A 115,343-nucleotide genomic window follows, 5' to 3' on the forward strand; every position below is an offset into this window, starting at 1 on the left:
CGAAAGGTTTTGTTGCGGACGCAGTTCATGCACAATTAAAATATAAAAATTTGGATTTAGGGATGATTTTGAGTGACGTTCCGGCTGCGATTGCGGGCGTTTTTACTACAAACAAAGTTGCTGCGGCACCTGTTTTAATCGACCGTGCCATTGTCAAAAATGGTCAAGCACAAGCAATTATTTGTAATTCAGCAGTGGCTAATGCGGTAACGGGAGAGCAAGGGTTTCAAAACGCTTTAAAAACGCAAAAAGTATTTGCTCAAAAATTTAAAATCAAAGCCGATGAAGTGGCAGTTTGTTCAACAGGTGTGATTGGCCTTCAACTTCCGATGGAAAAAATGGTCAATGGAATTTCTAAATTATCACAAAATGGCAAGCCCGAATATTTTGCCAAAGCCATCTTAACGACTGATACTAAATGTAAAACCATTAATTTTGAAAGTGAAATTGGTGGAAAAATGGTCAATATGGCTGGCGTTTGCAAAGGGTCTGGCATGATTCATCCAAACATGGCAACCATGCTTGCCTTTATCACAACTGACGTCAAAATTTCGCAAAGCTTACTTCAAAAAATGCTGTCAGAAATCATTGAAAAAACCTTCAATCAAATCACGGTAGATGGAGATACATCGACCAATGATACGGTTTTGGTCATGGCAAATGGTCAAGCCAAAAATCAAGAAATTCTGGCTGACAGTCAAGACTATCAACTTTTTAAAGAAATGCTGACAGAGGTTTGTCAGCATTTGGCTAAGGAAATTGCAGCTGACGGAGAAGGTGCAACAAAGTTGATTGAAGTGACAGTCAAAGGAGCACCAGATGATTTATCAGCTAGAATGATTGCCAAAAAAATTGTCGGATCAAGCCTGGTCAAAACGGCTATCTTTGGAGCTGACCCCAATTGGGGCAGAATTATCTCATCTATCGGGCAAGTGGCAACTTTTGAAGTTAATGATATTGAGTTGAAAATTCAAAATGAACTTGTCCTTTATCATTCGACGCCAGTCACTTTTGACAATGCTTTTCTTTCTGAAAAATTAAAAGAAGACAAGATTAAGATTGTGGCAGATTTAAATAGTGGAAATGGCAATGGCCAGGCTTGGGGCTGTGACTTGACTTACAAGTATGTCGAAATTAATGCTTTATATACCAGTTGAAAAAATGAGGAAAAATAATGACGGATTTATTTGAAAATTACGGACGCTTACCATTTAGCTTGACCAAAGGTCAGGGCGTTTATCTTTATGATGACAAAGGCAATAAATATCTGGATTTTACTAGCGGCATTGGAGTGATGAATCTAGGTTACACTTTTGAAAAGGGCAAGAATGCTGTTAAAGTCCAACTTGACAGTCTGCCTCATCTTTCAAATCTTTATCAAAATCCTCTGCAAGAAGAAGTGGCAGCAAAGTTAAGTCAAAATCACAAGTACAAAGCTTTCTTTTGCAACTCTGGAACAGAGGCCAATGAGGCTGCCTTAAAATTAACACGATTGATTAAAGCAGGTCACAAAATCTTAGCATTTACTGATGGTTTTCACGGTCGAACTTTTGGAGCCATGAGTGCCACCATGCAAGAGAAAATTCAAGCTGGATTTGCACCATTGCTCCCAGATTTTGTAGCAACTCCTTATAATGATGTGGCTGCCCTTCAACAGGTGGTTGAAAATGAGAAAATCGGCGCTATTATCTTTGAAATTATTCAAGGAGAAGGGGGTGTTTTGCCAATTCGAGCAGATTTTGTTCAAGCATTGAAAAGTTGTCAGCAAAAAGGAATTTTATTGATTGTTGACGAGGTTCAAACAGGAATCGGGCGAACAGGAAAACTTTTTTCTTTTGAACATTTTGGCTTTGAACCGGATATTTTTACAGTTGCAAAAGCCTTGGCAAATGGTCTTCCAACTGGAGCAATGTTGGCTAAAAATAACTATGCTCATTATTTTTCAGCTGGAAAACATGGCTCAACTTTTGGTGGAAATCCCTTGGCTATGGCCTGCGCCAATCAAGTTTTGACAGCAATGGACAATGATTTTTTAGAAAATATTACTGACAAAGGAAATTTTTTCCTAAATTTACTGACAGAAAAGTTGTCAGTAAAATCAACAGTAAAAAGCATTCGTGGATTAGGCCTGATGATTGGCATTCAACTTGCTGACGAGAAAAAAGTGCCCGAAGTTCTTGCTTTAGTACGCGAAAATGGCTTGCTTGCCTTGTCAGCTGGACACGATGTCATTCGTTTATTGCCGCCGCTTGTCATGACCAAAGAAGAATTGCAAAAAGGAGCAGAATTATTGGAGAAACTTTTATGACAGATTCACAAATCACTGCACAGACTTTAACTGAAAGCCTCAAATATTTTCTGAAATATCGTGACCAAACTGTCGTCATCAAATACGGCGGCAATGCCATGATTGATGAAAAAGTGAAAGAAAGTATTCTAAAAGATATTTTATTACTTAAAACAGTTGGAATTAAAGTTGTTTTGGTTCATGGCGGAGGACCTGCTATTGGAGAATTACTTGAAAAATATGAACAAAAAAGTCAATTTGTTCAAGGATTGCGCGTGACAGATAAAAAAACGGCTCAATTAGCGTTGACAGCTTTAGCTGGAAAAGTAAATAAAAGTTTGGTTCAAGATATCATTCGCTTGGGAGGTAATGCGATTGGTGTTTCAGGAATTGATGGTAAATTAATAGAAGCCAAACCTATTTCTGAAGATTTAGGCTATGTTGGAGAAATTACGGCGATTCATCCGGAAATCATTGAGCGCATCAATCAAACAGATGCTGTTCCGGTCATTGCGTCAGCCGCTATTGGTCTTGATGGCGAAATTTATAATGTCAACGCTGATACCGCAGCCAGTCGAATCGCTGGAGCGCTTTGTGCCGAGCAATTTATTTTATTAAGTGATGTACGCGGTTTATATGGTAATTTTCCTGACGAAGGTTCATTTATTGATGAAATTAACCTGACCAATCTGGAAAAGTTAGTTAAAGAGAAAAAAATTACTGACGGCATGATTCCAAAGATAGAAGCCATTAAATACGCCATGCAAGAAGGTTTGGGACAGGCCGTATTACTCGACGGACGAGTGCCACATGCTTTATTGCTAGAATTATTTACTGACAGAGGTCAAGGGACTTTGATTAATCACTGACAGATTTACTGACGATATAAGCAAACAAAGGAGAGAGAATGTTTCAAGGAAGAAGTTTTTTAAAAGAAATAGATTTTAGTAAAGATGAGTTGCTTTATTTGATTGACTTTGCCATTCATCTAAAAAAATTAAAAAAAGAACATATTCAACATAAATATTTATTAGATAAAAATATTGCTCTTATTTTTGAGAAAACCTCGACAAGAACAAGAGCCGCATTCACGACAGCTGCCATTGATTTGGGGGCGCACCCTGAATTTTTAGGACCAAATGATATTCAGCTTGGGAAAAAAGAATCCATTTCGGATACGGCAAAGGTTTTGGGAACCATGTTTGACGGCATTGAATTTCGCGGCTTTAAACAAAGTGATGTAGAAATCTTGGCGAAAGACTCGCAAGTGCCAGTCTGGAATGGTCTGACTGATGATTGGCACCCCACGCAAATGTTAGCTGATTTTATGACAATTAAAGAGCATTTTGGTTATTTAAAAGGTTTGACTCTTGCTTATGTTGGCGATGGTCGCAACAATGTGGCCCATTCGTTGCTGGTGACAGGGGTAATTTTGGGGGTCAATGTAACAATTATCTCGCCAGAAAGTTTGCAACCTGCTCATGAAATTCGAAAACTTGCTCGTAATTATGCGCTAAGAACACACAGCAAAATCGGCATTCGTTCGGATTTAAATGGTCTTGAAAATGCCGATATCGTTTATACAGATGTCTGGGTCAGCATGGGTGAAGAAAGCCAAACAGCCGAGCGAATCAAGTTACTAAAATCCTACCAAATCAATCAAAAAGTGGTGGATAAGATTATAAATAAAAACTTTATTTTCATGCATTGTTTGCCAAGTTTCCATGATTTGAATACGGAAGTCATGAAAGAAATCAAAGAAAATTATAATCTTAATGAATTAGAAGTCACCGATGAAGTTTTTAATTCTAAAAATTCAGTCGTTTTTGAGCAAGCCGAAAATCGGATGCACACGATAAAAGCAGTGATGGCAGCTACTTTAGGGGATTTATTTATTCCTAAAGTGTAAATCAGAATTAATTTTATTTTTCATGAAATCAATTTATTATAAGAAAAATGATATAATTTTGGATAATAGAGTCTGAAAGAGTAGATTTTATGGAGGAAGAAATTTTATGAATGATAAAGATGATAGATTTGACAAGGAGCTGGCGGAGTTAAAAAATCCATCATTGAAAAAATTTAAAACTGCGAGTTTATTTTGGAATTCGCGTGAGCTTGGAATTGGATATAATCGAGCAGAAGTAGATGAATACTTATTATTCATCTCGCAAAAACCCTCTTTATCAGATGAACTCACAAAAAAGAAGTTTAAATCAGAGTTTCATGGATATATAAAAATGGATGTAAAGTTCTTTTTGAAAGAAGTTGCTACCTATCGTTATGCAGAAACACATCAAGAGGAGAATAGGATTAAACAAAAAGAAAAACTGGCATCAATTGATTTGAATAATCCAAATTTTCGCTCATTAATCTACGGTTATAAGAAAGCAGAAGTAGATGAATTTTTACAATTAATGACAAGTTTAGATAGAAAAGAAATATTGGGGAAAAATTTCCATAGTCAAATTGGAGGCTATTCTAAAGATGATGTGGATTGGTATCTGGATAAGGTCATTCAATCTAAGCCAGAAAAATAAAATTTGCAAATTTAAACATTAGATAAAATTTACTTTATCTAATGTTTTTTATTCTTAAGCCATTAAAAAGTGCCATTCCACAAGGAAAGTCATACAAAAAAAGTTTTTTTTGGTATAATAAGGGATAAAACTATAAATGAATAGAAGTTTTAAGTGAAGGAGATTTTTATGCTCAAGCTTCAAGAAAAATTAAAAAATGATTATGGATTAGTCTTCAATGATGAAGACTTGTTAAAAACAGCTTTTACACATTCTTCATTTACGAATGAAGAACGGCTCCCAAAGATTGCAAACAATGAACGTTTGGAATTTTTGGGAGACGTCGCCTTATCTTTGGTGATTTCAGATTACCTTTACCGAACTTATCCGGAAAAACTTGAGGGGGAGCTTTCGAAAATGCGTTCAAGTATTGTTCGGACAGAGTCGTTGGCTAACTTTTCACGTTCTTGTGGATTTGGGGAGTTCTTACGATTAGGTCATGGGGAAGAAAAAATGGGTGGCCGTGACCGAGAGACAACACTAGAAAACCTTTTTGAAGCGTTTTTGGGTGCCCTTTTTATTGATCAAGGGATGGATGAAGTTCGTAAGTTTATTCAACATGTCGTGATTCCCCATGTTAAAAATGATGATTATGTTAAAGTGATTGACTATAAAACAGAATTACAAGAAGTTCTACAAGTCGGTGGTGAAACCACAATTACCTATAACATCTTGAAAGAAGAAGGACCTGCCCATGACCGCTCATTTGTTGCGGCGGTTTATAACAATGGCAAAGAATTGGGTCGTGGTCTAGGAAAATCCAAAAAAGTGGCAGAACAAAAAGCTGCAGAAAATGCAATAAAAGGGCAAAACCATGTATCTTAAAAAAATGGAAATTGTCGGCTTTAAATCCTTTGCCGATAAGACTAAAGTTGAATTCGATAAAGGGATAACCGCGGTTGTTGGTCCCAATGGTTCTGGAAAATCAAATATTGTTGAAGCTTTACGTTGGGTTTTAGGCGAACAGTCTGCTAAGGCGCTTCGTGGCGGGAAAATGCCTGATGTTATTTTTGCTGGAACAGAGAAAAGAAAAGCACTAAATTATGCTGAGGTCATTGCCCATTTTGATAATTCTGACCATTATTTACAAGGGCAAGATGAGCAAGAAGAGGTTGTGATAACAAGACGTTTATATCGCAATGGAGACTCGGAGTTCTTGATGAATGGTCGAAAATGTCGCTTACGCGATATTCATGACTTATTTACAGATACTGGTTTAGGACGTGATTCTTTATCAATTATTTCTCAAGGTCGAATTGAATCGGTTTTTAATTCAAAACCAGAAGAAAGACGGGCTATTTTTGAAGAAGCGGCAGGTGTTTTAAAATACAAAAATCGCCGAAATGAAACGGAATCTAAATTAAATTCAACACAGGACAATCTTGATCGTTTAGAAGATATTATTTTTGAGTTGAATAGTCAGCTGGTTCCCTTACAATCGCAACGTGATGTGGCACTTCGTTTTCAAGAGTTAGAAGCCGTGCGTTCTGACTTATCCCTAGCGGTTTTAGTTGGACAATTGGAAACTAAAAAAGCTCGATATGACCAAACTGAACTTGATTTGACAGAAGTGGTCACTGAATTAAAGCAATTGTCAGCTCGTAAAAAAGAATATGATGAACAAGTCGGTCAGTTGCGCAGAGAGCGTCAAAAGGTCGAAGCTGAACAAGAAAAATTGCAAACGGACCAGCTTAATTTTTCAAATTTAAAATCAGATCTAACAAGAAAAATCGAACTCTTTGATGTTCAAAAAGATTCATCAGAGAAATCAGCTGCTGAACGTGAAGAACGACTTGAAAATTTAAAAAGCCGTTTGTTGACAGTAGAACAAGATTTGTCAGAGGTTCAGGAAAAATCAGAAATTTTACTGATAGAAAAAAATGAATTAGATAAATTACTGACGGATTTGTCAGCGGATTTAGCGACCCTTTCTGAATCACCAGAAGTAATCATGGAGCGTTTGCGTGATGAATTTGTCCAATTGGTTGAAAAAGAAGCTCAAATCTCTAATGAAATTGTAAGAAATAAGGCAGAAATAGCTGATTTGAGTCGTCGCCAATCCGAGCAGGATGAATCTGTCAGAGAAAACTTGACTAAATTTGAAAAAATAAGTAAAGATTTATCTGAAACACAAGAAAAATTGACAACTGTACAAGCCGAAATCAGCCAGTTGTTAGCAGAATTTGAAAAGCAAAATCAAGCAGAGAAAAAACAAGCAGAATTAGAGCGTTTAGCACAAAATGAAATGTATGATTATCTGCAAGAACTCAATCAACATAAAGCTCGTTTGGCCTCTTTACAAAATATTCGTGACAGCCATAGTAATCTTTTTGCTGGAGTTCGCGCGGTCATGCAAAATGCATCTGAAATTGGCGGATTGATTGGGGTGGTCTCTGATTTATTGACCTTTGACCCTAAATATACAACGGCCATTGATATTGCTTTAGGTGGTGGGAGTCAAAATGTCGTCACAGAAGATGAAAATGCGGCAAAGCGGGCGATTGCCTTCTTACGTGAAAAACGTTTAGGACGAGCAACATTTCTTCCTCTGACGACTATTAAAGGTCGAGAATTTAATGGACTAAACCGTATTCAGAATATGACAGGATTTGTTGATTTGGCTATCAATCTTGTCCATTTTGAAGAGCGGTTGCACAAGGCAATGAGCTCACTTTTGGGAACAACAGTGATTGTGGATACGGCAGAAAATGCCACTGCTATTGCGCGTATGATGAATTATACGGTGCGGATTGTCACGCTTGATGGTACACAAATAAATCCCGGCGGTTCTTATGCGGGAGGAGCTGGAAAACGCAATTCTACGACCTTTACTTCTGTTGAAATTGCTAATTTAGAAAAACAAATCGTTTCATCGGAACAAAAATTAAAAAAAGCAGAACAAGCAGTTCAGAAGGCCCAAAAAACACGTCAAGACTTATTAAAAGAAGTTGAAATTTTGAAAAGTCAAGGCGAAGAAAAACGTTTTGTTGAGCAATCTTTAAATCTAAAAATCGAACAATTAGTAGAACAAAAGAGTGCTTTAGAACAGCTGACAGATCTGTCAGCCACTCAAGAATCAACAAGTAATCTGCTTGAGCTGACTCGACAAAATGAAAATAAATCAGAGCTTCTTACAAAAATTACCCAACGAAAAGGGGAAATTGAAAAGCAACTTGAAGAAGTTAAAACAAATAGTCAGACTCACAAAAACTTACTGTCAGAAAAAACAAAGGCTTTGAATCATGCCCAACTTCGACAATCAGAAGTTGCCAGTGAATTGAAGTTCATCAAAGCTGATGAAAAACGTTTATTGGCTGACTTGTCAGCATTATCAGAAGAAAAAAATCAGCTGACAGCACTTTTAAATCCTGTCCAATTCGACGAAACAGAGAGAAATAATTTCTCAAAACAACTGACAGAAGTCGAAGAACGATTGAGTCAGATTAATGTCCGAATGGTCAGTCTAAAATTCGAGCGTGAGGACTTAGCTGCTCAAATGGAAGATTTAGAACAGCATAATCAAGACTTTATTCAACAAACGCAGGAACTTAATACGAAAAAAACGCGTTACGAAATGCAATTGGAGCAAATTGAAGGTCAATTAATGACTCTTCAAGAAACTTTAAATAGTGAACACCAAATGAGTTTTGAAGAAGCGCAAGCTACAGTTGAAAAATTGGAAGATTTAGCAGCAGCAGAGCAAAAACTTAAAGAGTTAGAGCGTCAAATTAAGGCATTAGGTCCGATTAATTTAGATGCTATCGTTCAATATGATGAAGTGAATGAACGCTTTAGTTTCCTCTCAAGTCAAAAAGATGATTTGTTAGAAGCTAAAAATCTGCTATTGAATACAATTGATGATATGAATGATGAAGTTAAAATTCGTTTCAAAACAAGCTTTGATGCCATTCGTGAGAGTTTCAAAACGACCTTCGCCCAAATGTTTGCAGGGGGAATGGCAGATTTGGAATTAACAAGTGATAATCTTCTTGAAGCTGGCGTTGAAATCAAGGTTCAGCCTCCTGGTAAAAAATTATCTAGTTTGAATTTGATGAGTGGTGGCGAAAAAGCACTGACAGCTTTAGCCTTGATTTTTGCGATATTAAGAGTACGTACAGTACCTTTTGTGGTTCTTGATGAAGTTGAAGCTGCGCTTGACGAAGCTAATGTTAAACGTTTTGGTGATTATATGAATCACTTTGACAATAGTAATCAATTTATCGTTGTAACACATCGTCGAGGAACAATGGCAGCAGCTGGTTCGATGTATGGGGTTACAATGGCTGACGCTGGGGTTTCTAAGATGATTTCAGTTAAGCTTGATTCAGCAGTAAATTGAAATTTAAGATAGTTTTAATTTATAAATGCTACACTATAGATTGATTTTTGAAGGACTGCCTAATTTATGGTTTGGTATATGATTTGCCTAAAAACAAGGAAAGTCGTATAATTTAAGCAATAAAAACATGAATTTAAAAAATTTCATTAATTTCAAAGTTGATGAAATCTGGCGTTTTTCGTATTTATTAATAAGTTAATTATTAATGAATTGACTGCAGTTTTTCTTTATATTAAGGAAGAATGAGTATATTTTCTGGGGATAATAAATTGAAAAAATTACTATCTGCTTTCAACACACGTGTTGGTTTGCTTAGTTTTATTGTATTTTTTGTATGGGTTAAATCGATGATTGCCTACTTCGGAGTTTTTAATCTTCGGGGAGTTGGTCCAGCAGAATTAGTGCTGATGATTATTAATCCGATTGGCTTTACAGCGATTTGCTTTGCTGTATTACTCTTTATTAGAAGGACGTCGCTATTTTATCTAGCAACGTTAGTCTTGACCATTGCAGCAAATTTCTTGCTCTACCTCAATATTCTCTATTATCGAGAATTTACCGATTTTATCACGATTGATACGATGACGGGTGGAGCTGGAATGTTCCAGCATGGTTTTGACTTTGGTTCAGTTCCTGTTCATTTGATGGACTGGGTTTATTGGATTGACCTTGTCGTGATTATCGTGTTATTGATTGCTAAAAAAATCAAATTTGACCAACGTCCAGTTGGTGCCAAAAGAGCATTTACCTATCTTTCAATGGGCTTGGCTTTATTTGGTTTGAACTTTTGGTTCGGCGATTTTAATAAGCATCAGTTAATTTTGCGCAAAGCTCAATCAGATAAAACATATATTGTACGTTATCTTGGCTTAGGCCCATGGATGCTAACTGACAGTTACTATACTCATTTGGCAAATACGCAACGTAAAGATGCTAGCAAAGAAAGTTTGCAAGAAATTCAAAAATATATTGCTTCAAATCGTTATTTGGCGCCAAATATGAAAATGTATGGGATTGCTAAAAACCGTAATGTCATTGAAATTCACTTAGAATCTTTCCAACAAGCTTTGATTGATTTGAAAATCAAAGGGACAGACGGTAAAGAGCATGTTGTGACTCCATTCTTAAATTCAATCTATCATTCAAATTCTACTTATTCATTTAGTAATTTCTTTAATCAGGTTGGACAAGGAAAAACATCTGATGCCGAAAACTTATTGGAAACTTCAACATTTGGTTTGCCTGCTGGCTCACTTTTTGCAAAATATGGTTCAACACAAACATTCCAAGCAATGCCAGCAATTTTGAATCAAACCGATGGCTATAGCTCGGCCGTAGTTCACGGAAATGTTGGTGCTTTCTATAATCGATTGAATACATATAAACAAATGGGCTATCAAAATTTCTTTGACCAAAGTTTCTTTGATAATTCCGCATCAAACATGAGTCCTTGGGGAATCAAAGATAAATTACTCTTCCGTGATTCAGTACCACTGCTTGAACAAATGCAACAGCCATTTTATGTTAAATATTTAACAGTTACCAACCATTTAACTTATACAATGGACGATGAAGATAAAGATCCAAACTTCGCAACTGTTGATTCAGGAAACAAGTTAGTTGACGGTTACTTTGAAACAGCTCATTATTTGGACCAAGCGGTTCAACAGTTCTATGATTATTTGAAAAAATCAGGTCTTTACGATAAATCAATCATTGTATTATATGGTGACCACTACGGAATTTCTGGTAGTGATAATAAGGCTTTTGCTCCTTATGTTGGTTATAACGGAGATACGCTTAATAGTTATGACACTACGATGTTACAACGAACACCATTTATGGTAGATATTCCTGGACAAACCAGTGGCCATATCATCAATACCTATGTTGGTCAACTTGATGTCATGCCAACGCTAGAACATTTACTTGGAATTGATACGAAGAAATATGTTCAATTTGGTCAAGATATGTTTGCTTCTGGCCGACAAGACTTTGTGGCTCTGCGAAATGGTGGATTTGTTACGCCAACAATTACGCAGCCAAGTTTGAATGGAAGTTTTTATGACACCCAAACAGGCTTGCAGATTGAGAAACTTAATGCTCAACAAGAACAATATGTCAAAGAAACCAAGCAAAAAGTTTCTGATCTCTTGAAAGCATCTGATAAATTAAATAATCAAAATCTCCTCAGATTCTACACGCCGGAAGGCTTCAAAGCTGTTGACCCTAAAGATTACAACTACACGGTCAAAGCAACTGAGAAGAAACTGAAGAAGGAAAACGAAGACTTAGCAGCTAGATCAAATAGCTTGCTGAGCCAAAATCAAGGAAAATCAACTTTACCAGATTATTCAGTTGATATTCCAGAAGTCCAAAAAGGGCAAGATTCACCAAAAGTGAAAGATTAATAAAAATTAAATAAATAAATTGCTGACGGAAATCTTTAGAATGACCTATTCAACTTTCCAAAGTTATCAGCATTTTATATTAAGAGAGGAACCAATGAAAACAGGATATTTTCTTCCAGTGTCACTTAATCATCGATTGGTTTTGCTTTGGGGCATCATTATTTTAAGCTTCGAGCGGACACTTTTTTATGAATTTAATAAAGAGGGCAACTGGTTTTTGACTATTTTGGCAATTGCTTCATATATTATCTTTATCACTTTGATTTGGCCACATCGTTTCTTCATTGCTGATGATGAGCTTCATTTTACAACTTTTCCGCGTGTGCGAATGAAAACAATTGATTTAAAATACATTACAGCCGTAAAAACAACTAAATTTGGTTTTGGATTTTCTTATGCTGGCAAACGTTATCAATTCTTCACTTTTGGAAAGTCTAAAGAAGCTTTAGCAACTTTGCATGATACGATAGAACATTCTGATAAGGTCAGTGATTTAAAAGCCTAATAAAAAAGACGGCAGCTTTGTCGTCTTTTGATTTGTCATTTTAAAAAATAATAACTAAAAATAATTATTTTTGGTTTTGTAAAAGGAAACTTATGAATATAAAATGGATATTCAAAAAAATGCTACTGCCCATTATATTTGCTCTTGTCGCATTTTTTCTCGTTAGTCATGACCAATTCTTGTATAAGGCACCAGTTGGGAAAATAAGTGTTGCTAAAACGCTAAGCAATCATGAAGTTAGTGATGATTTCCAAAATAAAGACCGCCAAATAACACAAGAATTATCGATAAAAGTCCTCAATGCAAAGGATTCAGAACCTATAAGCCTTAAATTAGAGAATACGACAACCTTATCGCAGACAACTGGACAGATATATCGAGTCGGTCAGCAAGTGATTTTAAAGAAAATTTCGGGAAATTATCAGATTGTAACCTTAAAAAGAGATGCATTAATTATTGCTCTTGTCGTTTTATTTATTGGTTTTCTAATCAGTTTTGAACGCTTTAAGGCTTCGCTTTTTCTGCTTTTATCCTTGATTTTAAATCTATTATACTTTGTCATCGTTATCGCCTTCAATGTTGAATTTAATCCACCGGTTATTTTACTTTTTGGACTTCTGTCAGTAATTTTTGCGGCTTCATCGCTCTTGTTTGTCTTAGGGCCAACAAGGCAGATGCTTTATACATTTATTACCACAGTCTTAACAACGGCTCTAACATTTTCGATTGTTTTATTCGTTTTAAAGATGACAGGAAATTCTGGCATTCACTTTGAATATTTAGATTATGTGACCCAAAATCCATCAGAATTTTTCTTTGTTGGCACAATGATTTCGGTTTTGGGAGCAATCATGGACGGAACAGGTGATATTGTTGCAGGTCTTTTTGGTTTGGATAGACAAAATAAATTAAACAAAATAAATATGACTAGCAAAGATTACATTAAATCAGGAATTTCAATTGGTCAAGAGCTTATTGGAACTTTGACAAATGTTTTGTTCATGATTTTTATGGCGGAAACTTTACCAATGACCCTCTTATTATTGAGAAATGGCAATTCTTGGTCTTATATTGCGACGGTTGGCCTTAATCTTGGATTATTGCAAACAATCATTTCGGCCATTGGGATTGTACTGGCTGTTCCAATTACCGCTGTTTTCACAAGTTTTGCTTTGGCTAGAAGTCATCAAGGAAAGGGGATTTCACTATGAATGCACTCCTTATCCTCTTGATTTTATTAATTGTCTTGATGATTTTAGTTGCCAAAAAAGATGGCTTACGTAATCTTATCGGTTTAGCTTTCAATTTTATTGCGATTTTTGTTCTGATTACCTTAATTTCATGGGGCTTTAATGCGATAGTCGTTCTGGTTATCCTGTCAGTAATTATTTTGGCAATCGCCATATTTATGTCTGCTGACGAAAGTGAAGTCACATTAATTACCTTTAAAACGAGTATCATTGTTGTCTTATCATTGCTTATTCTGGCTTTAATCATTCAACATTTTGGTCAATTTCAAGGATTTGCAACAGAAGATGTTGATGAATTAGAAAATCTGTCATTAAATGTGGGTCTTAATTTTTCAAATGTCGCAATTGTTGTCATGGTTATTTCCATGCTTGGTGCGGTTGCTGAATCAGCCATGGCTTTAGCTGCCAGCCTTTCAGAAGTTGTTGAGCAAGATGAGTCCATGAGTCTTGAGCAATTTAAAAGTCAAAGGGAAATCATTTCTCAACAAATTTTGGGAACAGCAGTCAATACGCTATTTTTTGGAGTTTTGGGAGCGACAGTTGGTTTAATTCTCTGGTTTGTACGTTTAAATTATCGTTTGGCTGATATTTTTAACTCAAAATTACTGATGGCAGAAGTTGCAGCGATGCTTTTGGGAATGTTAGGGATTTTATTTGCTATTTGGCTTTCGGGTTATTTTGTTCAAAAATCTTTTGAGCAAAATAATAAGAGCAAATAGTATTGTCAGCAAAAATAAAAAGCTTGATGAAAAATCAAGCTTTTTTTGATTAGTTTAATTCACTGACGGCGTCATTCTTTTTTCGATAACTGATGAAGATGATGATATAAAGAATTGCAGTGAAAACAGTCACTCCGATTGGGTTAGTAAATAGAATACCAATGAGAATGAAGAAGAGAGCAATTAGGGCAAGGAGGCTCATCGTTTTCCCAGAAAGTGATTTTGTTTTAAGGGAGAGACCAAATCCAGCGAGACTAATTAAGAACCAAACGGCCAAAACAGTGTAGGAAAGTGAACCAGCTAAGTAATTAAATAAACGGTCACCAACAAAATAAGAAAGAACAACACCGATATATAGTGTACCCGAACAAAAAAGAACAGCTCTTTGAGGAACATGGTGTTTATTTAAATGAGACATTGTTTGGGCCATTTTTCCTTGACGATTTTTCAAACGGAAAAAAAGAAGGCGAGACGAAGCATAAATTCCGGAATTAATTGAGGAGAAAAGAGCTAGAATGATAATCAGATTGACAATATCTCCGGCAAAAGGAATATGCATTTTATTAAAGACCATGACAAAAGGACTTATTGAAGAAGCAGCCAAAGTTTGCCAATTATAAATGACAAGAAGTAAAAACATAGGAATAATATAAAAAGAGATAATTCGACCAATTACACCGCGAATGGCTTTAGGAATTGCTCTTTTCGGATCTTGAGTTTCACTGACAGTAATAGCAATTAGCTCAGAACCACCATAAGAGTAAATAACAATCAGTAAGGAATTAATGACTCCTTTTAGACCATGTGGGGCAAAGCCACCATGATTAGTCATTCTGGAGAATGTAGTAATTAAATCATTATTGAATACTTGCTTAGCCACAAGATAAACCCCAAAGATAATCAATAAAATAACAACACTTATTTTGATAAAAGCCAACCAATACTCTGTTTCGGCAAAAAGGGCAACTGAAAATAAATTAATAAGAGAAGTTAAGAGAGCAATGATTAAAACAAAGACCCAAGTAGGAATATTAGCAAACCAAAGCTGCAAAAAGCTAGCAGCAGCAACGGCTTCGGCAATGATATTTATCATCCACATTGACCAATAAACCCAGTCTGTAAAATCAGCTGTATGATTACCCAAATAAGGCTGAACAAGTCCAGATAGACCATGGGGATTTTTTGAACTGAGCACGAGTTTTTCTAAACTCTTCATCACAAAATAAAGAACGATACCACCGATAAAATAAGCGATTAAAACAGAGGGACCAGCGGCAGCAATGGCTGATGAGCTTCCTTTAAAAAGACCGGCACCAATTGCACCACCAAGGGCAATCATTGTAATATGGCGTGCCGCCATTTTTTTCTTTAAGGATTGATTAGTTTCCAACGATAATTCCTAGCTTTCTAAATCAATAAGTAGAGACGTCTCTCTTTATATTGACTAATAAAATGATAATAAAATATTAAAAAAAGACGTCCTGAGGACGTCTCTTCGTCCTCGTCAATGACTAACGCCAAAGAGGACTCACACATTTAGCTAAATTAGCTAGTGTGAGCCCTCCTTCAACAACAAGTTAAGAGAAGCTTGTGTATTAGTCATTTTTGGACCTCGTTTTCTTATTTTAAGTGTAATCAAAAGATTTTGATTTGTCAAATATTTTTGTGAATTATCTAAAAATAAGAAAGAAAGCCTGCCTCACAATTGGTGACCATTATTGAACCTCAGTGACTCGGTGTGGTATAATAAAGCAATGAATAAAGAAATTAAACTGATTGCCCTCGATTTGGACGGGACTTTACTTAACTCTTCAAAAGAAATCTCAAAAGAAAATAGACTGGCCATTGATGCGGCACGTCAAAAAGGGGTCCACGTTGTGTTGACAACTGGCCGCCCTCTGATTGCGATTCAGCCTTTTCTTAAGACCTTAGAAATGCTCGATTTTGAAGATTTTTCTATTACATTTAATGGTGGTCTGGTTCAAAGAAATACGGGACAAATCTTATCTAAAAAAAGTTTTACTCATGATGAAATACTTGAAATTAAAGAATTAACTACAAAACTAGGAATTCCATGTGATGTTTTGAGTGAAGAAAAGGTTTATATGACCAAAAGTGACGTTGTTTCTCAATATGATACGTTGAATAAACTCCTGACTTTCATTAAAGTTGATTTTGACCAAGTTCCACTAGATGTTGTTTACAATAAAATCGTTTCTTGTACGGATAAAGAGTTGCTAGATGCTCAATTAAGCAAAATTCCAGAATCTTATTTTGAAGAATTTGAGATTTTTAAAACACAGGCTAAACTTTTAGAATTTATGCCTAAAGGGATTAATAAAGCTTATGGTTTGACACAATTGACAAATCAGTTGAATTTAGGGGCAGAAAATGTAATGGCTATGGGCGATGAAGCCAATGATTTATCGATGATATCATGGGCGGGTTATGGAGTCGCAATGGCAAATGCTGTGCCCGCTGTTAAAGAAGAAGCCAGAATTATTTCTGATTTAACAAATGACCAACATGCCGTGGCCCATATGATTGAAAAATATGTACTTTAAGGAATTGAAATGAAAGATGAAGTTCAAATAAAGAAATATTTGCCAAGTTTAATTTTCGCAATAATTTTACCTGTTGTTGCCTACTTATTATTGAAAACTTGGGGCAGCACAGACACATTAGCACTCGGAATCGCGACTGCTTTTCCGGTTATTCATATGGTCTGGTCTTTGATTGTTAGAAAAGAAGTTAATCCGGTTTCTTTGGTGGCAATAATTGGTTTTTTAATTTCACTTTTAACCGTTTATTTGACTCATGGCAATAATCTTGCCTTCAAGCTTTGGCATCCCATTTTAACAGCGGCAATTGGGACAATTTTTTTACTATCACTTGTTTTTAATCGACCACTATTAGAATTTGCGAATGAAGGACAGAGTCATAAAAAAATGATGATTTTAACACTTTTCATGGGTCTAGTTTTTGTTTGTCATGCTTTGTCAGTTATTTTGTTAGCTTTCTGGGTAAAGACAACAGCTTTTGTTTTAATTTCAAAAATCATTGATTTTTCTGCAGTTGCTATCCTACTTTTAGGACTCGGATTTTTAAGAAAAAAATTAATTTAAAATTTATATTTTACAAATGAACTTTATCATCTATGCATGATATTTATATTAAGGAGAAAATATGGGACTTTTTGACCGTCTCTTCGGAAAGAAGAAACAAGAAGAAACTAAGCATGACGAGCCTGTCATTGAAAAAGTAGTTGTTGAGAACACTCAAGAGCCTAAGAATGAAGAAGAAACAAGAGAAACTACAGAACTTACTGAAGTAAGTCCAAAGCCAGTTGACCTAGAAAATGTGACTGACGAATCTGTCAGTAAAGTAATTGACATTGAAAGAGAAGAAGTTTCAAAAGAAATTGCTGATGGACCTGTTTCTAAAGAGAAAACGATTAGTCCTGAGCGCGAAAATGTAGTCGTTACTGATGAAAAAACTGTTTTATCTGTAACTGATGAAAAAGCAGCAGAAATAACTGACAAAGAAGTAAATTCAGAAGTTTCAACAATTGCAAAGGAAAATGTTACTGACGAAGATGAGGAAGAGATTGTCATTGACATTGATGCTTTGGCTAATATTTTCACTCAATCGCGTGAGGAAACTGAGAAAAAATACGAGCAATCATTAACTTTAACTCGTAAGACATTTTCTGATGGTTTCAATGAACTCTTTGCCAATTTCCGCACAGTAGATGAAGAATTTTTCGAAGAGCTTGAAGAAACGTTAATTATGTCAGATGTCGGCGTTGATTTGGCGATGGAAGTGACCGAAGAATTGCGTAAAGAAGCCAAGTTAATCAATGCTAAATCGACAGATGACTTGCGTCAGCTGATTATTGAAAAAATTGTTGATAAGTTTGATGGTGAAAAATTACCAACACAATTGGATATTCAACCAGAAGGATTGAGCATTTTGCTTTTTGTTGGGGTTAATGGCGTTGGTAAAACAACAACCATTGGTAAATTGGCTGCCCGCTATAAAAATGAGGGCAAAAAAGTACTTCTCGCCGCCGCAGACACATTCCGTGCTGGAGCCATTGACCAATTGGTTGAATGGGGAAATCGTTCACAAGTTGAAGTAGTTACAAAACCAGCTGGTTCTGACCCAGCAGCAGTTGTTTTTGACGCGCTAGCAAAAGCTAAATCAGAAAATTATGATATTCTGCTTGTAGATACGGCTGGTCGTTTGCAAAATAAAGATAATCTGATGAAAGAATTGGAAAAAATCGGAAAAGTCATTAAACGTGAAGTTCCAGATGCACCGCACGAAACAATTTTGGCACTTGATGCAACGACGGGGCAAAATGCGATTCAACAGGCTAAGGAATTTTCAGCTGTTACTCCGATTACAGGGATTGCTTTGACCAAACTTGATGGTTCAGCCAAAGGTGGGATTGTGCTCTCTATCGTTCAAAGTCTAAAAATTCCTGTTAAACTCATTGGTTTGGGTGAAAAAATTGATGATTTACAAGATTTTGATGAAGAATTTTTCGTTAGAGGACTCTTCAAAGAATTATTATAAAGGTTTAATAAGATGAGAAATTAAAAAGAATCTGCAGACTTTAGTAGATTCTTTTTTACTTGTCAACGTTTCCATGAAAATAAAGCCCATGAGCGTTTGAAAAAATTGAGAATTTAATGTAAAATAGAACTACATAAAATAGAACTCCTGTGTTCTTTAGGAATTAAAGAAAGGCTCTTCATGTCGTATTCAAATTTGAAGTTGTTTTCGCTCTCTTCTAACCACGAATTAGCCCAAAAAGTGGCTAAAGAAATTGGAATTGAGCTTGGAAAAGTAAGTGTTGGTGCCCACTCAGATGGCGAAACTGTCGTTCATATCGACGAATCAGTTCGCGGTGATCATGTGTTTATCCTCCAATCAACAAGTGACCCTGTCAATGATAACTTGATGGAACTCTTGATTATGATGGATGCACTTCGTCGTGCCTCTGCCGCATCAATTAACATTGTCTTGCCATACTACGGTTATGCTCGTCAAGACCGTAAAGCTCGTGCCCGTGAACCAATCACATCAAAACTCGTAGCAAACATGCTTCAAATTGCTGGTGCCGACCGTTTAATTACTTTCGACCTTCACGCACCACAAATTCAAGGTTTCTTCAACATTCCAGTTGACCATCTTATGGGGTCACCACTGATTGCTGAATACTTCCGTCGTCAATTAGTTTCTGCTGGTGATGATATCGTTGTTGTTTCACCTGACCATGGTGGTGTCGGACGTGCACGTAAGTTGGCAAACTTCCTAAAAGCGCCGCTTGCTATTATTGATAAACGCCGTCCTCGGGCCAATGTTGCTGAAATCATGAATATTATTGGTGACGTTCAAGGTAAAAAATGTATCTTAATTGATGATATGATTGATACAGCTGGAACAATTACCCTTGCAGCAAACGCATTGAAAGAACTTGGGGCAACCGAAGTTTATGCTTCATGTACTCATGCCGTACTTTCAGGACCTGCGATTGATCGGATTAATAATTCAGCAATTACAAAATTGGTTGTTTTGGATACTATTGAAATGCCAGAAGAACGTCAAAGTGAAAAAATTGTGCAACTTTCAATTGCTCACTTACTTGCTGATGCGATTATTCGCATTCATGAACGTCGTCCATTGTCTCCACTCTTTGAATTACATCTTCCTTCAGAACAAATTTAAAACTAGTTTTAAATTAATTTAGCTAAATGAGCGATTGTTCTGCTAAGCCTAACTAGTATTTATTAGAATTCAAAGTGGATTTACGATAAGACTTCAAGCGACCAGGGGTCGCTTTTTTAAAAAATGGAACTAGAAAAAATTAGAAAAATTTATGAGAAGGTTGACCCAAGTCAGCTGACAGAACGAGAAAAATTACTGACAGAATTAATTTTTACTGACAGAAAATTGAGTATCGACAACCTTCCTAATGGCCGCTATCGCATTTTACAATTTTCCGGAAATAACTTTGAGGAATTGGAAAACACCTTAAAGTTACTTTTGCCTGATTTTGTGAAGAGTCTTAGAGAACAAAAGATTGTCATTGAATTTTTTTCAAGTGACAGTCCCACCACATCAGAACTTTTTGATATTTTTCAAACACTTTCCCAAGATATGGGGGAAGAAGTGACCGCTTATGTCGGTCGCTTTGTTGATAAAAATAGGCTCTCGGAAGTTTATGCTGAAGAAAGTAAAATTTTTGAAAATCAGTCTACTTTTAGTGAGTATATTTTATCAGAAAGCTTAAATCTTTTGGAAAATAATATTTTACATGAGATTTGTAAAGAATTATTAGAAAATCCTGAGGATCAAAAACTAGTCAAGGCAATGTATAAGGCAAGCGCTAATCAAACACAAGCTGCTAAATTACTTTATGTCCATCGAAATACCCTGATTAATAAAATAAAAAAATATGAGCAAAAATATGGCTTGCAACTTTCAGGAAGTGACCTAACTCTTGCTTACAATTTATTATAATCATCAGTTTGAAACATTGAATATATGAGAAAGGAACTGAGTTTGATACTGTTGAACTCAAATCTTTAATATGGAATACAATCATCAAGAAATTGAAGCCAAATGGCAAAAATTCTGGGCGGATAATCAAACTTTCCGCACTGGGACAGATAAAACAAAACCAAAATTTTACGCGCTAGACATGTTCCCTTATCCATCTGGAGCTGGACTTCACGTGGGACACCCAGAAGGGTATACAGCAACTGATATTTTGAGCCGTTACAAACGTGCTCAAGGCTTTAATGTCCTTCATCCAATGGGCTGGGATGCTTTTGGTTTACCAGCTGAGCAATATGCTATGGACACAGGGAATGACCCTGCGGAATTTACAGCTGAAAATATTGCTAACTTTAAACGTCAAATCAATAGCTTAGGTTTCAGTTATGATTGGGAACGTGAAGTAAATACGACTGACCCTAACTTCTACAAATGGACACAGTGGATTTTCACTAAACTTTATGAAAAAGGACTAGCTTATGAAGCAGAAGTAGCAGTAAACTGGGTTGAAGAGCTCGGAACTGCTATTGCCAACGAAGAAGTGCTACCAGATGGTACATCTGAACGCGGAGGTTATCCAGTTGTTCGTAAACCAATGCGTCAATGGATGCTTAAAATTACAGCTTACGCCGAACGTTTACTTGAAGACCTTGAAGAAGTGGATTGGCCAGAGTCAATCAAAGAAATGCAACGAAACTGGATTGGTAAATCAGTTGGGGCAGACGTTACCTTCAAAGTTGAGGGAACGGACAAATCATTTGAAGTCTTTACAACTCGTCCTGATACTCTTTTTGGCGCGACTTATGCTGTTTTGGCCCCTGAACATGATTTAGTTGATGCAATTACAACGCCGGAGCAAGTTCAAGCAGTCGCTGATTATCGTCGTCAAGCAAGTCTCAAATCTGATTTGGCTCGTACAGACCTCGCTAAGGAAAAAACTGGCGCCTTTACAGGTGCTTATGCGATTAATCCAATTAATGGACGGAAGATGCCAATTTGGGTTGCAGATTATGTTCTGGCCTCTTATGGACATGGTGCGGTCATGGCTGTACCTGCTCATGATGAACGTGACTGGGAATTTGCTAAAGTTTATGGACTTGAAATTTTGCCTGTTGTTGAGGGTGGAAATGTAGAAGAAGCCGTTTATACTGAAGATGGTCCGCATATTAATTCAGAATTTTTGAATGGTCTTGATAAAGCACAAGCGATTGAAAAAGCCATTGAATTTTTGGAAGAAAAGAAAATCGGGAAGAAAAAAATCACTTATCGTTTGCGTGACTGGCTCTTTAGCCGTCAACGTTATTGGGGTGAGCCAATTCCAATTATTCATTGGGAAGATGGAACATCAACTGCTCTACCCGAAAATGAATTGCCACTTGTTTTACCAGTGACTTCTGACATCAAACCTTCGGGAACTGGTGAGTCACCATTGGCTAATTTGACAGATTGGTTGGAAGTTACACGTGAAGACGGTGTAAAAGGTCGTCGTGAAACGAACACAATGCCTCAATGGGCAGGTTCAAGTTGGTATTACCTCCGTTATATCGACCCACACAATACTGAAGCCTTGGCTGATTCAGATCTCCTCAAAGAATGGTTGCCAGTTGATATCTATGTTGGAGGAGCTGAACATGCGGTTCTTCATTTGCTTTACGCTCGTTTCTGGCATAAAGTACTTTATGACTTAGGAGTGGTGCCAACTAAAGAACCTTTCCAAAAACTCTTTAACCAAGGAATGATTTTGGGAACTTCTTACCGCGACCATCGTGGAGCACTCGTTGCAACTGACAAAGTTGAAAAACGAGATGGTGGATTTTACCACATGGAAACGGGCGAAGAGCTTGAACAAGCACCAGCTAAAATGTCTAAGTCTCTTAAAAATGTCGTGAATCCTGATGATGTTGTGGAACATTATGGTGCTGATACATTACGTGTATATGAAATGTTCATGGGACCACTTGATGCAAGTATTCCTTGGTCAGAAGAAGGACTTGAAGGAGCTCGTAAATTCCTTGATCGTGTCGTTCGGATGATTGATAATTCAGAGATTAGTGACAAAAATAATGGAGAATTGGATAAAGTTTATAACGAAACAGTGAAAAATGTCACTGAGCGTTTGGACTTGATGTATTTTAATACAGCCATTTCCCAATTGATGATTTTTGTCAATGCGACAAATAAAGCGAAAGTTTTACCTTTGGAATATGCCAATGGATTTGTTCAACTTTTGGCACCATTCGCACCACATATTGCCGAAGAACTTTGGGTAAAATTAGGGAATGAAGCTGGAATTTCTTATGTCGCTTGGCCAACTTTTGACGAAAGTAAATTAGTTGAATCAGAAGTTGAGATTGTTGTTCAAATCAATGGAAAATTGAAAGCAAAAATCAAAATTGCCAAAGACTTAGGGCGTGATGAACTTGAGAAAATTGGTCGCGAAGCCGTTGCTGAGGCACTTGAAGGTGAAAATGTTGTCAAAGTAATTGCTGTTCCAAATAAATTGGTTAATATTGTTGTAAAATAAAAATGACAATTAGAATATTCATCAGATAAAACCCACAAGATTGGCTGTCAGTAAATATATTTTGATGGCTAAAGTATAAAAGTGAACTAAGCTGGTTGACGAATTTGTCAGCTAGCTTATTTTATTTTGAAAAAATACTTATCAATGAATCAGAGAATTCTGTCAGTAAATCATAGTCGTTTTAAAAAGACAGGCTTACAAAAATAACTCAGAAGTACTTATAGAAAGGTTTGGTCAGTAAAAATGATTGATTTCTTACCTGAGCAAGTACGTACGCTCAATGAACTAGAAACTGCGGCTTTCAACTTCATCCTATCTAATTTATCAACTATCGATAAAATGTCAGTCAGACAACTTGCACAAGCAGTTCATGTTTCGACTGCAACAGTCATGCGAATGACTAGAAAACTTGGCTTTGAAGGTTGGGTAGAATTAAAGTATTATCTCAAAAATCAAAATCAATTAGCAGAAATTCCAGTTAATTATTATGAAAATTTATTGCAACTCGATCTGTTTTTACGAAAAATAACCTCTAAGGAAGCGGGGATAAAACTTGAAGAAGCTGTTAAACTAATTCGTGAAGCTCGCTATATTATCTTTATTGGAGTGGGTTCATCTGGCGCTTTAGCTGAGTATGGAGCTCGTTATTTTACAAACATTGGCCTAGAATCTTATGCTATTTCTGACCCTTATCAAGCCATCAAAGGAAAAGGGGCGCCAGACGTTTTAAGCATCGTCTTATCAGCTTCTGGTGAAACTGATAAAATTATTGAACGAGTCGTTAAACTAAGAGAGGAAGCCTCCGCAAAGATTGTTTCAATTACGAATCATCCAGAAACAACATTATCCAAACTTTCAAATATCAATCTGACTTATGGCTTTCAAACGGAATATTCTGCCTATGATCCTCTTGAAAATTTGACATCACAACTGCCTGTCATTGCTTTTATTGAAATTTTGGCCCATCAAGCAATAGAAAAAAGTGATAATCGTAACTAATCTTGTAACATGTGACAAAGATAAAAATACCTCTTGCAAATATTTTTGTAAGGGGTATTATTGTATTGTAAACGTTTTAATTGGTGAAAGAGAAGTCTGAAAGGACATTTTGCTTCATCTTATTTAACTGAGTTCGGTGTGCTAGAAACTTATGAAAAAAGATAAAATTTTCCATAGTCTCTAAGCGAGCACCCCTCACATCTTAATCAATTGAGTTCGCCCTCCTTGAAATGAGTGAAAATGCGATTCGCCTTGCGACTTTAGTCGCTTAGAGCGAATGGACAGCGTAGCAGCTTGCTGCGTAGATAGATAAAATTTTGAACCTGCACAAGTGCAGAACCAAAAATTTTCCTAATTTTCCTCATTTCAGAACAGTCGGGCTCACATCTTAAAGGAGGTTTATTTATGAACGGCTTCATAAATAATAAAGTATTGCCGCCAATTATGAAATTCGTGAATACACGAGCAATGACGGCTTTGAAAAATGGGATGCTATTTGCGATGCCATTTATCATTGTTGGGTCAATTTTCTTAATTTTGGCGAACATTCCAATTCCACCTGTTGCCAAATGGTTATCAGACAATGGCTGGTCCGCTATTTTTACACAAGCTTTCAGTGTTTCGTTTGGTATTCTAGCCATCTGGGCAGCAGTTGGGATTGGTTATTCTTATGTCAAAGAGGCAGGTTTTGGTGATGTGGCTTTGCAAGGTGGCTTAACTTCTCTTTCTGCATTTTTCATTGTTCAATCTCTAAGTATTGCAAATCCAATTACGGCGGCTCTATCCACTGGAAAAGAGGCTTCAGGTATTGGAAATCTCACGGGAGCCCAAGCAACGGCTGCTTTTGAAAAGCTTCCTCATGCCATGCAAGTTTTCTTGAATAACCCAGTGACAGGAGTGCTCAATTTAACTTGGAATGGTGGTCAAGGAATGATAGCCGCTATCGTTATCGGTATTTTATCAGGTTGGGCTTATTCGGCAATGATGAAAGCTGGTTGGAAAATTACCCTTCCTGAGCAAGTTCCTTCAAATGTTGCCAATCAATTTACATCAATGATTCCAACAGGAGTAATTGTCGTTGCCGCTACGGTTATTTATGCTTTGTTCGATAAAATTGGACATACTGATGCAGTAACCATTATTTACCACTGGTTATCAGTTCCTCTACAAGGCTTAGGTGGCTCATTTGGCGGAATCATTATTATTTCACTCTTAGTTCCATTCTTCTGGTTCTTTGGGGTTCATGGTGGGATTATTATGGGGGCTATTACCTCTGCCTTCTTGATTCCAAATACTTTTGCCAACGCTTCACTTTATCAGTCACACAAGCTAAGTTTAGCTAATGGCGCTCATATTGTGACCAATGAATTTTATAATAACTTTATTAATCTTTCAGGTTCAGGAATTACTTTTGGATTAATTATCTTTACGATTTTCTTTGCTCGTTCTGAACAGATGAAATCAATTGGTAAAGTAGAGTTAGTCCCAGGTTTATTTAATATCAATGAACCTTTCTTATTTGGCTTGCCCCTTGTATTGAATCCTGTTCTTGCTCTACCATTCTTCCTTGTTCCAGTTGTGGTTTCAGCAACGGTTTATGGTGCCATTTATTTCCATATTGTTCCGCCAATGAATGGTGTTGCTGCTCCTTGGACTACGCCACCCATTATCTCTGGATTCTTAATCGGAGGTTGGCAATATGCGGTGCTACAAGTTATTGCACTTTTAGAATCAATTTTGATTTATCTTCCATTTGCTAGAAAGTATGACAAAATGCTGTTAGAAGAAGAAGCAAAAACTGACGCTGATGAAGCTCTTGCTTAGTCAAACTAATAAGGAGTTTAGAAACTCCGAAGAAGTTTTTTTCTTCGGAATTTCTTTTTATTAGAAATAGACTTAGAAATTTATAGTTAATAAAATAAAAAGGAGAAATAAATGAAAGATAAAATGCCTAAAGGCTTTTTCTGGGGAAATTCAACTTCATCAATGCAAACCGAAGGAGCCTGGAATGAAGGGGGGAAAGGACCTTCCGTTTATGATGTGGATACTGCGGGGCGTCGGGCTAAAGATTGGCAAGTAACTAATGATAATTACCATGACTATTCACGAGACCTTGAGTTGATGAATGAAATGAATATGAATATGTATCGCTTTCAGATTTCTTGGTCACGCGTTGTACCTGATGGTGACGGCGCATTTAATGAAGAAGGAATTGCTTTTTATAATCGATTAATTGATGATTTACTTGCTCACGGAATTGAACCTATGATTTGTCTCTATCATTTCGATATGCCATTAAATCTGGCTGAAAAGTATGATGGTTTTTTGAGTCGAAAGGTCAAAGAGGCTTTTGTTCGGTTTGGGCAAGAAATGATGAGAAGATTTGCTGACAGAGTAAAATATTGGATTGTTTTCAATGAACATAATCTTTATTTTGCTGACGGCTTTGAGCATTACTCAGGAGTTTTGAAAAAAGACCTAACGCTCTCTGATATGTACACTGTTTTTCATCATACGATGCTTGCTCATTGTGAATTGGTTCAATTTTTGCATCAGAATTTTGAAGGAAAAATTGGTGGAATGTTAGCGACAACAGAGATATATCCAGCCAGTCCGTCTCCTAAAGATAATTTATATCTCAGAAAATTTGATGAATTTTACAATCGAAATCTCTGTGATGTTTACGCTTTTGGACATTATTCACATGAAGTTATGACTTTTGTTAAAAATCAGGAAATTGATATGGATTTCCAAGAAGGAGATGATGAAATTTTAAGAAATGGTATTTCTGATTTTATTTCTTTTTCATATTACCGTTCCGTTTTATTAGATGCAAGTCAATTGTCTGAAAATGATGCGCCAAATTCTTACTTGACTAAAGGGATGAAATTAAATCCCTTGCTTGAACATAATCAATGGGATTGGTCCATTGACCCAGAAGGCTTTAGAAGAATTCTAAGTAGATTATATAATGAATTTGGGTTGCCTGTTTTTCCTATTGAAAATGGAATTGGTCAGTCAGAAAGTTGGAATGGGAAAACTGAAATTGCTGATGACCTGAGAATTTCTTATCATCGAAGACATCTGGAAGCTATGGAAAAAGCGATATTTACTGACGGAGTCAAAGTACTGGGCTATCTTGGCTGGGGCTTAATTGATATTCCCGCTTCATCAGGAAATATTGATAAACGCTATGGAGCTGTTTATGTTGACCCTAAAAGTCTTAAACGTATTCCAAAAAAATCATTTTATTGGTTCAAAAAAGTTTTTGCTTCAAATGGGAATCAGTTGGAAGAATAATGTGAGTTAATTCAATTTAAATAAGTCCATTATTAAAAAATGAGAATTACTGACGAGTCTGTCAGCAATTCAAGAGTTCAGAATCTGCCAGTCCTGGCAGATTTTTTGATACAATGAAAGCATTGAAAAAACTTGAGAGGGAAAAAATGTCTTTTTTTACCACAAATGATTTAGTAAACATAAATTTTCATGATTACGGAAGCTCAATGAATCCTCCTATTATTTTGATTGGGGGTTACTCATCAAGTGAGGTGACTTGGTTTGCACAAATTGAGGCTTTCGTAAATGCCGGATATCGGGTGATTACTTATGATCATCGCTCACATGGGGATTCACAGAAAGTTGATTATGGCTTGACTTTACATCGATTGGCCATGGATTTAAAAGAATTGATTGACCACTTGCAACTAAAAAACGTCATCTTAATCGGACATTCAATGGGTGCGGCAACAATTATGGCTTATGAAGAATTATTTACTGACGAAAATGTAACAGCAGTAATCACAGAAGACCAAGCGCCAACTTTTTTTAAATCAGCTGACTGGTTAAATGGTCAATATGGGAAAACACTAACAGAATTATCATCTTTTATTGATGATTTTCCCAAAACTCGCTTGACTCAAAAAAAACTTTCAGATACAGTTAAACGCACTTTAGGACATGGTATGAAACCATTTGATTTTAAACGGTTTCGTCCCTTATTGCAAAATGTAATTTTACAGGACTGGCGAGCTCAACTGACTCAGGAACAAAAGCCACATTTATTTTTTTCAGGAGGTCAATCCCCTATTTTTCCGGCTATTCATGCCCAAGCAGCGCGTGAACTACAAAAAAATCCAGATTCTGAATTTCAAATTTTTGAAGGCTGCGGTCATATTTTACATTTGGAAGAAATTGAAAATTTTAACCAAGCGGTCATTGATTTTCTTTATAAAATACAAAAAGACTGATTCTGTCAGTTTTTTTGCTGACCGTCAGTAAAAGTTAGCTTCTTACCAAAGTATTAAATAAATTTTATTTTCATATCATTTTTTTCTAATAAAAAAACTTGGTAAAATAGAACTAAGAAATGGAAAGGAGCCAAACCATGAAAAACATGAACATGGAAATTGCCCAACGAGAACAAACTGACAATCAGCAAATCGCGAAAAATCATAAAATTGAAACTAAGGTCATGAAATTAGTTGTGGACAGTTACTTACAAGGAGCTCAAACTTGTGAAGTACATGACGGAAAAATCCTTGGCGTAAGTATCCATCAGGGAGCCTGCGATAGTATTCATCTTTTCATCAATGACGACCATAAAGTAACCGTTGAAGTGAGTCAAGGCATTAGTCGAATTTCACTGATGAAAAAGAAAAATATTGAAGACATTGATTATATTCTCCCCTTTATGAAATGTTTGGGAGTTTCGGAAGGTCAAGTGATGAAAAATTATCCAATCATCTAAAAAAGAGCCGTAATAAACGGCTTTTTCCTATTTTAAAGTTCAAAAGGTCAATTTATAAACAGAAAAGTGTATATTTATTTCGATAAAAGGTATAATATTTTTGGATTTATTATTAGTAGGAGGCCAAGAGAAATGGCTAAGAAAAAAATAGTTGTTGTAGGTGCTGGATTTGCTGGAGTGTCAGCGACACGCTTACTTGCCAAAAATTTGAAAAATGATGCAGAAATTACTGTCATTGATAAACATGATTTTCAAACTTCCATGACCCAACTTCATGAGGTTGCGGCAAGTCGTGTTGAACCAGATGCGGTTCAATATCAGTTAGAACGGACAATTGGTAAGTTTCACAATGTAAATGTTGTGAAAGATTCACTGGTTGAACTTGATAAGTCTGGCAAAAAGGTTATCACAGAAAAAGGGAGCTATGATTATGATTACCTTGTTGTATCAATGGGAGGCGAGCCTAATGATTTCGGAGTTCCAGGTGTTAAAGAATATGGATTTACCCTTTGGTCACTTGAAGATGCTTTGAAAATTAAAGCACATCTAAAGGAAATGGTGCAAGCCGCAGCCAAAGAGTCGGATTCAGAAAAACGCAAAAAACTGCTCACATTTAGTGTTGCTGGTTCAGGTTTTACCGGAATTGAAATGGCTGGTGAGTTGATTGACTGGCGTAAAAAAGTTTCTAAAAAATACGGTATTCCTGAATCTGAATTTACAATTAATATTGTGGAAATGATGCCAACCATTATGAATATTTTGGATCGTAGCCTAGCTGACAAAGCTCTTACTTATCTTCAAAATAAAAATATTAATGTGCTGGTCAATCACGGGATTACTGCTGTGGCAGAAGATCATATTACTGTAAATGTTGGCGGGCGTGATGAAGAAAAAGTTGTTAAGGAAATTCCAGGAAACACCTTAATTTGGACAACAGGTGTTCAAGGAAATACAGAAGCAGAAGCCTGTCAACTTTCAGAAACAGAACGCGGACATCGTCTCCAAGCGAATGAATACATGGAAGCAATTGGTAATGAAAACCAAGGAATCTATGTCGCAGGTGATGTCTCAGGCTATATCGTTCCAGAAAATGGTCGCCCAACTCCACAAATTGTTGAAGCAGCAGAACAAACTGGAAGTACTGCTGCGAAGAATATTATTGCGGATATTAAAGGTGGAACAAAAACTAAATTCTCAGGAAACTACCGTGGAACTCTTGTTTCAATTGGTTCTGACTATGCCGTTGGAACAGTTGGAAAAACAAAATTGAGTGGTTTCTCAGCAACCTTTATGAAACATATGGTTTATCTTGTTTATACCTTTGAAATTCGTTCAGGACATTACTTCTTTAAATATATTAATGACCAACTTTTCCACAAAGGAGCGATTTAATTAAAATCACTAAAAAAAACAAAACTTTTCTAAAATAATTTTGGAAAAGTTTTTCTTGTGTAACAGTTTACAAATTGCTCTAAAAAGGATATAATAGTGCCTGACGTTATTATTATATTACTAATAGGAGAACCGTTCTAAATGACTAAGAAACAAATCGTAGTCATCGGTGGTGGTGTTGCAGGAGTACATGCGACGCGTGAGCTTTCTAAAAAGCTTAAAGCAGATGCTGACATCACATTGATTGACAAACATAGTTACCACACAACCATGACTCAACTCCACGAAGTTGCAGCTGGTCGTGTTCCATTCACAACTGTACAATATGATTTCCAAAAGCTTTTAGGAAAACGTAAAAATGTTAGTCTTGTGACCGATTCAGTAGTCAGCCTTGACAAAGAAAATAAAAAAGTAATTACAAAACATGGTAGTTACAACTATGACTATGTTATTGTTGCGCTTGGTGGAGAACCAAATGATTTTGGCGTTCCAGGTGTAAAAGAACATGGATTTACTCTTTGGTCACTTGAAGACGCAATGAAAATCAAACGTCACTTGGAAACAATTGTTCAATATGCTTCCACAGAAGTTGACGATGAAAAACGCCGTGCTTTATTGACGATTTCAGTTGCTGGTTCAGGATTTACTGGTATTGAAATGGCCGGTGAATTGATTGACTGGCGTAAAAAAGTTTCAACAGATTGGAAGATTCCTGAAGAAGAAATCACAATCAATGTTGTTGAAATGATGCCAACAATTCTTAATACATTAGACCGTAAACAAGCAGATAAAGCTCATGCTTATCTTGAAAAGAAAAATGTTCACGTTTTGACTAATCATGGAATTGTTGAAGTGGCCAAAGACCATATCAAAGTAAATGTTGGTGGACGTGACGAAGAAAAAGTTGCCAAAGAACTTCCAACACATACATTGATTTGGACAACAGGTGTTCAAGGAAATACAGCTGCAAAAACAGATCTCAACGAAACAGAACGCGGCCATCGTCTTCAAGCAAATGAATACATGGAAGCTGTTGGTTTTGAAGGAAAAGGAATCTATGTAGCTGGTGACGTTTCAGGCTATATCGAACCAGATACTGGTCGTCCAACACCACAAATCGTTGAAGCCGCAGAACAAACTGCACACACAGCAGCAGCAAATATTCTTGCAGACATCAACGGTGGAAGCAAACATAAACACGAAAGTAAATACCAAGGAACAATGGTTTCAATCGGTTCAACTTGGGGAGTTGCTAAAATCGGTAGCATGCGTCTAACTGGTTTCTGGGCAATGTTGATGAAGAATATTGTTTACTTTATCTATACATTACAAATTCGCTCAGCACATTATTTCTGGCGTTATGCCTTGGATGAAGTCTTCCGCGTAAAAGATAATCGTAACTTTATGCGTGGTCATACTTCACGTCAAGGAAATGTACTTTGGGCTGTTCCGCTTCGTATTTTCTACGGTGTCGTTTGGTTTACCGAAGCAATCAAGAAAATTGTGGGTGACGGTCAATACTTCAATCCAACGACTTGGTTTGGTAAAGGTTCATGGTTTACAAATGACCTCAAATTCCCATTCTCATGGTTACAAGAAGCACCAAAAGCAGCAGATGCTGCAGCTGGAGCTTCAACAGCCGCTTCATCAAGCTCTAGTGTTGCAGATGCCGCAGCAGGTGCCTCAGGTGCAGCAACAACAGCCGCTTCAAGTGGTGGTGGAGAAGCCGCACACAAAGCAACTGAATGGGGACTTTCATATGCTTATGGCTCTGACCCAATGACTGTATTTGATAAAGTGCCACATTGGATGGAACCAATCTTTAAGTTCATGATTCCAAACCGTGAAGTTGCCTTGTTCATGCAAAAATTCATGTCTATCGTTGAAATCTTCCTCGCACTTGCACTCATTTTTGGACTTTTCACTTGGATTGCAGCAGCAGCAACAGCCGCTTTGACTGTTATGTTCTCACTTTCAGGAATGTTCTACTGGGTTAACATTTGGTTTATTCCAGTGGCAATTGCTCTCATGAATGGTTCAGGTCGTTCATTTGGTTTAGATAAATGGGTTCAACCTTGGATTCAAAGATGGCTAACCAAGATATGGTATGGTCAATCACGTTCAATTTATAAAGGACGTCAATAGAAAGTAGCTCTTCGGAGCTATTTTTTTTTTGCCTGAAAAAGCTTGAAAATTATGTTATGATATTTGAAGATAAAAGATAGTTTATAAACTATCTCTGTAAGAACTGAGGTTTAAATGGATAATTTAAGATATAAAAGTGTCTTTGACATCATTGGTCCAGTGATGATTGGACCATCAAGTTCACACACGGCTGGTGCGGCTCGCATTGGTAAAATAGTACGTTCTATCTTTGGTGAACTTCCAGAAAAATTAGAGATTCATCTTTATGAATCTTTTGCAAAAACATATAAGGGTCATGGAACGGATGTTGCTCTTGTCGCTGGAGTTTTGGGAATGGATACGGATGATGAACGATTGCCAATGGCTCCGCAACTGGCTTATGAGCAAGGAATGGAAATTTCTTATGTACCACATCCAGAAGAAAGAGCAGACCATCCAAATACCGCACGTTTAATTGCCAAAAAAGGTGACCGGACGATGACGGTGACAGGTATTTCTATTGGTGGTGGAATGATTCAAGTGACAGAACTCAATGGATTTGATATTGCAATTTCGGCTGGCGTACCAACATTTGTTGTCATCCATGAAGACGTCCCCGGAATGATAGCTAGAGTTTCTAGCCTTCTTTCCGAGCATCAAATTAATATTGCTCAAATGAATGTAACCAGAGAAGCCAAAGGCGAAAAAGCCATTATGATTTTAGAAGTTGATACACCAAATGTTAAGGAAGTAATTGGGGAAATGAAACTTATTCCTCGCTTGCATGCTGTCAATTTCTTTAATTAAAAACAGTAGAGGAATAAATATGTTTAAAAATATAGAAGAATTAATTGAGGATTCTAAAAACTATTCTTCAATAACAGAATTAATGATTGCGATTGAAATTGAGCAAACTGGGCGAAATCGTGAACAAATCTGGGAAATGATGGAACATAATCTAGACACGATGCTTGATTCTGTTAAAAAAGGATTGGTTGGGAAAAAATCACTGACAGGTTTGACTGGTGGTGATGCAAAATTAATGGATGACTACATTCAATCAGGGAAAGCTTTGTCAGGAGATATTATTTTAGGAGCTGCGCGTGATGCAGTTGCGGTAAATGAGGTCAATGCCCAAATGGGTCTGATTTGCGCTACTCCAACTGCTGGTTCCGCTGGATGTTTACCGGGGGTCTTAACTTCGGCAATTAAAACATTAGGTTTGACACATGAGCAACAAGTCGAATTTCTATTTGTTGCTGGAGCTTTTGGTCTAGCAATTGCTAATAACGCCACAATCTCGGGTGCCGAGGGGGGATGTCAAGCGGAAGTTGGTTCAGCCTCAGCAATGGCTTCGGCTGCTCTTGTTCTTGCTGCAGGAGGTTCTGCGGAGCAAGCAGGTTATGCAATTGCCATTGTCTTACAAAATATGTTAGGATTGATTTGTGATCCTGTTGCTGGTCTGGTCGAAATTCCCTGTGTTCACCGTAATGCAATGGGCGCTTCACAAGCGATGATATCAGCTGATATGGCTTTGGCCGGAGTCAAAACAGTAATTCCAGTCGATGAAGTTGTGAATACAATGTATAATGTCGGGCGCTCTTTACCAGCAGCTTTTAGAGAAACAGCCGAAGGCGGATTGGCTCAGACAACCACCGGACGTAAGATTATGGAAGAATTATTTGGTTAAGATTAAACTTAAAGATTCGAATATGAGATTCGAACTTTATTTTTTTGAGTTGAATACTTGACTTTTAGTGTTTACACGTGTAAACTTATTTTATGAAAACGAATATGGAAAGGAGAAAAAATGAACGAAATAGAGTTTAATGTTTCAAATGCCGAATTAATCGTTATGCGTGTAATTTGGTCTTTAGGAGAAGCACGAGTTGATGAGATTTATGCCCAGATTCCTCAAGAATTAGAATGGTCTTTAGCCACGGTAAAAACATTGCTTGGCCGTTTAGTAAAAAAAGAAATGCTGAGTACCGAAAAAGAAGGAAGAAAATTTGTTTATCGACCTTTGATGGAAGAATGTACAGCAATTAATTTGATGGCAGATGGACTGATTCAAAAAGTCTGCCAAACAAAACATGTAAATGTTTTACAAGAAATGATTGAAAAATCTACTTTAACTGCACAAGATTTGGAGTTTTTGCAAGAATCGCTTAAAGCTAAAGAAGCGGTTGAGCAAAAGCATTGTAATTGTCTAGAAACCAGTGGTCTTTGCGCCTGCAAACATGAACATGAGCAAATTTCTGCTTAGAAAAGAGAGAATTGAAAAATGAAAGAAACTTTAAAAATTGATGGAATGACTTGTGATCACTGCGTGATGCACGTAACAAATGCTTTAGAATCAGTTGAAGGGGTTGAAAAAGCCAAAGTATCTTTGAAGAAAAAAGAAGCACTTGTAAAATTTGATGCTCCTGCCGATTTGGATCAAATGGCACTTGCTGTTGCGGAAGCTGGTTACAAAGTAATTTAAAAAACACTTCGTTTGTGAATTGAAATTAAATTTGCTAGAATGAAATTGGTAAAGCAAACCCCAAATATTGTTTTACTAAATAATAACAGGTCATCTTCATTCCCCAAATGGAGATGATTTTTTCTTGACTTTTTAAGTTTACAATTGTAAACTATACATATAGATAAAATATGAGAAGAGGAACTAATGAGAAGTCAATCATTTGTAATTACAGGAATGACCTGTGCAAATTGTGTAAATACAGTATCAAAAACTTTGAATCAGTCAGATAAAATTGTTGAAGCGACAGTTAATTTAGCCACGGAAAAAGCTAAAATTGTAGCTGATGATAGCTTAACTGATCAGGAAATTATCAATTTAGTGGAAAAAGCGGGTTATGGTGCCATTGTTAATGACAAGGCTCACCAAGAGAAAATCGCAAGACAGGCGGCAAGAAAAGCGAGAAACTTGTCTTTATCTTTTTGGATTTCTTTAATTTTGACTTTGCCCTTAGTAGTTGCAATGTTTGCTGATATTTTTGGAGTACATGCAAATTGGGTGATGTTTTTACATGAACCGCTCTTACAGTTGATTTTAGCAAGTCCGGTACAATTTATTGTTGGTTGGCGCTTTTATGTCGGAGCTTATCATGCTTTACGTAATAAATCGGCAAATATGGATGTTCTTGTTGCTTTAGGAACATCTGTAGCTTATTTTTCAAGTTTGATTTTGGCTGTTTTTATGGGTCAAAAAAATGCTTTAAATTTTGAATCATCAATGGTGATTATTACTTTAGTGGTCATGGGTAAACTTTTAGAACATAATGCAAAAGAGAAAACAACACAGGCAATTACTGGGTTAATGTCTAGTCGAGCGACTTTTGTTCATACAGAATCTGCTGATTTAGCAATTGAAGAAGTGCAAATGGGACAAGTCATTCGGATTTTGCCAGGGGAAAAGGTTCCTTTGGACGCCATGATTCTTTCTGGGAAAGCTTCGTTCGATGAATCCATTTTGACTGGTGAGTCCCTCCCAGTGGTCAAAATGGATGATGAGATTGTTTTTGAAGGAACGATAAATCTAGATGGCGAAGTCAAAGCCGTTGTTGTCCATGATTTAAATGATTCAACCATCTCTCGCATGGTGGAAATGATGAGCGAGGCTCAGGGTTCTAAGCCAAATATTCAAAAATTGGCTGACAAGATTTCGGGAATTTTTGTCCCAATTGTCCTCGTAATTGCCTTGGTTACTTTTGTTGCAACTTGGGCTGTCAGTGGAATTTTATTGACAGCAATCATGCACGCCGTGGCTGTATTGGTCATTGCCTGCCCTTGTGCCCTTGGTTTAGCAACGCCAACAGCAATCATTTCAGGGACTGGCTTGGCGGCAAAAAATGGTCTATTGATTAAAAATGCTAATGCTTTGGAACTTGCTGGTTTAGTTGACACAATCTTTTTTGACAAAACAGGGACGATTACAACAGGTGAATTTGAATTGACAGACTTTAAATTGCTGACAGAAACTGAAAAAACTACTGACAGAACTGAGCCTATCAAATCAAAAATGTTAACTGATGAATTTAAAATTTTGTCGAGTCTTGAGGCACATTCTAATCATCCTTTGGCCAAGTCGCTCAAATTTTCTGGTGATTTGTATGACTTAACAGATTTATCTGAACTTGCTGGTCGTGGTTTGTCAGCAAAAATTAATGGTCAAGAATATTTTGCAGGAAATGATAAATTGATGACGGAGTTAAATTTATCAGTTCCTGAAACTGAAGATACGGTCATTTATCTAGCGGATAAAGAAAAATTACTGGCAATGGCTATCTTTAGTTCAAGTCTAAAAGAAGATAGTGTGGATACAATTCGTGTCTTGCAAAAACGTGGAATAAAAACGGTGATGTTGACAGGAGATAATGCCAATTCAGCCGCAAAAATACAAGAGCTGATTCATTTAGATGAAATCAAAAGTGGTTTGCGACCTGAAGAAAAAGCTGAAATTGTACAATCAACACCAAATTCAATGATGGTGGGTGATGGAATTAATGATGCCATTGCCCTAGCTTCAGCAACCGTGGGTCTGGCAATGGCAACCGGTTCTGACATTGCTATGGAAGCTGGAGATGTAACGGTGATTAGTGGGCAACTCCATAAAATTTCAACTTTCTTTGAAGTCGCCAAAAAGACGATTTCAAAAATTAAACAAAATTACTTTTGGGCATTTGTTTATAATATTATAGGAATTCCGCTTGCTGCCTTTGGATTACTTAATCCAATGCTTGCCGCCGCAGCAATGAGTTTATCATCAGTTTCAGTTATCTTGAATTCATTACTTTTAACTAAAGCAAAAATAAAAAGAGTTGATTAATCAACGCTTTTTATTTTTAGAATTACTGACAGAAGTGAAAATTTTACTGACAAACCTGTGAGATTCTATTTATTTTTATAGAGGTCTGGGTCAAGTAGGCCTCCTTTTTTGAAATTGACTTCAAAATGTTTTGTTTTTAGAGAATAAGAGACAGGAATGCTTACCGCTACTAGGATTCCAAGAGTAAAGGTTAAAATTGATTTAGCTTTCATTTTGCTGACCTCCAGCTTTTCTATGTTTGTTAGTGAAGTAGTTGTAACCTATAAATAACAAAATTCCTAAGATAAAGCAAATGATTCCTTCTTTTAAGCCATTAGGGAAGAATTTGAGCTCTAGTTGATGTTTTCCAGCGGGAACTGCCACTTTTGTAAAACCATCTTGAGCTTTACTGACAGGGACTTTTTTACCGTCAATTTTAGCTGACCAGCCTTTGTCATAAGGGATAGTAAGGAAAATATCTCCTTTTTCTTTCTCATTATAAGTCATGCGAACACCATTTTTTATGGTTTCCGTTTTAGGGCTACGAGATTTCAAAAGCGCCATTTCTTTTTGATAAGTCTGAGTATCTAGACGCCAAAACGAAGTGGTATCAAAGGTAACTTGTGAATTTTCAGGAAAAGATAAGGTCACTTTGAGTTTCGTTTCTTTAGCAAAACTTCCCAAATTGAAGAAAGAACCAGTGTCATTTGTGCCAATATAACAACTATTAAGGGAACGAGTCATTTTTGGATTAGATACATCAGAGATTGTAATCAAAGTATTTTCAGCATTACTATTTAGATAAGTAATATTTGGTACTGACAGATACAGTTGGCTATTGGCGTCAGCTGTAATGCCGTAAGTGACAGATACATCGGTAGCAGTAGAGGTTTTTGGACGTGTTAGCGTCACTGAACTTCCCACACCAGTAATTTTGTCTGATGTTTCTTCACTTGTAGTGTAAAAGGGAGTAAAGAAGGTAGTCTTTGATTGAGTTAATGCATTAACTAACGCTGTTTGGTTATTGATAAAGTTACTAGCTTTCGCTTTATCAGTGAATTTGGCATCTTTAAACCCACCAGGAACAAAGACACCTAGGCCAATTGCATTTGAGTTCTGGGTCAATGTACTAAGGCCGTTGGAAGCAGGTGAAAAACCAAATTTTGGAGGTTGGGCCTGACTGATATTATACTTGATAGCAAAAATTGAATCCATAAGTATTGTATTTCCAGGATAACGTAAGTTCAAATAGGTGCTGTCAGTATGGAATCCTAACTGACGCATGATTGAACTGGCGTTGCTATTACGGACAGATGAAAATTGGGAAAGTGCATTGAAATTATACTTCATTCCATCATTAGCGGTATCAGGAACAGTATTGTCTGTTCTGGCGAAAGTTGAACCAGAAAGTTCATTTACTTTATTGGCGATGGGTTCTAAAGAATTTACTTGAGTATTATAGTAGTCACGACTTGCAAAATTCCATTCTTTTTGCACGCCTTGAACTTGATAAAGGGCATTGACACCAGCCTCAACGGTCATAAAGATAAAGAGAAGAATGACAAAAAGATGATTTGAAATCCAGTTTCTGATAGAATTAATAGATAAAATCAGATAGGCAAGACCAAACAAAAAGGTTAGCATAACTTGGGAAGTCATCACGTATTTGTAATGGCCAAAGACTAAAGTTGACAGAAAGCCAAGAATTAAAAATAGGCTGATAGTCAAAATATGCCAAGTTTTGATTTCATTCCAGCGAGATAAAGTTTCAAGAGCCATAATTACGATGAGCAAGCTGAATAAAAAGGCATAACGATGTAAAAACATGTTAGGTGAATGCATTCCTTGCCATAATAAATCTAAGGCTTGAAGATAAAAGGAAGCAATTAAAAAACCAATGATTCCTAGAAAAGCGAATTTACTTCGGAGTCGAATACTTTTAGTAAAAAAGAAGATGATAGCCAGTCCTAGTGGCATCAAGCCGACATAAATCATTGGAATGGCATTGAATTGAGTGGTATCATAAGTTCCAACAAAATTTTTGGCGAAAAGATCGAATAGATGCGAGTTTTCAGTAAAAATTCCTGATAAAGTGGATAAGGCATCGGAATTATTAGACTTCAAATCAAGATACATTGGCAATAGCATGATTAAACTAGCGATTCCAGCCAAAGCAGAAGAAACTACAAAATCAAGCACTTTTGTCCAAGACCATTTTTCATAGGTCATCCGCGCCAAGAAATAAAGCACTAAGAAAATGGCGACCATAAAGCCAAAGTAGTAATTCTGGATAAATAAAATCAGTAAACTTACAAAATAGAGCCAACGCTTTCGCTCATCCATTAAGCGGTGAAGTCCCCAAATAATCAAGGGAAGGAGAATGAATACATCAAGCCACATGGTAATTTCAAGTTGCGAAGTTAAAAAGCTCATCAGTGCAAAAGCAGTGCTTATTGATAAAACAGTCAGATTAGAAAGCTTTTGATATATATTTTTGAAACTGACAAATGATGACAGACCAATTAGGCCAAATTTTATGATGGTAAATAAATATAAAGCATCTGGCATTGATTTCACATCAAAGAAAAAAGTGAACGGCATGAGAAAACTTCCCATATAATAAGCCGAAAATGCATAAAGATTAAGACCAAGTCCACTTGTAAAAGTATATAAGAAACCTTGAGAACCACCAGAATGTAAAATATTACGATAGAGAGAATGTATGGCGACATACTGATGATAAGCATCTCCAGCCAAAATTGACCGTGAACTTCCCCAATAAATCCCAGTCATTGCAAGAACGATAACCATTAAGATTAATGGAATAAAAAAACTTGCAAGAAGTGCCCATTTATTTTTCTTGATAAATTTCATAATTCTATTATACCAAAGATACAAAATTCAACCTTATATTAAGTGTATTAAAAAAATACTGATAAAATAATCAGTATTTTTTATTTAATCGAATTCTAAGCTCAGCAGCAATTTCTTCTAATTGTTCAATTCCATTAACTTGTGGGATTTTATAACCAATAAAATAAGGCGAAGTAATAAAGCGTGGAACAATTTTACAAATATATTTATCGTCAAAATGATGGAAGAAGAGATTATAAGAATCACAGCGACCATTCATGTAGTCTGTCATTAAATAAGAAGTCATTTCATGAACGTTGTCAGCAAGTTTTTCAACATTTTTAAGATCAGAAATAATGACATTAAATTCTACAAAACCCATAATTGGCCGAGTAGATAAAGTAACTGTCAGGCCATTTTTCTTGATTTCAACGCCTTCAAAATTTTCTTTTGCAATTTGCGCATAACCGTCAGTTTCTTCCAAGCCAACAACCTGTAAATGAGGATGGCGCAAAGTTCCACCAGAATGAGGTCCGAAATTTTTAAACATCAAAACTGATTGATAATCTCCAGACTGAATCATCTCATCCCAACAGTCAAAAGCAAAGGAAAAAACTTCGCGATTTTCTTCCAGACTGTAAGTAGAAATATCACCCAGATGTTCATCAGATTCAATAATTACGGTCATCATTGAATTTTTTAGAGTTGGAAATTTATTTTTTAACCAAATTTTATGGTCGGAAGTTTTTAATATACCGGTCAGGTGTTCGACATCACAAAAAGGACAAATTTTTTCTTTGGGTACAACAGTTTCATTACGTTTTTTTGTTCCAATAGCTGTATTGAAAACTAAAGGATTTTCACTATGTTTAATCATTAAAATATTATACCACTTTTTTTGACTACTTTTTTTGTCAAAAGTCTAGTTTTTACTTAGGCAATGTGTTATAATATTCCAGTTACCTATTAATGTTCAGCCTTCAACTGTAACATTTACAAAAGTCAGCCTTCAACTGATATTTTGTCTAACTTGAAAAGAAAAAATTTACTGACGAAACGACTAGGATATCTATAAACGCTGAAGCGTCAAGGCCTATTCTAAGATAAAGCTGTCAGTAAGATTTTTGTCATTTCAAAATCAAAATAGAAAGAGATGGTGAAAAATTAATGGATAACACAAATACTCAACTTATGTCTGGTAAAAGTCCAGCTCAAACACGTGTCGTCGTCGGAATGTCCGGTGGTGTAGATAGCTCGGTCACAGCATTGCTTCTTAAAGAACAAGGCTATGATGTCATTGGCGTCTTCATGAAAAACTGGGATGATACTGACGAGAATGGGGTCTGTACGGCCACTGAAGACTACAAAGATGTCGCAGCAGTCGCAGACCAAATCGGTGTTCCCTATTATTCAGTAAACTTTGAAAAAGAATACTGGGACCGTGTTTTTGAATACTTCCTTGCCGAATATCGTGCTGGACGTACCCCTAATCCTGATGTCATGTGTAATAAGGAAATTAAATTTAAAGCTTTCTTAGATTATGCTATGGAACTTGGGGCAGACTATGTCGCAACAGGTCACTATGCACAAGTTCGTACTGATGAAGATGGAACTGTTCATATGCTACGTGGAGCAGACAATAATAAAGACCAAACCTATTTCTTAAGTCAATTGACCCAAGAACAACTCAAAAAAACAATGTTTCCTTTAGGTCATTTGGAAAAACCAGAAGTTCGTCGAATTGCTGAAAAAGCAGGACTTGCGACTGCTAAGAAAAAAGATTCAACAGGAATTTGCTTCATTGGTGAAAAGAATTTCAAAAAGTTCCTTGGAGAATACTTACCAGCACAACCCGGAAAAATGATGACACTTGACGGTGTCGAAATGGGAAACCACGCCGGTTTGATGTACTATACTATCGGTCAACGTGGAGGTCTTGGTATCGGTGGACAACATGGTCAATTAACAAGTGACCCATGGTTTGTTGTTGGTAAAGACTTGACTACCAATACTCTTTATGTTGGACAAGGTTTCCACCATGAACATCTTTATTCAACAAGTCTTGATGCAAGCGATTTGAGCTTTACCAGAGAAATGCCAGAAACTTTTGACCTTCACTGCACAGCGAAATTCCGTTATCGTCAAGAAGACACAGGCGTTACGATTCATGTCAAGGCTGATAAAGTGACTGTTGACTTTGATGAACCTGTTCGCGCAATCACCCCTGGACAAGCCGTTGTTTTCTATGATGGAGAAGAATGCCTTGGTGGAGCAATGATTGACGTAGCTTACAAAGAACAAAAAGTGATGCAATATCAATAAAATACGAACCTGCCAATAAAATGGCAGGTTTTTTTATCATATAAAGTTGCTATTTATTACTTTAAGATTAATAAAAAAGAAAATGTTTTCAAAAGAAAATTTATAATTATTTATAATATTTTTGTACATAATAAAATACTTATAATTTTTTTAATATAAATCAAGAAAAATGCTTTCCCTAAGCGATTTTTTATGGTATAATGTTTTGTAAGGCTGTGTACCAGCCAAATTGTTGGAGGAATTTTTTTTACAAATGAACGAATTTGAAACACTATTAAACAGCGTTGAAGACGTTAAAGTACGTGACGTCGTTAAGGGCGAAATCCTTTCAGTTGAAAACGGGCAAGCAACTGTTGCCATCGTAGGAACTGGTGTCGAAGGTGTCCTTACACTTCGCGAAATTACTAACGATAAAGATGCTGATATCAATACATTCGTTAAACCTGGTGATGTTCTTGATTTGCTTGTAATCAAACAAATCGTCGGTAAAGAAGCTGAAGGTGCTAACGTATATCTCCTTTCATTGAAACGTCTTGAAGCTCGCAAAGCTTGGACTCAATTGGAAGGCAAAGAAGGCGAAATCGTAACAGTTAAAGTTACTAAGGACGTTAAAGGCGGACTTTCAGTAGACTATAACGGTGTTCGTGGATTTATCCCAGCATCTATGATTGATACTTACTTTGTGAAAGACACTAAGAAATTTGTCGGCGAAGAAATTGAAGCTAAAATTATCGAAGTTAACGCTTCTGAAAATCGCTTTATCCTTAGCCGTCGTGCAGTTGTTGAAGCTGAAGCAATCGAAATGCGTAAAGAAGCTTTTGCGCAACTTCAAGAAGGCGACATCGTTGAAGGTACAGTTTCACGCGTAACTAACTTCGGTGCTTTTGTTGACCTTGGTGGTATCGATGGCTTGGTTCACGTTTCTGAACTTTCACACAGCCGTATCAAACGTCCATCAGATGCAGTTAAACCTGGTGACGTTGTTAACGTTAAGATTTTGAAACTCGATCCAGAAGCTGGACGTCTTTCACTTTCACTTAAAGCTACACAACCTGGACCATGGGAACAAGTTGAAGAAAAAGCACCAGTTGGCTCAACTGTTGAAGGAACTGTTAAACGTTTGACAGACTTCGGTGCCTTTGTTGAACTTTATCCAGGTGTTGAAGGACTTGTTCACGTTTCACAAATTTCATGGGAACGTGTTGAAAATCCAAAAGATGTTCTTAAAGTTGGTCAAGTTGTGAACGTAAAAGTTCTTGACGTGAAACCTGCTGAAGAACGTATCTCACTTTCAATCAAAGCGCTTGAAGAAGCTCCTGCTCGTCCAGCTCGTAACAACGACAACGACGGTGAAAAACGTGACCGCAAACCACGCGCACCACGTAAAGCAGCTAAACCTTCATACGATTTGCCTGAAACACAAGAAGGCTTCTCACTTGCTGATTTCCTTGGTGAAGACTTCGATATTAACGATTTGTAAGAAAAATTCAAAAATATCCTCTAAAAGACCCGTTGGGTCTTTTTTTGTATAGAAAACTAAGAAACAATTAAATTGCAAAGTTTGATAATTTATAAATTTTATGGGAAATTCACAGAAACCTAACATAAAAACTAGTAGTTCTCCTGTTAAATTTTTTTTATAATAAGGATGTAAAAAATAAAGGAGAACTACAATATGAAAATAAAAAATTCATTTCGAACATGGAAATCTGGCAAAACTTGGTTGTATTCATCTTTAATCTTGGGTGGTTTACTGCTAAGTTCAGGCTTATCTATTAACCCAGCAAAAGTATCAGCTGAAACAATGGGAACCAAAAGTAGTCAAATGACCTCGGCAACTGATATTACAATGGGACTGCAAGCAAACCTCAAAGCGACAACAACCATATCAGCAGCACAAGTGGCAAACGCTCAAGCACCTGGTCCGTTCACAGCAGGAGTTAATCAAGTGATTCCTTTTGAAGCTTTTGGGGGAGACGGGATGCTAACACGTCTGTTACTTAATTCTTCAAATAATGCGGCTTGGTCTGACAATGGAACAGCTAAAAATCCAGCACTTCCTCCAATTTCAGGTCTTGAATCAGGAAAATACTTTTACGAAGTTGACTTAGCAGGTACAAATGGAGCGACAGGTCAAAATCTTCTTGATTTATTACGAGCTAATGGAAGCAAAAATTATGAAGCGACCGTAAAAGTTTATGCTGCAGACTCTTCGGGAAAGGCAGATACTAGCAAAGTAGTTGCTACTAAAATGATTCAGGTGGATTTGACTGGATTGACGGATAACATTAAGAACACCACAACGGTATCAGCAGCAAAATTAGCAAACGCGCAAGCACCTGGTCCGTTCACCGCGGGAGTTAATCAAGTGATTCCTTTTGAAGCTTTTGGAGGAGATGGAATGTTAACGCGTCTGTTACTTAACTCTTCAAATAATGCAGCTTGGTCAGACAATGGGACAGCTAAAAATCCAGCACTTCCTCCAATTTCAGGTCTTGAATCAGGAAAATACTTTTACGAAGTGGACTTAGGAGGTACAAACGGAGCGACAGGTCAAAATCTACTTGATTTATTGCGAGCTAATGGCAGCAAAAATTATGAAGCGACTGTAAAAATTTATGCTGCAGACTCTTCGGGAAAGGCAGATACTAGCAAAGTAGTTGCTACTAAGATGATTCAGGTTAACTTGACTAAGGAACAAAATACGGTTGCTAGTCAAGAGGTCTATCGTTTATACAATAAAATGAGCGGAGAACATCTTTATACAACAAGTGCCTATGAATACAATACTCTTACAATGACAAATAGTAGTTGGTCAGGCGAAAAAGTAGCATGGAAAGCACCAAAAACTGGTAATAATGTTTATCAAGTTTATAATCCAAATTCTGGAGAACATCTTTATACAGAATCATCATTTGAAGTAAATAGTTTAGTAAAACAGAATGGTTGGAAATCAGAAGGAGTGGCCTTTCATTCGGATTCAAACAGCGGAACACCGGTTTATCGTCTCTACAATCCTAATTCAAAACTCGGTGCTCACTTCTTGACAATGAGTTCATATGAACGAGATAGCCTGGTCAAAGCTGGTTGGAAATCAGAAGGAATTGCTTTTTATGCGATAAAATAATAAACTCAAGCTATTGATGAAAGACTTAAAAATTACTTTTTAAGTCTTTTAGATTATGAAAATCCTTTAGAATTTCAGAAGATTGAACCTTTTTAATGTTTTTTGCTATACTATGAGTATGAAACGACAAATACTAATTATTGAAGATGAAGAAAGTATTTCAAATTTATTGGAAACTGAGCTTTCGTTTGAAGGATATAATGTTTTCTCGGCAGCAGATGGAATGTCTGGGCTAAAAATTTTTGAAGAAAAACAAGAATACTTAGATGTAGTTTTGCTTGACTGGATGATTCCTAAACTTGACGGCTTAGAAGTCTTACGGCGAATGAAAAAAATGACTAATAAAGTTCCAGTCATTTTCGTAACTGCCCGTGACTATGTAGGGGATAAGGTTGCTGGTCTAGATGCTGGAGCAGATGATTATTTAACAAAACCTTTCAATATTGAGGAACTCATGGCCCGTTTACGTGTAATTTTTAGAAAAAATACTCAACCGGCTATTTATTCCTACGGAACGGTTTCTCTTAATCCTGGTGAACATACAGTTGAATATCAGGGAAAAGCAACAAGTTTAACTCAAAGAGAGTTTGCTTTACTCCTTTTCTTATTTGAACATCAAGGAGAAATCATCTCGAGAGATGACATATTAGAGGAAGTTTGGGGAATGAATTTTGGAGGTCAGCTAAACACTGTTGACACCTATGTCAGATATTTGCGAAAAAAATTAGATAAAAATATGATAGAAACAATAAGAGGTCTAGGATATCGGCTTAATAAAGATAAATAGAGAAAATAAAAAGAAGAAAATTTATACGAATGAACAGCTGATTCGTAGGATTTTTCAACGAATTTTTCTTTTACTATTAACATTTAGTGGTTTAACTTTTATTACTTATAGTTTGGTGCAAATCAGTGATCGAGAAACAAGTGCGATTATGACAGGAATGAAAAATGTTTCAAATTTATCTACGATGAATTTTCAAGATTTAAATGGTTTTCAAGAACAAAAAGATTTTATTCGTATCCGCTCACAAGAAAATCAAACAATAATGAGTAAAGGAACCGAAAATTTTTTAGAAAATCGAACATTTAGTTTCTGGAAGATTACAATATCAAATGGAAAACTTTATGATACAGTCTATAAGAAGGATAAGGGAATTACTTATGAAATCTGGCTTTCTCTTCAGGATATATTTGAAGAAGTTGGAGCTGTTTTAGCTAGTGTCTTTGCTATCTTGCTTCTTAATTATTTAATTGGATTACTTCTAATCAGACATTACTCAAAGAAGATAAATGGACCAATTCAGAAATTGGCCTTTGAGGCCAGTCAAGACAGTGGTTTATTGGAAGTACCAGAAGCTCCAGTAGAAGTAAGAGAGCTCGCAATTAATTTTAACGAGTTGGTTAAATGCTTGCAAGAAAAAATAGAGTCTGAAAAAGAATTTGCCTCAAATCTATCCCATGAATTAAGAACGCCAGTTATGGCAATTTCGGGTTATATTTCTTTACTCAAAAGAAGAAGAGAAGAACACCCAGAAATTGTTGAAAAATCGCTAAATTATTTGGAACAAGAATCTGAAAGACTAAAAAAATTAATTGAAGATTTTCTAACTTTATCAAGAAAAGGGCAGATTGACTATCAGGAAGAAATTTTCACAACTAAAAGTTTACTGTTAGAAATTAAGTCTAGCTTTGAAATTGATTCATCTAATAAAATAGAAATTGAGGGCGACGACAACTTACACATCAAGACAAATAGATTTGCTTTGCGAGAGATTTTAAATATTTTAGTGGAAAATGCAATAAAATATTCGCCTAAGGATAGCATGGTTCTGATTAAATATGATAAAAAGGAAATTCAAGTCATTGATCGAGGAATAGGAATTTCTGATAATGAAAAAGCAAAAGTTTTTAATCGCTTTTATCAAGTAGATAAATCAAGAACGAATCATACTGGAAATGGGATTGGGTTAGCAATCGCACAACAATACGCACAAATAATAAATGCTGAAATTTATATAAGCGATAATCTCCCGAGTGGAACGATATTCCATCTTTCTTTTAAGAAGATGAGTGAGAAATAAAGATAATTCAAAAAGACCTAATGAGGTCTTTTTTTCTACAATTTAATAATTAAGTTCTTTTAATTGTTTAAAATATTTGCTATAATTTAATTGTTTCAAACAAATCAAATAAACCTTTATGAAATGAAGGAGTGACTAATGGAAGAGTTACAAGCACACATCCAATTGAAGAAAACTGATGCAGTAGAAGATGCAATTATTGTAGGTGATCCAGCGCGGGTAGACCAAGTGGCAAAATTTTTGACGGAATTCAGAGAATTAAAATATAACCGTGAATTTCGTTCACTTCGTGGTACCTATAAAAACAAAGAAGTCTTAGTTCTGTCAACAGGAGTAGGGGCGCCGTCAGCTGCTATTGCCATTGAAGAACTTCATAATATTGGAGTTAAGAGAATTATCAGAGTAGGCTCTGCTGGAGCTTTGAAGTTAGGGATTGGTTTAGGAAGTCCAATTATTGGAGAAGGAGCAGTGCGTGACGATGGTCTGACAAAGATGTATGTTCCAGAACAATATCCGGCAGTTCCCTCTAGTACTTTACTAGCAAAAGCAAAAGAAATTGCACCTGAGGCCATTTATGGAATTATTCGTTCGCATGACGGTTTTTATATGGATAATAATGAACAGACACAGGAATATTGGTCAAATTTTGGACTTATTGGTGAGGATATGGAGTCTGGAGCCTTATTTACTGTTGGACGCCTGCGAGGAATAGAAACTTTATCTATTTTAAACAACGTTGTAGCTTATAAAGAAGATTTACAAGCCGGGGTAAATAATTTAGTTTCAGGGGCTGATAGGGTCATTGAAGGTGAAAAACGAACAATTGAAATTGCTTTAGAAGTTTTAAATAAGTAATTTAAAAAGGAGAAGAAATGACAAAAGAATCATGGCTTTTTAAACAACTTTTTGCAAATTGGAAAAAGTTTGAAATCACATATATCGCTATTTTATTGTTATTACAAATCATTGTTTATATTATTGCTCCGGATTCCTTCATTGGGATGATTTCGGGTGTCTTTGGAGTGCTTTGTCTCATTTATGGGATGAAAGGGCGTAAAATTAATTTTGCGTTTGGATTGATACAGACTATAGCGATGACTTTAATAGCTTATCAGACCCATTCATGGATGAGTTTTGTAATGGGAATTTTTTATATTTTATCTCAACCTGTTGGTTGGTTTTTTTGGGGACAAGATGATGCTATTCATGAATTTAAACCAAAAACTCGTCGACTGATATTTTTAGGAGCTTTCATTGCTTGGCTAATCGTTTGGGTTATTGATGCTTTTTTAAATGGCCAACTTCCTTATTTTGACTCCTTAAATCTGATTATCCCACTTATCGCGCAAGTATTATACATTTTGAAATATAAAGAAAATTGGTCACTCTGGATTGTGGTTAATACTGCTGCCGTGGTCTATTGGTCAATATTGACAATACAATTTATAATGGACGTAAATACTCAAGGCCAATTGGGAATGTATTTATCACAAGTTGCTCTGCAAGGAGCCTTACTCTTCAATGCCATCTATGCAAATCGGGTTTGGGCAAGCGGCGAAGCGGATAATGAAGGTGGTACGAAATGATTAGTCAAAATACCCTAAGGATTTAGGGTGTTTTTTTGTTCTTATTAACATCCAAAAGGAGAGCAGCTCCTACATTTTTTTGCTATAATAAACATTATGAATCAAACGATAAAAGCGAAGTTGGAGCTATTACCTGATAGCCCTGGCTGTTATTTACATAAAGATAAAAATGGGACTGTTATTTATGTCGGAAAGGCAAAGAATCTGAAAAACCGAGTGCGCTCTTATTTTCATGGTTCTCATAATACAAAGACAGAATTATTGGTTTCCGAAATTGAAGATTTGGAATGGATTGTTGTAGGTTCTAATATTGAATCTCTGGTCTTAGAAATAAATCTTATTCAACGTTACAAGCCAAAATATAATATCATGCTTAAGGATGATAAATATTATCCTTTTTTGAAAATAACAAATGAAAAATATCCTCGCCTGTTAGTTGTACGTAAAGTTCAAAAAGACGGGGCGACTTATTTTGGACCTTATCCAGATGTTAAGGCTGCTAATGAGGTTAAACGACTTTTAGACCGAATTTTTCCTTTTAGAAAATGCGGATTGCACGAGAAAAAAGTCTGCTTCTATTTTCATATCCATCAGTGTTTATGTCCGGTTGTTAATCACGTTGACCCACAAGTATATAAGGACATGACTCAAGAAGTCAAAGAGTTTCTAACAGGTTCAGATAAAAAAATTGTTAAAGAACTTGAAGGAAAAATGATAAGTGCTTCAGATAATATGGAATTTGAGCAAGCTGCCGAATATCGTGATGTGATTAAGGCGATTGGAACCTTAAGAACGAAACAGCGGGTGATGAATCAGGATTTGAAAGACCGAGATGTATTTGGCTATTACGTTGATAAAGGATGGATGTGTGTTCAAGTCTTTTTCGTGCGTCAAGGGAAACTGATTCAACGAGATGTTAATATGTTTCCATATTACAATGATGCCGAAGAAGATTTCTTGACTTATATTGGTCAGTTTTATCAAGATAATAATCATATGATGCCAAGAGAGATTTTTATTCCTCAAGACATGGATAAGGATTCTGTAGAAGCAGTAGTTGCCGCCAGTCAAGAAGGAAATTTGCTGACAAAAGCGCAAGCTAAAGCAGTAGATGCTAAAGTCTTTACGGCAAAAACGCTTAAATTTTCTGACCAAAAAGATGTTGAGCAATCAATTGTCAAACTAGATAAAGAATTATCATCGGAGAAACGTTTATCTTCACTTTTAGCTAAAACACAGATTATCCAACCAAGTCGTGGGGAGAAAAAACAATTGGTTAATATGGCGACTAAGAATGCTCAGACTCAATTACAGCTGAAATTCGATGTGGCTGAACGTGACATTTTAAAAACTACTAAAGCAGTTGAAAATTTAGGGAAAATTTTAGGAATACCAAAACCGGTTAGAATTGAGTCTTTTGATAATTCAAATATCATGGGAACTTCACCAGTGTCTGCGATGGTCGTATTTATTGATGGGAAACCGTCAAAAAAAGATTATCGGAAGTATAAAATTAAAACAGTAGTTGGAGCTGACGATTACGCCTCAATGCGCGAAGTGATGACCAGACGTTATTCGCGAGCGCTCAAAGAAGAAACTGCTCTTCCTGATTTGATTGCAATGGATGGGGGGGCAGGTCAAGTTAATATTGCCAAAGAAGTTTTGCGAGAACTTGGTTTAGCTATTCCTGTAGCGGGGATGCAAAAAAATGATAAGCACCAAACATCAGAGTTACTTTTTGGTGATCCACTAGAGGTTGTCCCCCTATCAAGACAATCTCAAGAATTCTTTTTACTGACCAGAATTCAAGATGAAGTTCACCGCTTTGCGATTACCTTTCATAGACAACTACGTGGGAAAAATACATTTTCAAGTAAGTTGGATGGAATTGTTGGATTAGGACCAAAACGGAAGCAAAAATTGCTGACAACTTTTAAAAATTTAAAAGCGATTGAAGAAGCGACGGTTCAAGAAGTTGCTGAGGCAGGAGTTCCTTATGAAGTTGCCGAGCGTGTCAAAAACACTTTGTCTGCTCCTCATAAAAGCGATGAAAATTGGGAATCCATCAAAGATAATGTTCCTCTTTTAAAAAGTGAAAAGTCATAAGCAAAAGGATTGTCAGTAAAAACTGTCAGTTCTTTTATCTTGTCAGTAAAACAAAGAAGAGTGCTTGAAGCATATCGAAAATGTAAATGGAGAATTGATGGACTGGTCTAAAAATAAAATAAAAGAATTTCAAAAAGATTTACTTTCTTGGTATGATGCTAATAAAAAACCATTACCTTGGCGACAAACGACCGAACCTTATAAAATCTGGATTTCAGAAATTATGTCGCAGCAAACGCAAGTGGAAACGGTCATACCTTATTTTGAACGCTTCATGAAAAAGTACCCTACAGTTGAATCATTAGCTCAAGCTGATGATACAGAGTTATTAAAACTTTGGGAAGGTTTGGGTTATTATTCACGAGCTCGAAACTTAAAAATTGCAGCACAAGAAATTGTGAATGAATATAATGGAAAATTTCCAGATAATTTGAAAGAGATTCTATCCCTCAAAGGAATTGGTCCTTATACAGCAGCGGCTATTGCATCTATTTCCTTTGAATTGGCTGAACCAGCTATCGATGGAAATTTGATGCGCGTGACAAGTAGAATTTTTGAATTAGAGTGTGATATTTCAAAAAGTAGTTCACGAAAAATATTTGATGAGCATTTACGGACACTCGTCAGTAAAAAAAGACCTGGTGATTTTAATCAAGGACTGATGGATTTAGGTTCACTTGTGTGTAGCCCAAAGAAGCCAAAATGTGAAACCTGTCCGCTGAATAAATACTGTGCGGCAGCAGCTGATGGGAAACAATTGAACTATCCAGTAAAAACAAAAAAGCTCAAACAAAAAGAGTTGTATTATACTGCCTTCGCATTAGAGAATTCTCTAGGTGAATACTATTTGGAGAAACGACCATCGAAAGGCTTGTTAGCTGATATGTGGACCTTTCCACTGACAGAATTATCATCAGTAGACTTTGAAAAAATAATTACTGACGGAGCAATCAGTAAAAATATTATCATGCCAGAACTTCCTGAAAGTATATCTAAGATGGAATACTTCGGTAATTTCACTCATATCTTTTCTCATCAAAAATGGCACATTGTACTTATCAAAGTAAAGGCAGAAGAGAAGTTTGAAATTGCTGATGAATTACTGACAGCTGATAAAAAATGGGTTTATTATGATTCAAAAAAATTAGGCGAAAATGTTGTCAATCTAAATCAGGATTTATCAAAGATAAGCCGTTCACAGCTTCCACTTTCTGGTCCGCAAGTGAAAATGTTTGAACTCTTAGATAAAAAAATATGAAAACTATTGTAAAACTCTATTGGTTCACACTGTAAATTAAATAATAAAAAAAACATTGGCAACGCGAACCAATGTTTTTTTGTGTTGGGGTAAAATAATATGTTAAGAAAAAGTTAGTAGATCCAATACAAATAGGTCTAAGACATTCAAATTTATAAATAAAGAATTTATTAAATCTATCTCTTAAACCACTTAAGTTATTCCTCCGAAGAGCAACGACGTAATTGTAACAATCAAGAAAACAAAAGTAAAAAATAATGATTATAAGTAATTTATTATATTGAGTATTTATAAAAAAATTATGAGGTTTTGGATTGATAAGGTCTTAAAAAAGCCAATAAATCATGGTGCTATAAAAAATAAGTTTCTTATTATTAGTATTTTATAAAAATGTATAAGATTAGTTAAGTTACGGTTTGATACTGTAATAGCTCTGTATGATGACAATATCTTTAAAGACAGAAAACTAAAAAAGGGTACTTAGTTTGATTTGAAGTAATAAGTGCATTCTCATAAAATAGGATAAAGAGAGTATTTTATAGCTTACGATTTTATAATTAATAATAGACATAATCACTTATTAATTGTATAATAGAGTAGTCATATTATGTTAAACAAACAAAATAAAACCAATCAAAAGAAACAAAAATGTGATAATGGTAGGCTTTTAACTATGACAAATTTCTTATATACCTATTAAATGAGATATAAAAGACAAAAAAACCACCATATTAACACTTAAAATAACTAAAGAATAATTTCAATAAATTATATGGCATACAATTTTATAGTAGAAATACTCCAGAAAGCATGTATAATAGTTATTACAGAAGTTAAATATAAAAGACTACTGTTGTCATATTTGATCAAGTTTAGATTGTCCATTCTATCGATATATCGTACGTTTTTAAAGACTCCGAAAAATTTAGATTTTTCGGAGTCTTTTTTGCATTATTTCCCGGTATTAAGGCTTTATCAGTCTAATTTACTGAAAAATGATGACGTTTATTTGCGAACACGTATCTTTTAAAATACGTGTTTTTTTTATTAATCTTTACTGAACTTATAAGGTTCAGTGTTTTGAAGGACATTCTATAACAGATAGATTACGCTTCTTTCCGAAAAATCTAAATTTTTCGGAAACATATAAATCATAATTGATAAGGAATCAAAAAAATGGACGAAAGCATATTTTATAAACGACTAAAACTATTGAGTAAAAATTTAGGAAAGTCATTAAACCAAGTCGAAAAAGAACTCGGCTATTCTAGAAATGGTTTAAATAATTATAAAACGAATCACATGCCGTCGGCGCTTCGATTGTTAGAACTATCAGAATACTTTAACGTTTCTCCAGAATATTTGTTTGGGAAAAGTGAACTTTACGAGTTGAAAGGCCATGATGATAAAAATTCTGCTGAAATTATTTTTCGAAGATTAGATGAAAAACAAAAACTTAATATGTGTAAAATAACGAATAATTGGCTGATTCATGAAAAAAATGTCATTTGAAAATAAAGATTTAAACACAAGCAAAAAACCATAAGTGAAGACAAAAGGGAATTAAGAAATACTAGAACAGCTATTTAGAATGATGTCTAAAGTATGGATAAGAGAAAAAAATGCGAAATTCAAAAGCAAAAAAATTATTAAAAAAAATTAATGAACAGAAAACTTATTATCGCGCAATGTCTGATGAAAAATTACAGGCGCAAACCGAAATATTAAGGGAAAAAATTGCTAACAGCGAAGATGAAGAAGCAATTATTGTTGAAGCATTCGCGGTGGTACGTGAAGCCTCATATCGAGTCCTGAAAATGTTTCATACCGATGAACAAGTTTTAGGTGGTTTGGTACTGTATGAGGGCTATATCGCAGAAATGAAGACAGGGGAAGGAAAGAGTTTAGTTGCAACTCTTCCTTTGTATTTAAAAGCTCTAACCATGGGGCGGTCTTTTCTTATTACAACAAATGGCTATTTAGCTAAAAGGGATAAAGAACGAATTGGACCTGTCTATGAATGGCTAGGTCTAAGTGTTTCAGACAGCAGTGCGGTAGAAAATGAGACTAAAAGTCTTGCAGAACAGCGAAAGATAGTTTATGGGGGAGATATTATTTATACCTCAAATGGAGAATTTGGTTTTGATTTTTTAATAGATGGGTTAGCAGATAGTCCTGAAAATCGTTTTATGCCAGAACTCACTTTTGCCTTGCTGGATGAAGTAGATGAAATTTTGATTGATACCGCACAAACTCCTCTTATTATTTCAGGAAATCCAAAGGTTCAGTCTAATTATTTTGATGTTTCGCATCGATTTGTTCAAACTTTGAGAATAAAACAAGACTATGAGATGGACGATGAAGGAGAAAATGTTTGGTTAACAGAAAAAGGAATCGAAAAAGCAAAACATTATTTTTCTGTGGATAATTTATTGGGTTTACCTTACTTTAGCCTCTACCAACATGTGATTTTAGCCTTAAAGGCTGAGCATACAATAAGAAAAGATAAAGATTATCTAGTTGAAGACGGAGAAGTAAAACTCTTGAGCCGTAAAGATGGTCGAATACTTGAAGGTTCTAGCTTACAGAGTGGCCTACATCAGGCAGTTCAAACGAAAGAGGGGGCAAAAGGGACTCCCGAGTCTCAAACGATTTCGTCAGTAACTTATCAAAATCTATTTCGCCAATTTCGTCAACTTTCAGGGATGTCAGGAACGGCAAAAGTAGCAGAACCTGAATTTATTGAGACATATAATCTGCCAGTAAAAAAAATAAAAACTCATAAGAAAAATAAAAGAAAAGACTATTCCTCTCTATCTTACGTAACCAATGAAGCAAAATTAAAAGCAGCGTTGAAGAAGATACAAGAATTGCATAAGAAAGAACAACCTTTATTAATCATCACTGGTTCTGTTGATGCTTCAGAGTTAATGTCTCTTTATCTTTTGGACCTTGGAATTGCTCATAACGTCTTGAATGCAAAAAGTAGTTTGAAAGAAGCCCAAATGATTAAGGAAGCAGGACGTGTTGGTGCTGTGACTGTTTCTACAACTATGGCAGGTCGTGGGACAGACATAAAAATAACGGAAGAGTCGATAAAAAAAGGTGGGCTTGCGGTTATTATTACGGAACGTTTACCTAATCGACGCGGAGAGCTGCAAGCAAAGGGCAGAGCAGGACGCCAAGGAGAACCGGGGGTAACTTATAGTTATGAATCTTTAGAAGATGATGTAATTAAAAAATTTATGCAAGGAAGAGTTCAAAAATATTATGATAAACGCGTAGAAAAATCACAAAACCTTCCATATCATCAAGTTCCCCCAAAAATAAGAAGAGGATCTTTACGACGAACATTTAAAAAAGCCCAGCAAAAATCAGAGGAGCAAGGAGAAGGTCAAAGAAGCCAATCTTTGCAATTTGATAATATTCTTAAACTACAAAAAGATATGTTCAATGAAAGTCGTCAAAGAGTTCTGCAATTTTCTGATATTGACGAAGTTTTGAATTTTTTAAGTCAGCAACTCTCTTTAACACTAAAAGAATATTTTGAACAAAAAGGTTCTGAAACAGAAGTGGAATTACAAAGATTTGTATTAGATAACATTGACTATAATTTCAAAGAAATTCAAGCATTTCAATATTTAAAAAATCAAGCAGGAAAAGAGAATTTCATTCAGTCTGTATTTGAGAAGAACTTACAGAACAAACAAGCTCAACTTCATGATGATAAAGCATTTTTCCAGTATCTACAAATAAGCATATTAAAAGCGATTGATACGATTTGGAGTAGTCAAATTGAAATTTTAAATCAATTAAAGTTTGTAGTTCCTTCAAGAGCCACTGCACAAAAAACGCCATTGATTGAGTATGAAAAAGAAGCTCAAAGAAGTTATGACTACCATAAAGAGCAGCTTTCGAAGATGATTATTCGAAATGTTGCTTTGAGTTTATTTGAAATAAAAAAAGGAGAGTTAGTCGTAATTTTCCCTTAAAGAAGATGGAGTAATAAAAAAATTGAATAAATATATTACTAATATTTATGGTCATTCCTTACAAAGCACAGCAATGCATGGACAGCATGCAATAACGAATTTAGCACAAGAAATAGGTTATAAGGAAATTAATATTGCTGCTTATCGAGTGAGTGACGATAGTGAAGAAGAAAAAGAAAAGCGTATTGATGGGATGCTTACTTCGGTTGAATATGGGGGATTAGTAATTGCTCAAATGCCAACATGGAATGGTATTGCTTTTGATAAAGTACTTTTAAAAAAATTGCGAGAACGGGCAAAAAAACTAGTTGTGTTCGTTCATGATTTTGTCCCATTGATGTTTATAGGAAATGCTTATTTGGCTGATGCATATTTAGAAGCCTACAATCAGGCGGACTTGGTTGTCTTACCATCAAGCAAAATGGAAGTAACCTTAAGAGCTAAAGGGCTTACACCTCCAGTTTTATATCAAGAAGTCTGGGATCATGTAACCCCAATGGATTTTCCTGAGACGCCCCGTTTTGAACCTGTCCTTAAATTTGCAGGAAATATGGAGCGCTTTCCATTTGTTAAAAACTGGAAGAGTGAGACGCGCCTTGAAGTTTTTAGTAGAGGACAATTTGAGCCCCAAGGTAATGTTATTATTCAAGGCTGGAAGCATGATGATGAGCTTCTACGTTCTCTTCGTCAAGGTGGATACGGCTTGGTTTGGAGTGAAGATATTGAGACTCAACACGAGAGAGAATACTCAGAAATGAATGCTTCTTATAAATTTTCTACTTATTTAGCTGCTGGAATTCCGTTAATTGTGAATAAAGGGATGGCTAAGCAAGACTTTGTTGAAAAATATAACTTAGGCTTTGTTTGTGAAAATATGGATGAAGTGCTTGAACTGCTAAAAGATATGACAGAAGAAACATATAGAGAAAAACAAAAGGCTTCTCAGGATATTGGTGAACTTATAAAAGAGGGCTTCTTTGCTAAAAAATTATTAATTGAGATTCAAAACGCTCTATATTTGTAGAAAGATGAGAAATAATAAAAATGACAATATATAATTTCAACAAGGGAATTGGATGGGCTAGTAGTGGTGTAGAATATGCGCAAGCTTATCGTTCAAATATTTTCAAAAAAAATAAGCAAATAGCAAAATTCATTTTTACTGATATGTTTCAGGAAAATCTCCAACCTATGGCTCAGAATATTGGCTTTGAAGATGATGAAATTATTTGGCTATATCAATCTTTTACGGATGTAAGAATTAGCCCAACAACCTTTAGTGTAAAAGATTTAGAAAAAGAAATTACATTTACAATTAAAGAGAAAAAAACATCTACTAATTCGGTTACTTATATTTCTGAAGAGAATGGTATACGTTTGACGGCATATTTAGATAAAGTTGCGACTGATAAGGTTTATAAAACAGAATTACTTGTTAATGGAAAGCTAATTCAACGAGACTATTATACTTATGTCAAAACTTTTTCAGAATACTTTAAACCTGTAGATAATAGTGCTCGACTTTTTCAACGTCGATTTTTCAACGTTAATGGTTCTGTGGCATATGAAGAATTATTAAACGGAAAAGATAGCCTCTTCCTTTTTGAAAATAGAATAATTTCTTCTAAAAGAGTTCTTTTAGAAGAATTTATAAAAAACTTACAATTAACTGCACAAGATATTTTAATTATTGATAGATCAACTGATCAAGGCCCAGAAATTATTAAGTGTAAAGGTCCAGCCAAGGTGGGAAGTATTGTTCACGCAGAACATTATAATGCAACACTGACTACACCAGAGAAAATATTATGGAATAATTTTTACGAGTATTCATTTACGAATGTTGAAAGTTTTGACTTTTATGTGACTGCAACTGAAAAACAAAAAAATATTTTAGCTCAACAATTTAATGATTATAAAAAAGCAGATCCACTCGTTGAAGCCATTCCAGTAGGAAGTTTAGACAGATTAAGAAAGAAAGCTGGCAGAAAGAAGAATGGCCTGATTACGGCTTCTCGTTTAGCAGGGGAAAAGCATATTGATTGGTTAATAAAAGCAGTGGTTGAAGCTAAAAAAACTGTTCAAGATTTAACTTTAGATATTTATGGGCGTGGTACTGAGGAAAGTAAGCTGCGTCAATTGATTTCAGAACTTGAGGCAGATTCATATATTACATTAAAAGGTCAACATAAATTAGATGATGTATACAAACAATATGCTACATATATCTCTGCATCAACAAGCGAGGGGTTTGGTTTAACTCTAATGGAAGCTGTTGGTTCAGGATTGGGAATGGTTGGTTTTGACGTTCCTTATGGCAATCAAACATTTATTGAGGATGATAAGAATGGATATTTAATTCCTTATATTAAAAATGAGGACGAAATAAATATTAAAGAGTTATCAAATGCTATCGTAAAGATACAAGAAAAAGAAATGGGAAATGGGGGATTAGCTCAAGTTCAAAAAGCGTCTTATGAAATTGCTGAACCCTTCTTAACTACACAAATAAGAAAAAAATGGTTAGCACTAGAAAAGGAAGTATGTCATGATTAATTTATTTGAAAATTATAGATCGGAAGAAATTGATTTAGAAACTTCTTTAAAAATTTCTGGCTTTAAGCATAAAACTATTGTTTTACAAGATGATGGTTATTTACCAGAAGATATTGATTCTCCTATTCGTTTTTTCACTCAAAACGAAACAACTCCTAATGAGAATATTCCTTTATTTTTTAATGATCTTAAGTTACCGGCTCATTGGGAGGTTCAAGGAAATAATGGTGGTGCGGATATTTTTGAAGGTTACAAACAAAAAGGAAAAATTCACTATAGTAATCGAAAAGATGATTTTCGATTTATTCAATCAGTCGAATGGTGGAATGAACAAGAAAAACAACGTGCAATTGATCTCTATAATCAGCATGGACAAAGATTTGGGCACAAAACATTTAGTGATGGTGGCTTAAGCCTAACTACCTACTTTGATAGTAATGGTAAAGAAGTTATTGTTCAAAATCATATAACAGGTACTCTGCAACTTTATTATCAAAATCAAACTTATATTTTTAGTAACTATGAGTCTTTCGTTCTTTTTTACTTTAAAGTAGCGGGGATTGATAGTCAAAATATCTTTTATAATTCTTTAGGTATCCCTTATTTTATTACCTTAGCCTTGGAAAGAGAAAACCCAGAAACAGCTTATTCACATACTTTATTTTGGCAGGAGACTTCATCAACAATGCCAGGGAATATGAAGGGCCTTTTGGAAACGAATGGAAGCACAAAACATATTATTGTACAAAACAAAGAAGAATATGGTCGATTACAAAAACAAATTAATTTTGAGACAAAAGTGTCAATGACATATTTGGGTTGGATTTATCCCTATAAGGAATCTAGAGCATTTCTTCCAACAATATTTATTCTTACAAATTCAGACAATATAGAACATCTAAAAGAATTGACTGAAAGCTTACCAGATTATCATTTTAATATTGCAGCTCGAACAGAGATGTCAGGAAAATTGATGGATTTTGGAAATCTAAAAAATGTTTCTTTATATCCAGGAGTCTCTTCAGATGAGATAGAAAATTTATTTGAAGCAAATAGTGTTTATTTAGATATTAATCATGGAAATGAAGTAGAAAATATTGTTCGTCAAGCTTTTGAGCATCAACAACTTATTTTCGCTTTCCAAGAAACAGCACACAATAAACGTTTCACGGTAACGGATTATATTTGGAAAGCTGAACAATTTGAAAAAATGGTTGAAAAGCTGAAACAACTTAATCAAAGTAATATTGAACAACTTATAAATTTACAAAAGCTTCACGCAGGTCAAGAAAGTATAAAAAATTATAAGAAGGTAATCGGTCATGCGTAATAATCCTGTTTTTGAAGAAATTGAAAAAAAACAAAATGAAATTAATGAAGAAAGTAAGTTGATTCATAAAAAAGAGAAATCTAACCCTTTAGTAATTATCACCACGATGATTTTAATTATCGGTACACTTATTGGGCTGGGGCGAATTTTAATGATGATGATGTAACAGGGTGAAAAGAAAGAAAAAAATGGATAGACAAATATATAAAAGAATTGCTTTAAAACGATTGAGTTTTTCTTTCTTGATAGCATTCATATACATTTTGGGTAGTAAGATACTTTTACCTGGAATTAATATGAATAGTTTGAATTTATCTTCAAGTCTCACATTCGCGATGAGTATGACAGGAATGAGTATCGATAAGCTTTCTCTTTTTTCTTTGGGTATGGGTCCTTGGATGTCAACCATAATTTTATGGAGAGTAGTTGGTCTTATTAAGTTTCTGAATGTTGAGAGCTTAACGAAGCAACAAACTCATATTATCAGGATTTCAATTAGTGCTCTTGTTGGAGGAATTCAAAGCTATATGATAATATCGCAAGTTAAAACTTTAGATGGAACGATTTCACCCTTGGTTTTAGGAATGCTTCTTCTGACTGGAGCGATAGTCTTAGTATGGCTAGGGGATATGAATAAACAATTTGGAGTTGGGGGACCCATGGTTATTATTCTTGTGGCAATAATAAAAACCATGATAAGTCGAGTGGGACAAGGTGTTTTATTACAAACTTATTCAGCTTTAACTCCTATCATTATTTTAGCATTCGTAGCATTGATGTTGTGGGCATCTTTTCTATCTTTTAGATTTTTTCAAGGAGAACGTAGACTGCCCTTTATGCATGTTATGCTGGACAATCGTATGATAGCTGAATCATATTATCCGCTTCCTGTAAATCCAGCAGGAGGTTTACCGTTTATGTATAGTTTCTCCGTAGTATTGTTTCCACAATATCTGATTAGTGCTTTATTATATTTTCAGCCAAATAACAAAATATTAATGGGAATCTATCAAAATATTAAATTGACTGAGCTTCCTGGGGTGCTTTTACTGATTCTCTGTGTCATTTTGCTAAATTACGGTTTTGCTTATGTTAATGTCGATTATAAAAATATCGCCGATAATTTACAAAAAAATGGAGATTATTTTTTAAATGTTTATCCTGGGAAAAATACTGAAAAGTTTTTATTTGATATTATCACTAGGATGGCAACTGTTTCAGGAATAATCAGTATCTTGATGGTCGGAGCACCGATGCTATGTTCGATATTTTGGCCTGGTTTGAGTACGTGGGCATACATTATTCCTACTTGGATGATCTTGCTTACTCTAATGGATAAAATTCGAGAAGAATTTTTATCTATTTATAACCGTAATAACTATCAAACATTATTTTAGATGATAAGGAGAATCTATGCTTACTTTTATTCCTTCTTGGGAAAATATTTCCTATGGTGGACTTTCAAATGATGATTTAATGGGGCAAATTCAAGCTTATCAAGAATCTGGAGAGCCTTATCAAATAATTATTAGAGATTATATTCCTTCATTACGTTACTTTTTGCATCACTATAATTTATTGGAAAGTAACTATAAAAGTGTTTTCGACTATTTGCAGGGAAGTCAAAATTTTGAACAACGACAAGTTACTTTAGAGGAGTTGAAATTCCCCAAAGAAGCAGATTTTCATTTCACACCATTTTGCATAAATGTGGAGATAGGTAATGAACGAATTGGGCAAATATATTTTGGTGAAGGAAATCAAATCAAAGAAGTTCGATATATGAAGTCAAATCAATATGATTATATTGACTATTATGATGACAGAGGTTTTGTATCTCGATATCAGAAATTTGAAAACAAACAAGTTGTTGCAGAAGTTTATCTAGACACAAAAGAAGAGTGGATTTTCTACATTGATTCTAAAAGCGAAAAATGCCAAGTCAATCCTCAAAATAAAAATGGTTTGGAATCCTTAGAATATCAAACAATTAATGAGTTGAAATGGGCTTGTGTTGAGCTGCTAGTTGATTCTGAATCCACTCATCCGCTCTTAATTTCTGTAGATGAGCGAAATATTTCATGGATAGAGCAAAGTCCATTAAAGGATCGAATGATTTTATCCTTTTTTAAGGAACGGTACCCTTACTCTAAAGAAAATATAAATAAACTTGTAGATTTAAATATGAAAGTTCATTCATTTATTGTAGATACTGAGGATGCATTTAAAAAAATTGAATCCCACTTTGATAAAACTCCCAAATTACATCTCTTAAGTCCATATGATACTCGATTTTCTTTAAGTAAAAGTCAAGAGTACTCCAGTGAAGTCATTTTTATTGATTTACGTAAAATTTCTTCAAATCAAACTCAATTTTTAATAGAGTCACTTATTCCTTATTGTGCCAACGTTTTTATTGAGAAAGACCGTAAAGTTCAACTCATTTTTCGAACGAACAACCTTACGGAACAGCAGAGAGTTAGTCAAAAACTTAATTTATATTTAGAAGAAAAATATAAAGATAGCCTTTTGGAAATTGAACTTTTTGATGCAATAAATGAGCAGGGTGAAAATAAAATAGAAAATGTACTTTACGGAGAAATGTCTGAGGAAGCATTGTGGTTAAAAGAGTTTCAGGAGGATTTAGAAATACTTGTGCTAGATAATGACGATGAATTCTTTAAAATTATGAATATAACTCGTTTAATTATTGATTTAGCGTCTATTCCTGATTTATTTACTCAAATTGCCGGCTTAAGTTCAGGGGTTCCTCAAATTATCAAAGAAGAAACACGGTATGTTGAACACAAAAAAAATGGCTGGATATTAAATTCGTCTCAAAATTTTCAAGAAGCGCTCGTGTATTACCTCGACAGTTTAAAACATTGGCAAGAGGCGCGAGTATTTTCAGTTCAACAAATTAAAGAACATTCGGGGATTCAATTGCAAAGAAAATTATCTCGAATTGTGGGGGAATAATATTGTGGAAAACAAGATTCAAATACTACAAATTGGACTAGAAGATTGGACCCCATTCTTAACAGACTTGCAAAAGGAAAAGCTGGAATGGATTTATTTAGATTTAGAATCTGCTACGACAGATAGCGTGAAACGTATAATGACTTTGAGAAAGCGGGGAGCTTTTAGCGGAGTTTTATGTACAGATGCGCTAAATAATCAAATTTTAGAGCTTTTAGAATTAAAAATTGAAGCTTATAGCTTGATCTTGGATGAACGTCTTGAAAAAGTAATGACAGCAGAAATGAAAAAGAAAAAATTACCTTTGTTTATGAATTTATCTAATAAGCAAAAAATCATTGAAATATTTACTTCTTCTTTTTTTGAATGGCAAGGTGGCTCTACACTACATACAAATACAATAATGGTTCATCCGCAATTTAAAGGAGAAAAAACACTATTTGGTGAAAGTTTTTTGAGACTAGACGGTGATTATCAGAGTTTAAAAAATGCAGCATTGCTTACATGGCAAATGAACATGGGATTCATGAATCAAATTGGTCGGAAAATATATTTACAAATTGAACATGAAGAAGGTGTAAGAATTCATTTTGTGGTTGATATTCTTCAACGAGGGAATAGTGACCGCATTGATAGACGAGTCTATGATGAAAAGGCGATTAGTGAAGGAATAGATATCCAATATGAGAATGGTTTTGGAAGTCTAGGCTTTAGTTTAATTGCCGAAGGTGAAGGCCGAATTGAAGTAGGAATCTTACACATTCAAGATTCAAGAAATGGCTTAGGGGATTATCTTTTGGGCGGTAAAAGAATCAAGGATAAACATAATCAAGACCTTTATTATTATTTTAACCCAGGCGATTTGAAGCCACCTTTGACTGTATATTTTTCGGGATTTCACTCAGGAAAAAGTTTTGAAGCATTCTATAGGATGAAGAAGTCCGGCGCGCCTTTTCTTTTAATCACAGATTCAAGACTTGCAGGAGGAGCTTTTTATATTGGGAGTCCAGAACTTGAAGGGAAAATGGTACAAGTAGTTGAAAATAGTCTAAGTTATCTAGGGTTTACACATAAAGAATTGATTTTATCTGGTTTATCTATGGGGTCCTACGGAGCCTTGTATTATGCCCAAACACTTACGCCACATGCTGTGTTAGCAGGGAAAGCCATTGCAAATCTTGGCGATGTTATTCAAAATGACCGCTTAATTAGACCAGGAGGTTTTGCTGCGGGATTAGATATTCAATATAGTTTAACAGGTGGTTTATCTGAAAAAGAAAGTCAACAATTAAATGAACGATTTTGGACAGTTTTTGATCGTGGTAGTTATGAACAAACGACGTTTGTCATAGCCCATATGCTTAATGAAGATTATGACATAAATGCCTATCGAGATATTAGGGAACATTTAATAAGTAAAAATAGTCGGCTTATCAGTAAAGGAATTGTTGGTCGCCACGGCGATAACAATAGGGCTATTAATGATTGGTTTTTTGGACAACATCAACGTATTTTGAGAGAAGATTTTGAAAGGGAGTAAAGAGTGTTCTTTAAAATTATTTGGAATCAAAGCTTATTATCATTTTTTAGAAATGGTACGATGATTTCTTATCAAGAGGATGGAGAAGTAATCTTTGAAAATTCGTTACTTTCTCCTGGGGCTGAGTTAGTCTCTTGGGATAGCGATATAGGATATTTTGATGAACGCTCAGTTCTTCAGTTGCCGTTGTTAAGGCGCGGAAACAAATATCGATTAAAATTAAATGGCGAAATTTTTCCAGAGGGTTCTACATTACTTAAAATAGAATTTTTTAATCGTGTATCGGAAAGTGTAGGTTATTGTTTTTTAGATTTAGATCAAGAAACCTTTGAATATCCAATGGAAGCTTATCACTACAAAATTTCAATATTGAGTACAGGTTTAAAAAGACTTTCATTTAGAGAGATGATACTTACGGAAGAATAATATTTTTTGATTTCTTAGGTTTACAAGGTTCTCCTCTTATATACAAGGAAAAATCTTGAATGAGAGAAAGTGAGAGGTAAATGTCTCCATAGAGTTAGAATGTTTTAAAAAATTGGGGTGAAATTGTCCCTTGACTAATTAAAAGCGTTTTAAGAAAAATTTTTACAAAAAAGGAAATAAAAGTTACGAATGCAGAAACATAAAAAAAACAAAGGCCTACTTAAACAAGTTACGCGCTTTAAGATGCATAAATCCGGTAAATTTTGGGTTTTCTCTAGTACTACACATTTTAGTTGGCTAAAGTTATCAAAAAAATCTAAGCAACAAGTTCAAGTTAAATTAGAACAACGTGATTCTTATCAACGAGTTTATGATGATGAGGATAGTAGTTCATGGGGCAGGACTCTGAAAATTGCTGGAGGTTTAGCTGCCGGTATTGGTTTAGGGGCTTTAGGGGGGACTCTGACTGATACTCATGCTGCCGCACAAGAACAAACTCCAGCAACAATTAAGGAAACTTCTCAAAGCGTACTCGCACAACAAGAGAGTGTAACAATCTCACTCAGTACTACAAGTGTGACATCTGAAACAGCTAATCCTACATCTGAAACTGCAACAGAAAGTCAACTTACATCTATTACTCCTCGTAGTTTATTTCAATGGAGCTACGTAGGACTTGGAGATGCTGGAGAGAGCCACTCTGATTTTGATGGAACAACAGGACTTGATTTTAGTACAAATGACGTAGTCCTTACTCCTGGTGGATCAAACGGTATTGCAAGTTCCGTACAGCTTTATTTCCAAATTGGTGATAGTAATACGTATTATGGACCTATGGCTGAGTATACTGGGAATATTCGCTCAGGAGTTCCAATTACGATGAATATTGATTGGGATAAAGTATGGGAAGAATTTATTCTAGCACATCCTGAAGCCAAGGGGCAAGAAGTACATCCTCAGTTGATCTACACAAACCCAGAATATACCATTCACAGTGAACATGTAGATGCAGATTTGACTCCTTACATTCCAGTTGTTAGTGAGTCTGAGTCAACAGAGGAATCACAATCTGACTCCACAACTGAATCTTTGACAGACTCGCAATCTGAGTCAGCAAAAGAATCAGATACTGATCCTGGATCACAATCTGAATCAGAAAAAGAATCGTTGACTGAATCAACATCCTTGAGTGAGTCGCTGACAGAATCATTGACTGAATCAACATCCTTGAGTGAGTCGCTGACAGAATCATTGACCGAATCAACATCGTTGAGTGAATCTCTAACCGAATCATTGACCGAATCAACATCATTGAGCGAATCACTTACAGAATCGTTGACTGAATCAACATCCTTAAGTGAATCTCTAACCGAATCGTTGACCGAATCAACCTCGTTGAGCGAATCTCTTACCGAATCGTTAACCGAATCAACATCCTTAAGCGAATCTCTTATAGAATCGTTAACCGAATCAACCTCGTTGAGCGAATCTCTTACCGAATCGTTAACCGAATCAACATCCTTAAGCGAATCTCTTACAGAATCGTTAACCGAATCAACATCTTTGAGCGAGTCGCTGACAGAATCGTTGACTGAATCAGTTTCAGAGTCAGAACGAGTATCTGACTCTGAATCAATTGAAGAATCGCTAAGTGAATCTACTTCGAAATCAGACAGCGTGTTATCAGCCTCTGAATCAGAATCAGCAAAAGAGTCAGCCTCTGAATCAGCAAAAGAGTCAGCCACTGAAACCGAATCATTGAGTGATTCACTAACCGAATCTCTTACAGAATCGTTGACCGAATCAACCTCATTAAGTGAATCTCTTACCGAATCGTTGACTGAATCAACCTCATTGAGCGAATCCCTAACTGAATCGTTGACCGAATCAACCTCATTAAGTGAATCTCTTACAGAATCGTTGACCGAATCAACCTCATTAAGCGAATCACTTACAGAATCGTTGACCGAATCAACCTCATTAAGCGAATCACTTACCGAATCGTTGACCGAATCAACCTCATTAAGTGAATCTCTTACAGAATCGTTGACTGAATCAACATCCTTAAGTGAATCACTTACAGAATCGTTGACTGAGTCAACATCGTTGAGCGAATCACTTACCGAATCGTTGACCGAATCAACATCCTTAAGTGAATCACTTACAGAATCGTTGAGCGAATCTCTTACAGAATCGTTGACCGAATCAACATCCTTAAGTGAATCACTTACAGAATCGTTGACTGAGTCAACATCGTTGAGCGAATCTCTTACAGAATCGTTGACTGAATCAGCATCGTTGAGCGAATCTCTTACCGAATCGTTGACCGAATCAACCTCATTAAGCGAATCACTTACCGAATCGTTGACCGAATCGTTGACCGAATCAACCTCATTAAGTGAATCTCTTACTGAATCGTTGACTGAATCAACCTCATTGAGCGAATCCCTAACTGAATCGTTGACCGAATCAACCTCATTAAGTGAATCTCTTACAGAATCGTTGACTGAGTCAACATCGTTGAGCGAATCTCTTACAGAATCGTTGACTGAGTCAACCTCATTAAGTGAATCTCTTACAGAATCGTTGACTGAGTCAACCTCATTAAGTGAATCTCTTACAGAATCATTAACTGAATCAACATCGTTGAGCGAATCTCTTACAGAATCGTTGACCGAATCAACATCCTTAAGTGAATCACTTACAGAATCGTTGACTGAGTCAACATCGTTGAGCGAATCTCTTACAGAATCGTTGACTGAATCAGCATCGTTGAGCGAATCTCTTACAGAATCGTTGACCGAATCAACCTCATTAAGCGAATCACTTACCGAATCGTTGACCGAATCAACCTCATTAAGTGAATCTCTTACCGAATCGTTGACCGAATCAACCTCATTAAGTGAATCTCTTACTGAATCGTTGACTGAATCAACCTCATTGAGCGAATCCCTAACTGAATCGTTGACCGAATCAACATCGTTGAGCGAATCTCTTACAGAATCATTAACTGAATCAACCTCATTGAGCGAATCCCTAACTGAATCGTTGACCGAATCAACCTCATTAAGTGAATCTCTTACAGAATCGTTGACTGAGTCAACATCGTTGAGCGAATCTCTTACAGAATCGTTGACTGAGTCAACCTCATTAAGTGAATCTCTTACAGAATCGTTGACTGAGTCAACCTCATTAAGTGAATCTCTTACAGAATCATTAACTGAATCAACCTCATTGAGCGAATCCCTAACTGAATCGTTGACCGAATCAACCTCATTAAGTGAATCTCTTACAGAATCGTTGACTGAATCAACCTCATTAAGTGAATCTCTTACAGAATCGTTGACCGAATCAACACAAGATTCTAAATCAGAGTCGACCTCACTTTCAGATTCATTGTCGGATTCTGTACAAGATTCTAAGTCAGAGTCAGCATCGCTTTCAGATTCATTGTCGGATTCTGTACAAGATTCTAAATCAGAGTCAGCCTCACTTTCAGATTCATTGTCGGATTCTGCACAAGATTCTAAGTCTGAGTCAGTCTCACTTTCAGATTCATTGTCAGATTCTGCACAAGATTCTAAGTCAGAGTCAGCCTCACTTTCAGATTCGTTGTCAGAATCAACACAAGATTCTAAGTCAGAGTCGACATCACTTTCAGACTCATTGTCAGATTCTGCACAAGATTCTAAATCAGAGTCAAGCTCACTTTCAGATTCATTGTCAGATTCTGCACAAGATTCTAAATCAGAGTCAAGCTCACTTTCAGATTCATTGTCAGATTCTGCACAAGATTCTAAATCAGAGTCAACCTCATTAAGCGAATCCCTAACTGAATCGTTGACTGAATCAACCTCATTAAGTGAATCTCTTACAGAATCATTAACTGAATCAACATCCTTAAGCGAATCTCTTACAGAATCGTTGACCGAATCAACATCCTTAAGCGAATCCCTTACAGAATCGTTGACTGAATCAACATCCTTAAGCGAATCCCTTACAGAATCGTTGACTGAATCAACCTCGTTGAGCGAATCCCTAACTGAATCGTTGACCGAATCAACCTCATTGAGCGAGTCCTTGACCGAATCGTTGAGCGAATCAACCTCATTGAGCGAATCCCTAACTGAATCGTTGACCGAATCAACATCCTTAAGCGAGTCCTTGACCGAATCGTTGACTGAATCAACACAAGATTCTAAGTCAGAGTCAGCCTCACTTTCAGATTCGTTGTCAGAATCAACACAAGATTCTAAGTCAGAGTCGACATCACTTTCAGACTCATTGTCAGATTCTGCACAAGATTCTAAATCAGAGTCAAGCTCACTTTCAGATTCATTGTCAGATTCTGCACAAGATTCTAAATCAGAGTCAACCTCATTAAGCGAATCCCTAACTGAATCGTTGACTGAATCAACCTCATTAAGTGAATCTCTTACAGAATCATTAACTGAATCAACATCCTTAAGTGAATCTCTTACAGAATCATTAACTGAATCAACATCGTTAAGCGAATCTCTTACAGAATCATTAACTGAATCAACATCGTTAAGCGAATCTCTTACAGAATCGTTGACTGAATCAACATCGTTAAGCGAATCTCTTACAGAATCGTTGACCGAATCAACATCGTTGAGCGAATCTCTTACAGAATCGTTGACCGAATCAACATCGTTGAGCGAATCTCTTACAGAATCGTTGACTGAATCAACACAAGATTCTAAATCAGAGTCGGCATCACTATCAGATTCATTGTCAGATTCTGCACAAGATTCTAAGTCAGAGTCAGCCTCACTATCAGATTCGTTGTCAGATTCTGCACAAGATTCTAAGTCAGAGTCAAGCTCACTTTCAGATTCATTGTCAGATTCTGCACAAGATTCTAAATCAGAGTCAACCTCATTAAGCGAATCCCTAACTGAATCGTTGACTGAATCAACCTCATTAAGTGAATCTCTTACAGAATCATTAACTGAATCAACATCCTTAAGTGAATCTCTTACAGAATCATTAACTGAATCAACATCGTTAAGCGAATCTCTTACAGAATCGTTGACTGAATCAGCATCATTGAGTGAGTCCTTGACAGAATCGTTGACCGAATCAACCTCATTGAGCGAATCCCTAACTGAATCGTTGACCGAATCAACATCCTTAAGTGAATCTCTTACCGAATCGTTGACCGAATCAACATCGTTGAGCGAATCTCTTACAGAATCGTTGACTGAATCAACACAAGATTCTAAATCAGAGTCGGCATCACTATCAGATTCATTGTCAGATTCTGCACAAGATTCTAAGTCAGAGTCAGCCTCACTTTCAGATTCGTTGTCAGAATCAACACAAGATTCTAAGTCAGAGTCGACATCACTTTCAGACTCATTGTCAGAATCAACACAAGATTCTAAGTCAGAGTCGACATCACTTTCAGACTCATTGTCAGATTCTGCACAAGATTCTAAATCAGAGTCAAGTTCACTTTCAGATTCATTATCAGATTCTGTACAAGATTCTAAATCAGAGTCAGCCTCGCTTTCAGACTCATTGTCAGATTCTGCACAAGATTCTAAGTCTGAGTCAACATCCTTAAGCGAATCTCTTACCGAATCGTTGACCGAATCAACATCCTTAAGCGAATCTCTTACCGAATCGTTGACCGAATCAACATCGTTGAGCGAGTCTCTTACCGAATCGTTGACTGAATCAGCATCATTGAGCGAGTCCTTGACAGAATCGTTGACTGAATCAACCTCATTAAGTGAATCTCTTACAGAATCGTTGACTGAATCAACCTCATTAAGTGAATCCCTAACTGAATCGTTGACCGAATCAACATCCTTAAGCGAGTCCTTGACAGAATCGTTGACTGAATCAACACAAGATTCTAAATCAGAGTCGACCTCACTATCAGACTCATTGTCAGAATCAACACAAGATTCTAAGTCAGAGTCAGCCTCACTTTCAGATTCGTTGTCAGAATCAACACAAGAATCAACACAAGATTCTAAATCAGAGTCAAGCTCGCTTTCAGATTCATTGTCAGAATCTGTACAAGATTCAACACAAGATTCTAAGTCAGAGTCGACCTCACTTTCAGATTCGTTGTCAGAATCTGTACAAGATTCTAAATCAGAGTCAAGCTCGCTTTCAGACTCATTGTCAGATTCTGCACAAGATTCTAAGTCAGAATCAGCCTCACTTTCAGACTCATTGTCGGATTCTGTACAAGATTCAACACAAGATTCTAAGTCAGAGTCAGCCTCGCTTTCAGATTCGTTGTCAGAATCTGTACAAGATTCTAAATCAGAGTCGACCTCACTTTCAGATTCATTGTCAGATTCTGCACAAGATTCTAAGTCAGAGTCAAGCTCACTTTCAGATTCGTTGTCGGATTCTGTACAAGATTCAACACAAGATTCTAAATCAGAGTCAAGCTCGCTTTCAGATTCATTGTCAGAATCTGTACAAGATTCAACACAAGATTCTAAGTCAGAGTCGACCTCACTTTCAGACTCATTGTCAGATTCTGCACAAGATTCTAAGTCAGAGTCAGCCTCACTTTCAGATTCGTTGTCAGAATCAACACAAGATTCTAAGTCAGAGTCGACCTCACTTTCAGATTCGTTGTCAGAATCTGTACAAGATTCTAAATCAGAGTCAAGCTCGCTTTCAGACTCATTGTCAGATTCAACACAAGATTCTAAGTCAGAGTCAAGCTCGCTTTCAGACTCATTGTCAGATTCTGCACAAGATTCTAAGTCAGAGTCAGCATCGCTTTCAGATTCATTGTCGGATTCATTGTCAGATTCAACACAAGATTCTAAATCAGAGTCAAGCTCGCTTTCAGATTCATTGTCAGATTCAACACAAGATTCTAAATCAGAGTCAAGCTCGCTTTCAGATTCATTGTCAGATTCTGCACAAGATTCTAAATCAGAGTCGACCTCACTTTCAGAATCGTTGACCGAATCAACGTCTCTTTCAGACTCAACAACTGATCCTAATTTAAACTCAAATGGTAGTGAGTCAATTGGAAACGGAAATTCTAGCAGTTCCACAGCTGGTGGTAGTGGTACGACAGGTACAAGTTTACCTAAAACAGGTGAAACTAGTGGTTCAAATCTTACGGGACTTGGCCTAGGTTTATTTGGAGCTCTTGGAGCATTGGTTGGAAGAAGAAAATCAAAAGATGATAAGAAAGCTTAATTCACAAAATGAATTAAATGACCATATAATGAGAAACTTAAATTATTTACAAAAATAAATTAAGTTATCTGTTCTTAAATTATAGGAACAATAACACAGTGAAAACTGTGTTATTTAAGAAGGTAATATTAGATTACCTTCTTAAATAACATGATTTTTAGAATTAAAAAATATAATTTTTATTCTAAGTATATAAGAATTTTAAACGTGGAAAAGAGAAATGAAAGTAAATAAGAAGTATATTGAGCAATTTTATGGTAAGGAAATTTATTATGAATTTTTATTATTAGAATATCTTTATGAACAAGTAGATGGATATGAAATGGGGGAATTGATAGAAGTTTTGAGGCGTAATCGTAGGACAATTGCAAAATATATTGACCAAATAAATAGTGAGGCAATTAAATTAATTGGCCGAAAGGCCATTATTTTCACTAAGAAAAAAAGATATGTCTTTTCTGGCAATAAACAAGAAGGATATATCTTACGAGTAGCAATAATTGAAGATTCCCCTATTTTAAGTTTGGCGATTAAATTTCTTTCGAACTCTCAAATTGTATTTGATAAATATTGTACTGAGAATTATTTGGCCGAATCTACTGCAAGACGTAAAATAACTGAAGTGAATAAAGTGATTTCTACATCAGGAGTCCAAGTTTGTATTCAAAAAAATAGAATTAATCTAATAGGTGAGGAGAAGGATATTAGGTTAGCTCTCATTTCTTTTTTGTGGTCAACTTATCGAGGAGTGAAATGGCCATTCCCAAATTTATCTAAAAAAAAATTATCAAAAAAACTAGAGGATACATTACCTGAGATTTTTGGAAAAATGTGCAATAGTAGGCGGGAGAAATTATTACTTATTTTTGGAATTAACATTTTACGAAGTGAGTCAGGTTATTCAATTTCTAAAACAGATTCTCTAATTGATTTTGAAGATTTGATTCTAGAAAATTCAATTTTTGATAGTATCAAAAATAATTTTCTGCTATCAGATAGTGAAGTTAAATTTCTTATATATTTTATAATGTTATTTCCAGAGTATAACTTTAATGCACCAGCCTTAACTTTATTAAAAAAGGTGACTAGTATTTCAGCTCCCCTATCTGAAAATATCGAGCAATATATTGATTTTGTCAAATTGAAACATCCAGAGTTGACTGTTGAAAGTCATAAATGGGAAAAATTTTTATCGGTTTTATTTTCGGAATTAATCAATATAAAACTGTTTAATAATACTATTTTTAAATTATCCAGTGATTATTTAGATAAACAAATGAAGAAAGAATATCCACAACTTTTTGAAAAAATAGAAAAAATTGTGTATGAAAATAATTTAGAATTGGAGAGAAAAGTACTTGATTCACTGCCTTTTGCTTATGTTCATACATACATTTCAGTCTTTTCTCCCCATGATTTTGAAGAAGAGATAAAAATTGGTTTGGAAACGGACATGCCTATTTTCACTGAAGGTTATATTGAGCAGACATTGAAGACAATTTTACAATCTAAATTTAATATAAGTTTTGGTCAAATCTTTGATGCAAAAGATCAGTTTGATTTGATATTAAATACAAATCAAACTTCAACTCAAGAAATAACAATTCCAGAAATTATGATTAGTCCCGAAATATTAAGTCGAGATATTTTTGCTGTTTATTCCGCATGTGAACAAATTGTATTAGAAAGGATGAAGAGTAGAAACAAAGAATAGCTACAGAATATAAATTATTAGAAAGTACTAGGAGAAATAGAAAATGAATGAATCATCAAAAGAAAAACAAACAAATAGGAATAAAAGCATGGCTAAACTAAAGGGGCCTCTTCCTCTAATTACTGTTGCAATACCTGTGTATAATTCAGAAAAGCATTTGGAAGAATGTTTGAAAAGCATAGCCGAACAAACCTATCCTAATTTGGACATTCTTGTCGTGAATGATGGTTCTACTGACCTATCGACAGAAATCTGTGAAACTTACAAAGCAAAAGATTCTAGAATACGCGTTTTTCATAAGAAGAACGGTGGAGTTGGGGCAAGTCGTAATACTTTATTATCCCTACTGAAGGGGGACTATGTAACTTTTGTAGATAACGATGACTGGTTAGAAAAGGAGCATATAGAAAATCTTTATGAGCAATTGATAATGCATGAAGCAGAAATTGCAGCCGCTAATTTTTATACTTATACTGAGGATAAGGGAGTATTTACATTCTATGGGGACTATAGTAATTACTTTGAAAAAGAATATACGGTGGAGGAATGGTTCGAAGAACAGTACAATTCTAAAAATAATATGAGTCAGTGCTTTACAGTACCTTGGGGAAAACTTTATAAAAGAGAATTACTTAGTGGTATAGCTTTTCCAGAAGATAAAGCTGTTGAAGATGATTACACGACATATATGATATATTTAAATGCAAAAAAAATTACATATTCTCATCGTCAAACATATATTCATCGTAAATCTGGAGATAGCATCACTCAGACAGTTGATTTAACTCATGTTTTTCCACTTCAAAGCATAGAAGAACGTCTGACTTTATTAGCAGCACTTGGTAGGGATATATCAAGAGAGGTATCAGCCTATCAATGGCGATTAACTCTTCATAAAAAAGAACATTTAAAAAAAGGAAGAATGGTTGAATATAGACGAGTTTGTGAAAAATTAAAACTTATTAATAATGTAAAATAAATTATTAATTTAAATATTAGGAAACAAAATTAATTTTGGAAGAATGGAAAATGTAGTTCATAAAATAACAAGTAACAGATGAATGCGTAGGTTAGTTTTTGATACTTATCTTAGCAAGGAGTAAAACTATCTGAAATATGGTGATTGAAATCGGCCCATGTAATAAGTAAAAGGAAAAAAATTATGAGTAACTATAAAAATCGTCAACTTTTAAATGAGATCAATTCTTCAAATATAGAACAATCAGAAAAAAATCAAAAGATAAAGGAACTTTTAAATGTAAATGAAAATTTATATGTCACGATAGAGTCTCCTTTCTATTTTGATTGTGGAACAAATATTCATTTTTCTGGTTTTTTTCATGCAAATATGAATTGTACGTTTTTAGATTATGGAGATATTTTTTTTGGTAAAAATGTAATTTTGGGACCAGGAGTTTCAATTTATACAGTCAACCATTCATTAGAGCCGGCTAAGAGATTTTCTTTAGAGGCTGGGACTGTCACTATTGGTGATAACGTTTGGATTGGAGGGAGTTCTGTTATTAATCCAGGAATAACTGTTGGAAATAATTCAGTCATTGCATCTGGTAGTGTGGTGACAAAGTCCGTGCCAGAAAATGTTCTCGTAGGGGGAAATCCAGCTAAAATTATAAAAATACTATGACTTATATAAATTTATAAGTGTCTTATCTTAAATATAATAAGAATGAAAATGGGGAATTAGATTATCATAATTTTATTTTTTGCAATAGTCAGAAAATGCTAAATAATAGGGAATCGTTTTGAAATCCTAATTGCAAAAATTACATTTAAGTTTGATGTTGAAAATTAAAGAATAAATATTATAGCGAAAAAGAAGGAATTTATATGAAACGAAAAGGAATATTTTATACAGTAAACGGAAACTACATTCAATTGGTTGCTACATCATTAACCTCTATCATTATGAATATTGATGAAAAATTTCCGGTGGATATCATTATTGTGAGTAATGATATTACTGACGAAAATAAGCAAACACTCTATGAGATTCTAGATATGAGAAAGACGCAAGTAAATTTGCTTTTCAGGATGCCACCAGATAGTTTAGAACTTGTATTAGGTGATGTTTCAAATATCTTTGATAATGTTGTCTGTTGGAGAATCTTCATGCCATATTCTTTAGAAGAATATTCACAACTCTTATATTTAGATTCTGATACACTGATTTATGAAGGTTTTGAAGAGATTTTTGGTCTTTTACCTCAAGATAAGATACTCGGAGTTATTCCTGATTTTTATTTTTTTGCTATCAATGAAAAAAACTCTTCAAAGCGAGGCTATTTTAATTCTGGAGTTTACATGATTAATGTTGAAAAATATATTCAAAAAAACTCCAAAGAAGAATTACTAAAAAATTTAATGGAAAATTTTTCTGAAATATTATATGTTGATCAAACTTTTTTAAATAATACTTTTCGTGGGGAATTATTTTATCTTCCATTGAGATTTAATTATCAAAAAGATGATAATTGGCTAAATAATTGGGCAATTCTAGAGGCACCAGAGAGTTCACAACTATTTATTAAAGAACGTGCAAACATAAAAATAAGACATTTTATCGAATTTGGTAGTCATTCAATGCCTTGGCAGCATATTGAAGTAAGAGATCAATTTGAGGAGTACTTCTGGAACGTATGGAATGTTTTAAAAGAATATAGAGTGAAAAAACATAGACCAATAAAGTCTTTGAAAATGTTCTTAGATCCGAAGAAAAATGAACAAATTATAAACTTGCTCGAAAGGATTTGTACCAACTTTAAGCAAATCAATTTTTTAGATACTGATATTGCAGAAGGAGTGTTATTAGGAAAATATAGGATATATTTCAAAAGTGGATACGATGGGAACGGGGGACAACAAAATGGAGTGATTATATTTGATTATTTGGCAAAGAGAGATTTTCAACTTGAGAGATTTAAAACGAATTTCACTACAACAGATGCAAGAGGAGATTTAGAAAAAGGTTGGTTTGGTGATACATTGCTTGAAATATTTGAATATATTGAGCAAAATCAATAATTTCTAAAAATATACTTTTTCTACTCTCAAGCTGTTAGTGATAACTTAAACTTTTTTGAAAGGGAAGCCATTAATTTTAGTGAAGGAAAATGGATTTAGCAGAAAAAACTTAGGTTAAAAAATGTATATGCTTCAAGAAAAAGTAATTTATTACTAGTGGACAATTGTCATAAAAGATTTTTTTCATTGATTGAAAAAGCAAAAAATTGGAAAATTTTGATGTGAAGCCAAGAATATAGACCTTTCAAAAAATGAAAGGTCTTTTCTTAAAACAAAATATTCCTTTGAATTCAAATTCAAGGTTGTTCAAGATCATCTTGATAGGGTTTGGAGTGGAGGTTAACACTTTATTGCACAGAAATAATCGTCTAAATAGGTATCAAATCATTGAAAGTTCGGTTCATGCCTATTATGCTCGGAGTATTAAAGAATTTAAACGTTAAAATATAACTTATTAAACACAATTCAAACTCAAAGCGGTAGACTTATAACCAATAGGCAAGAAATCATAGCAAAGATTCTCTAATGACTTGAGACCAAATAATCCTGCCCTCTCTTGGATTCATTGCTATAATAGAAAAACGAATTAAAAAAATTGAACTGGATGAGTCCAATTCAATATCGTTTATCTTATTCACAATAAAAAAATGAAGTATCTTATACTTGATTTCAAAAGTCTAGCTTTTTGGTATACATCATATAGATTTATCTTTTTATTCGATACGTCCAATGATACTATTTTCATAGTCATTGTCCTGAAGAAAAATGATATCTGTGTCATAATTATGTTCAGCGGTATGTTTATGTTGTAATTTTACTTTGTATGAGGCCCCCATTTGATACCACTCATATTCAGAATCAATATGTCCAATATCGATTGCTTGATAACCTTCTCGGGATAATTGGAATCCTAATACTTTTGCGGTAGGTCCTAGCATAAGTAATATAAGCTTTTCCTTTCCAAAAGTTTTAATACTTTCTAAAATATCATTGTATTTTTGATAGGCATTGTGGGATGGGCAGATAATTCGAGAAATAGACTTAGCGTTTTGAAATAATGTATTTCCAACTCCAGAACGAGAAGAGGTCCCTTCAACGATTAGTATATCTTTTGCTTCCCATAAGCTTCTAACAGCCTCAAAAGATTCAGCAGCGCTACTTTTATCTTCAAGATCAATATATGGGCGAGAAATAAAAGTATTAGCATACCAATCAGATTTGTGAAGTTCTTGATAAAAATTGTGGTATCTTTCAAAATGGCCCTTCCAAAAATTCTGAGCAGAATTATTGTATCTCTCCAAATTTTGAAAAACATCGGGTAAAGCTACCAGGCACTTTTCGTCACTTTGTGTTTCTAAGATATTTTTGAGTTGTTTAGCAAGCTCTGGGCTGTAAGGTTGATAAGGGATACTGCTATGGTTAATTATGTCTATTTCCCCATCTCCAAAACGAACTAAAGATGATTTATTTTTTTTGATGAAATCAGCAGTTTCTATGATTGATCTAATCTTGATATCAGGTATATTATTTTCCACTATGTTCAATGATATTATCTTTATCCTCCTTATATATAATCTTTTTAAATAGTATTTTTAGAATAACATAATAACCTGTAACAAGGTAGGTAATAAAGATGCCAATAAAAGCTCGTTATTAGTGCAGTTTTTGAAACAATATAAAATGACTACCTAATAGCTGTGATACTTATTTGAGTAAAATATTTTGAAGGAAAATTTACTGATGAAAGTGGTTAAGAAAAGTTACTTTAATTCATATTTATTAGTACTTATTGCACCATGTTGAGTAACTATGATACAATAGATAAATATACTACTTCAAGGAGAAGATTATGACAACTATTGATTTTAAAGCTGAAGTTGAAAAGCGTAAAGACGCTTTGATGGAAGATTTGTTTAGCCTTTTGCGCATTGATTCTGCAATGGATATGGAGCATGCAGATGCTGAAAATCCATTTGGTCCTGGTCCAAGAAAAGCTTTGGATGCTTTCTTGAAAATTGCTGAACGTGATGGTTATACAACTAAAAATTATGATAACTATGTTGGACATTTTGAATATGAAAACGGAGCAAATGCTGATGCCGAAGTTCTCGGAATTATTGGTCACTTAGATGTTGTTCCTGCTGGTTCTGGTTGGGATTCAAATCCATTTGAGCCAGAAATCCGTAATGGAAATCTCTATGCCCGTGGTGCTTCTGATGATAAAGGACCAACAGTTGCATGTTACTATGCACTCAAAATTTTGAAAGAACTTAATCTTCCATTATCTAAAAAAATCCGTTTCATCGTTGGTACAAACGAAGAAACAGGTTGGGCAGATATGGATTACTACTTTGAGCACTGTGAATTGCCATTGCCTGATTTTGGTTTCTCACCTGATGCTGAGTTCCCAATTATCAATGGTGAAAAAGGAAATATCACAGAATATCTCCATTTCTCAGGTAAAAATGCTGGTCAAGTTGTTCTTCACAGCTTTAAAGCAGGTCTTGCAGAAAATATGGTTCCAGAATCAGCAACTGCAGTGATTTCAGGCGCTAAAGATTTAGAAGCTGCACTTGAAAAATTTGTAGCTGAACATGCAAGCAAAAATCTTCGTTTTGACCTTGAAGAGGCTGATGGAAAAGCAACAATTACGCTTTATGGTAAATCAGCGCATGGTGCGATGCCAGAAAAAGGGATTAATGGAGCAACTTATCTTACTTTGTTCTTGAATCAATTTGACTTTGCTGACGGTGCTGCTGCCTTCATTAAAGTTGGGGCTGAAAAACTTCTTGAAGATCATGAAGGTGAAAAATTAGGGACAGCTTTTGTTGATGAATTGATGGGAAATACCTCAATGAATGCCGGTGTTTGGTCATTTGATGAAAATGGTGAAGGGAAAATCGCCCTCAATTTCCGTTTCCCACAAGGGAACAGCCCAGAGCGTATGCAAGAAATTCTTGCTAAACTTGATGGGGTTGTTGAAGTTGAACTTTCAAAACACCTCCACACACCTCACTATGTTCCAATGTCAGACCCACTTGTCTCAACATTGATTGATGTTTATGAAAAACACACTGGTCTTAAAGGCTATGAAACAATCATTGGTGGTGGAACTTTCGGTCGTTTGTTGGAACGTGGTGTTGCTTATGGAGCAATGTTTGAAGGTGAACCAGATTCAATGCACCAAGCGAATGAAATGAAACCTGTTGAAAATATCTACAAAGCGGCAGTGATTTATGCTGAAGCAATTTATGAACTTGCAAAATAAGTTATAAAAATTTAGAGATTCTCTCTTTTAAGAAAATTTATAACTAATAAAAATTTGTTTTCAAAAGGTGAAAAATCTGGCAGTCTTTGCCAGATTTTAGCCTTTATTCTAGAAATAGAGGTGAAAGGATGGTTTTTGGGACAGGTGTTGATAATGTTGAACTTTCTCGAATTCAAAAAGCATTAACACGCTCAGAGCATTTTGTGGAACAAGTTCTTACAACAATGGAGCTAGAAAAGTACAATAATTTTCAATCCACTGCTCGTAAAACAGAATTTCTCGCTGGACGCTGGGCGGCAAAGGAGGCTTTTTCTAAGGCTTATGGTACCGGATTTGGTAAAGCTTTAGGAATGCATGATCTTGAAATAAAAAATGATGAATTGGGAAAACCTTATTTTTCAAAACATCCTTTTGATGGTCAAGTTCATTTATCTATTTCGCATAGTAATTTAGAAGCAGTTGCTTTTGTTGTTTTAGAAAAAATTAAGAAGTAATAAAAATTTTGCTTAAACTAGAGAAAGGTTTAAAAGATGAAAACTTCACCACATCGTAATACTTCAGCTATTGTTGATTTAAAAGCGATTAGAAATAATATTGAAAAATTTAAAAAGCATATTAACCCTAATGCAGAGATTTGGCCAGCAGTGAAAGCAGATGCTTATGGTCATGGCTCGGTTGAGGTTTCTAAAGCGGTGAGCGATTTGGTAGGTGGTTTTTGTGTATCAAACCTAGATGAGGCAATTGAATTACGAAATCATCTGGTGACTAAACCGATTTTAGTTTTATCCGGAATTGTTCCAGAAGATGTTGATATTGCAGCTGCCCTTAATATTAGTCTTACTGCCCCAAGTTTAGAATGGTTGAAATTGGTTGTTCAAGAAGAAGCAGAACTTTCAGATTTAAAAATTCATATTGGTGTAGATTCTGGTATGGGTCGGATTGGTATTCGTGATGTTGAAGAAGCGAACCAGATGATTGAACTTGCTGATAAATATGCGATTAATTTTGAAGGAATTTTCACTCATTTTGCGACTGCGGATATGGCTGATGAAACAAAATTTAAAGATCAACAGGCAAGATTTAACAAAATTATGGCCGGATTATCACGTCAACCAAAATTTGTTCACTCAACTAATACGGCCGCCGCTTTATGGCATAAGGAACAAGTTCAAGCTATTGAACGTTTAGGGATTTCAATGTATGGCTTGAATCCAAGTGGTAAAACTTTGGAACTTCCTTTTGAAATTGAACCCGCTCTCTCTTTAGTTTCTGAATTGACTCATATAAAAAAAATAGCTGCAGGTGAAACGGTTGGTTATGGTGCAACTTATGAGACGAGTGAAGAAACTTGGATTGGAACTGTTCCAATTGGTTATGCTGACGGATGGACCCGTCAAATGCAAGGTTTCAAAGTGCTTGTTGATGGAAAGTTTTGTGAGATTGTTGGTCGAGTTTGTATGGATCAAATGATGATAAAACTTGATAAGTCTTACCCTTTGGGAACGAAGGTCACTTTGATTGGTCGAGATAAGGCTAATGAAATCACGACAACAGACGTTGCTGATTGGCGTGGAACGATTAATTATGAAGTGCTTTGCTTACTTTCTGATAGAATCAAAAGAATCTATAAATAAAATTAAAAAAACTGTATTTTTACAGTTTTTTTGTTCTCTGTTAAAAATAGATGATAACCTCATTTTTATCTCATAAAAGCCTTTACAAATTATCTTTTTATGGTAGAATGTAATTAAGAGATAAATGAGAATGTGATAAGAAATAGATGAGGTGAACATTATGATAAAAATCTACACGGTAGCATCTTGCAGCTCTTGTAAAAAAGCGAAAGAATGGTTGGAAAAACATCAACTTGCCTATCAGGAAATAAATTTAGTTACAAATCATATTGGAAGAGAGGATTTATTAGAAATATTATCCTTAACAGAAGGGGGGACAGTAGATATTATTTCTAAGAGGAGTCAAGCTTACGAACGTTTAAATATTGATTTTGAATCAATTAAATTAAATGATTTAGTTGAGCTGATTGAAATGAATCCAACAATCTTACGTCGTCCATTGATTATTGATAATAAACGGCTGCAAGTCGGCTATAATGACGATGAAATCAGAAAATTTTTGCCTAGAAAAATGAGAAAAATCCAAATTGAAGCAGCTACAGAGCGCTTATATCAATTTGATTTGGAAGAACAATTTCAAGAAGGATAATTCAGTAGTAATTACTACTGAATTTTTTTATATTAAAGGCTAAATAGTTTGATATTTTGGAGAAAAAAAGTAGAATTAATCTAAAGCCTTGTAAGTTATTACATTAAAAGTTTAATTTGAAAATTAGAAGGAGAAAGAATGTTTGATTATATTATTATTGGAGCAGGACCTGGGGGACTTGGCTTAGCTTATCGCCTTAAAACGAAAGATAATAAAATTGCAATCATTGAAAATGATAAGTGGGGTGGAACTTGTCCAAATTATGGTTGTGACCCAACTAAAATGATGATGGCAGTGATTGAGGCTAAAAGTCATGTTGAACATTTAAAAGGTCAAGGAATTTCGGGTGATTTAAAGATTGATTGGAAAGGTTTACGAAGTCGTAAGTTAAATATTACCGACCCTTATGAAAAATCGACTTTTGAAGGGTTAAAAAATGCTGATATTGAAACGATATATGGTAGCGCAAGTTTTACTGAGCAAGGAGAACTGCAAGTTGCAGGAGAGCTTTATCAGGCCAAAACTTATATTATTGCGACAGGAAGTCGTCCACGTCGTCTAGAACTTGATGGTGGCGAATTTCTAAAAACAAGTAATGATTTTTTAGCTCTTGAAGAATTACCTGCTAAGATTAGTTTCATGGGGAGTGGGCCAATATCATTAGAATTAGCTCAAATTGCTAAAGCTGCTGGAAGTGATGTAACGATTATTTCTCGTAAGAAAAGTAATGTTGCTCATTTTGATGAAGAAATGGGACAAGAATTTATCAATTATCTCAAAAATCAGGGGATTAATTTTATTGAAAATATTTCTGTAAGCAAAGTTGAAAAATTTACTGACGGTTTTTTGTTGACTGATGGAGCTGGTTTTGAACATAAAACGGATTTAGTGATTGCTGGAGTTGGTCGTCAGCCAAATAGCGATCAGCTTAATCTAGATAAAGTTGGCGTTGAAACAGACCACAAAGGGATTAAAGTAAACGACTATCTACAAACAAGCAATCCTAAAATTTATGCCATGGGAGATGTACTCTCTAAAGCGGAGCCTCATTTAACTCCTGTTTCTTCATTTGAAGGAAATTATTTGGGCCAAAATTTGCCAAATGCTAATAAAGTACCAATCCATTATCCACAGATTCCGACAATTATTTTTGGAACGGCAAAATTAGCTGAGGTTGGTATTTTGACAGGGACTGGAATTCGCACAAAAAGTTTGAATTTAAAATCTTGGTATACTTATAAGAGAATTAATGACCCCTTAGCAAAACTAAAAGTTGCCATCAATGAAAATCAAGAAATCGTCGGTGCTTCAACAGTAAGTTCAGTGGCTGATGAAGTGATTAATTTAATCAGTATTTTAATTCAACAAAAAATGACATTGGCTGATGTTGAAAAAATGATTTTTACTTATCCAACAGTAGCCAGTGACTTAGAATATTTTTACTGACAGTTTGCTTGGCTGATGTGTAACATTATAATAGAAGAAACCATAAGTCAAAGCTGAAGAAAATTTTTTACTGACAGAATATATTTTCAAGTGGTCAGTAAATTTTAATGATAGAAATGAGGACATTCATGATTGAATTCCAGAATGTGTCCAAGGCTTTCGCTAGTAAAAAAATTCTTGATCATGCTAATTTTACTATTAAAGACCAAGAGTTTTTTGTGCTAGTAGGGCCGAGTGGAAGTGGAAAAACGACCACTTTAAAGATGATTAATCAATTAGTCACTCACAGTGAGGGGAAAATTTTAATCAACAATGAAGAAGTAAGTACAACAAATCTGAGGAAATTAAGATTATCTGTGGGTTATGTCTTACAACAAATCGCTTTATTTCCCAATCTAACCGTTTCAGAGAACATTGCTTTGATTCCTGAAATGAAAGGTTGGGATAAAACAAAAATTACTGACAGAACCAATGAACTCCTAGATTTAGTTGGTCTGGATGCTAAAGATTATGCTCACCGCCAACCCAGTGAATTATCAGGCGGGGAGCAACAAAGGGTCGGAATTTTGCGGGCAATTGCTGCCAATCCTAAAATTGTTTTGATGGATGAGCCTTTTTCAGCACTTGACCCAATTTCACGTCGTCAGTTGCAAATATTTATTAAAGATTTACAAAAGAAAATGAATTTGACGATTGTCTTTGTTACTCATGATTTAGATGAAGCCTTATATTTGGCTGACCGTGTGGCCGTTATGAATGATGGCTTAATCCAGCAAATTGCTGAGCCGGCTGATATTTATCAACATCCAGCAAATGATTTCGTTAAAACATTTTTCAAAGAATATCATCAGAACTTATCAACGGTTTCTGTTGAAAATTTATTACTGACAGAGCTGTCAGTAAATCCAGAAGCACAAGAAGTTGCTGAAAATACAACGATATCTGAAATAATCAATCGTCTATCTGAAAAAGAAGTTTTGAAATACAGGGGCAAAAGCATCACCTCAGATGATATTATTTGTTATATTGCAGGAGGTGAAAAATGAGCCAATTAATTTCAACTTTTCAAAATCAGCAAGGACAATTTTGGCAGGCACTTTTGGAACATATTCAAATCTCACTCATTTCAATTTTTATTGCGATTTTGATTTCGATTCCCTTAGCCCTCTTACTTCGACGTTTTCCGAAAATTGCCGAACCGATTTTGCAAGTCACAGGAATTTTTCAAACCATTCCTAGTTTAGCTCTTTTGGGATTATTAATTCCATTTATCGGAATTGGAAGTTTACCAGCCATTGTTGCACTTGTTGTTTATGCGATTTTTCCAATTGTTCAAAATACATATACGGGTTTAGAGCAAATTGAACCTTCCTTGATTGAGGCCGCAACGGCATTTGGGATGAATCGCAGGGAACGACTGATGAAATTTGAACTCTCATTGGCAATGCCCTTTATCATGGCAGGAATTCGGACGAGTACAGTTATGGTCATTGGTACCGCGACACTCGCTGCCCTGATTGGCGCTGGAGGTTTAGGAAACTTTATTCTTCTTGGAATAAATATGAATGATGTTTCATTGATTTTGATTGGAGCCATTTCGTCAGCACTTTTAGCGATTATTTTCAGTAGTCTTTTAAAATTTTTAGAAAAAGCCAAGATAAAAACAATTCTCATCAGTTTTTTCATTGGCTTACTCGTTCTTGGAGGCTCTTATTATCGCCCTCAAACTTCTGACCATCCACAAATTACAATTGCAGGTAAATTAGGAGCTGAACCTGATGTATTGATTAACATGTACAAGTTACTTATTGAGAAGGATAGTAATATTCGTGTCAATTTAAAATCAAATTTTGGTGATACGACTTTCCTCTATAATGCCTTAAAAGCAGGAAAAATTGACATCTATCCTGAATACACAGGGACGATTACTTCTACATTTTTAAAAGACCCAGTTAATTCTACTGACCCGGCTGTAGTTTGGCAAAAAGCAGAAGAAGGCATTAAAAAACTCAATCAATTTACCTACCTATCACCAATGAAATTTCAAGATACTTATGCTCTTGCTGTCAAATCTGATTTTGCTAAAGAACATCAGCTCACGAAAATTTCTGATTTGGTTAACGTTTCAGGATTAACTGCAGGTTTTGATGTTGAATTTGCTAATCGTTCAGATGGAAATATTGGCTTGAAAAAACTATATGGACTTGATTTAAATGTCAAAACCATGCAAAGTAGTTTGATTTATAATGCCTTAAACTCTGGGGCTGTGAATGTCGCTGAAGTATATTCTACTGACAGCCAAATTAAACAATATAATCTTACTGTTTTAAAAGATGATAAGAACCTTTTTCCACCTTATCAAGCAGCACCACTGATGAAAGAAAGTTTATTAAAAAAATATCCTGAACTCAAGAAGATTCTCAATAAACTGTCAGGAAAAATTACTGACCAAGAGATGATTGAGATGAACTATGATGTTAATGTTAAGCAGGAAGACGCTTCAAAAGTAGCAGAAAGATATTTAAAAGCTAAAGGATTAATTTAAAAGAAAAAGACCATTGTATAATGGTCTTTTTCTATGTTTATAATTAACATCTAAAAATAGTAAAAAATCGTAAATGTAACTTTAAGAGTTTCAACAAATATTTTTTTGTAATAAAAGTATTTTAAACTTGACAAAATAAAAATAAGGAAGTAGACTAAATTTAGTTAATCATATGATAGCGCTTTATTGCTCTGGGAATCCTGAATTTATTTTCTAAATACAAAAATTACAAAAGAATAAAACTTTTGTAAAAAACTATTGGTAACAAAAAATAAATATATATTGGAGGTTCTAAAATGAAAACACAAGAATTGGTATTACCACAGAACTATGTGGAGCTGACAGAAGATGAGATGATGTATCTTGATGGGGGGGGGGAAGTATCCCTAATTGGGCAGTAGCGGAGGGAATTAATATGGGAGTTGGTTTGGCCATGTCGGCAATCGGTGGTGGGGGCTTTGTTTTTCTAGCTAAAGCTGCTGGTAAAGCTGCCTTGCGTGGAACGATTACACGAGCACTAAGCAGAGGATTGGCACGATTTTTAGGTAATCAACTTGCTAACAAAGTGGTGGGAACCGTACTAGGCGTTGTTTTACAAACAGGAGGATATAGCGTTGGTGCTGTAGGTGCTAGATTGCTTGATGGGCATGATAGACATCGTAATAATGGTTGGTGGGATATATGACAAGTAAAGTAAAAGAACTTTTGGCGATTACTTTTGCAGGAATAGGAATCCTATTGATATTTCTTGCAACAGCTGTTTTTGAGTGGATATTTAGTAAGCAAGTCACGGGAATTATTCTTGTACTCGGTTTTGTGATATCTTTTGCGTCACTATTATATATGAAAAATGATCATTCAAAAAAGAAATAACTAGACAAGAATGGTTGCTTAAGAAAATCTGAGTGATATTGACTTTAGCTGTATTAATCTTCTTCGTAAAGTAAAGGTAGAAAAATTCTTTTTCCAAAAATTGCTATCGGCAACAAAAATAATAATAAATAATAAATATATTGGAGGTTTCAAAATGAAAACACAAGAATTGGTATTACCACAGAACTATGTGGAACTGACAGAAGATGAGATGATGTATCTTGACGGTGGCTGGAGCAAAAAAACTCTAGTTACTAATCTAAAAGACATTTGGAATAAACATCCAGTTTTTGGAGGAATTTTTAAAGCCAATGGAATTAGTTGGGGGTTACTTGGAGCATTTGCATTGGGACGTGCTTCTTATCTTCTTGCTCGGATTGGTCTAGCAATTGGGAGTATTTCAGCAGCATGCTGGGTAGTTGGTGCTGCAATTGCAGCTGCAGGAGGAGGAGCAGTTTTTGCGTTAGGAACATGGCATATTTTTTGATTAGATAAGATTAATAAGGATACATTCGTATCCTTATTAATTGTAGGAGAAGAAAATGATAAAACCTTTAATTAATTACTCACGAGGTACTTTTATTTACTTCACGTTACTTATCATTGTGGGGGCAGTAGCAAAGCAATTTCTTTCAGCTTCTTTTTCTGAAGATCCAAATCCAATTTGGGTGTTACTGTTTGTTTTAATGGTTATTTATGGTGTTCAAATCGTAAATTTTGCTCTTTTATATGGGCGTTTTCTCTTTTCGACTTACAAAATTGAAGGAATTTCCAGAATAAAAATTATTGGAAGTTTGTTTACGACAGACTTACTTATTCAATTACTTGTAAATTTGATATTTTACAGAAATTTAATGACAATAGGATTAAGTTTACTTGGATTTGTCGTCGTGCTTCCTTTCGCGATTTATTGGTATTTATATACATTGTGTCGATTGAAAAACGTAAAAAGAAGTTATTTTTTATCAATTATTGAATCAAGTGTCATGATATTAATTATTTGCGTAATAACTAACCCTAAACTCTGGATTTTTATTATTTTGGGAATTACGATTTTACTCTCTTATGCCTATTTTATTTTCATATTATTAAGGAAAACGGATAGCTAGATGAAATATATTAAAAGGCATGTATTAGCCCTCACAATTACTATCTTTCTAATAATAATTTACGTTTTATTCCCTGTTAGAGCGAATAATCCATTATTATTTACACAAAAATCGGGGAAAAATGATTTTTTTAGAGCAATAACAACGCAGTTCATCCATTTGAATATGATTCACCTTATTGTAAATTTAATTTTTTTTGCTATTGCGATTAATCAGCTTCAAAAATATTTTTCTAGGTTAAAAATAATCATTTTTTGTTTTCTCTCTCTTTTAATAATCGCCCTGATGTTATGTTTATTTGCACAAAGCTCTGAGAGTTACTTGGGAATAAGTGGAGTAGTTTTGGCACTGTTTGGTCTGATATTGATGTGTCCAGTAGCTAATGAGAAAGAGCGAGCGACAAGAATATCAGATTTTGTAGGGATGATAATTTTTACACTAGCAAGTTCTGATGTATCGTGGATAGCCCATTTTTCTGGTTTGGGTTTTGGAGTTTTAGCAGGATTAATCGAAAAACAGTTAAGAAATCATAAAGAAAGGTTGCAGTGAAATGAGTGTGAAAAACTTGGAGATTGTTGAAAATAAAACGTTGAAATTATTGAACGTCTTTTCAAAAAAATTAGAAAATATTGCAGTAGAAAAAATTGATAATGAAATACAAAAGTTTATTAATTTTGTGGATGTTTCAAAATTTCAAATTCGTGGACCATTGATAACCAAAGATAGTGGCACAAAAATTAGCGAAGCAGGCGAAATAACATTGGATTACGAGGTAATGGTACAAACAATCAATAAAGTTACTGCGCCTAACTTTGAGTTTTATCCTGAATTAAAAGTTACAAATTGCTTGTATGTCCATTTCGATGGTTTACAAGAGGATTTTCAATATGCTCAGTCCAAACTTGATTTGTATATTTGGGAGAATGATTTGATTGCAACGGGAGAGCAATATACTGTGCATTTAGAAGAAACGGTCGAACGGTTTGTTGCTGATGTGTTTGTTCCACTGAGATAATATTATGAAATTTTATACAAAAGAAGAATTGAAAACTAGTCGTATTTTTTTTGATCGACAGCCAGCTAATTATTTGCGGTATTTAGGCTATTTTTTAGTAGTCTTGGTTTTGGTTGCTCTGATTGCGACAAAATTTATCAAGAAAAACTATGTTGTGCAAGGTGTCGGAACGGTAGAAGCAAGCGACAGGATGTATGTTACACCTCTTGTCAATGGCAGTATTGAGCAAATTGTAAAAAATGAGGGAGACAAGGTCAAGTCGGGTGATGTTCTTCTTAAGGTTTCGACGGGTACAAATAAGGCACAGAGTAATGCTCTTGATACTGAAATACAAGTATTGAAATCCAACATTCCAATTTATGATAAGTATCAAAAGTCTTTACACGAAAAAACAAACTATATGAAAGACTCAGGAAACGAACAAGTTTATTATGATAACGTTTCCTATTATCTGGAACAGATGAGTTCAGACAGTTCAAGCACTGATGCCAAAGATAAAAATATTGCAGTCCAAAAGCAAGAACTTTCTGATTTACAAAAGCAGATTAATGTGGCGCAAAAGCAAGGAGAAGATGACTATACTAAACAGTCGAATAGATATCAACAAGATTTAACTGCTGCGCAGTCACAGGTTGAAAAAGACCAAAAAGAAATTAAAAATACAACAGATGATGCTACTAAACAAAGTTTGCAAAGTCAGCTTCAAAGCGACCAAAATAACGTTCAAACGGTTCAGCGAAATATGGAAGACTTAAAAGAGTCCATTGACAATAATACACAAAATGTCATTATTCCTCTACAAAGTCAGATAGATTCACTCAATCAGAGCATTGATAGTTTGGAAACACAAAATTTTGACCAAAATCAAAGTGTTTTACAACAACTCTTGAATGCGTTGAAAAGTGAACGAGATAATAACCAACAAAAAATAGAAGATTTACAGGCTCAGCTTTCTGTGAGTCAAGTGAGTGATGGTTTAGTGAACGTAACAGCTGATAAATCAGGGAGTATTCACTATCTTTCTTATATCAAGAACGGTCTTGGCTTGCAGGCGTTTCAGCCAGTAGCACAAATTGATAATGGAAAAAATTCAAGTCTAATGGTTGAAACTTATATTTCGGCACAAGACCGTGTGAAAATAAAAGTTGGGAATCCTGTGTAAATGAGGTTAAATATGGGCTATTAAAAGGAACTGTCGAAAGTATTGGAGATGGCACGATTACGCAAACCACTGGGACAAGCAGTCAAACCCTTTATGAGCTGAATGTTAAGCTTTCAGGAGATGTGCTGAAATCAGGGAATGATATGATTACAGCCTCGGCTTCAATGCCTGTTACAACGAGTATTGTCTATGATAAAGAAAGTTATCTGGATTGGATTTTGCAACAACTTGATTTTACTAAAAAATAGAGGATGAAGATGATATTTAGAAAATATCCAGTCGTATTACAGCACGATCAATCCGACTGTGCTGCAGCTGTGCTAGCCACAATTTGTAAAAATTATAATCAAGAGCGAAGCATTATGCAGTTGCGTGATATTATCGGAACAGATGCATATGGAACAACGGTTCAAGGTTTGGTTGCAGGGGCAGAAAAGCTAGGTTTTAGTGTCAAGGCAGTTCGAGTTGAAATAAAGGCCTTAGATGTTACTTTTACACTGCCTGCGATTGCTCATGTGACAACTAAAGAAGGTTATAATCACTTTGTCGTGATTAACAAAATTAAAAATCAAACTTATTTCATTTCTGACCCAGCACAAGGGAGGAGGAAATTATCCCAGTTAGAATTTGAAGAAATTTTTTCAGGTGTTTTAATTGTATTAGTTCCTAAAAATGATTTTGAAATTAGGCGCGAAAAAAAGATGTCAATGTGGGCACTTTTCAAACAAATCATGTTGCCACAAAAGAAAATGTTAATAACGGTTATTATTTGTTCTGCAATACTGACATTGTTGGGAATTGTTTCGAGCCTTTTTTCTAAAGCCATTTTTGATGAGGTCATTCCTTATCAGCTCAAAAATACACTTTTTGTTTATTTAGGTGTTTTTCTTGTGATTGGATTTATTCAAATCTTTTTGAGCTTCTTTAGAAGTTATGTACTCCTTTACTTCTCACGTAAGGTGGATATTCCAATTCTGTTAGGTTATTATAATCATATTTTGCGTTTGCCTTATAATTTTTTTCAGACACGTCATGTGGGTGATATTTTGACTCGTTTTAGAGACGCGATGACAATCAAGGATATTTTTTCTAATGTCTCTGTTTCTCTTGTTTTGGATACCACACTCGCTATCTTTACAGGAATTGCTTTGTTTAATATCAATGCCCCATTATTTTCAATTACAGTCATTGTAGTTGTGATTGATGCCATTTTAATTTATGCTTTCAAGGGGCGGTATAAAACACTCAATTACGATCAAATGGCGGCAGAAGCATTAATGAACTCACAAATGATTGATTCAATCAAGAACATTGAAACAGTCAAGGCATTTGCGAATGAAGCCAAACAGATTGATAAATTGGAAAACCGATTCGTATCTCTACTGCAACTGGACTACAACCAAGGAATTCTTGGCAATGTGCAAAATGTGATTTCATCAGGAGTTGGAAATATCAGTAATATTGTTATGATTGGCTTAGGCGCACTTGCAATTATCAATGGGAAAATGACGATTGGGGATTTGATGGTTTTTCAAACGCTGAGTGGCTATTTTACCAGTCCTATTCAAAATCTTGTTTCTTTGCAACTCACTTATCAAGAGGCTCAAATTGCAATGACTCGTTTGAGCGAGCTGATGGATTTAGATACTGAGGAGATGAAAGAAACGCATAAACTTGAAGAAATTGAGCTTAAAGGAGAGATTCAATTTGAAAACGTTGCTTTCCGCTATGGCTCCAGAGCGCCAGTTATTTCTGGACTTGATTTAACAGTCAAAAAAGGAGAACGACTTGCGATAGTGGGAGAGAGTGGTGCTGGGAAATCTACAATTTCTAAAATATTGATGAAATTTTACGAGATTGAAAGCGGAAAAGTGATGATGAATGGCTACGATCTCAGGGATGTTGGCAATCATTATTTGAGAAATCGAATTGGTTATGTTCCTCAAAATATTGAGCTGTTCACAGGTTCAATCTATGATAATATTTGTTTTGGCGATGACAGTGTGAGTTATGAGCAAGTGCTTGCGGCGGCTAAAATTGCTGACTGTTTAGATTTTATTAATAAACTCCCTAATCGTTTTCAAACAATCGTCGAGGAAAACGGTATGAATTTTTCTGGAGGCGAGCGTCAAAGAATTGCGATTGCTCGTGCTTTTTTGAAAGAACGAGACCTTTACATTTTTGACGAATCTACGAGTAACTTGGATTCTTTTAGTGAGCTTTCGGTACAAAAAGCGATGTTAAAAAAAACAAATGGAGCAACCACTATTATCATTGCACATCGCTTATCAACAATTAGAAATGCAGACCGGATTGTGTTTTTGAATGCGGGTAAAATTATCGAACAAGGGACACACGATGAGCTGGTTTCTCTAAAAGGAAACTATGCTCAAATGGTAAATTTACAGTTTGGGAGTTTTTCAAAAAAGCAGACAGGTAATAAAAAAATTATTATAAAAGGAAATAAATTTGAGAATGAAATAACTTATTAATCACTTTCAGTATTATTCTTCAATTTAAAAAAAATAGAAGGAGAAACACCAAATGACCCAGAATAAAGACAAAACCGAAAATTTAGATGACATTTTTTTAACTAAAGATAGAAATAAACCTAAAGTGAATAAAGAAAAAACTAGTGAGGAAAAAGCAAGGGAAGCCGAGCAAATTGTAGATAATCTTAAAGAGATGCAAGAGCGTAGTAAGAAGTGGAACGAAGAACCTAAGAATGAGGTTCATTATGAAAGAAATGGACTCGTTAGTTTTGATAGTCTTACTAAGCAAAAACCAAGAAAAATTAAGAGAGGAAGAAAGTATCAAGTATTTATGGAAAATATCGATAGCTATCTTGATTCTAATGAGATTAGATTAGAAATAAAAAAACTGCTTCAAGATACTAAAGATTATTTACTTCAAGGAATCTTTGATATTTTTGACGCTAATCGTTATCTTAGAGGTAATATTAATTTTCTAGTTCATCAAGGGAGTCAATTAAATGATTATGAACGAAAGATTCTTAAATCATTTAAAAATAAATCATATATAAAAAATATCATCACAATCATAAGCATCTGTGTGATAATATATTTAATGTTTAAGTATATTTAAATAATAAAAGGCTTCTATCAAATTTTCTTTTAATTATGGCTTGAAAAATAAAAAAATAGAAGAGCATATGCTCTTCTATTTTTTATCATACCTCAATCCCATCGCATTGATTGAAACAATCACAGTTGAGATTGACATAAGAACTGCTGCAATAAGAGGGTCAATATAAATCCCCGTAAATGGATAAAGGATACCTGCTGCGACAGGGATAGCAATAATATTATAACCTGCCCCAAACCAGAGGTTTTGCTTCATTTTCTTGAGCATTCTTTTTGAGATATTTATCATATCTAAGACGTCACTTGGATTGGAGTTAACTAGAACAACATCAGCAGTGTTAATGGCAACGGAAGTACCCGCGCCAATTGCAAAACCAATCGTAGCTGTTGCAAGTGCTGGTGAATCATTGACACCATCACCAATGAAGAGAACACCTGCTTTCTTCTGATATTCTTTCACAATCTCTGCTTTATCTTCAGGCTTTAATTCCGCTCTAAATTCAGGAATATTTAGTGCGGTAGCAATTTTTTGAGCAGTTTCCTTGTTATCTCCTGTTAACATGACGGGTGTGATTCCTTGAGCTAACAGGCCGTTTATAAAATCTTTGGCATCAGCTTTTGGAGTATCTCCTAAAGCGATGAACCCTAAAACCTTTTGTTGGTCATTGATTAAGAAGGATACAGTTAATCCAAGTTCTAAGTATTGGGCAATTTTTGATTCATCATAAGAAAGTTGATGTTCGCGAAGATATTTATAATTAACGATTTGATAAAAGTGTTGATTGACTTGACCTTTAATCCCAACCCCAGGGATATTTTCAATTGCTTCAACTTTTAGACTTTTCAGAGGTTGAGCTGCATTAACGATTGATTGAGCAATCGGATGAGTAGAACTTCCTTCAAGAGCTGCCATGATTTGTAGAATGTCCGTATCATCAGTAAAATCAATAACATTACGGACGACAAATTTACCATCAGTTAATGTGCCTGTTTTATCCATCAATGCATATTTAATCGTATTGATTTTTTCTAAAGAAGTTCTATTTTGAATAAGCAAGCCATTTTTAGCCGAAATACTGGTTAAGCGTGAAACGACAAGTGGAACCGCAAGGCCTAAAGCATGTGGACATGCAATCACAAAAACAGAAACCGCAAGAAGTAAGGCAAAACTAAAGTTAGAACTAATCGTCCAAAAAATTAATGAAAAGATACCGACAATAAGTGCAGCGTAGAAGAGGTATCCAGCTACCTTATCTGCCATATTTTCAAGATTAGATTTTTGGGATTGAGCCTTTTTGACTAGTTCGGCAACCTGATTAAGGAATGAATCTTTTCCAAGTGTTGTGACTTTCATTTCAAAAGGTTGATTTTGGTTCAGTGAACCACCATAAACAGAATCATTCATTTTTTTGCTAATCGCCCGACTTTCGCCAGTAATCATAGATTCATCAATAAGGGCTTCACCTAAAATTATTCCGTCAGCAGGTATTTTCTCATTTTCTTTTACTAAAAGTAAATTGCCAACTTTTAATTCGGAAAGTTCCACATCTTCACCATTTTTTAAGTGAGCTTTTTTAGGAACAAGACTTGCTAAGTCTTTTAGAGCATCACCGGCACCCATGATTGCTTTCATTTCAATGAGGTGACCAATCAGCATAATGACAATTAAGGTTGCAAGTTCAAACCAGAAGTTCATTCCCATCTGTCCATTAAGACTCATGATTGTGGCATAGACTGAGTAAGCATAGGCAACGGTAATTCCCATTGTAATCAGCATCATCATGGCTGGCTTATGACTTTTTAGTTCGCCTTTAGCCCCGCTGAAAAAAGGAGTTCCAGAATAGAAGAAGATGATTGTTCCGAGAATGAGTTGGAGAATTTCACTACCGGGGAATTTAAGGATTGTAAATCCAGCAATTGGTGAAATGAGTAGAAGCGGAATCATTAGAACGATAGCAACTTTGAGCTTTTTACTCATATCGCCCATGTGCATCATGTGTCCACCATGATTCATCATGTCCATGTCGTGGCCATCAGTTTCCATCTGCATCATTTCGTGATCATGATGAGGCTCGTTCATCATTTTTTCATGAGCGTCTGAATGAGTTTCATTTTTCATATTTTCCTCCCAAATGATTTAGTATGAGATTAGTCTTTCTATATTAAGTTTACAATTGTAAACCTAAAATGTCAAGGAATTATCTTTTTGAGAAAGCTGATGAAAAATTACGAACAATTAAAACTAAAGCTGACAAATCCAATTTGAGGAGTTGAGAGTTGAAAGTCAGCTTATGGTATAATAGTTTTATGAACTTGATAGATGGAAAAGCACTTGCAGCTAAAATGCAAGCTGAGTTGAAAGTTAAAGTCGATAAATTAAAAGAAGCAGGCAGTGTTCCTGGACTTGCTGTTATCCTTGTGGGTGAAGACCCAGCAAGTCAAATCTATGTCCGAAATAAAGCCCGTCAAGCAACGGCAATTGGTTTGAATTCTAGCGTAGTCCGTCTACCAGAAACAGTTTCAGAAAAAGAGCTTTTGGAGCTGATTGAACAATATAATCAATCAGAACAGTGGCATGGTATTTTGGTTCAATTACCTTTACCAAAACATATTTCTGAAGAAAAAGTTTTATTAGCAATTGACCCTGAAAAGGATGTAGATGGTTTTCACCCAATGAATATGGGGCGTTTGTGGGCTGGAAATCCGTTGATGATTCCTTCAACACCAGCTGGAATTATGGAGATGTTCCGTGAATATAATGTCGAACTTTCGGGAAAACGTGCGGTGGTGATTGGGCGTTCAAACATTGTTGGAAAACCAATGGCACAGTTACTGATGATGGCAGATGCGACGGTGACAATTGCTCATTCAAGAACAAAAAACTTACGAGAATTAACTAAAGAAGCGGATATATTAGTGGTAGCCATTGGTCGTGACCGGATGATTAAAGCGGATGATGTTAAAGATGGAGCAGTTGTCATTGATGTCGGAATGAATCGTGATGAAGACGGAAAATTGCATGGCGATGTTGATTTTGATGAAGTCAAAGAAGTTGCAAGTTTGATTACTCCTGTTCCTGGTGGAGTTGGTCCAATGACCATTACAATGTTGATGGAACAAACGGTGCGTGCGGCAACAAGAAAAATGAATGAAAATAGTAACTGATAAGAATAGATGAAAGAGTAATTAAGTTTATAAGCAAAGTTCTCCTCAATTATTGATAATAAATAATTGGTCAGGACATAAACTTTTTACTTTTTTTCGATTTTACAAAGTAGAGTAAAAATTGACAAGTTGTCAGTAAAATTAATTAGAGAAATATGAAGAGTGAGGGAATGACAGAATATTTATCAGTATCAACCTTAACAAAATATTTGAAAGCAAAATTTGAACGTGACCCTTATCTTGAGCGCGTGTATTTGACAGGGGAAATTTCAAATTTTAGAAGAAGACCTAATCATCAGTATTTTGCCCTTAAAGATGAAGGGGCTGTGATTCAAGCGACGATGTGGGCAGGGCAATTTCGTAAGTTGGATTTTGAATTGGAAGAAGGGATGAAAGTACTTGCGATTGGACGTATTAGTATTTATCCCCCTTCTGGGTCATATTCTATAAATATTGAGAGTTTAGTTCCTGATGGAGTTGGAGCGCTTGCCCTTAAGTTTGAACAATTGAAGAAAAAATTGGCGGCAGAAGGACTTTTTGACCAACGTTGGAAACAAAATCTACCACAATTTTCCAAAAAAATTGCAGTGGTCACGAGTCCATCAGGAGCGGTGATCAGAGATATTATTACAACCGTTCAACGCCGTTTTCCAATGAGTCAAATTGTCTTATATCCGACTAAAGTTCAAGGGGCTGGCGCGGCCGAAGAAATTTCTGAAAATATCCGACGCGCCAATGAACGTGGCGATTTTGATGTGATGATTATTGGTCGGGGTGGCGGCTCTATCGAGGATTTATGGGGATTTAATGAAGAGATTGTTGTTCGAGCAATTTTTGAATCACGTATTCCAATTATTTCATCAGTTGGACACGAAACTGATGTGACCTTGGCCGATTTTGTAGCTGATAGTCGTGCTGCTACACCAACCGCCGCCGCTGAATTAGCCACACCAAATACAAAAATTGACTTAATCAATTGGGCAAATGAGCAAGAAAGTCGTCTTTTCAATCGTTTAACTCATTTGATTAAAATTCGTAGAGAGCGACTTGAAAAATTAAGTCAGTCAGTGGTGTTTAGACAACCTGAACGCCTTTACGATGGACATGTACAAAAACTTGACCGATTGTGCGAACGATTGACAGTACTGACAGAAAATAAAGTTGCAAATATGAAGCACCGTTATGAGCTGTCAGCAAATAGATTGATTCCAACCTATAGTAAAATTGTTGAAAGTAAAAAAAATAAGACCGAGCAACTCTATCAGTCTTTGCTTTTATTAGATATTTCAAAAATAAAAGCGCGTGGTTTTTCCCTAATTACTGACGAAAATGGAAAAATCATTAAATCCGTAAACGATGTAAAAAAAGGTCAGGCACTTGATGTGGAATTAACTGACGGACAAGTAAAAGTGGAGGTAAAATAAAAATGGCAACAAAAAAAGAAGAAGTAAAATTTGAAGATAATTTAGCAGAATTAGAAAATATCGTACGTAAGTTAGAATCTGGTGATGTTGCGTTGGAAGATGCAATTGCTGAATTTCAAAAAGGAATGAAAATTTCTGAGACATTGAAAAAAACACTTAATGAAGCCGAACAAACTTTAGTCAAAATCGTCGGTAAAGATGATAATGAAAGTGAATTTTCAGCTGAACAAAAAGAATATTAATAAGTGTTCATGTTATTGGTGACCCATTGCACAAAAAGTACCTGAAGAATCAGGTGCTTTTTAATATTAAAAACAAAATGTTATACGAACTATTTTCGAGAAGATTTTATTAGTTAATAAAGTTACGTATACTACTGAGATTTGAGCTACATTTGTTGTATACTTGGTAATAAGAAAAGACTTTCAAGAGGGGTTTTAGGATGGAATTAAATGCAAAGATTGCAAAACAAATTGTCAAAGACTTAAAAGAAATTATCCACTACAATATTAATTTTATTGACAACACGGGGAAAATTATTGCAAGTACTGATGAGAAGAGAATTGGAACTCTGCATATGGCGGCCATAAAAGTTGTTCAAAATAGAGTAGATGTGATTGTCCATCATGATGATGAATATTCTGGAGCAATTAAAGGGGTTAATCTACCAGTAGTGGTTGGTGATGAAATTGTTGCTGTGATTGGTATTACGGGAGAACCTAGAAAAGTTATCTCATTAGGGAATACAATTAAAAAAATGACAGAAATTCTTATTAGAGAAAATCTTAACCAACTATTAAAAGCCAATCAACAAAAAAACTATAATTCCTTAATAAATATCCTTATTTCAAAAAATAGGGATGAAGAAATGGCAGAATACTTATTTAAGATGTTGAATTTTAAAAGGAACATATCAAGAAATGTAATTGTTGGAAATTTTCGTGATGAACTTCCTTTTGAGGAAGCCGAACAAGTTTTATCCATATTACATAAGTATCTTAAAGTTTATAAAAATGCAGTTTACAATGTTTCTCATCTTGAAGTGGTTATTATTATGGAGACCCAACAAAAAAAAGATTTCGCTTCACTTCTTGAAAAAATTTCTAAAGAAATTAGTCAAAAGACGAATAATAAGATAGTTTTTGCTGTGAGTTGTTCAATCGCAATAGATAATGAGCTATGGAAAAGCAAAAAAGAATGTGATACTATTTTTTCCAGTTTAAGAAATGACAAACAATCCTTTTTAGTATTTTATGATGATTTAGATTTGGAGTTGATTTTATCTGCTGTTGATAGACAGACAAGAAAAGACTATCTAAATAAAATTTTTCAATCACTTAGCGATGAAGAAATCAATGAATTCCAAGAAATTTTCGAGGCCTACGCAAATCATAATGGTTCAATCATTCATGGAGCAGCAGAATTATTTATTCATAAAAATACTTTTCAAAATAAATTAAATAAAATTTATGAGAAAACAGGTTATAATCCACGAGATTTGAAACAATTCTCACAGCTAGATTTTGCTTTTAAGTTATTAAAATACAGGCGGGATAGAGACAAGAAAAGAAAAAATTAAAGTGTTACAGGTAACATTTTTAACCTGATAAATAATTCACAAAAATAGTTCGTAAGCCCTTTCATGAATGAGGCGAAAGGAATATAATATAAAACGAATTATAAAACTTGTTTAGTGCGTTATTATAATTCGATGTCGACATTAACATAAAGTAGAAAGTTTGTATTTTGAGGTAAATTAAAATGAATATCGCTACAATAGTTCCTTGGTGGGCTGCAATTATTGGTTTGTTAGTTGCCATAGGTCTTATTCTAATCAAATTTAATCCAACCTATAGTTTGTTTATTGGTGCAATTGCCGGTTGCCTTTTAGGCGGAGAATCATTGGTTGATACAGTAACAATTCTTACAGCAGGAACCTCAAGTATCATGGGAACAGCTATTCGAGTTCTAGCGGCGGGTTTTCTGGCTGGAGTAATGATGGAGTCAGGAGCTGCTGAATCTATTGCTAATGCAATTGTTGTTAAATTGGGTGATCGTTTAGCAATTTTTTCACTCGCTCTATCAGCAATGATTTTAACCGCTGTTGGAGTTTTTATTCCAGTGGCTGTGCTTATTGTTGCACCGATAGCTTTGGCCGTTGGGAAAAGGTCAAATATTGGGAAATTAGCACTTTTAGTTGCTCTATCGGGAGGTGGAAAAGCGGGTAATGCGATTTCACCAAACCCAAACACTATTGCAGCAGCTGGTGGTTTTCATGTTAACTTGGCCGATGTGATGATTGCAAGTTTTATTCCAGCAGTATTTGGTTTAGCAATGGCAGTCTTGCTAGCAACACTTTTAAAAAATAAAGGGAATCGAGTTGCTGAGCATGATTTAGATGGACTTGCCGAAGAAAAAAATTTAATGCCTCTAAGAAAGGCATTGATTGCTCCTGTTTTAGCGATTATATTATTAATGGTTAATCCAATAGGAACCATGCTTGGTTTGAAATTTTTAACTAATTTAAAAATTGATTCACTTTATATTTTGCCTTTTGCTTCAATTATTGGGACAATTGCCATGGGAAGAGCTAATAAAATTATTGAATATTCGACTGCTGGTTTGAAAAAAATTCAAGATACAGTACTGATTTTGATTGGTGCAGGTGCGCTTGCTGGTCTGATATCAGCATCAAACTTGGCTAAAGAGGTTGTTTTACTTATTCAACACTCAGGAATTTCTGGAACATTCTTAGCTCCACTTGCAGCAATGCTAATGAGTCTTGCTGTTGGTTCTACTTCTACAGCAGTTATATTAACGACAGGTTCTTTTGGGAAAGCCATTTTAGGAACTGGAACCTCTGCGCTTGGTGCAGCAGTAATGGTCAATGCAGGCGGAACAGTTCTTGACGCCGTACCACAAGGAAATTATTTCCATATCACACGGGATGCGATGCATTTGTCTATTAAAGATAGAATGAAAGTCTATCCTTTTGAAAGTTTGGTTGGTTTTACGACGACAGTAGTGGCAACAATTATGTATGGAATAATTTAAAGAGTTAGAAAGGATTGAAGAAAAATGGTGAAAAAATTTGTACTGGCACCAGATTCTTTTAAGGAGAGTATGTCAGCAAAAGAAGTGTGTCAAGCAATGGAACGCGGAATAAAAAAAGTATTCCCAGATGCTGATATTATATCAATTCCGATGGCAGATGGTGGAGAAGGAACAACAGACTCATTAGTTGATGCGACCGCTGGACTTCGAGTTTATAAGACGGTCTCAGGACCATTAGATGGAACTCGTGTCGATGCCTATTTTGGAATACTAGGTAATTCAAATACGGCTGTAATTGAAATGGCTAAGGCTAGTGGGTTAGAATTAGTAGAAAAAAATGATAGAAATCCCTTAATCACATCTACTTATGGAACGGGTGAGTTGATTAAAGCAGCTATTGATGCTGGAGTCAAAAAAATTATTATTGGTATTGGAGGTAGTGCAACGAATGATGGGGGTTCAGGAATGGCAAGAGCCTTAGGCGCAAAATTTCTTGATGAGTATAATCGTTCTATTCCACTTGGCGGAGGATTTCTTGACCAACTTGCTAAAGTTGATATGACAGATTTTGATGTACGTGTTAAAGACATTGAAATTATCATTGCAAGTGATGTGACCAACCCTTTAGTGGGGGAAACGGGAGCATCCGTTGTATTTGGCCCTCAAAAAGGGGCCACCGCAGAAATGATAAGTAAGTTGGATCATAATCTGGAACATTACGCAGATGTTATTTTCAATACCCTTGGTAAAGACATCAAAGATTTACCTGGTGCAGGAGCAGCTGGTGGTTTGGGTGCAGGTTTGATTGCTTTTACCAATGCAAAAATGCAGCTTGGAATTGATATTGTAGCTGAAACAACAGGTCTTGATGAAAAAATAAAAGAAGCTGATAATGTTTTTACAGGTGAGGGGGGAATGGATTTTCAAACTAAATTCGGAAAGGCGCCGTTTGGCGTTTCTCGAATTGCAAAGAAATATCACAAACCATGTTTTGCTTTGGCAGGGTATATTGGTAAAGATGTAGAAGTTCTTTATGATGAAGGAATGACCGCTATATTTGGGATACAAGCAAAAGCCCAAGTCTTATCTGAAGCCATCCTTGAGGGTCCTAAAAACGTTGAGAGAACAAGTGAGAATATTGCCAGGATGCTCCTTTTAATATGATCTCAAAACTACTAGCAATTGTTATAAATGTCAAAGAGGGAAATGACCCTGTGGTTGCAGTAGACAGATACCTTTCTGAACATTTTCCTTTAATAGAAGGACAGGAAATCAAAATTATGAAAGAACGTATTTTGATTAAAAGTCTCCTCTATCAGTTATTGTCATTAGAGTATTTGGCTGAAAAGGATGAGGAGCTTGGGAGGTATTGTTTGTATCATTACATCAATTGTCTGACAGAATTTGAACAAAATTTTAGAGATAATCTCTTAATTAGTCTAGAAATCATTCAAAAATTATAAAATATAGAGTATTTACCACTAGTTCTACGTAACCTTCTTCCTTACAGGGTTTTAGATATAAAATAAATTTTACTTAAATAATCACGGTTTTTAACCGTGATTTTTGGTATAATTAGGGTAATGGATACGAAGATATTAAAGCTAGAACATTTTTTAACTGAATTTTATGAAAGCGCTGAATTTCCAAAAGGATTAGCTGAGCCAGCAAAATATTCCTTAATGGCGGGCGGTAAACGAATTCGTCCTCTCCTTTTTTTGAATCTTTTGGAAGCTTTTGATTTGGAAGTTACAACGGCCCATTATCAAGTAGCCGCAGCGCTTGAAATGATTCATACGGGCTCGTTAATTCATGATGACTTGCCTGCGATGGACAATGATGATTATCGTCGTGGAAAGTTGACGAATCATAAAAAATTTGATGAAGCGACAGCAATTCTGGCTGGGGATACTTTATTTTTCGACCCTTTTTATGTTCTTTCAAGTAGCGAATTGTCGGCGCAAACAATTGTATCATTGACCCGCGAATTGGCTTATGCCTCGGGCTCGTATGGAATGGTTGCTGGTCAAATTTTGGATATGGCTGGTGAAGGTAAAGATTTAACTTTGACTCAGATTGAGCAAATTCATCGATTAAAAACGGGTCGACTTTTAACTTTTCCTTTTGTGGCTGCTGGAATCGTGGCCCAAAAAACAAACCAAGAAATCGAAAAACTTCGTGTAGTCGGACAAATTTTAGGATTAGCTTTTCAAATTCGTGATGATATTTTAGATGTGACGGCCACTTTTGCTGAACTGGGTAAGACACCTGGAAAGGATGTTTTAGAAGAAAAGTCGACTTATGTTGCGCATTTAGGGCTTGAAGGAGCTAAAAAATCACTGACAGATAAGTTGTCAGAAGTAAAAAAATTACTGACAGAGTTGAATGTTACTGACAGCTCCGAGATTTTCAAAATAATTGAACAACTGGAAGTGGAATAAATGTATTTTGAACTTAGAATTCTCACAGAGAATGATAAAAATATCATTGAGCATTTTTTTGAAGAAGCCAGTGATTATGCTATTCTTGAGAGCGGAGAGTCAAATCCTCAGCTTGAATGTGAGAGCCTTTTGAATGATTTACCGCCTGAAAAAACTAAATCCGACAAGTTTGTCTATGGAATTTTTAACGATAAGAGTATTTTGATTGGTCTTGTGGATTTATTGAAAGATTTTCCAACAAAAGGTGAATTTATGCTAGGGTTGCTTGAGTTTGTTCCAGAAGTTCGGCATCAAGGTTTAGGTAAAGCGGTTCATGAAATTTTGGTCGAAAAAGTTCGTCATTTAGGTGCTAATAGTTTGAGAATAGGTGTATTAGAAGTCAATATTGCTGCTTTGAAATTTTGGAAATCATTAGGATACATAAAATTTAAAGAAACAGAACTAGAATTTGGAAGTAAAAAGCAAAAAATAGATGTGATGAGATTAAATCTATGACAAAACTTGATATTTACTCAGATAAAAAATATGAACTTGCGGTAAAAAACTATCTACTTTCCGATACTAGCCATACGGGTTCAGCACAAAGTATGGTTGAACGCTGTAAAATGGATTCTGAAAAGTTTCCAATAGTTATTTTGAATGATGAAAATAAACTGGTTGGTTGCTTTATATTGGACATTGGTTTAGGACCACGACAGTATGGTTTTCTTGATGGAGATGTCGCTTTGCTTCGGGCTTTTTCAATTGATGATCGCTTTCGAAGACAAGGTTATGCGTCAACAGCATTGGATAAACTCTCAAATTTCGTACATCAATATATTTCTAATAACCTAAGCCGTATTGTTTTGGCTGTCAATGAAGAAAATATTGCAGCTCAGAAAACTTACGAAAAATCTGGTTTTAAAAAAACTTTGCAGACTTCTGAGGGAAAACTAGGACTCTTGTTTATTATGGAAAAAGAGATTTGATTGATACATTTTTAGAAAAAATACGTATAATAAAGAAAGATACAAATGAAAGAAAGAATTGACGTACTTGCCACAAATCAAGGACTTTTTGAAACACGGGAACAAGCCAAAAGAGGAGTAATGGCGGGTTTAGTTGTTGATAGTAAGTCTGGGGAACGTTATGATAAACCTGGTCAAAAAATTGATGATGGAACGGAACTCCGACTTAAAGGTGAAAAATTACGATATGTTAGTCGAGGAGGGTTAAAATTAGAAAAAGCGCTCAAAGAATTTAATATAAAAATTGAAGGAAAAACCTGTCTTGATATTGGATCATCGACGGGAGGATTTACTGATGTGATGCTCCAAAATGGAGCAAAATTAGTGTATGCTTTAGATGTTGGAACCAATCAGTTGGCTTGGAAAATTCGCTCTGATGAACGAGTCGTTGTGATGGAACAATTTAATTTTCGTAATGCCCTTCTAAGCGATTTTGAGCAAGGAAGACCGGCCTTTACAAGCATTGATGTCAGTTTTATCTCACTGGAGTTAATTCTCCCACCCCTTTATGAAATTTTAGAAGAAGGTGGAGAAGTAGCTGCACTTATTAAGCCGCAATTTGAAGCAGGACGTGAGCAAGTCGGAAAAAACGGAATTATCCGCGACCCAAAAGTTCACAAAATGACCATTGAAAAAGTTTTAGCAGCAGCGACTCGCCTTGGATTCTCAATAAAAGGCTTGACCTTTTCACCAATCAAGGGAGGAGCTGGAAACGTCGAATTTCTTGTCCATTTACTTAAAGATGGAAAAGCCGAAATATCTCAGCAGATTAATATTGAATCAGTTTTACAAGAAGAAAGCGAAGAACTATGAAAAGAGAAGAACGATTAAACTTTATTGCTCAATTTATCCGAGAAAATGAAATTAAAACTCAAGAAGAACTTGTGAATACCCTTTTAACTCATGGAATTGATGTCACTCAAGCAACCGTTTCGCGTGATATAAAATCACTGGCTTTAATTAAAGTTCCGGCTGAGTCGGGTGGTTATCGATATGACTTACCTAAAAATAAGGAAGTTTTACAATCAAGTCTTCACAAAGCTTTAGCTTTTGATGCAATTACAGGTGTAAAGATGAAAGATAACATGCTTTGGATCCTTGCAAATCCTGGAACAACCAGTCTTGTGAAAAATTATCTTCTGGAAGAATATGGAGACGATATTTTTTCAATTATCATTGATGACGATAGTGCCTTGGTTATTTTTGAAATCGAAGAAGAAGCTAAAACACTTTATAATTTACTGACAGAGTTTTAAATTTACTGATTAAATATTTGATAAGTCGCCAGAAAAAAGAGTTGAGGCAGCTTATTCATTGTGGGCCAATTGTTTATAGCTGTCAGTAAAAAATATAATGATAGAGATGCCCAAAAGGACAAGTCAAGGCTGTTGGAGTACTGACAGCCTTGTTAATTATTTTTGAGAAAGGAAATTTGATGTTACAAGAGATTTCAATCAAAAATTTTGCAATTATTGAAGAAATTCATCTTTCATTTGAAAGTGGAATGACTATTTTAACTGGGGAAACAGGGGCTGGAAAATCAATTATTATTGATGCCATGTCCTTATTATTAGGTGGACGTGCATCAAGTGATTTCGTGCGTCATGGCGCTAGTAAAGCCGAAATTGAGGGTCTCTTTTTCTTTGAAAAAACACCAGAATTAAATTCTGCTTTATTAGAATTGGGCTTTGAAGAATTAGATTCTGAAATTATTTTGCGACGTGAAATTTTTGCAAATGGTCGCTCTGTCTGTCGAATTAATGGACAAATGGTCAATTTGGCAAGACTTCGTCAAATTGGAGAATTTTTAGTAGACATTCATGGTCAACATGACAGTCAAGAACTGATGAATCCTAAAAGTCATCTTCGTTTATTGGATGAGTTTGGAGATGAAAATTTTGAAGTGATTAAAAATAATTACAAAAATAAATTTGAAAACTTCAAAAATCTTCGCCAACAATTGAATCTTCGTCAAAAAAATGAACAAGAATTTGCCCAAAGAATTGAAATTCTCCAATTTCAGGCTGAAGAAATTGAAGCAGCAGAAATTAATCTTGAAGAAGATGAGCTTTTAGTTAATCGCCGTGAAAAATTAAATAATATAAAAAATATTGCAGATTCTCTAAGTACGGCATATTTAGCACTAGATGATGAAGGCAACGACTATTCAAGTCTGAATAATATTCGGACGACAATGACAGAATTGGATAGAATTGGCAATTTTGATAAGGATTATCAAGAACTTGCTGACAAAACTGCTGAAAGTTATTATATATTAGAAGAAGTTGCCAATCAAATTCAAAGCATTATGAGTGATTTGGAATTCAACCCAGCAGAACTCTTGCAGATTGAAGACCGTATTATGACACTGACAACTTTGAGAAAAAAATATGGCCCAACACTTTCTGATGTCATCAATTATTTGGAAAAAGTTCAACTTGAACTTTCAGAACTCACAGGCTCAGAAAATGATTCCGTCAGTCTGGAAAAATCAGTTAAAAATGCCCAAGTTGAACTCCTTGAAGCGAGCCAAGAACTCAATAAAGCCCGTCATCAAATCGCCAAAGAAATTGAAAAAGATATCAAGCATGAACTTTCAGAACTTTATATGGAAAAGGCTGATTTTAAAGTCAGTTTTGATAGTGCGAAATTTTCAGCAAATGGTAATGAGCATGTCGAATTTTTCATTCAAACTAATCCAGGCGAGGGGTTCAAACCATTGGCAAAAACCGCTTCTGGTGGTGAACTTTCACGTTTAATGCTTGCAATAAAATCAAGCTTTTCAAGACGTGAAAATAAAACAGCCATTGTTTTTGATGAAGTTGATACAGGAGTTTCTGGGCGTGTGGCTCAAGCAATTGCCAATAAAATACATAAAATTGCCAGTCATGGACAAGTTCTTGCGATTTCTCATCTCCCCCAAGTAGTGGCAATTGCTGACAGACAATTTTATATTGAAAAAGCTTCGACTGATGATATTACAACCTCGACTGTGCGAAAATTGAATTTTGACGAACGAGTAAAAGAGATTGCAAAAATGCTTGCTGGTGAAGATTTAACTGAAGAAGCACTTGCTCAAGCAAAACGTTTGTTAACTAATTAAAGATAATCTTGGCCTTGGTCAAGGTTTTTTTATTTTTACAATTTTAATGATATGCATAAAAAAAGAAATATTGCAACCACAAATGTGTATATACCAAAACAAAAAAATGATAAAATTAAATTATGGTTACATTATTAATAAAAGGTTATCGGAGGAAATGTGAAAGTAAATAAAGCGTGGATTTATATAATATTGATTTGTTTGGCTTTTCTCATTCATGGTGAATACTATAAAACTTATTTTTCACTTTTTGTTGGTTTTGTAGGAGTTTCGGCGGGACTGCTTTGCATATTATGCGAGGTCATTATCCAAATATTAAGAAATCAAAGAATAAAAAAATGATAACAAAAAGTATTTCGTTAACAAATGTTACTGACAAATTTGGCTAATTGGCCTATAATAACTCTATTCTATGCGCCAACTTCCAAGTCAAAAGCCATAGTTAAAACGCCTTCTCCTATATAAGTTAATGGCGTTTTTTTTTATGAAAATGATGATAATGAAAATTTTTCCTTTAAAAAGTAGTTATTTTGGAGTAAAATCAGATTTTTTACCAGTAAGAATTCCTGTTAAAGTTTTTTTATGAATCAAAATCAATATGTTATAATAAGATATCAACAATATCGAAAAGGAGGAGAGGATCTTTATAACAATTTCATAGACAATTTGAGTATCTTTATTTTATAATTTAGGAGTCAGAAATGAGTAAAACGCGTTTAGAGGCATTTACAGATGCCATTATTGCTATCATCATGACTGTTTTGGTCTTGGAGTTAGTACGTCCTGATTCGGATAGTTTACAAAGTTTTATTGATTTACTTCCGCATCTTGGAGTTTATCTTGTAAGTTTTTTTATTTTAGCAATTTACTGGGTCAATCATCATCATTTATTTCAAAGTATAAAAAAAATCAATGGAAAAGTTTTATGGATTAATATCAGTTTTCTTTTCGTTTTATCACTAATTCCTATTTTTTCAAATTGGGTATCAATATATCCCAATTCATTTATTCCAGAACTAGGTTATGTCATTATCTTTTTCTTTGGAAACTTCATCTACCTTCTATTAACAAGGGAATTATTAAAAATTAATGGTCACCGTAAAACTTCTGAATCAACTGTAAGAAAAAATATCATCAGTGTTGGACTTAATGTCATTAGCATTATTCTTGGATATTTTATTGCACCGGTGATTATGCTCATTGCTTCGGCGTTGATTTTTTCAATGTGGGTCATTCCAGATAAGAACATTGAAAAAATGTTTAAATAAGTATTTTATAAAAATAGAATTTGTATCAAGAAAAATTTGGAAAAACTGACTAAATTGTCTGTCAGTAAATTAAATATAAATTGAGGAGAAAATAATGATTAAAGCATACATTAAATATTGGAAAAAAGCAGGCGATTTCAAAACATATTCAAGTCGTTCAGATTACTGGTGGGTTTTCTTGGCGAATTTCATTATCTTTGCTATTCTAAGCTTTTTTAATTTTATGATTATGATACCAAGAGCTGCCAAAATCATGAATCAAGCAGGTGACTCATCTCAAGCAGAAATCATTCGACAAGTCACGGATTTATACACAAATCCTACAGGTGGAGCATTAGTGATTATTATCATTACAGCTATTGCTGGTTTGGCTATTCTTATTCCAAGCGTTAGTCTGACAGCCCGTCGTTTGCGAGATGCACGTCTTCCTTGGTGGATTTCTCTCATCTTTGGTTTATCAGCCATTTATGGTTTACTTACAATGTTTATTCATCAAGAAATGCTTCAACAGTTAGGATTCATTTTTAACTTAATCACTTTCATTGTCTATATCCTCTGTCTTTTCCCAACAAAATATGGAGTTGAGGAAGAAGATGACTCAAGATCTTATGAATAGTACAAAAAAGAAAGGTAAAATATGATACAAGCTTATAAAAAATTTTGGCAAGGGACTTTTGTTTTCAATAAAAGAACAAGTCGTAAGGATTTTTGGATGGCTTTATTCACCCATCTGATTATTTTTGTGGTTTTACTAAAGGGCTATAATTTTTTTAACGGATTGGGTTATTTCCAACTGCCAGTTTTATGGCAATCAATCGCTTCATTTTTACTTTGGCTTTTGTGGGTATATTTTTTAGGAAGTTTACTAGCCTTCTTGGCCATAACAGTTCGACGATTAAATGATGCTGATTTGCCTTGGGGATTAGTATTTCTAAATCTTGTTTTTGGCTTAGGAACTCTTGTACTATTGGTTCTCAATTTATTTCCAAGTTCTCCTAAAAGAGACAAGTTTAAAGAGTTTGAATTAAAAAATAGTTCTAATTTTATTGCTTTAAAAGACCCTGAAAATTTTTCAGAAATGTTTAAAGATTATTTTAAAAATTATTTTGAATTTCGAGGAAATGCTAGCAGAAGAAATTTTTGGTGGGTTCAAATTGGCTGGGGAGCCCTTACTTTAATTTTTATTATTCTGATTTGTGCCAGTGGACAATTTGACCAAGTAATGTTTGGCCGTGATTTTATCGGAACAGTTTTATTAAAACTAGTATTTATCCTTTTCCTTATCGGTAGCTTTATGCCTGAACTGACCATACACGTACGTCGCTTAAGGGATGTAGGTTTAAGTGATTTAGGTCTTTCTATTCTTTTGGGAGTTACGGCAGGAATGACTATACTTTATCGTATCTTTGCAAATATGATTAAAATGACTTATAGCACAAGTCACTATCAATTATTTCAATATCTGATGTTTCTATTAGTAATGATTTGTTGGATTAGCCTCATTATTATTGAGCTAATGGCTAGTGGCGAATTAAAAAAAAGTGAAAAAAATTCATTATTTATAAAAATAGACTGATTCATTTCAGTCTATTTTTAGTATTCATTGCTAAACTATAAAAAGGCTTCGTTTACACCACTTGTAAATTAAATTGACATTGAAAAAGGTAGAGATAGACCTAATCGATCTCAATGTAAGCGACTTCTTACAAAAAATCTTTACATAATCATGTAAACTACTACAAAAATGGAAAAAAAGTGATATAATAAATTGTAAGTATACAAGGAGGACGGCGCTCTTGCCAAAAACAATAGCATTTAAGCACGATACAGTCCTATTACATGAGACTGTGGACATGCTTGAAGTCAAGCCAAATGGAATTTATGTTGATGCGACACTAGGTGGCGCAGGACATAGTGAGTATCTTCTTAGTAAACTAACTACTGGTCATCTTTATTCATTTGACCAAGATGAGACCGCTCATGCAAACGCAAAAGTACGTTTGAGTGAGCAACTTGCAGAAGATAAAGTAACATTGATAAAAAGTAATTTTCGTAATCTAAAATCGGCGTTAGCTGAATTAGACATAACGAAAATCGACGGAATTCTTTATGATTTAGGTGTTTCTAGCCCCCAATTCGATGATAGTCAGCGTGGTTTTTCATATAAAAAAGAAGCTCGATTAGATATGCGAATGGATCAAAGTCAAACACTTTCTGCCTATGAAGTTGTAAATGATTATCCTTATGAAGCATTGGTTCGAATTTTTTTCCGCTATGGCGAAGATAAATTTTCTAAACAGATTGCTCGTAAGATTGAACAAAGTAGAAAAATTAAACCAATTGAGACAACAATTGAGCTTGCAGATTTGATTAAATCGGCATTACCTCAAAAAGAACTCAAGAAAAAAGGGCATCCAGCCAAACGTATATTCCAAGCTATTCGTATAGAAGTAAATGACGAGCTTGGGGCGGCAGAAGAATCAATTGAACAGGCCATTGACCTATTAAAAGTTGATGGACGAATTTCGGTAATCACTTTTCATTCTTTAGAAGATCGTCTGACGAAATCTATATTCAAAGAATATAGTACAGTCAATGTTCCTAAAGGATTACCGATGCTTCCTAAAGAAATGGAAGCAAAACTAAAATTGATTAATCGAAAGCCAGTGCTCGCTAGTGAAGAAGAACTGGAATTTAATAATCGAGCTCATAGTGCAAAATTACGAGTCGCACAAAAGCAAAGAGATTAATTAAGAAATATGTTGGTCTAATAAACGGGTTTTTCCCACTTGAGGATTGATTTTGGATGTCTTATATAAGTGAATAATATTGTTCAGTTTCTCCAATTTTAAAGGTTGAGAGAATGCTGAATTCCTTTAGTAAGATAAACGAGTGGAGGCAACAAATGGCAGCACAGCCAAAAGAATACTTCGATATAGAAACTGCGGCAAAAAAAGATAGCTATCTTATTGATACTGAGACTTTAGCGCCAGAAGTTCTAGCAAGTAAGTTTAAAAAATTTAGTGGTGTGGAAAAAGTATTCTACTTGACGATGGTAGTTGCTGCTTTAGTGTTGGCTGTTGGGCTACTTTATGTAAAAACCAAAACGCTTGAAGTCCAAGGGAATACAATGGATTTGAGAACAAAAATTTCTCAAGAAACCACACGTAAATCCGAATATGATCAACAAATTTTAGATCTAACATCTGGTAATAGAGTGTTAGATGCAGCAAACAAAGCAAGTTTAAAAGCAAATCCATCTAATGTATTGAAAGCAACGAAATGATAAAATTTTTAAGAAAACTAATTTTTTTCCTTTTAGAAAAGTATCACGAAATGCCAGAAAAACGAATTGGAGTCCAGAAAGAAATCGTAAACGAGTAGGTAAGAGCCTGTTTTTCCTAGCTATTGCGCTGTTTACGGTTTTTATATTTCGTTTTGTCTGGTTAATTACCGTCAACCATGTCGGTGATACCAATCTTAAAGAGATGGCTAAGAGTAATTATCAGAGTACGGTACCCGTTCAAGCAAAGCGTGGAACGATTTATGATCGGACAGGAACGCCCATTGCGGTCGACTCTAGTACTTATACAATTTATGCCGTCATTGATAAAACGCAGGTTGATTCAAATGGAAACCCTCTCTATGTTAAGAAAGAGGATTTTGATAAAGTCGCTACATTTTTAAGTAGTAAACTTAAGATTGACCGTAGCTTAATTGAAAAACAACTTAATTCTAAGTTAAAACAAGTTCAATTTGGTGCAGAAGGAAGTAATATTTCCTTGCAACAGATGCAAGAGATTCAAAAGGCAGCAGAGAATGAAAAAATAGTTGGGCTTGGTTTTACGTCTAATGTGTCTCGTTCTTATCCATTTGGAAATTTTGCTTCTCAATTTATTGGAATTGCTCGTCCTAAAGATGAAAATGGTTTTCAAACCTTAAAAGGGGACATGGGCTTAGAAAAAGCCTTTGATAACGTTTTGAGTGGTGAAAATGGTCAAGAAACATACCAAAAAGATATTTACGGTCGTCCGATTCCGGGAACAACGAAAGTAGATAAAGCTGTTAAAAATGGTCAAGATGTTTATACAACTCTTGATGCTCAACTTCAAAGAAACCTTGAAGGTTATATGGACAAAGCCGCTACGGATACTGGAGCTCAACAGCTTTCAGGAACCTTGGTTGATGCCCATACCGGTGAGATTTTAGCCACAAGTCAACGTCCAACTTATACGGCAACCACAATCAATAGTGCAGAAAAACAAAAATATTTTACATGGAATAGTTTGCTTTCACAATCAGCTTTTGAACCGGGTTCAACATTTAAGACTTTCTTAATGGCCGGCGCATTAGATAGTGGTAAAGTTAATCTTAACGAAACTTATCAACGGAAACTTCAAGTTTATGATACAACGATTAATGACTGGGACGTCACGGAAAATAAAAGTTATACTTTGCCAGAAACCGTAACCTATGCTCAAGGTTTTGCTTTATCTTCAAATATTGGGATGAGTAAGATTGAAATGAATATGGGTGATGCTTTATGGGGAAGTTACCTTAATAAATTTAAATTCGGTCTAAAAGTACGGGCTGGATTAGATGGTGAAAATCCAGGGGCGCTTCCTTCATCAAATGCGGTTTCACAAATTCAATCTTCATTTGGTCAAGGGGTTGCAGTCACGCCGCTTCAATTGATAAGAGGCTGGACTGCCATTGCTGGAAACGGAACAATGCTTGAACCGCATATTGTCAGCAAAGTAGTCGATACGAACACCAAAACAAGCTTAACTTCTAAAGCAGAAGTAGTTGGACATCCTGTTTCCAATGAAGCTGCAAGTGGGGTACGAGACTTGATGCTTACTGTAAATACTGACCCAGTTTACGGAACTTCTTATTCAACAGCAGGAGATCCTGAGCAAGATCTTGCGGCGGGACCATTGTTTATGGTAAATGGAGAACCAGCTGCAGTGAAAACAGGGACTGCCCAAATCGCAGCGACTACTGGTGGATATATGACTGGTTCTCAGGATTATCTTTATTCAGCTGTAGTGATGTATCCTGCTAAGAATCCTGATTTTATCTTTTATATGAATGTCAAAATTCCTTCAGAACCTTGGACGCTTAAATATATTGCTCGGGTAGCAAATCCTTTGTTAACAAGTGCAGAAGCAATGAAGGGTGATTTAACGGCTTCTTCTAGTACTGATTCTGACATTAAAGCAGGAAAAGTGACAATTGAGAATTACAAAGGTAAGGATTCAGGTGATACGGCGGATAACTTGCGTCGTACGGTCATCAGTCCAGTTATCATTGGAACAGGTGCTAAAGTAACAGCTCAATCAATTGCTGAGGGTGAAAAGGTTGCGGCGAATACACGAATTTTACTTTTAACTAACGATAAAGATCAGGTGATGCCTGATATGTATGATTGGTCTAAAAAAGAAGTTGAACAGTTAGCAAATTGGTTTGGGATTAAAGTGACTTATGAAGGTTCAGGAAATAAAGTCTTGACCCAAAGTATTGAAACTTCAACTAATGTCAAAAAAGGTCAAACGCTCACTGTAAAAATGGGTAATTAAGTAGAATTTAAATTTATCAATTTGGGGCTCCACAAAGTTGGTCTTTGTGGAGCTTCAAAAATTAGGAGAAGAAAATGTTATTGAATGGAATAGTGGCGGCGGTAATTACAATGATTATAACAATCATTGGTATTCCTCGCTTCATTATGTTCTTCCACAAGAAAAAATTGGGTGGAC

Annotated in this window: 93 protein-coding genes and 4 pseudogenes (2 of these 97 running past the window's edge); 90 read left to right on the top strand and 7 right to left on the bottom strand. The window is 35.2% G+C overall.

Going from position 1 to position 115,343, the window contains the following annotated elements; all coding sequences use genetic code 11:
- The 11 genes from argJ to KW2_RS03770 all read left to right on the top strand — a co-directional run.
- On the top strand, positions 1 to 1,157 hold the 3' portion of the coding sequence (gene argJ, locus KW2_RS03720; RefSeq protein WP_021036941.1) for a bifunctional glutamate N-acetyltransferase/amino-acid acetyltransferase ArgJ. Its footprint begins 31 nt before the window's first position; only the last 1,157 of its 1,188 coding nucleotides appear in the window; the start codon falls outside the window, past its left edge; its stop codon occupies positions 1,155 to 1,157.
- A 17-nt stretch (positions 1,158 to 1,174) separates the two neighbouring features.
- Positions 1,175 to 2,308: an acetylornithine transaminase gene (locus tag KW2_RS03725; RefSeq protein ID WP_021036942.1), complete on the top strand. Its 1,134-nt coding sequence runs from the start codon at positions 1,175 to 1,177 to the stop codon at positions 2,306 to 2,308.
- Positions 2,305 to 3,156 (top strand): acetylglutamate kinase, encoded by an 852-nt coding sequence (gene argB / locus KW2_RS03730; protein ID WP_021036943.1) that lies wholly within the window; start codon positions 2,305 to 2,307, stop codon positions 3,154 to 3,156. Before KW2_RS03725 ends, argB begins: the two co-directional genes overlap by 4 nt.
- Before the next feature lie 38 nt (positions 3,157 to 3,194).
- Entirely contained in the window at positions 3,195 to 4,196 is a 1,002-nt protein-coding gene (gene argF, locus KW2_RS03735) for an ornithine carbamoyltransferase (protein WP_021036944.1), read from the top strand.
- Positions 4,197 to 4,302: 106 nt separating this feature from the next.
- Entirely contained in the window at positions 4,303 to 4,827 is a 525-nt protein-coding gene (locus KW2_RS03740; protein ID WP_021036945.1) for a DivIVA domain-containing protein, read from the top strand.
- A 168-nt stretch (positions 4,828 to 4,995) separates the two neighbouring features.
- The gene (rnc, locus tag KW2_RS03745) at positions 4,996 to 5,691 is read left to right on the top strand and encodes a ribonuclease III (protein WP_011675938.1); all 696 of its coding nucleotides are present in this window, start codon (positions 4,996 to 4,998) and stop codon (positions 5,689 to 5,691) included.
- Positions 5,681 to 9,205 carry a chromosome segregation protein SMC gene (smc, locus tag KW2_RS03750; protein ID WP_021036946.1) on the top strand — a complete coding sequence of 1,175 codons (3,525 nt, stop codon included), beginning with the start codon at positions 5,681 to 5,683 and terminating at the stop codon, positions 9,203 to 9,205. The genes rnc and smc overlap by 11 nt, the downstream gene beginning before the upstream one ends.
- A gap of 242 nt (positions 9,206 to 9,447) precedes the next feature.
- Positions 9,448 to 11,616: an LTA synthase family protein gene (locus KW2_RS03755; protein WP_021036947.1), complete on the top strand. Its 2,169-nt coding sequence runs from the start codon at positions 9,448 to 9,450 to the stop codon at positions 11,614 to 11,616.
- Between the two features lie 94 nt (positions 11,617 to 11,710).
- Entirely contained in the window at positions 11,711 to 12,121 is a 411-nt protein-coding gene (locus KW2_RS03760) for an EbsA family protein (protein ID WP_011675941.1), read from the top strand.
- 92 nt (positions 12,122 to 12,213) lie between these two features.
- Complete coding sequence (locus KW2_RS03765) at positions 12,214 to 13,332, top strand: YibE/F family protein (RefSeq protein WP_021036948.1); 1,119 nt, start codon at positions 12,214 to 12,216, stop codon at positions 13,330 to 13,332.
- Positions 13,329 to 14,090 (top strand): YibE/F family protein, encoded by a 762-nt coding sequence (locus KW2_RS03770; RefSeq protein WP_021036949.1) that lies wholly within the window; start codon positions 13,329 to 13,331, stop codon positions 14,088 to 14,090. The genes KW2_RS03765 and KW2_RS03770 overlap by 4 nt, the downstream gene beginning before the upstream one ends.
- Before the next feature lie 49 nt (positions 14,091 to 14,139).
- Here KW2_RS03770 and KW2_RS03775 read toward each other — a convergent pair whose 3' ends face one another.
- Positions 14,140 to 15,480, bottom strand: coding sequence for an amino acid permease (locus KW2_RS03775; protein WP_021036950.1), 1,341 nt, complete (start codon positions 15,478 to 15,480; stop codon positions 14,140 to 14,142).
- Positions 15,481 to 15,844: 364 nt separating this feature from the next.
- Between KW2_RS03775 and KW2_RS03780 the strand changes: the two genes are divergently transcribed.
- The 18 genes and pseudogenes from KW2_RS03780 (at position 15,845) to KW2_RS03865 (ending at position 37,280) form a co-directional block, all read left to right on the top strand.
- Positions 15,845 to 16,654, top strand: coding sequence for a Cof-type HAD-IIB family hydrolase (locus KW2_RS03780; protein WP_021036951.1), 810 nt, complete (start codon positions 15,845 to 15,847; stop codon positions 16,652 to 16,654).
- Positions 16,655 to 16,663: 9 nt separating this feature from the next.
- On the top strand, positions 16,664 to 17,215 hold the full coding sequence (locus KW2_RS03785) for a DUF3159 domain-containing protein (RefSeq protein ID WP_011675947.1): 552 nt from the start codon (positions 16,664 to 16,666) through the stop codon (positions 17,213 to 17,215).
- Between the two features lie 61 nt (positions 17,216 to 17,276).
- The gene (gene ftsY, locus KW2_RS03790) at positions 17,277 to 18,671 is read left to right on the top strand and encodes a signal recognition particle-docking protein FtsY (RefSeq protein WP_021036952.1); all 1,395 of its coding nucleotides are present in this window, start codon (positions 17,277 to 17,279) and stop codon (positions 18,669 to 18,671) included.
- 180 nt (positions 18,672 to 18,851) lie between these two features.
- Positions 18,852 to 19,826: a ribose-phosphate diphosphokinase gene (locus KW2_RS03795; protein WP_014572881.1), complete on the top strand. Its 975-nt coding sequence runs from the start codon at positions 18,852 to 18,854 to the stop codon at positions 19,824 to 19,826.
- A 123-nt stretch (positions 19,827 to 19,949) separates the two neighbouring features.
- Positions 19,950 to 20,621, top strand: coding sequence for a helix-turn-helix domain-containing protein (locus KW2_RS03800; protein ID WP_021036953.1), 672 nt, complete (start codon positions 19,950 to 19,952; stop codon positions 20,619 to 20,621).
- Positions 20,622 to 20,691: 70 nt separating this feature from the next.
- A complete protein-coding gene (gene leuS, locus KW2_RS03805; RefSeq protein ID WP_021036954.1) occupies positions 20,692 to 23,181 on the top strand; it encodes a leucine--tRNA ligase in 2,490 nt (829 codons plus the stop codon).
- A 243-nt stretch (positions 23,182 to 23,424) separates the two neighbouring features.
- The gene (locus tag KW2_RS03810; RefSeq protein ID WP_021036955.1) at positions 23,425 to 24,180 is read left to right on the top strand and encodes a MurR/RpiR family transcriptional regulator; all 756 of its coding nucleotides are present in this window, start codon (positions 23,425 to 23,427) and stop codon (positions 24,178 to 24,180) included.
- Between the two features lie 405 nt (positions 24,181 to 24,585).
- Complete coding sequence (locus KW2_RS03815; protein WP_021036956.1) at positions 24,586 to 26,004, top strand: PTS sugar transporter subunit IIC; 1,419 nt, start codon at positions 24,586 to 24,588, stop codon at positions 26,002 to 26,004.
- Positions 26,005 to 26,115: 111 nt separating this feature from the next.
- Positions 26,116 to 27,480 carry a glycoside hydrolase family 1 protein gene (locus KW2_RS03820; RefSeq protein ID WP_021036957.1) on the top strand — a complete coding sequence of 455 codons (1,365 nt, stop codon included), beginning with the start codon at positions 26,116 to 26,118 and terminating at the stop codon, positions 27,478 to 27,480.
- Between the two features lie 146 nt (positions 27,481 to 27,626).
- On the top strand, positions 27,627 to 28,430 hold the full coding sequence (locus KW2_RS03825) for an alpha/beta fold hydrolase (RefSeq protein WP_021036958.1): 804 nt from the start codon (positions 27,627 to 27,629) through the stop codon (positions 28,428 to 28,430).
- Positions 28,431 to 28,567: 137 nt separating this feature from the next.
- Positions 28,568 to 28,930, top strand: coding sequence for a hypothetical protein (locus KW2_RS03830; protein WP_021036959.1), 363 nt, complete (start codon positions 28,568 to 28,570; stop codon positions 28,928 to 28,930).
- Positions 28,931 to 29,062: 132 nt separating this feature from the next.
- A pseudogene (locus KW2_RS03835) lies at positions 29,063 to 30,304 on the top strand (NAD(P)/FAD-dependent oxidoreductase); the annotation flags it as partial.
- Between the two features lie 159 nt (positions 30,305 to 30,463).
- The gene (locus tag KW2_RS03840) at positions 30,464 to 32,467 is read left to right on the top strand and encodes an NAD(P)/FAD-dependent oxidoreductase (protein ID WP_021036961.1); all 2,004 of its coding nucleotides are present in this window, start codon (positions 30,464 to 30,466) and stop codon (positions 32,465 to 32,467) included.
- Positions 32,468 to 32,581: 114 nt separating this feature from the next.
- Complete coding sequence (gene sdaAB / locus KW2_RS03845; protein WP_011675783.1) at positions 32,582 to 33,253, top strand: L-serine ammonia-lyase, iron-sulfur-dependent subunit beta; 672 nt, start codon at positions 32,582 to 32,584, stop codon at positions 33,251 to 33,253.
- Between the two features lie 19 nt (positions 33,254 to 33,272).
- Positions 33,273 to 34,136: an L-serine ammonia-lyase, iron-sulfur-dependent, subunit alpha gene (sdaAA, locus tag KW2_RS03850; protein WP_021036962.1), complete on the top strand. Its 864-nt coding sequence runs from the start codon at positions 33,273 to 33,275 to the stop codon at positions 34,134 to 34,136.
- 120 nt (positions 34,137 to 34,256) lie between these two features.
- Positions 34,257 to 34,712: a CopY/TcrY family copper transport repressor gene (locus KW2_RS03855; RefSeq protein WP_011835521.1), complete on the top strand. Its 456-nt coding sequence runs from the start codon at positions 34,257 to 34,259 to the stop codon at positions 34,710 to 34,712.
- 18 nt (positions 34,713 to 34,730) lie between these two features.
- Positions 34,731 to 34,931, top strand: coding sequence for a heavy-metal-associated domain-containing protein (locus KW2_RS03860; RefSeq protein WP_011835520.1), 201 nt, complete (start codon positions 34,731 to 34,733; stop codon positions 34,929 to 34,931).
- Positions 34,932 to 35,117: 186 nt separating this feature from the next.
- On the top strand, positions 35,118 to 37,280 hold the full coding sequence (locus KW2_RS03865) for a heavy metal translocating P-type ATPase (RefSeq protein ID WP_021036963.1): 2,163 nt from the start codon (positions 35,118 to 35,120) through the stop codon (positions 37,278 to 37,280).
- Between the two features lie 65 nt (positions 37,281 to 37,345).
- Here the strand turns inward: KW2_RS03865 and KW2_RS12075 are convergent, their stop codons facing one another.
- The 3 genes from KW2_RS12075 to KW2_RS03875 all read right to left on the bottom strand — a co-directional run bounded on the left by KW2_RS12075 (position 37,346) and on the right by KW2_RS03875 (position 40,989).
- Positions 37,346 to 37,492 (bottom strand): hypothetical protein, encoded by a 147-nt coding sequence (locus KW2_RS12075; protein WP_011675788.1) that lies wholly within the window; start codon positions 37,490 to 37,492, stop codon positions 37,346 to 37,348.
- Complete coding sequence (locus KW2_RS03870) at positions 37,482 to 40,133, bottom strand: YfhO family protein (RefSeq protein ID WP_021036964.1); 2,652 nt, start codon at positions 40,131 to 40,133, stop codon at positions 37,482 to 37,484. The genes KW2_RS12075 and KW2_RS03870 overlap by 11 nt, the downstream gene beginning before the upstream one ends.
- A 70-nt stretch (positions 40,134 to 40,203) precedes the next feature.
- On the bottom strand, positions 40,204 to 40,989 hold the full coding sequence (locus KW2_RS03875) for a DUF4931 domain-containing protein (RefSeq protein ID WP_021036965.1): 786 nt from the start codon (positions 40,987 to 40,989) through the stop codon (positions 40,204 to 40,206).
- 314 nt (positions 40,990 to 41,303) lie between these two features.
- Here KW2_RS03875 and mnmA point away from each other — a divergent pair, with 314 nt between their 5' ends.
- From mnmA to KW2_RS12325, 20 genes and pseudogenes are all read left to right on the top strand, one after another.
- The gene (mnmA, locus tag KW2_RS03880) at positions 41,304 to 42,434 is read left to right on the top strand and encodes a tRNA 2-thiouridine(34) synthase MnmA (RefSeq protein ID WP_031286465.1); all 1,131 of its coding nucleotides are present in this window, start codon (positions 41,304 to 41,306) and stop codon (positions 42,432 to 42,434) included.
- A gap of 253 nt (positions 42,435 to 42,687) precedes the next feature.
- On the top strand, positions 42,688 to 43,914 hold the full coding sequence (rpsA, locus tag KW2_RS03885; protein ID WP_003132594.1) for a 30S ribosomal protein S1: 1,227 nt from the start codon (positions 42,688 to 42,690) through the stop codon (positions 43,912 to 43,914).
- Positions 43,915 to 44,109: 195 nt separating this feature from the next.
- Positions 44,110 to 45,561, top strand: a complete 1,452-nt coding sequence (locus KW2_RS12240; RefSeq protein ID WP_021036966.1) for an SSURE domain-containing protein — start codon at positions 44,110 to 44,112, stop codon at positions 45,559 to 45,561.
- A gap of 118 nt (positions 45,562 to 45,679) precedes the next feature.
- Positions 45,680 to 46,348: a response regulator transcription factor gene (locus KW2_RS03895; RefSeq protein ID WP_015082253.1), complete on the top strand. Its 669-nt coding sequence runs from the start codon at positions 45,680 to 45,682 to the stop codon at positions 46,346 to 46,348.
- Between the two features lie 115 nt (positions 46,349 to 46,463).
- Positions 46,464 to 47,645, top strand: a complete 1,182-nt coding sequence (locus KW2_RS03900) for a sensor histidine kinase (RefSeq protein ID WP_244878746.1) — start codon at positions 46,464 to 46,466, stop codon at positions 47,643 to 47,645.
- A 138-nt stretch (positions 47,646 to 47,783) separates the two neighbouring features.
- Positions 47,784 to 48,500, top strand: a complete 717-nt coding sequence (locus tag KW2_RS03905) for a nucleoside phosphorylase (protein ID WP_021036968.1) — start codon at positions 47,784 to 47,786, stop codon at positions 48,498 to 48,500.
- A 17-nt stretch (positions 48,501 to 48,517) separates the two neighbouring features.
- Positions 48,518 to 49,231 carry a nicotinamide riboside transporter PnuC gene (gene pnuC, locus KW2_RS03910; protein WP_021036969.1) on the top strand — a complete coding sequence of 238 codons (714 nt, stop codon included), beginning with the start codon at positions 48,518 to 48,520 and terminating at the stop codon, positions 49,229 to 49,231.
- A gap of 96 nt (positions 49,232 to 49,327) precedes the next feature.
- A complete protein-coding gene (uvrC, locus tag KW2_RS03915) occupies positions 49,328 to 51,337 on the top strand; it encodes an excinuclease ABC subunit UvrC (RefSeq protein ID WP_021036970.1) in 2,010 nt (669 codons plus the stop codon).
- Between the two features lie 97 nt (positions 51,338 to 51,434).
- Positions 51,435 to 52,595: an A/G-specific adenine glycosylase gene (gene mutY, locus KW2_RS03920; RefSeq protein WP_021036971.1), complete on the top strand. Its 1,161-nt coding sequence runs from the start codon at positions 51,435 to 51,437 to the stop codon at positions 52,593 to 52,595.
- A 1,176-nt stretch (positions 52,596 to 53,771) separates the two neighbouring features.
- On the top strand, positions 53,772 to 54,107 hold the full coding sequence (locus KW2_RS03925; RefSeq protein WP_011675799.1) for a helix-turn-helix domain-containing protein: 336 nt from the start codon (positions 53,772 to 53,774) through the stop codon (positions 54,105 to 54,107).
- A gap of 110 nt (positions 54,108 to 54,217) precedes the next feature.
- The gene (locus KW2_RS03930) at positions 54,218 to 56,587 is read left to right on the top strand and encodes a preprotein translocase subunit SecA (protein WP_021036972.1); all 2,370 of its coding nucleotides are present in this window, start codon (positions 54,218 to 54,220) and stop codon (positions 56,585 to 56,587) included.
- 22 nt (positions 56,588 to 56,609) lie between these two features.
- A complete protein-coding gene (locus KW2_RS03935) occupies positions 56,610 to 57,611 on the top strand; it encodes a sugar transferase (RefSeq protein ID WP_021036973.1) in 1,002 nt (333 codons plus the stop codon).
- Between the two features lie 20 nt (positions 57,612 to 57,631).
- Entirely contained in the window at positions 57,632 to 59,143 is a 1,512-nt protein-coding gene (gtfA, locus tag KW2_RS03940; RefSeq protein WP_021036974.1) for an accessory Sec system glycosyltransferase GtfA, read from the top strand.
- The gene (gene gtfB / locus KW2_RS03945; protein WP_021036975.1) at positions 59,136 to 60,473 is read left to right on the top strand and encodes an accessory Sec system glycosylation chaperone GtfB; all 1,338 of its coding nucleotides are present in this window, start codon (positions 59,136 to 59,138) and stop codon (positions 60,471 to 60,473) included. Before gtfA ends, gtfB begins: the two co-directional genes overlap by 8 nt.
- On the top strand, positions 60,466 to 60,639 hold the full coding sequence (locus tag KW2_RS12080; protein ID WP_187288329.1) for a hypothetical protein: 174 nt from the start codon (positions 60,466 to 60,468) through the stop codon (positions 60,637 to 60,639). The genes gtfB and KW2_RS12080 overlap by 8 nt, the downstream gene beginning before the upstream one ends.
- Before the next feature lie 22 nt (positions 60,640 to 60,661).
- Positions 60,662 to 61,870, top strand: coding sequence for an accessory Sec system protein translocase subunit SecY2 (gene secY2, locus KW2_RS03950; RefSeq protein ID WP_021036976.1), 1,209 nt, complete (start codon positions 60,662 to 60,664; stop codon positions 61,868 to 61,870).
- Positions 61,871 to 61,886: 16 nt separating this feature from the next.
- Positions 61,887 to 63,452: an accessory Sec system protein Asp1 gene (asp1, locus tag KW2_RS03955; RefSeq protein WP_021036977.1), complete on the top strand. Its 1,566-nt coding sequence runs from the start codon at positions 61,887 to 61,889 to the stop codon at positions 63,450 to 63,452.
- Positions 63,453 to 63,456: 4 nt separating this feature from the next.
- A complete protein-coding gene (asp2, locus tag KW2_RS03960; RefSeq protein ID WP_021036978.1) occupies positions 63,457 to 64,992 on the top strand; it encodes an accessory Sec system protein Asp2 in 1,536 nt (511 codons plus the stop codon).
- Between the two features lie 3 nt (positions 64,993 to 64,995).
- On the top strand, positions 64,996 to 65,418 hold the full coding sequence (asp3, locus tag KW2_RS03965) for an accessory Sec system protein Asp3 (protein WP_021036979.1): 423 nt from the start codon (positions 64,996 to 64,998) through the stop codon (positions 65,416 to 65,418).
- A gap of 189 nt (positions 65,419 to 65,607) precedes the next feature.
- Positions 65,608 to 65,709 (top strand): annotated as a pseudogene (locus KW2_RS12325) (KxYKxGKxW signal peptide domain-containing protein); the annotation flags it as partial.
- Positions 65,710 to 66,440: 731 nt separating this feature from the next.
- Here the strand turns inward: KW2_RS12325 and KW2_RS12330 are convergent.
- Entirely contained in the window at positions 66,441 to 72,476 is a 6,036-nt protein-coding gene (locus KW2_RS12330) for a hypothetical protein (protein WP_051303727.1), read from the bottom strand.
- 34 nt (positions 72,477 to 72,510) lie between these two features.
- Here KW2_RS12330 and KW2_RS12385 point away from each other — a divergent pair.
- From KW2_RS12385 to KW2_RS03995, 5 genes and pseudogenes are all read left to right on the top strand, one after another.
- Positions 72,511 to 72,624, top strand: a pseudogene (locus tag KW2_RS12385) (LPXTG cell wall anchor domain-containing protein); the annotation flags it as partial.
- A 220-nt stretch (positions 72,625 to 72,844) separates the two neighbouring features.
- On the top strand, positions 72,845 to 74,338 hold the full coding sequence (locus KW2_RS03980) for a helix-turn-helix domain-containing protein (protein WP_021036981.1): 1,494 nt from the start codon (positions 72,845 to 72,847) through the stop codon (positions 74,336 to 74,338).
- 43 nt (positions 74,339 to 74,381) lie between these two features.
- Positions 74,382 to 75,317 carry a glycosyltransferase family 2 protein gene (locus KW2_RS03985; RefSeq protein WP_014735087.1) on the top strand — a complete coding sequence of 312 codons (936 nt, stop codon included), beginning with the start codon at positions 74,382 to 74,384 and terminating at the stop codon, positions 75,315 to 75,317.
- Between the two features lie 183 nt (positions 75,318 to 75,500).
- Positions 75,501 to 75,983 (top strand): sugar O-acetyltransferase, encoded by a 483-nt coding sequence (locus KW2_RS03990; protein WP_011835510.1) that lies wholly within the window; start codon positions 75,501 to 75,503, stop codon positions 75,981 to 75,983.
- Positions 75,984 to 76,186: 203 nt separating this feature from the next.
- On the top strand, positions 76,187 to 77,380 hold the full coding sequence (locus tag KW2_RS03995) for a glycosyltransferase family 8 protein (RefSeq protein ID WP_021036982.1): 1,194 nt from the start codon (positions 76,187 to 76,189) through the stop codon (positions 77,378 to 77,380).
- Between the two features lie 713 nt (positions 77,381 to 78,093).
- Here KW2_RS03995 and KW2_RS04000 read toward each other — a convergent pair.
- Positions 78,094 to 78,915 (bottom strand): SP_1767 family glycosyltransferase, encoded by an 822-nt coding sequence (locus KW2_RS04000; protein ID WP_041168694.1) that lies wholly within the window; start codon positions 78,913 to 78,915, stop codon positions 78,094 to 78,096.
- Positions 78,916 to 79,229: 314 nt separating this feature from the next.
- On the opposite strand from KW2_RS04000, the gene pepV reads away from it, so the two are divergent.
- The 16 genes from pepV to KW2_RS04080 all read left to right on the top strand — a co-directional run bounded on the left by pepV (position 79,230) and on the right by KW2_RS04080 (position 94,126).
- Positions 79,230 to 80,648 (top strand): dipeptidase PepV, encoded by a 1,419-nt coding sequence (gene pepV / locus KW2_RS04005; protein WP_014572862.1) that lies wholly within the window; start codon positions 79,230 to 79,232, stop codon positions 80,646 to 80,648.
- Positions 80,649 to 80,776: 128 nt separating this feature from the next.
- Entirely contained in the window at positions 80,777 to 81,142 is a 366-nt protein-coding gene (gene acpS / locus KW2_RS04010) for a holo-ACP synthase (protein ID WP_021036984.1), read from the top strand.
- Between the two features lie 36 nt (positions 81,143 to 81,178).
- Entirely contained in the window at positions 81,179 to 82,282 is a 1,104-nt protein-coding gene (alr, locus tag KW2_RS04015) for an alanine racemase (RefSeq protein ID WP_021036985.1), read from the top strand.
- Positions 82,283 to 82,442: 160 nt separating this feature from the next.
- Positions 82,443 to 82,871 carry a Spx/MgsR family RNA polymerase-binding regulatory protein gene (locus KW2_RS04020; protein ID WP_011675805.1) on the top strand — a complete coding sequence of 143 codons (429 nt, stop codon included), beginning with the start codon at positions 82,443 to 82,445 and terminating at the stop codon, positions 82,869 to 82,871.
- A gap of 138 nt (positions 82,872 to 83,009) precedes the next feature.
- On the top strand, positions 83,010 to 84,317 hold the full coding sequence (locus KW2_RS04025; RefSeq protein ID WP_021036986.1) for a dihydrolipoyl dehydrogenase family protein: 1,308 nt from the start codon (positions 83,010 to 83,012) through the stop codon (positions 84,315 to 84,317).
- 128 nt (positions 84,318 to 84,445) lie between these two features.
- Entirely contained in the window at positions 84,446 to 85,363 is a 918-nt protein-coding gene (locus KW2_RS04030; RefSeq protein ID WP_011675807.1) for an ABC transporter ATP-binding protein, read from the top strand.
- Positions 85,360 to 86,862: an ABC transporter permease/substrate-binding protein gene (locus KW2_RS04035; protein ID WP_021036987.1), complete on the top strand. Its 1,503-nt coding sequence runs from the start codon at positions 85,360 to 85,362 to the stop codon at positions 86,860 to 86,862. Before KW2_RS04030 ends, KW2_RS04035 begins: the two co-directional genes overlap by 4 nt.
- A gap of 415 nt (positions 86,863 to 87,277) precedes the next feature.
- Entirely contained in the window at positions 87,278 to 87,547 is a 270-nt protein-coding gene (locus KW2_RS04040; RefSeq protein WP_021036989.1) for a hypothetical protein, read from the top strand.
- Complete coding sequence (locus KW2_RS04045) at positions 87,544 to 87,735, top strand: hypothetical protein (RefSeq protein ID WP_021036990.1); 192 nt, start codon at positions 87,544 to 87,546, stop codon at positions 87,733 to 87,735. The genes KW2_RS04040 and KW2_RS04045 overlap by 4 nt, the downstream gene beginning before the upstream one ends.
- A gap of 154 nt (positions 87,736 to 87,889) precedes the next feature.
- Positions 87,890 to 88,222, top strand: coding sequence for a hypothetical protein (locus KW2_RS11745; protein WP_021036991.1), 333 nt, complete (start codon positions 87,890 to 87,892; stop codon positions 88,220 to 88,222).
- A 55-nt stretch (positions 88,223 to 88,277) separates the two neighbouring features.
- The gene (locus KW2_RS04055; RefSeq protein ID WP_021036992.1) at positions 88,278 to 88,844 is read left to right on the top strand and encodes a hypothetical protein; all 567 of its coding nucleotides are present in this window, start codon (positions 88,278 to 88,280) and stop codon (positions 88,842 to 88,844) included.
- On the top strand, positions 88,845 to 89,393 hold the full coding sequence (locus KW2_RS04060; protein ID WP_021036993.1) for a rhomboid family intramembrane serine protease: 549 nt from the start codon (positions 88,845 to 88,847) through the stop codon (positions 89,391 to 89,393).
- A 1-nt stretch (position 89,394) separates the two neighbouring features.
- Complete coding sequence (locus KW2_RS04065; RefSeq protein ID WP_021036994.1) at positions 89,395 to 89,859, top strand: hypothetical protein; 465 nt, start codon at positions 89,395 to 89,397, stop codon at positions 89,857 to 89,859.
- Between the two features lie 4 nt (positions 89,860 to 89,863).
- Complete coding sequence (locus KW2_RS04070) at positions 89,864 to 91,021, top strand: putative HlyD family type I secretion protein (protein WP_021036995.1); 1,158 nt, start codon at positions 89,864 to 89,866, stop codon at positions 91,019 to 91,021.
- 257 nt (positions 91,022 to 91,278) lie between these two features.
- The gene (locus KW2_RS04075) at positions 91,279 to 93,513 is read left to right on the top strand and encodes a peptidase domain-containing ABC transporter (protein ID WP_021036996.1); all 2,235 of its coding nucleotides are present in this window, start codon (positions 91,279 to 91,281) and stop codon (positions 93,511 to 93,513) included.
- Between the two features lie 52 nt (positions 93,514 to 93,565).
- Entirely contained in the window at positions 93,566 to 94,126 is a 561-nt protein-coding gene (locus KW2_RS04080; protein WP_021036997.1) for a hypothetical protein, read from the top strand.
- Positions 94,127 to 94,201: 75 nt separating this feature from the next.
- Here KW2_RS04080 and KW2_RS04085 read toward each other — a convergent pair whose 3' ends face one another.
- The gene (locus KW2_RS04085) at positions 94,202 to 96,244 is read right to left on the bottom strand and encodes a heavy metal translocating P-type ATPase (RefSeq protein ID WP_021036998.1); all 2,043 of its coding nucleotides are present in this window, start codon (positions 96,242 to 96,244) and stop codon (positions 94,202 to 94,204) included.
- Between the two features lie 188 nt (positions 96,245 to 96,432).
- On the opposite strand from KW2_RS04085, the gene KW2_RS04090 reads away from it, so the two are divergent.
- The 20 genes and pseudogenes from KW2_RS04090 to mraY form a co-directional block, all read left to right on the top strand.
- Positions 96,433 to 97,290 (top strand): bifunctional methylenetetrahydrofolate dehydrogenase/methenyltetrahydrofolate cyclohydrolase, encoded by an 858-nt coding sequence (locus tag KW2_RS04090; RefSeq protein ID WP_011835499.1) that lies wholly within the window; start codon positions 96,433 to 96,435, stop codon positions 97,288 to 97,290.
- Between the two features lie 170 nt (positions 97,291 to 97,460).
- Positions 97,461 to 98,714 (top strand): exodeoxyribonuclease VII large subunit, encoded by a 1,254-nt coding sequence (xseA, locus tag KW2_RS04095; RefSeq protein WP_021037000.1) that lies wholly within the window; start codon positions 97,461 to 97,463, stop codon positions 98,712 to 98,714.
- Between the two features lie 2 nt (positions 98,715 to 98,716).
- Complete coding sequence (locus tag KW2_RS04100) at positions 98,717 to 98,956, top strand: exodeoxyribonuclease VII small subunit (protein WP_011835497.1); 240 nt, start codon at positions 98,717 to 98,719, stop codon at positions 98,954 to 98,956.
- Positions 98,957 to 99,156: 200 nt separating this feature from the next.
- The gene (locus tag KW2_RS04105) at positions 99,157 to 100,293 is read left to right on the top strand and encodes a CdaR family transcriptional regulator (RefSeq protein WP_021037001.1); all 1,137 of its coding nucleotides are present in this window, start codon (positions 99,157 to 99,159) and stop codon (positions 100,291 to 100,293) included.
- 182 nt (positions 100,294 to 100,475) lie between these two features.
- The gene (locus KW2_RS04110; protein ID WP_021037002.1) at positions 100,476 to 101,768 is read left to right on the top strand and encodes a GntP family permease; all 1,293 of its coding nucleotides are present in this window, start codon (positions 100,476 to 100,478) and stop codon (positions 101,766 to 101,768) included.
- Positions 101,769 to 101,792: 24 nt separating this feature from the next.
- Positions 101,793 to 102,932, top strand: a complete 1,140-nt coding sequence (locus tag KW2_RS04115) for a glycerate kinase family protein (protein ID WP_021037003.1) — start codon at positions 101,793 to 101,795, stop codon at positions 102,930 to 102,932.
- Positions 102,929 to 103,231 (top strand): hypothetical protein, encoded by a 303-nt coding sequence (locus KW2_RS04120; RefSeq protein ID WP_021037004.1) that lies wholly within the window; start codon positions 102,929 to 102,931, stop codon positions 103,229 to 103,231. Before KW2_RS04115 ends, KW2_RS04120 begins: the two co-directional genes overlap by 4 nt.
- 120 nt (positions 103,232 to 103,351) lie before the next feature.
- Positions 103,352 to 104,209 (top strand): polyprenyl synthetase family protein, encoded by an 858-nt coding sequence (locus KW2_RS04125; protein ID WP_021037005.1) that lies wholly within the window; start codon positions 103,352 to 103,354, stop codon positions 104,207 to 104,209.
- Positions 104,210 to 104,704: a GNAT family N-acetyltransferase gene (locus tag KW2_RS04130; RefSeq protein WP_021037006.1), complete on the top strand. Its 495-nt coding sequence runs from the start codon at positions 104,210 to 104,212 to the stop codon at positions 104,702 to 104,704.
- Complete coding sequence (locus KW2_RS04135) at positions 104,701 to 105,177, top strand: GNAT family N-acetyltransferase (protein ID WP_021037007.1); 477 nt, start codon at positions 104,701 to 104,703, stop codon at positions 105,175 to 105,177. The genes KW2_RS04130 and KW2_RS04135 overlap by 4 nt, the downstream gene beginning before the upstream one ends.
- A gap of 45 nt (positions 105,178 to 105,222) precedes the next feature.
- Positions 105,223 to 106,029, top strand: a complete 807-nt coding sequence (locus KW2_RS04140; protein ID WP_014572851.1) for a TlyA family RNA methyltransferase — start codon at positions 105,223 to 105,225, stop codon at positions 106,027 to 106,029.
- Entirely contained in the window at positions 106,026 to 106,472 is a 447-nt protein-coding gene (locus KW2_RS04145) for an arginine repressor (protein WP_011675823.1), read from the top strand. Before KW2_RS04140 ends, KW2_RS04145 begins: the two co-directional genes overlap by 4 nt.
- A 179-nt stretch (positions 106,473 to 106,651) precedes the next feature.
- Positions 106,652 to 108,319 carry a DNA repair protein RecN gene (recN, locus tag KW2_RS04150; protein WP_021037008.1) on the top strand — a complete coding sequence of 556 codons (1,668 nt, stop codon included), beginning with the start codon at positions 106,652 to 106,654 and terminating at the stop codon, positions 108,317 to 108,319.
- Positions 108,320 to 109,020: 701 nt separating this feature from the next.
- A complete protein-coding gene (locus KW2_RS04160; RefSeq protein ID WP_021037009.1) occupies positions 109,021 to 109,587 on the top strand; it encodes a TMEM175 family protein in 567 nt (188 codons plus the stop codon).
- A 94-nt stretch (positions 109,588 to 109,681) separates the two neighbouring features.
- The gene (locus KW2_RS04165; protein WP_021037010.1) at positions 109,682 to 110,203 is read left to right on the top strand and encodes a DUF805 domain-containing protein; all 522 of its coding nucleotides are present in this window, start codon (positions 109,682 to 109,684) and stop codon (positions 110,201 to 110,203) included.
- A gap of 21 nt (positions 110,204 to 110,224) precedes the next feature.
- Positions 110,225 to 111,163, top strand: a complete 939-nt coding sequence (locus KW2_RS04170; protein WP_021037011.1) for a DUF805 domain-containing protein — start codon at positions 110,225 to 110,227, stop codon at positions 111,161 to 111,163.
- Positions 111,164 to 111,383: 220 nt separating this feature from the next.
- Positions 111,384 to 112,337: a 16S rRNA (cytosine(1402)-N(4))-methyltransferase RsmH gene (rsmH, locus tag KW2_RS04175; RefSeq protein WP_011835489.1), complete on the top strand. Its 954-nt coding sequence runs from the start codon at positions 111,384 to 111,386 to the stop codon at positions 112,335 to 112,337.
- A 155-nt stretch (positions 112,338 to 112,492) separates the two neighbouring features.
- Positions 112,493 to 112,873 carry a cell division protein FtsL gene (ftsL2, locus tag KW2_RS04180; RefSeq protein WP_011835488.1) on the top strand — a complete coding sequence of 127 codons (381 nt, stop codon included), beginning with the start codon at positions 112,493 to 112,495 and terminating at the stop codon, positions 112,871 to 112,873.
- A pseudogene (locus KW2_RS04185) lies at positions 112,870 to 115,166 on the top strand (penicillin-binding protein). Before ftsL2 ends, KW2_RS04185 begins: the two are co-directional and overlap by 4 nt.
- A gap of 74 nt (positions 115,167 to 115,240) precedes the next feature.
- Positions 115,241 to 115,343: the 5' portion of a phospho-N-acetylmuramoyl-pentapeptide-transferase gene (gene mraY / locus KW2_RS04190; RefSeq protein ID WP_011835486.1), read on the top strand. The gene runs 887 nt beyond the window's last position; only the first 103 of its 990 coding nucleotides appear in the window; its start codon is at positions 115,241 to 115,243; the stop codon falls past the right edge of the window.

The organism is Lactococcus cremoris subsp. cremoris KW2 (assembly GCF_000468955.1).
Lineage (GTDB): Bacteria > Bacillota > Bacilli > Lactobacillales > Streptococcaceae > Lactococcus > Lactococcus cremoris.

Excerpts from the sequence above, each read along its gene's own strand:
- KW2_RS03875 (WP_021036965.1), bottom strand. The coding sequence starts at position 40,989 with ATGATTAAACATAGTGAAAATCCTTTAGTTTTCAATACAGCTATTGGA.
- KW2_RS03980 (WP_021036981.1), top strand. The coding sequence starts at position 72,845 with ATGAAAGTAAATAAGAAGTATATTGAGCAATTTTATGGTAAGGAAATT.
- KW2_RS04170 (WP_021037011.1), top strand. The coding sequence starts at position 110,225 with ATGATACAAGCTTATAAAAAATTTTGGCAAGGGACTTTTGTTTTCAAT.
- KW2_RS04065 (WP_021036994.1), top strand. The coding sequence starts at position 89,395 with ATGAGTGTGAAAAACTTGGAGATTGTTGAAAATAAAACGTTGAAATTA.
- rpsA (WP_003132594.1), top strand. The coding sequence starts at position 42,688 with ATGAACGAATTTGAAACACTATTAAACAGCGTTGAAGACGTTAAAGTA.
- KW2_RS04165 (WP_021037010.1), top strand. The coding sequence starts at position 109,682 with ATGATTAAAGCATACATTAAATATTGGAAAAAAGCAGGCGATTTCAAA.
- smc (WP_021036946.1), top strand. The coding sequence starts at position 5,681 with ATGTATCTTAAAAAAATGGAAATTGTCGGCTTTAAATCCTTTGCCGAT.
- ftsY (WP_021036952.1), top strand. The coding sequence starts at position 17,277 with ATGGGACTTTTTGACCGTCTCTTCGGAAAGAAGAAACAAGAAGAAACT.
- KW2_RS04020 (WP_011675805.1), top strand. The coding sequence starts at position 82,443 with ATGATAAAAATCTACACGGTAGCATCTTGCAGCTCTTGTAAAAAAGCG.
- KW2_RS03795 (WP_014572881.1), top strand. The coding sequence starts at position 18,852 with ATGTCGTATTCAAATTTGAAGTTGTTTTCGCTCTCTTCTAACCACGAA.
- mutY (WP_021036971.1), top strand. The coding sequence starts at position 51,435 with ATGGACTGGTCTAAAAATAAAATAAAAGAATTTCAAAAAGATTTACTT.
- KW2_RS03985 (WP_014735087.1), top strand. The coding sequence starts at position 74,382 with ATGAATGAATCATCAAAAGAAAAACAAACAAATAGGAATAAAAGCATG.
- KW2_RS04110 (WP_021037002.1), top strand. The coding sequence starts at position 100,476 with ATGAATATCGCTACAATAGTTCCTTGGTGGGCTGCAATTATTGGTTTG.
- KW2_RS04060 (WP_021036993.1), top strand. The coding sequence starts at position 88,845 with ATGAAATATATTAAAAGGCATGTATTAGCCCTCACAATTACTATCTTT.
- ftsL2 (WP_011835488.1), top strand. The coding sequence starts at position 112,493 with ATGGCAGCACAGCCAAAAGAATACTTCGATATAGAAACTGCGGCAAAA.
- KW2_RS04035 (WP_021036987.1), top strand. The coding sequence starts at position 85,360 with ATGAGCCAATTAATTTCAACTTTTCAAAATCAGCAAGGACAATTTTGG.
- KW2_RS04075 (WP_021036996.1), top strand. The coding sequence starts at position 91,279 with ATGATATTTAGAAAATATCCAGTCGTATTACAGCACGATCAATCCGAC.
- KW2_RS03855 (WP_011835521.1), top strand. The coding sequence starts at position 34,257 with ATGAACGAAATAGAGTTTAATGTTTCAAATGCCGAATTAATCGTTATG.
- KW2_RS04025 (WP_021036986.1), top strand. The coding sequence starts at position 83,010 with ATGTTTGATTATATTATTATTGGAGCAGGACCTGGGGGACTTGGCTTA.
- KW2_RS12080 (WP_187288329.1), top strand. The coding sequence starts at position 60,466 with ATGCGTAATAATCCTGTTTTTGAAGAAATTGAAAAAAAACAAAATGAA.
- KW2_RS03990 (WP_011835510.1), top strand. The coding sequence starts at position 75,501 with ATGAGTAACTATAAAAATCGTCAACTTTTAAATGAGATCAATTCTTCA.
- pnuC (WP_021036969.1), top strand. The coding sequence starts at position 48,518 with ATGACAAAAGAATCATGGCTTTTTAAACAACTTTTTGCAAATTGGAAA.
- sdaAA (WP_021036962.1), top strand. The coding sequence starts at position 33,273 with ATGTTTAAAAATATAGAAGAATTAATTGAGGATTCTAAAAACTATTCT.
- KW2_RS04090 (WP_011835499.1), top strand. The coding sequence starts at position 96,433 with ATGAACTTGATAGATGGAAAAGCACTTGCAGCTAAAATGCAAGCTGAG.
- argF (WP_021036944.1), top strand. The coding sequence starts at position 3,195 with ATGTTTCAAGGAAGAAGTTTTTTAAAAGAAATAGATTTTAGTAAAGAT.
- KW2_RS04080 (WP_021036997.1), top strand. The coding sequence starts at position 93,566 with ATGACCCAGAATAAAGACAAAACCGAAAATTTAGATGACATTTTTTTA.
- KW2_RS04145 (WP_011675823.1), top strand. The coding sequence starts at position 106,026 with ATGAAAAGAGAAGAACGATTAAACTTTATTGCTCAATTTATCCGAGAA.
- KW2_RS04045 (WP_021036990.1), top strand. The coding sequence starts at position 87,544 with ATGACAAGTAAAGTAAAAGAACTTTTGGCGATTACTTTTGCAGGAATA.
- KW2_RS04085 (WP_021036998.1), bottom strand. The coding sequence starts at position 96,244 with ATGAAAAATGAAACTCATTCAGACGCTCATGAAAAAATGATGAACGAG.
- KW2_RS03785 (WP_011675947.1), top strand. The coding sequence starts at position 16,664 with ATGAAAGATGAAGTTCAAATAAAGAAATATTTGCCAAGTTTAATTTTC.
- KW2_RS03725 (WP_021036942.1), top strand. The coding sequence starts at position 1,175 with ATGACGGATTTATTTGAAAATTACGGACGCTTACCATTTAGCTTGACC.
- KW2_RS04160 (WP_021037009.1), top strand. The coding sequence starts at position 109,021 with ATGAGTAAAACGCGTTTAGAGGCATTTACAGATGCCATTATTGCTATC.
- KW2_RS03830 (WP_021036959.1), top strand. The coding sequence starts at position 28,568 with ATGAAAAACATGAACATGGAAATTGCCCAACGAGAACAAACTGACAAT.
- uvrC (WP_021036970.1), top strand. The coding sequence starts at position 49,328 with ATGAATCAAACGATAAAAGCGAAGTTGGAGCTATTACCTGATAGCCCT.
- KW2_RS03905 (WP_021036968.1), top strand. The coding sequence starts at position 47,784 with ATGGAAGAGTTACAAGCACACATCCAATTGAAGAAAACTGATGCAGTA.
- KW2_RS03740 (WP_021036945.1), top strand. The coding sequence starts at position 4,303 with ATGAATGATAAAGATGATAGATTTGACAAGGAGCTGGCGGAGTTAAAA.
- KW2_RS03860 (WP_011835520.1), top strand. The coding sequence starts at position 34,731 with ATGAAAGAAACTTTAAAAATTGATGGAATGACTTGTGATCACTGCGTG.
- KW2_RS04040 (WP_021036989.1), top strand. The coding sequence starts at position 87,278 with ATGGGAGTTGGTTTGGCCATGTCGGCAATCGGTGGTGGGGGCTTTGTT.
- KW2_RS03895 (WP_015082253.1), top strand. The coding sequence starts at position 45,680 with ATGAAACGACAAATACTAATTATTGAAGATGAAGAAAGTATTTCAAAT.
- KW2_RS03770 (WP_021036949.1), top strand. The coding sequence starts at position 13,329 with ATGAATGCACTCCTTATCCTCTTGATTTTATTAATTGTCTTGATGATT.
- KW2_RS03870 (WP_021036964.1), bottom strand. The coding sequence starts at position 40,133 with ATGAAATTTATCAAGAAAAATAAATGGGCACTTCTTGCAAGTTTTTTT.
- rnc (WP_011675938.1), top strand. The coding sequence starts at position 4,996 with ATGCTCAAGCTTCAAGAAAAATTAAAAAATGATTATGGATTAGTCTTC.
- KW2_RS12075 (WP_011675788.1), bottom strand. The coding sequence starts at position 37,492 with ATGAAAGCTAAATCAATTTTAACCTTTACTCTTGGAATCCTAGTAGCG.
- KW2_RS03825 (WP_021036958.1), top strand. The coding sequence starts at position 27,627 with ATGTCTTTTTTTACCACAAATGATTTAGTAAACATAAATTTTCATGAT.
- KW2_RS04105 (WP_021037001.1), top strand. The coding sequence starts at position 99,157 with ATGGAATTAAATGCAAAGATTGCAAAACAAATTGTCAAAGACTTAAAA.
- KW2_RS03810 (WP_021036955.1), top strand. The coding sequence starts at position 23,425 with ATGATTGATTTCTTACCTGAGCAAGTACGTACGCTCAATGAACTAGAA.
- leuS (WP_021036954.1), top strand. The coding sequence starts at position 20,692 with ATGGAATACAATCATCAAGAAATTGAAGCCAAATGGCAAAAATTCTGG.
- KW2_RS04125 (WP_021037005.1), top strand. The coding sequence starts at position 103,352 with ATGGATACGAAGATATTAAAGCTAGAACATTTTTTAACTGAATTTTAT.
- KW2_RS04115 (WP_021037003.1), top strand. The coding sequence starts at position 101,793 with ATGGTGAAAAAATTTGTACTGGCACCAGATTCTTTTAAGGAGAGTATG.
- KW2_RS04140 (WP_014572851.1), top strand. The coding sequence starts at position 105,223 with ATGAAAGAAAGAATTGACGTACTTGCCACAAATCAAGGACTTTTTGAA.
- KW2_RS12240 (WP_021036966.1), top strand. The coding sequence starts at position 44,110 with ATGAAAATAAAAAATTCATTTCGAACATGGAAATCTGGCAAAACTTGG.
- asp1 (WP_021036977.1), top strand. The coding sequence starts at position 61,887 with ATGCTTACTTTTATTCCTTCTTGGGAAAATATTTCCTATGGTGGACTT.
- KW2_RS04030 (WP_011675807.1), top strand. The coding sequence starts at position 84,446 with ATGATTGAATTCCAGAATGTGTCCAAGGCTTTCGCTAGTAAAAAAATT.
- KW2_RS04070 (WP_021036995.1), top strand. The coding sequence starts at position 89,864 with ATGAAATTTTATACAAAAGAAGAATTGAAAACTAGTCGTATTTTTTTT.
- xseA (WP_021037000.1), top strand. The coding sequence starts at position 97,461 with ATGACAGAATATTTATCAGTATCAACCTTAACAAAATATTTGAAAGCA.
- KW2_RS04100 (WP_011835497.1), top strand. The coding sequence starts at position 98,717 with ATGGCAACAAAAAAAGAAGAAGTAAAATTTGAAGATAATTTAGCAGAA.
- KW2_RS03930 (WP_021036972.1), top strand. The coding sequence starts at position 54,218 with ATGCGAAATTCAAAAGCAAAAAAATTATTAAAAAAAATTAATGAACAG.
- KW2_RS03820 (WP_021036957.1), top strand. The coding sequence starts at position 26,116 with ATGAAAGATAAAATGCCTAAAGGCTTTTTCTGGGGAAATTCAACTTCA.
- KW2_RS04120 (WP_021037004.1), top strand. The coding sequence starts at position 102,929 with ATGATCTCAAAACTACTAGCAATTGTTATAAATGTCAAAGAGGGAAAT.
- acpS (WP_021036984.1), top strand. The coding sequence starts at position 80,777 with ATGGTTTTTGGGACAGGTGTTGATAATGTTGAACTTTCTCGAATTCAA.
- alr (WP_021036985.1), top strand. The coding sequence starts at position 81,179 with ATGAAAACTTCACCACATCGTAATACTTCAGCTATTGTTGATTTAAAA.
- KW2_RS03760 (WP_011675941.1), top strand. The coding sequence starts at position 11,711 with ATGAAAACAGGATATTTTCTTCCAGTGTCACTTAATCATCGATTGGTT.
- recN (WP_021037008.1), top strand. The coding sequence starts at position 106,652 with ATGTTACAAGAGATTTCAATCAAAAATTTTGCAATTATTGAAGAAATT.
- mnmA (WP_031286465.1), top strand. The coding sequence starts at position 41,304 with ATGTCTGGTAAAAGTCCAGCTCAAACACGTGTCGTCGTCGGAATGTCC.
- gtfB (WP_021036975.1), top strand. The coding sequence starts at position 59,136 with ATGATTAATTTATTTGAAAATTATAGATCGGAAGAAATTGATTTAGAA.
- gtfA (WP_021036974.1), top strand. The coding sequence starts at position 57,632 with ATGACAATATATAATTTCAACAAGGGAATTGGATGGGCTAGTAGTGGT.
- KW2_RS03765 (WP_021036948.1), top strand. The coding sequence starts at position 12,214 with ATGAATATAAAATGGATATTCAAAAAAATGCTACTGCCCATTATATTT.
- KW2_RS03780 (WP_021036951.1), top strand. The coding sequence starts at position 15,845 with ATGAATAAAGAAATTAAACTGATTGCCCTCGATTTGGACGGGACTTTA.
- sdaAB (WP_011675783.1), top strand. The coding sequence starts at position 32,582 with ATGGATAATTTAAGATATAAAAGTGTCTTTGACATCATTGGTCCAGTG.
- secY2 (WP_021036976.1), top strand. The coding sequence starts at position 60,662 with ATGGATAGACAAATATATAAAAGAATTGCTTTAAAACGATTGAGTTTT.
- KW2_RS03815 (WP_021036956.1), top strand. The coding sequence starts at position 24,586 with ATGAACGGCTTCATAAATAATAAAGTATTGCCGCCAATTATGAAATTC.
- KW2_RS03840 (WP_021036961.1), top strand. The coding sequence starts at position 30,464 with ATGACTAAGAAACAAATCGTAGTCATCGGTGGTGGTGTTGCAGGAGTA.
- pepV (WP_014572862.1), top strand. The coding sequence starts at position 79,230 with ATGACAACTATTGATTTTAAAGCTGAAGTTGAAAAGCGTAAAGACGCT.
- KW2_RS04135 (WP_021037007.1), top strand. The coding sequence starts at position 104,701 with ATGACAAAACTTGATATTTACTCAGATAAAAAATATGAACTTGCGGTA.
- KW2_RS03865 (WP_021036963.1), top strand. The coding sequence starts at position 35,118 with ATGAGAAGTCAATCATTTGTAATTACAGGAATGACCTGTGCAAATTGT.
- KW2_RS03925 (WP_011675799.1), top strand. The coding sequence starts at position 53,772 with ATGGACGAAAGCATATTTTATAAACGACTAAAACTATTGAGTAAAAAT.
- KW2_RS03800 (WP_021036953.1), top strand. The coding sequence starts at position 19,950 with ATGGAACTAGAAAAAATTAGAAAAATTTATGAGAAGGTTGACCCAAGT.
- KW2_RS03995 (WP_021036982.1), top strand. The coding sequence starts at position 76,187 with ATGAAACGAAAAGGAATATTTTATACAGTAAACGGAAACTACATTCAA.
- KW2_RS03755 (WP_021036947.1), top strand. The coding sequence starts at position 9,448 with ATGAGTATATTTTCTGGGGATAATAAATTGAAAAAATTACTATCTGCT.
- KW2_RS11745 (WP_021036991.1), top strand. The coding sequence starts at position 87,890 with ATGAAAACACAAGAATTGGTATTACCACAGAACTATGTGGAACTGACA.
- argB (WP_021036943.1), top strand. The coding sequence starts at position 2,305 with ATGACAGATTCACAAATCACTGCACAGACTTTAACTGAAAGCCTCAAA.
- KW2_RS04130 (WP_021037006.1), top strand. The coding sequence starts at position 104,210 with ATGTATTTTGAACTTAGAATTCTCACAGAGAATGATAAAAATATCATT.
- KW2_RS04055 (WP_021036992.1), top strand. The coding sequence starts at position 88,278 with ATGATAAAACCTTTAATTAATTACTCACGAGGTACTTTTATTTACTTC.